Raw genomic sequence first — 113,305 nt, 5'->3', positions numbered from 1 at the left:
TCGTGTAGGGCAGGGCGAAGAAGCCGAATGCGCCGGTCGCGTAGACCAGGGCGGGCACCGCGATGACCGTATAGGCGGTGTAGAAATCGCCGCCGACCAGGAACCAGGTGACCCAGGTGCCGAACTGGCGGCCGCCCAGGCCCCAATCCTCGGACCCGTGGGCATCCGACTTCCCTGACTGGGCGCGCCCGCGCCACCACGATACCGTGCTGCCCAGCACGATGGTCATGGCGAAGAACAGGATGAAGACGACCAGGGCCGGGGTGGATGGTACGTGCGATGTCATCAGCGTGCGTCCCGCTTCCAGACGACCCACACCAGGAGGGACGTCGCCGGCACCCAGGCGAGCTGGTACCAGTAGAAGAAGGGGAAACCCAGCAGGGTCGGTTCCGTTCGATCGTAGAATGGAAGCCAGAGCAACCCGACAAAGGGCAGCAGCAGAGCCAGGTACAGCTTTTTCATCCCGATTATGGCCTTATTTTCTTGATTGATTGCGGGCATCCAACGATGAGGTTGCCTATCCCCGTCTGCATGTCAACCGGCAGTTTTTGTCGGGTCCGGGTGGGCTGGCCGCGTGAAAAAGGATCGTAATTGATGCGCCTTCCGGCTAGAAGGACCCGGTGGGGTCCTGACTGAGAAGAACAAGAACAGACAGTGCGAGTATGCGGCGTCGGACCAGGAGATGTTCACGTTCCACAGTAGAATGGGCGGGGCAGAGGAGAGAGCTATGACAAAGTGGGTCTATAGTTTCGGTGGCAGCGCGAATGAAGGCGGTGCCGGCATGCGCGACTTGCTCGGTGGCAAGGGAGCCAATCTGGCGGAAATGGCGGCGATCGGCCTGCCCGTTCCGCCCGGCTTTACCATTACGACCGAGGTTTGTACCGCGTTTTACGACAACGGCCGCGCCTATCCCGAAGATCTGCGCGCGCAGGTCGAGGCGGCACTGGCCGGGATCGAAGGCGCGCTGGACCTGCGCTTCGGCGATCCGGCGGCGCCGCTGCTGGTCTCGGTCCGCTCGGGCGCGCGCGTGTCCATGCCGGGCATGATGGATACCGTGCTGAACCTGGGCCTGAACGACGAGACGGTCGAGGGCCTGGCGGCCAATTCGGGCGATGCGCGCTTCGCCTGGGACAGCTATCGCCGCTTTATCCAGATGTACGGCTCGGTCGTGCTGGGTGTGTCCCATCACCGCTTCGAGGACCTGATCGAGGAGACCAAGCGCGGCGCCGGCGTGCAGGACGACACCCAACTGACCGACCAGGACTGGCGGGACGTCGTGGTGGGCTACAAGGAGATCGTGCTGCGCGAAACCGGCGCGCCGTTCCCCATGGACCCGCACGAGCAGCTCTGGGGCGCCATCGGCGCGGTGTTCGGATCGTGGATGAATCCGCGCGCCAACACCTATCGCCGCCTGCATGACATTCCCGCGAGCTGGGGCACCGCCGTCAACGTGCAGGCGATGGTGTTCGGCAACATGGGCCAGGATTGCGCCACCGGCGTCTGCTTCACCCGCGATCCCTCCACCGGCGAGAACGTCTTCTACGGTGAATATCTGATCAACGCGCAGGGCGAGGACGTGGTGGCGGGTATCCGCACGCCGCAGCCGATGTCCCAGCAGCGGGCCCGCGAGGGTGAGCTGTCGATGGAGCGCGCGCTGCCCGAGGCCTATGCCGAGCTGCTGTCGGTGCGCGATATCCTGGAGCGTCACTATCGTGACATGCAGGACATCGAGTTCACCGTGCAGAACAACCGCCTGTACATGTTGCAGACCCGCACCGGCAAGCGCACGGCCGCGGCGGCCCTGCGCATCGCCATTGCGATGGCCGAGGAAGGCCTGATCTCGCACGAGGAGGCGATCCGTCGCGTTCCGCCCTCGTCGCTCGACCAGCTCCTGCATCCGACGCTGGATCCGAATGCGCCGCGCTCCATGCTCAGCCGTGGCCTGCCGGCCTCGCCGGGTGCTGCTGGCGGTGCGATCGTCTTCAGTGCCGAAGAGGTCGAGATCCGCGCCGCGCGGGGCGAGGATGTGATCCTGGTCCGCATCGAAACATCGCCCGAGGACGTGCACGGCATGCACGCCGCCCGTGGCGTGCTGACCACCCGTGGCGGCATGACCTCGCACGCCGCCGTGGTGGCGCGCGGCATGGGGCGCGTCTGCGTGGCCGGTGCCGGCGGCATTCATGTCGACTACAAGGCCAAGACGCTCTCGGTCGGCGCGACGGTGCTGAAGGAGGGTGAGTGGATCACCCTGGATGGTGGCACGGGCGAAGTCTTCGCGGGCCGGGTGGCGACCATCGAGCCGACCCTGTCGGGCGATTTCTCGACCCTGATGGGCTGGGCCGACAATGTGCGCCGGATGAAGATCCGCGCCAATGCCGAGACGCCCGATGACGCGCAGACCGCGCGCCATTTCGGCGCCGAGGGCATCGGCCTGTGCCGGACCGAGCACATGTTCTTCGCGCCGGACCGGATCGGCTTCGTGCGGCAGATGATCATGGCCGGCGACGCGGCGACGCGCGTGCGCGCCATCGACGCGCTGCTGCCCTTCCAGCGCCAGGATTTCCAGGACCTGTTCCGCATCATGGCGGGCCTGCCGGTGACGATCCGCCTGCTGGACCCGCCGCTGCACGAGTTCCTGCCGCATGGCGAGGCGGAACTGGCCGAGGTCGCGGCCGCCATGGGCGAAAGCCTGGAAGCGGTGGCGATGCGCAAGGCGGCGCTGTCGGAATCCAACCCGATGCTGGGGCATCGCGGGTGCCGGCTGGGGCTGACCTATCCGGAACTCTACGCCATGCAGGCCAAGGCGATCATCGAGGCGGCGATTGCCGTGTCGGCCGAAACCGGCCTGGCGGTGGTGCCGGAGATCATGATTCCGCTGGTGGGCATGGAAACCGAACTGCGTCGGACCCGTGCCATCGTCGAACAGGCGGCGACCGAGGCCCTGGCCGCGGCCGGTGCTTCGCTGGACTACAGCATCGGCACCATGATCGAACTGCCGCGCGCGGCGCTGACGGCCGACCGGATCGCGCAGCAGGCCGATTTCTTCTCGTTCGGGACCAACGACCTGACGCAGACGACCTTCGGCTTCTCGCGCGACGACGTGGGCACGTTCCTGCCTTTCTACCTCGAGCATGACCTGATCCCCCGCGATCCGTTCATCTCGATCGATCAGGAAGGCGTGGGCCAGCTTGTCTCCATGGGTGCGGAGAAGGGCCGGAGCGTCAAGCCGGGCCTGAAGCTGGGCGTGTGCGGCGAGCATGGCGGAGATCCGGCATCGATCGGGTTCTTCGAGACCGTCGGGCTGGATTATGTGTCCTGTTCGCCGTTCCGGGTGCCGATCGCCCGTCTGGCGGCGGCCCAGGCCGCGCTGGCCGCGCGTGACGCGCTGGCGCCGGCCGCGAAGGTTCGCTGACCCAAGCACCGGCCCCGCCATGCCCGCATCGTTGGCGGGTGTGGCGGGGCCGGGTTTTCTGACTGTTTTACTGGCGGAGCCCGGTTGCTTCCATGTCGCATCACATCGTGCTGCATCTGGTATCGGATGCGACGGGACAGACGCTGGATTCCGTCGTCCGGGCTTCGATCGCCCAGTTCAGCCATGCCGAAGTCACCTGCCATCGCTGGAACCTGATCCGCACCCGGTCGCAGTTGCGACGGGTGCTGGAAGCCATCGAGCAGGATCGGGGGCCGGTGCTGTCTTCCGTGGTCGATCAGCGGCTGCAACATGAACTGACGATCGGCTGCGCGCATATCAAGGTGCGGCTGGTCAATGTCCTGGACCCGGTCACCGCCGTGTTGCAGGACGAACTCGGCGAGAAGGCGATCGGCCGGCCGGGCGGCCAGTATGTGATGGACGATGCCTATTTCCGCCGGATCGACGCCATGCATTTCGTGCTGGCGCATGACGACGGGCAGGAGATCGGCGGCCTTTCGCATGCGGATGTCATCCTGGTCGGCATCTCGCGTGCCTCGAAGACGCCGACATCCTTCTACCTGGCCAATTGCGGGGTGAAGGCGGCGAACGTGCCCCTGATTCCCGATCTGCCGCTACCGGACGAATTGCTGCATGTTCCGCGCCCGATCGTGGGGCTGACCATCGACCCCGATGTGCTGATCAGCATCCGTCGCCATCGCCTGGATGTGATGGGCGACCGCCGGTCCGAAATGCTGCTGCGGACGGACAATCCCTATATCGATCCCGAACGGGTCGAGGAGGAAGTCCGCTGGGCCCGGCGCCTGTGCGCGCGGCATGGCTGGCCGCTGGTGGATGTCAGCCGCCGTTCCATCGAGGAAACCTCGGCCGCGATCATGGGCCTGATGGCCGACTGGGAAGAACGCCGCGCCGCCGCTCATCCGACATGAGGCGCCATCGGGACGGACAGGATTCCTCTTAAACTGAGATCCGATCCGGCCTTCCGCGTACCCGTCATGCGGTAGGGGAATGGTGCCCGGGATCGGTATGATGGCGTTACATATCGATACGTCCGCCCTCTGAAAAATACCATCTTTCATGCCTATATGGGTTGAATAGGCGGGAGAATTCGGCAAATGCGGCGATTTCTGATGTTAGGGGCGGCCACGATCATGCTGGGCGTGGCGACGACACCGGTCGGAGCCCTGGCGCAGCATGGCGGGGGTGGCGGCCACGGCGGTGGTGGTGGCGGTGGCCATGGCTTCGGTGGTGGCGGCGGCGGCTTTCGCGGTGGCGGTGGCGGTTTCCGAGGTGGCGGCTACGGCGGTGGTGGCGGTTGGCATGGCGGTGGTGGCTACCGGGGTGGTGGCGGCTACTATCGTGGCGGCGGTGGCTATTATCGCGGTTATGGTGGTTATGGCGGCTACCGTGGTGGCTGGGGCGGCTGGGGTGGTTGGGGCTATCCCGGCTGGGGCGGATATTATGGTGGCTACGGTGGCTGGGGCTGGCCGCTGGCGTTCGGCACGATGTTCGGCATGGCCGCCGGAGCCGCGGCCTATGGCGCATATGATGACGACGGCTATGGGGACGATTATGGCGATTACGGCGGTTATCCCCCGCCGGCCTATGGGGGTGGCGCTTATCCGGCCGGAGGATACGGCTATCCCGCACAGCCCTATCCTGGGCAGCCCTACCCGGCACAACCTTATCCGACGCAGCCTTATGCACAGCCCGGGGCGCCCCAGGCGACCTCGCCTGCCGTGGCCTGCACCGGTGGCCGGTTCTTCAATCGCCTGACCGAAAGCTGTGACAGCCCGTAAGCGTGACCAGGGCGGGGTCGTGGGACTGGGCCGCGATTCCGCTCACTATCAGAGTTTTTGAAACAGCCTCATAGACTGACCTCAGCCGGGAAGGGCGGGAGCGTTTCCCTCCGTCACCCGGCATTGGAGCATGGACAGGACTGATGAAGAAGATCCAGAAGCGCGGTATGACGATACTGCTGACTGCCGGGCTGCTGTCGGCCGGCCTGGTCGCCGGGGCGCATGCCGAACCGGGTGGATGCCTGAAATATGGCGCGGTCGGAGCGGTCGGCGGCCACGTGGCCAACCATCATGCCGTGCTGGGGGCGGTCGGGGGTTGTGCCGCCGGCATGTATACCCGCCATGAATACCGCAAGACATTGCGGCAGAAGGCGGCCCTGTACGACAAGGAGCACCCGGTCGATCCGAATCTGAGCATGCTGGAGCGCTATCGCCAGCGCAAGACGGACGAGCAGAAAGCCACGCTGTGGGATGCGGAGCATCCGCAGACGACAGGTACCGCGCACTGACTGCATCATCACTGACGCGCATACCCGACCGGGGCCGCCTGATGGCGGCCCCGGTTTTTCGTTATGCAGGGGTTGCCGGTAGCCAGCCCGCGAGTTCCTGCCGGACCAGGCCTTCCAGCAGGTCGATGGTGGCCGGGGCGGCGTTCAGGCACGGGATCAGGGCGAAATCGGTGCCGCCGGCGGCCAGGAATTCCGACCGTACCTCGTTGCCGATTTCATCCAGCGTTTCGATACAGTCGGCCATGAAGCCGGGCATGATCACCGCGATGCGCGTGATGCCCTGTGCCGGCAGGCCGGCGATCAGTGGCGCGGTATAGGGCTCCAGCCATTGCGCGGGGCCGAACCGGGACTGGTAGGTGAGCGGCATTGCCGTTTCGTCCATGCCCAGGGCCTGCCGTAGCGCGACCATCGTGCGGGTGCATTCCTCGGCGTAGGGATCGCCCTTTTCCACATAGGCGCGGGGCAGGCCGTGGAACGAGGCCACGATGCGCTGGGGAACGAAGGGCAGGCCGGCCAGCGTCTCGCGCACCGAACGTGCCAGCGCGGCGATATAGAGCGGATGATCGGGAAAGGGGGGCACTGTCCGCACCGCCGGCTGGTTGCGCAGGCGCATCAGCGCGCGGAATGCCTGGTCGTTGGCGGTCGCGGTCGTGGTGGCGCTGTATTGCGGATAAAGCGGCAGCAGCAGCACCCGCTCGCACCCCCGGCGCAGCAGGGCGGCGATGCCGGAGGCGATCGAGGGCGTGCCGTAGCGCATCGCCCATTCCACCGCCACGCCATCAGGCGCCAGACGTTCGGCCAGGGCTTCGCCCTGTGCCCGTGTATAGGTGCGCAGCGGGCTCTCGTCGCGTTCCTGGTTCCAGATACGGCGATAGGCGCTGCCGGTGCGGCGCGGGCGCAGGGTCAGGATCGGGCCGCGCAGGATGGGCTGCCAGATGGCCGGATGAGCCTCGATAATCCGGCGATCGGAGAGGAATTCGCCCAGATAGCGCCGCACCGCGCCATAGCCGGTGTCATCGGGCGTGCCGAGATTGGTCAGCAGGACGCCGATACGGGACGGGGCGACGGAATCACCCGGACGGATCGTGAGAAAGGTCATCAATCCGGGATGCTACAGGACACGCCGGATCGTGGCAAAACCGACCCGGCGGTATGCGTATTCAGCGACGGCGCGAACGGACGCGGACGGGAACCGGCTGAGGTGCCGGCGCGTTGCGCCATGCGAGCAGGGCGGCACAGCCCGTTGCAAGGCACAGGCCAAGGACCGGCAGGGATGACGACAGAAGCGCGGTAATGACGGTCATCATGCTCTCCATCCCATCCGGAGATGGCGTGCCGCCGGAGGATTCTGGCGGTTTTCGCTTGCCGGAAGGCGTTTGCGGCGGGATCGGACCCTGGAAGCAGGCCGTCCGGGCCACCTGATCAGTCAAGCTTGCCGCTTTACGAATCGTCAAGAAAAAATGACGGATGGATGACGGCGCGGTTCGCGACGGAGCCTTGCGCTATCGTCAGGCCGCCGCCTCGGGCCATGCGGCATCCACGCATTTGCGCATCAGGGACGGCAGGGCCAGCGTATCCAGGTCGGCATGGGCCACGGCCATCCCCCCGATCCGGGCCACCGCGTTGGGGAAGTGCGCGACGTGGGCGGCATAGACATCCACATGCAGGGTGAAATGGGTGAAGACGTGGCTGACGCGACCCGCCCTGCGCCAGTCGGCGCGAGCTGGGGCGAAGGGCAGGGCCTCGGCCTCGGGCCACGGGGTGGCGCGCCATTCGGTGCCCGGGAGTTCCAGCATGCCGCCCAGCAGCCCTTTCTCCGGCCGGCGGCGCAGCAGGATGTGGCCGCCTGCGTCGGTCAGCAGGAAATGCGCGCCATGGCGCACCGGGCGCGCGGCGCGCGGGGCCTTGGCCGGCAGGCTGGCGGCGATACCCTGGCGGAGGCCGGCGCAGGCTTCCCGCCACGGGCAGAGCGCGCAGGCCGGCTGGCGCGGCGTGCAGATGCCCGCGCCCAGGTCGAACAGGGCCTGGGCGAAATCGGAGGGGCGTGCTCGGGCCTCGGCGGAATCGTTCAGGGTGGCGGCGTGCCTTGCGATGGCCTTGCGCGATCCGGGCAGCGGGTCGGTCAGGGCGAACAGCCGGCTGGTCACGCGCTCCACATTGCCGTCCACCGGTACCACCGGCTGGCCGAACGCGATGGCGGCGATGGCGGCAGCGGTGTAGGTGCCCACGCCCGGCAGCGCCAGCAGGCCCGCCATGTCGCGCGGAAAGCCGCCGGCCGCTGCCACGGCTTTTGCGCACGCATGCAGGTTGCGGGCCCGGGCGTAGTAGCCAAGGCCCGCCCAGGCGGCCATCACCGTGTCGGATTCGGCCCGCGCCAGAGCGCCGACTGTCGGAAACAGGTCGAGAAAGCGGTGGTAATAAGGGATGACCGCCGCCACGGTCGTCTGTTGCAGCATGATTTCGCTGAGCCAGACGTGGTAGGGATCGGCTGTCCGGCCGGGCAGGGCCCGCCAGGGCAGGGTCCGGCGATGGCGGTCGTACCAGCGCAGCAGGGCGGCGGAAGAAGGAGGCACGGGGCGCTTATGGCGAAGGATCGGACCGACGGCAAGCGCGTGGGCATCACCGCGCCCCCGCCCGAACCACGGCGCGCCTTGACGATGCGTAGCCTGGGGGCGTTGGTTCCGACCGTTGCACGCCCGGCCTTCCGCCGGCATCCGGCGGCGCTGGCGCAGGTGATGACCGACTGGGCGGAGATCGTCGGGCCCGACCTGGCCCGTTGCACCGTGCCGCGCCGCCTGTCGGCCGGCGTGCTGACGCTGGGCTGTGCCGGGCCGGTGGCGATGGAATTGCAGCATCTGGCGCCGGAACTGATTGCCCGCGTCAACCGCTCCTGCGGGCATGGCACGGTGCGGTCGTTGAAACTGGTGCAGGATATGGTCGCGGGCAGTGTACCCCCGCCCCGCCCCGCGCCGCGCGATCCGCCCGCGCCGGTGCCGATACCGGACATGCAGGATGGCCCGCTGAAAGATGCGCTGGCGGCCCTGGGTGCGCGTATCCGCGAGCGCAGCGGGCAGCGGTGACAGGGTTCAGCGCGTCAGGAATTTTTCGGCATGCAGGGCGATGCGATGCTGGATGACGGGCTCCGCCCCGTCTTCGAGAAACCAGAGTGCCGATAGCCCGCACCAGGCGTGAATCCATTGCACGAGCCGGGTGCGGTCGAGGGACGCTGTTTGTGCGACCAGATCGACCCGCTGGGCGAAGATGTTCGGCAGGTCCGCATGGCGCCGGGGGCGTCCGGCGAGGTCGGGGTTGAGGAACAGCGCGGCGAAATCGAACGTGCGTTCTCCGAACAGGCCCTTGGGATCAATGGCGCGCCAACCTTTCGCGCCGAACTCCAGCACGTTTCCATGATGAAGATCGCCGTGCAGCGCCACGGGTTCGCGGGGATCGGCCAGCAATGCGCGCGCCGAGGCGGCACAGCGTGCCAGCCAGTCGCCGGGTGCGGGTGGAAGGGCCGTGAAGTCGCGGAACCAGTCATCCAGCAGACGCAGCGTGGGCCGGCTTGCTGCGCGATGGCCATGCAGGCGGCCGGCGACATGGCAGATCTGGCGCGTGGCCTCGGTGTCGTCTCCCTCATCGACCATATCGGCCAGCGAACGGCCTGTGATGGCGCGTTCCAGCAGAATGGCCTCCCGGTCATGGTCGAGGACCGGCGCGGCGCCGGTTCCCCGCCACCAGGCCATCAGGTCGTTTCCGCGTTGTTCGTCCGGATCGTGAGACAGTTTCAGCATGGCGGGCATCCCGTCACGCAGGACCGGCAGCAGAATGGAGGTGGCTGTCCGCACCGGTGGTTCGCCTGTCCGGACCAGGCCCCATCGTGCCATTCGGATGGGCAGGTCGGCCGGGAGCGTGATCGTGGTATGATCGTGCGTCATGCTCCCTATTCCATGGCGGCTGGCCGCCCTGTTCGTGGTTTCGCCGGCGGGGCTGATTTGCCACAAAATGGCCGGGATCGGGGCGCCCGATGATTTGTGTACCGACAGGAAGGCGGACCGCGATCCCGTGATCGTGCATGCCGGACGGGTTTACCATCCCGCCTGTCCTGCCGACATGATGACGTGACGATATTCCTGCTGGAAGGGAGAATTCCGATGCGCAAGATGGCTTTCCTGCTGGCGGCGGCGTTGGCTGCGGCGGGGCCGCTGTCCTCGAGTGCGGCCATGGCCCGGGGGGGCTGGGGCTGGGGCGGCGGCTGGGGACGCGGTGGCGGTTGGGGCGGCGGTTGGGGCCGTGGTGGCTGGGGTGGCGGCTGGGGGCCGCGCTGGGGCTGGGGCTGGGGTGGCTTCGGGGTCGGCATGCTGGCAGGCGCGGCGATCGCGGCGCCTTATTATGGCTATGGATACCGGTACCGTTATTATCCGCCGGCCTATCCGGGGTACGCCTACCCGGTTTATCCCGGCTATGGTTATGGCTATCCCGCGTACGGCTACGGCTACCCGTACGGTTATCGGCGCTGGTGACGGCCCTGCCGGGCCGCCTGGATGAAGCGTGCGATCAGGCGCGCATCCTTGCGGCCCGGTGCGCTTTCCACGCCGGATGAGACATCGACCGCCGAGGCGCCGCTGAGGGCGATCGCCCGGGCGACGGTCTCGGCGGTCAGCCCGCCCGCCAGCATCCACGGGACGGGGGAGCGCCAGTGTTTCGTGATGGCCCAGTCGATCGGCTGCGCATTGCCGCCCGGCCGGTCGGCACCGATGGGTGGGCGGGATTCGATCACCAGCCCGTCCAGCCTGCTGGTGGCAGGCAGGTCGGCCGCCGTGGTTACGCCTTGGGCGTGCCAGACCGGCAGGTGGAATCTCTCGCGGATTTCCACCGCGCGGGCTTCGGGGGCGTAGATCTGCAAGCCGTCCAGTGCGACCGCATCCAGCGTTGCCGCGATTGCGTCATCCTCCGGGGCGACGAACAGGCCGATGCGGCGTGGGCCGCCTGCCGGCACCCGCGCGGCCAATGGTGCGGCCTGTGCCGGGGTGACGGCGCGGGGGGAGCGTGCGAAGAAGACGAAGCCCACCCAGTCGGCACCATGGGCGATCGCGGCGTCCAGCCCCTCGGGCTCGGTCAGGCCGCAGATCTTGATGCCGACGGGTGGGGCCACCGTGTCAGCCGGCGAGTTCGGCCGCCACGGCGGCGGCGGCGGCGGCGGGATCGGCGGCGGTGGTGATCGGCCGGCCGACCACGATCCAGTCGGCGCCGGCATGGCGGGCCTGCGCAGGGGTCATGACCCGTTTCTGGTCGCCGGTCTCGGCGCCGGCGGGGCGGATGCCGGGCACCACCAGGACCGGTGCGTCGCCCAGGCGGTCGCGAAGGGGAATGATTTCGTGCGGCGAGCAGATCAGGCCGTCGGCGCCGGCCGTGATCGCCAATGCGCCCAGGCGCAGCACCTGCTGGCATGGGTCGTCATTGACGCCGATTTCGCGCAGGGCCGCTTCGTCCATGCTGGTCAGGACCGTGACCGCCAGCAGCAGGGGGCGCGCGTCGGCCGGAAAGGCGCGGTCCACGGCGGCGCGGGCGGCCGCGATCATGGCGCTGCCGCCCTGGGCGTGGATCGTCAGCATCGCCGGGCGGGTGTCGGCGAGGCTGCCGATGGCCGAGCCGACGGTGTTGGGGATGTCGTGCAGTTTCAGGTCCAGGAACAGGCTGTGCCCGTCCGCGACCCGGCGCACCGCGTCCAGCCCGCGTGCGTAGGTGAATTCCAGCCCCAGCTTGATGGCGTCGGCGCTGGCGGCGGTCTGGTCGCGCCAGCGCGCGGCCTGGGCCTCGTCCTTGGTGTCCAGCGCCACGATCAGGCGCGTGCGGCGGGTCGTCATGGCAGCGGTGCCTCGTGCGAGGCCGGCAGGGTGGTGGAGACGGGCATGGCTGTCGGCGGCGGGTTGTAGGTTTCGGCCTGCTGGCGGCGCAGGTCGGCCACCTGTTCCTCCAGCGTGCGCACCTGCTGTTCCGCCCGGCGGGCGCGTCCGCGCTGGCGGAGTTCGGCGAACCACACCGTGACCGCGCCGAGAAGGAAGAACGCGGCGGCGACGACCAGCGTCAGCACGCCGACCGAGGATTTCCATCCCCAGTCGAGGAACCACATCTGGATCGGGTCCTGGTTGCAGGCGCTGAAGACGATCAGCCCCAGCAGGAAAGGCAAGGTGACGAGTAGACGCAGCATGGGCAGCCTCCTACCGTTTCGCGCGATGTCCGGCAAGGAAAGTCGGACATGGCCGTGCGGCGAGCCGACGCCCGCAGATCGGCCTTGATTTCCACCGCGCCGGCATGGTGTCGTCGCCGGATCGGGGCGGAGCAGGCTCTTGAGTGAAATCATCGCGTTTCAGCGCACCGGACGCAAGGACGACATGGTGTGGGCCGTTGTGGCGACCGTCGGCCGGGCCTTGCGCATCGCGGAGATCTATCCCGCCCGCCCGGCCGCGATGGCCGACCGCGACTGGCGGGAGCAGCAGGTCCGGGCCTATGCCGCCTTCCTGCGCCAGAGCCGCCAGCCTGTTCCCCGCTACAGCGTGCAGCCCATCCGCCGTGCCGACCTGCCGCGCGCCTGGCGTCCCCTGCCGGCGTTGGGTTTTTTGCGCGGGCAGTTCATTTGAAGCGATAAAATCCACACCGGGTAAACGCCCCGTTCACCTTGCCTGGAGCACAGTCGCGGCTTCACGATCCGGAGTACGTGGGCACGATGCATGATGGAGACGCGACCGCCACGGTTGCCGGGGCGGCGGAGGCAATGGCCGCGCCGCGCGGCGAGATCGTCAGCCAGTATGTGAAGGCAGTGCGTCTGGACGTGCCCGGCGCGCCGGCGGTGCATGCCGCGCCGAAGGGGCTGCCGCGCCTGCATCTGGATCTGGATGTCGATGCGCGGCAGGTCGCCGATGGCGCGCCGTTGTTCGAGGTCGCGCTGGTGCTGCGCTGCCAGGGGCGGGGGCCGGACGAGCAGGTGCTGTTCGAGGCCGACCTGGCCTATGCCGGGCTGGTCAGCCTGCGCGCCGCCGGCGGGATTGCCGTGCCGGACGTGCTGGAGCCGCTGCTGCTGGTCGAGATCCCGGCCCTGCTGTTTCCCGGCGCGCGCAACCTGCTGGCCGATCTGACGCGGGATGCGGGATTTCCGCCGGTGCTGATGCAGGGGGTGGATTTCGCGGCGTTGCAGCGTGGGCGGCGGCCGGTGGGGTGATGTTCTTTTTTGAAAAAAAGAACCAAAAAACTCTGATTCGGTCGGGAGCCTTGTGCTGGGGACACGCGATGCTCCTGAACGATTGAAAGTCTTTTTGCTTCTTTTTCTTCAGAAAAAGAAGGGACCTGCCATCTTTCAGCCACGCATTGCATTTCCTGCGTCCTGTTCGCACATTCCCGACTGACTTGCGGCGCGTGCCGCATTCCGGATCGAGGATGGACGATAATGACGAACGGACGTGACCTGGCGCCGGTGCTGGACAGGGTGGACCGCACGCTGGAGGCCAGCCTGGAGCGGCTGTTCGACTTCCTGCGCATTCCCAGCATTTCCGCCCAGCCCGCCCACGCCGGCGATTGCCGCCGCGCGGCGGAGTGGCTGCGGGACGAACTGGCGGCGATCGGGCTGGAGGCCTCGGTGCGCGAGACGCCGGGCCACCCGATGGTGGTGGCGCATGACCGGTCGGCCGATGGCTCGGCCGGGCGGCTGCCGCATGTGCTGTTCTATGGCCATTACGACGTGCAGCCGGTCGATCCGCTGGAATTGTGGGAGACGTCGCCCTTCGATCCGCGCGTGGTGCGCGACGAGGCAGGGGCGCGGATCGTTGCGCGCGGTGCGTCGGACGACAAGGGCCAGGTGATGACCTTTATCGAGGCCCTGCGCGCGCTCAAGGCCGAGCACGGCACGCTGCCGCTGCGGGTATCGCTGGTGATCGAGGGCGAGGAGGAAAGCGGCGGCGCGAACCTGCTGCCGTTCCTGCAGGCCAATCGCGAGGAACTGCGCGCCGATGTCGCGCTGATCTGCGACACCGGGATGCTGGATGGCGGCGTGCCGGCCATCACCACCGCGCTGCGCGGCATGGTTGGCGAGGAAATCACGATCCATTGCGCCAACCGCGACCTGCATTCCGGCATTTATGGCAATGCGGCCCGTAACCCGCTGGAATTACTGAGCTGGATTCTGGCTTCGGTGCGCGACCATGAGAGCGGGCGGGTGACGTTGCCCGGTTTCTATGACGGCGTGCAGGACCCGCCGGCCGAAGTGCGCGACCAGTGGCGCGCCATTGCGCCCTCGGATGCCGAATTCCTGGGACCGGTCGGGCTGTCGGTGCCGGCGGGCGAGCGCGGCTATACCGCCGTGGAGCAGACCTGGTGCCGGCCGACTTTCGAGATCAACGGCATCAGCGGCGGCTATGCGGGCGACGGGTTCAAGACCGTGCTGCCGGCGCAGGCTTCGGCCAAGGTGTCGTTCCGGCTGGTGTCTGGGCAGGACCCGGCCCGTATCCGCGACGCATTCCGCGCCCACGTGCGGGCCATGCTGCCGGCCGACTGCACGGTGACGTTCGCGGGCCATGGCGGGTCGCGGGCCAGCGTCGTGCCGGCGGACGGGCCGGGACTGGGGGCCACGCTGGCGGCCCTGGGCGAGGAATGGGGCCGGCCGGCGGTGACGATCGGCAGTGGCGGGTCGATCCCGGTGGTGTCGGAAGTGCGGCAGGCGCTGGACATGGATTCGCTGCTGGTCGGCTTTGCGCGGGATGACGACCGCATCCATTCGCCCAACGAGAAATATGACCTGGTCTCGTTCCACAAGGGCATCCGCTCCTGGGTTCGGGTGCTGGAGGCCCTGGCGCGCGACCGCCGGTTCGCCGGCTGACATGGAGGCCGGCGTGCCGCGAATGCTGGCCCTGACCATGGGCGACCCGGCCGGGGTCGGGCCGGAACTGACCGTGGCCGCGTGGCGCGCCCTGCGGGCGGACGGGCCGGGGTTCATGGTGTTGGGCGATCCGGCGCTTTATGGCGGCGTGCCGGTGCGTGTGGTGGCGGATGCGGCGCAGGCGGCTGCGGTTTTTGGCGAGGCGCTGCCGGTTCTGCCGGTCGGGCTGGCCTGTGCCGCGCGGCCGGGGGCGCCTGATGTGGCCAATGCGCCGGCGGTGATCGGCAGTATTGCCCGTGCCGTCGAACTGGCGTTGGGCGGGCAGGTTGGCGCTGTGGTGACCAACCCGATCAGCAAACTGGTGCTGAAGCAGGCGGGCTTCGCCCATCCGGGCCATACCGAATATCTGGCGGAACTCTGCGGCGTGCCGGGGCGGGAAGTGATGATGCTGGCCTGCCCGGAACTGCGTGTGGTGCCGGTGACGATCCATGTGTCGCTGCGTCGGGCGCTGGACAGCCTGACGGTGGACGAGATCGTGCGGTGCGGGCGGACGACCGTTGCCGCGCTGCGGCGGGATTTCGGGATTGCTGTTCCCCGTCTGGCCGTTGCCGGCCTGAATCCGCATGCGGGTGAGGGTGGGGTGATGGGGGGGGAAGAGGGGGAGATCATTGCCCCTGCCATCGCGGTGTTGCGGGGTGACGGGGTTGACGTGACGGGGCCATGGCCCCCCGACACGATGTTCACGCCGCCGGCCCGCGCCCGCTATGACGCGGCGCTGTGCATGTATCATGACCAGGCGCTGATTCCGCTGAAGACGATCGACATGGCGGGCGGCGTGAATGTGACGTTGGGGCTGCCGATCGTGCGGACCTCGCCAGACCATGGCACCGCCTTCGATATCGCCGGGCAGGGCGTGGCCGACCCGTCCAGCCTGATCGCCGCCCTGAAACTGGCCCGCGACATGGCCCGTAACCGGAGTGCAGCATGACCCTTTCCGTTCCTCCCGCGCGGGCGCTGCGCCTTGGGGTGAATATCGACCATGTCGCCACCGTGCGGAACGCGCGCGGCGGCAGCCACCCCGACCCGGTGGCGGCGGCCATGCTTGCCGTGGCGGCGGGGGCGGATGGCATTACCGCGCATCTGCGCGAGGACCGGCGGCATATCCGCGATGCCGACCTGGCGCGGCTGCGGGCCGAGCTTGCGGCGCCGCTGAATATGGAAATGGCCGCGACGGACGAAATGGTGGCCATTGCGCTGGACCTGCGCCCGCATGCGTGCTGCATCGTGCCCGAGCGGCGGGCCGAGGTGACGACCGAGGGCGGGCTGGATGTGGCGGGGCAGGCGGCGGCGCTGGCCCCGCAGGTACGGGCGCTGCGCGAGGCCGGAATCCGGGTCTCGCTGTTCGTCGACCCGGACCCGGCGCAGATCGCGGCTGCGGCCGCCATTGGCGCGGCGGTGGTGGAATTGCATACCGGCGCCTATGCCGAAGGCCGCGTCGGAGAGTACGAGCGGCTGCGCCGGGCGGCGGCGCAGGCCGACGAGGCGGGGCTGGAGGTGCATGCGGGGCATGGCCTGACCTATGACAATGTGGGGCCGATCGCCGCCCTGCCGCAGGTGGTGGAGCTGAATATCGGACATTTCCTGATCGGGCAGGCGATTTTCGACGGGCTGGCCGCGACCATCGCACGGATGCGCCAGTGCATGGACGCGGCCAGGAACACACGCGACTGAGCCTGTTTCAGAAGGAGACGCCGGTTTCGAAATCGAGGATGACCGGGTTCTTGTAGCGGTTGGTGCCGCCGGTGCTCCAGATATACTGGACGCCGGGGCGGATCAGCAGCCAGGGTGTGGGGTGCCAGCCGTAATTGACCTCGATCGCGTGTTCCTGCGTGGGTTTGTAGATGCCGGTTGCGCCCTCTTTCTGAAGCTGTGCCACGTAGTTTGTCAGTTTAGCGTTGACCCATAGATATTTCATGCCGACGCTGACCGTGTCGTCGGGGCGGCTGGCGAACGTGCCTTTGCGCGTCAGGCCCCAATCGACGAAATAGGGGAAGATCGCGGTGCGGGGATCGCCCCAGGTGAAGGAGGCGAAGAAGGACGTGCCCCGGTGCGGCGCGTATCTGTCGCGCTCCAGCAGGCGGTCGAACTGGAACCAGCCGCCGAAGCGGCCCCGGACATTGGCGCTGGGGGCGTTTGCGAGATACTGGGACGGAATCTGGAACATGCCGAGTTTGGAATAGACGTCGCTGACCTGCGACGTGTCCCAGTAGCCGCCGACCTTGACGTTGGTTTGCAGCGGGCCGCTGTAATCGTCCTTGCCGCCCTGATGCCAGACGAGCTGGAAGGGCAGGAATGTGCCCGTGGCGCCGTGAAGATTCAGTTTCCAGCCATTATGCGTGTTCGCGATGGTCGGATCGACGGAATAGACGCCGAACTGGACGGAATAATGGTTGTTGCCGGCGGGATAGAATTTGACCCAGGCGCCCGGATGCGCCGTGGGGTAATAGCCGTAGCCGGAATTGTAGGCGATGGATTGCGGCATGCCGCAGATCGCGTTGGTCTGGAACTGGCAGTAATTGTTCATGCCCCAGTAATAGGACCAGGTTTCGAAATCGGTTTCGGAATTGATCTCGCCGACCGTGGTGGCCACGTATTTGTTCCATGGCATTTCCCACGACAGCAGCGACAGGCGGACGGTGGGAGAGCCGTAGATCTCCATCGGGCTGTCCAGGGCCGGCAGTTTCGCCCCCAGGCCCTGGCCGGCGCGGGACGTGACGATGAAATGGAACAGGCCGATATCCCAGCTTGTGAGTTTCTTGAGGTCGAAATCGACATTGATGCCGAGTTCGTGGGCGTAACGGACGTTCTGGGACTGGCCGCCGGTCGGGTTTCCGGCACTGTCCTGGAAATAATGGCCGGTGATGGTGACGCCGTGATCGACCAGCCATGTTCGCCTGCCGGCCCAGTTGCCGGTCAGTGTGCTCTGCCGGAGCCAGTCGTCGAAACTGGCGGGGAAGAAAGCATGTTCCGTCGTATCGGACAGTTCCTCGCGCTTCGTATTGCCCAGGTCTTCCGCCTGAGGGGGCAGGATGACGGGTTGCGGCTGGACCGACACGATGGGCTTGTGGATGCTCGGTGTGGTCAACTGCGAGGGGGCCGCTGGTGTCGTGACCGCGTGGGACGCGGTTGGTGCCGCGTGATGCGGTTTACGGGTGATGCGCGATACGGACTGGGCATGCACGGCCGGTGGCCCGCCGGGCAGGCAGGATATCAGGGTGCAGCCGAAGGCGAGAGATTGGGTCCACTTTGTTGCATGGATCTTCATTTTTTTGATCTCCCTGCGCATGTGCCGGCATTGGGGTTTTTCCCGCACGAGGATGATGCCGGCGACACTGCGATATTGGTTGGTTTGATTGTTACACGTTCACATTTTGGTTCCGCTTTATTTTTCGTGCGTTCGTATTTGATGAAATTTTGACGTTGAATGATCTGTACACGTCGATCCGGCTTCAGCCGTTGCCTGCTCCGTCGGATCGCGGGGTTTTATCAAAAAATCGGCGCGAATATTGTTTGGCTGCTGCGTAATTTCATCCAGGTGCGCCGGAACGAGGGGGTGCCTCGGCTATGAAATCAGCTTGGGTGTTTTTCAACCCTGTCTTGCCTTGCCCTTCGGCTGGGGGCCTCGGCCTGCATGCCCTGCGGGGCGTGTGCGGCGCGAGGCCCGGCTGTGTCTGTGTTTCAGGCGTTTCCCCGGATCAGATCGGCCGCGCGTTCGGCGATCATGATGGTGGGGGCGTTGGTGTTGGAGCCGATGATGGACGGCATGACCGAACTGTCGCAGATGCGGATGCCCTCCAGCCCATGGACGCGCAGTTGCGGATCGACGACCGACATCGCGTCGCGGCCCATCTTGCAGGTGCAGGTGGGATGGTACGATGTGCGGCCATATTCGCGGGCATAGGCCTCGAACCCCGACCGGGTGGTGATGGCGTGGTCGAAACCGGCGACCTTGCGGACATATTTGCTCAGTGACGGGCGCGAGAAGATATCGACGCTGAGCCTGACGCCTTCGGCGGAAATGCGAAGATCGTCGGGATCTGCAAGGAAGTTCGGATCGACCAGTGGCGCCTCGCGCGGGTCGGACGAGCGCAGGGTGACCGATCCGCGCGATTTGGGGCGCAGCGTGTAGCTGTTGAGCGTGACGCCCGATACGCCCTTCGGCACCGAGGCGACGCCGGCTTCGGCCCCGGCTCCGGCGAGGAAATGGAATTGCAGGTCGGGGCTGGGGGCCTGGCGGTCGGCGTACCAGAAGGCCCCGGCCTCGACCACGTTGGAGGTGACGGGGCCGGACTTGAACAGGGCGTATTCCAGGCCCGCATAGAGCATCCAGTGGGGTTTCTTGTATTTGTCCAGGCTGTCATGGGTCTTGAGTTCGGCCACGACATCGACGCCGTAGTGATCCTGCAGGTTCTGGCCCACGCCGGGCAGGTCCTGGACCACGGAGATGTCGTGTTGGCGCAGATGCGCGGCCGGGCCCACGCCCGAGAGCATCATCAGCTTGGGCGTGCCGATGGCCCCCGAGGTGACGATGACCTCGCGGTCGGCGCGGGCGATCTTTTTGGTGCCGTCGCGGCTGAGATATTCCACCCCGATGGCGCGGCGGCCTTCGAAGACGATGCGCTGCACCGCGAGGCCGGTGATGACATGCAGGTTCGGCCGGCCCAGCGCGGGGCGCAGATAGCCGACGGCGGCCGAGCAGCGCCGGTTGTTGCGGATGGTCATCTGGTAGATGCCCGCGCCTTCCTGCGTGGGGCCGTTGAAATCGGGATTATAGGGCATCCCGAGTTCCTGGCAGCTTTGCACGAAGGCGCGGCTGACCGGGTTGGGGGTGGACAGGTTGGACACGCCCAGCGGGCCGTCCGTGCCGTGCCAGGGGCCGGAGAGCATCGTATTGCCCTCGGAGCGGATCATGTATTTCTGGATATCGCGAAAGCCCCAGCCCTCGGCGCCTTCCTCCACCCAGCGGTCGTAGTCCGACGGGTGGCCGCGCGTGAAGACTTCGGCGTTGATCGACGAGCCGCCGCCCAGCACGCGGGCCTGCACATAGGGGATCTGCCGGTTGTTGGCGTGTTTCTGCGGCGTGGTCAGCAGATTCCAGGTCATGGGGCCGGTCGTCATCTTGGCGAAGCCGATCGGCATGTGGATCAGCGGATGGGTATCGCGCTTGCCGGCTTCCAGAAGACAGACGCGGGAAGAGGGATTTTCGGAAAGCAGCGCCGCCAGGACGCAGCCGGCCGACCCGCCGCCCACGATGATATAGTCGAATCCATGCGTCATGATGCGATCCAGTGCGTGCGGCCGCCGGTTTCGATATGGACCGATTTCACCTGGGTATATTCCTCGACGCCCAGCATGCCGGATTCGCGGCCCCAGCCCGACTGCTTGAAGCCGCCGATGGGGGTTTCCGGGCCGCCGGCCATGATGGTGTTGACCCAGAAGCGCCCGGCGCGCACGCGGCGGGTGACGGTCAGCGCCTTGTCGATGTCACGGGTCCAGAGGGACGCCGCCAGGCCGTAGACGGTGTCGTTGGCGATCGCGATGGCTTCTTCCGGCGTGTCGAAATGGAAGGAGGACAGGACCGGGCCGAAGATTTCCTCGCGCGCGATGGCCATCGAGGGCGTGACGTCGGAGAAGAGCGTCGGCTGGATGAACTGGCCGTGCCCCAGATCCAGCGCGGCACCGCCGCACAGCAGCTTCGCGCCTTCTTCCTTGCCCTGGGCGATATAGTTCAGGATGGTTTTGTTCTGGGCGTCGGTGGTGATGGCGCCGATCTGCGTTTCGGGATCGAACGGGTCGCCGACACGGATTTTCTTCATCTTGTCGGCCAGGATCGATTCGAATTCGCGCGCGACCGAGCGCTCCACGATCAGGCGGCTGGAGGAGACGCAGCACTGCCCGGTGTTGAAGCTGATGCCGAAGGCCACGGCGTCGGCGGCGTCGTGCAGGTTGGCGTCGGCGAAGACGATGATCGGGTTCTTGCCGCCGAGTTCGAGCCCCAGCTTCTTGAGGTTGCTGTCGGCCGAGGCGTGGACGCAGGAGCGGCCGACGCCGGTGGAGCCGGTGAAGGACAGCATGTCCACGTCGGGATGTTCGGCCAGGGCCTGGCCGATGGTGCGGCCCGCGCCCGTGACCACGTTATAGACGCCGCGCGGCAGGCCGGCCTCGGTGAGGATGTCGGCCAGGATCAGGGTGGTGGCGCTGGTGACCTCGGCGGGCTTGACGACCAGCGTGCAGCCCGAGGCGAGGATGAAGGGCACGCGCTCGCACAGGATCAGGAACGGGAAGTTCCATGGCGTGATCAGGCCGACGACGCCGATGGGCTCGCGCAGCAGCAGGCCCAGCAGGCTGTCGCCCAGATTGTTGAAACTGTCGCCGCGCATCAGGCGCGCGGCGCCGGCCGCGACCTCGAAACAGGCGATGCAATGGTCGATCTCGCCGCGTGCCTGGGTCAGGGGCTTGCCGTTTTCCAGCACTTCCCACCGGGCGATTTCGTCACGGCGGCGGCGCAGGCCCTCGGCGGCGCGCAGCAGGATGCCCGCGCGCTCGGCCCCCGGCAGGCCGGCCCAGCTCCGGTCTTCGAACGCGCGGCGCGCGGCGGCGACGGCGGCGTCGAGATCGTCCTTCGTGCAGCGGGGAATGCGCGTGACCGGCACATCGTGGCTGGGGGAGTTGCGCTCGAACCAGTCATGGCCGGCGTGCCAGGCTCCATCGACAAAAAAGCCGAATTCACGCGGGGTTTCAGGCAAGAGCGCCCCTTTTGCCATTTCGTTCATTGACGAGCTTTCCTCCCTGGGTTGGGTGGTCGGGCGCATATCGCAGAGACGCGATCGGATGCGGGAACGGCTGTGACACGACACGGACGCGGGCGCGCCCGTGGGGTGGTCAACCGTTGAAAGGCCGGTGGGTTTTCTTGCGCGGATGAAACAGCATCTCGCGGGCGCATGGGGCGCCTGCTTTTACTGTCTGTCGCGTCATCTCCAGAGTCCGCATCTTATCGACGTCCTGTTTTTATCGTGCCTGATATCGTCTTTTTGCGACGGCACTTGTTTTTTCTAGAACGACTTCGCCCAAATGCACCATTTGGTTACCTTGTGATAGACCGGCGGATCGGGCGGTGTAACTCAATTTGCCGTGATGGGTGGATGGAGCGCTCGGGGCGCATCGGGCGGGAACGGGGAAAATCCGCGAAAAAAACAATAAGGATGAAAAATCATCATGATGCGTCCCTATGGAGGACGTGTGCCGGTATTGCCTGTGTTTGCAAGTGTTTCCCCACAATCGCGGTGTGGGGCGTGGCCGGCACGCGCTTTGTCCTTGATCGGGTCCCGTGGCAGATGTATGTAACCAGTTAGTTCATATGGAACGGGAATGCCGGAATGTATCTGAACGAGACACAGGAACAGGTGCGCGAGACCGTTCAGGCTTTTGCCGACGACGTCATCCGCCCTGCCGCCGAGGCGCTGGACCGCGAGGAGCGGTTTCCTTCCGAAATCTACGACGAAATGGCCAAGCTGGGCCTGTTTGGCATCGGTGTTCCCGAGGCGCTGGGCGGGCCCGGCTTCGATACGCTGACCTATGCGGTGGTGATGGAGGAACTGTCGCGCGGCTATGCCAGCGTGGCCGACCAGTGCGGGCTGGTGGAGCTGATTTCCACCCTGCTGGTGCGCCATGGCACGGAGCGGCAGCAGGCGATGCTGCCCGATATCCTCGCCATGCGGCGCAAGGTGGCGTACTGCATCACCGAGCCCGAGGCCGGCACCGATGTGTCGGGCATCCGCACCACCGCCGAGAAGGATGGCGACGGCTGGGTGCTGAATGGCGGCAAGATCTGGATCCATAACGCGCCCGTGGCCGATACCGGCTTCGTGCTGGCCCGTACCGACAAGGAAGCGGGAACGCGCGGCATGTCGATCTTTATCGTCGACCTGCACGCGCAGGGCGTGGAGCGCGGGCCCAAGGAACACAAGATGGGGCAGCGGGCCAGCCAGGTGGGCGGGCTGAATTTCTCCGACGTGCGGCTGGGGCGCGATGCGCTGCTGGGCGAGGCCGGGCGCGGGTTCCACATGATGATGAGCGTGCTGGACAAGGGGCGCGTGGGCATTGCCGCCCTGGCCGTGGGCATTGCCCAGGCGGGGCTGGAAGCCGCCGTGGATTATGCCGGCACCCGCAAGCAGTTCGGCAAGCAGATCTCGGACTTCCAGGGCGTGCAGTGGCTGCTGGCCGACATGGCGAAGGATATCGAGGCGGCGCGGCTGCTGGTGCATTCCGCCGCCGTGAAGATCGATCGCGGGCTGGATGCCACGCGGTCCTGCTCCATGGCCAAATGCTTTGCCGGCGATACCGCCGTGGCGCGGACGGCGGATGCGGTGCAGGTGTTCGGCGGCTCGGGCTATATCCGGGGGTTCGAGGTCGAGCGGCTGTATCGCGATGCCAAGATCACGCAGATCTATGAAGGCACCAACCAGATCCAGCGCATGATCATTGCCCGCGAGCTGATGAAGAAGGGCGCGCGGTCATGAGACAGGTCGCGCTCGTGACCGGCTCCTCGCGCGGGATCGGGCTGGCGGCGGCCGAGGCGCTGGCGCGCGCCGGGTTCGCGGTCGCGGTCAACGGGCCGGTGGCCGATGCCGAACTGCACGCGGCGGTGGCGCGGATCGAGGCGCTGGGCGTGCCGGTGATGGCGGCGGCGTTCGATGTCGGCGATACCGCCGCCCATGCGCCCTGGCTGGCGCGGATCGAGGATACGCTGGGGCCGCTGACGACGCTGGTGAACAATGCCGGTGTCGGCGTGCTGCACCGGGGCGACCTGCTGGAGGTCGGCGAGGAAAGCTGGGACCGCTGCCTGACGATCAATGCGCGGGGGGTGTTCTTTCTGTCGCAGGCGTTCGCGCGGCTTCTGCTGGCGCGGGAGCGGCCGGAGGGGCTGTTTCATTCCATCGTGAACGTCACCTCTTCCAACGCTTCCGCCGTGGCCGTGCAGCGGGCGGAATATTGTGTGTCGAAGGCCGCCGCCGCGATGGTGTCGAAGGCGCTGGCGGTGCGGCTGGGGCCGGAGAATATCGCCGTCTATGACGTGCAGCCCGGCCTGATCGCGACCGACATGACGGCGCCGGTGATCGAAGCCTATCGCAAGCGCGCGGCCGACGGGCTGACGCTGATGCCGCGCGTGGGGGAACCGGCCGAGATGGGAACCATCATCGCGACCCTTGCCTCCGGCAAACTTCCTTACACCACCGGGCAGGTGATTTCGGCCGATGCCGGAATGCTCGTCCCCCGTTTTTGAGAATGGCCATGAAAATCGCACTTCCTGACGAAACGGGCCGGATGACGGATTACGTCCTGACCGGCACGCCGCTGCCACACACCGTGCTGCCGGCCAACCCCGCGCGGATCGTCTATTCGGCGGCCCATGTGGTGGCCGATCCGTTCAGTGCCGCCGATCCCTCCGGGCAGGCCGCCGTGGACTGGGAGAAGACCCTGGAGTTCCGCCGCTATCTGGCCGGGCTGGGGCTGGGGATCGCCGAGGCCATGGATACCGCGCAGCGCGGCATGGGGATGGACTGGCCGCGCTCGCTGGAACTGATCCGGCGCACGCGGGCGGAACTGCCCGATGCGCTGATCGGCAATGGCTGCGGGACCGATCATCTGGACCCGGCGGATGTCACCTCGGTCGATCAGGTGATCGGCGCCTATATGGAGCAGGTCGAGGCCATTCAGGCTGTCGGCGGGCGGCTGATCCTGATGGCCAGCCGCGCGCTGGTGCAGGTGGCGAAGAGCGGCAGGGATTACGAGCGCGTCTATCGTACGGTGCTGGCCGGTTGCGACCAGAAGGTGATCCTGCACTGGCTGGGCGAGATGTTCGATCCGGCGCTGGAAGGCTATTGGGGCAGCCGGGATTTCGATGTGGCGCTGGAGACGGTGCTGGCGATCATCGAGGAAAACCGCTCGCGCATCGACGGGATCAAGATCTCGCTGCTGGACAAGGAGAAGGAGATCATCCTGCGGCGCCGCCTGCCCGAGGGCGTGCGGATGTATACCGGCGACGACTTCAATTATCCCGAACTGATCGCCGGGGATACGCAGGGGTTCAGCCATGCCCTGCTGGGGATTTTCGACCCGCTGGCGGCTGCGGCTTCCTACGCGGTGGCGAAGCTGGGCGAGGGCGACGTGGCGGCGTTTCATGCCGCGCTGGACCCGACCGTGCCGCTGGCGCGGCTGATCTTTCGGGCGCCGACGCGGTTTTACAAGACGGGCGTGGTGTTTCTGGCGTGGCTGAACGGGTTTCAGGACCATTTCATCATGGTGAACGGGGCGCAGGCCATGCGGCCGTTGCCGTATTTCACCGGTATTTTCCGCCTTGCCGATGGATGTGGGCTGCTGCGTGACCCTGAACTTGCCGCCAGCCGCATGAAATCGCTGCTTGCGCTCTACGGGGCATGAGATGCGCGATTTCCGTCATGACCATTCGGCGCTGGCCCTGAATACCGCGACGCTGGGCCATAATATCGCGGGCGCCGGGGCGGGATGGTCGCCGGAACGGACCATCGATGCCTGCGCCGAGCGCGGGATCGGCGGCATCGTGTTCTGGCGGCGGGAGATCGCTGGGCGGGCGGCGGCCATCGGGGCCCGTGCCCGGGCGGCCGGTGTCAGCGTTGTGGGGCTGTGCCGCGCGCCTTTTCTGGTCGGGCCGCTGGCGCCGGCCGGGGTGGCGGAGATTCGTGATGATTTCCGGCTGGCGATCGACCAGACCGCCGAGCTTGGCGCGCCGGTGCTGACGATCGTGACCGGTGGGGTCGCGGTCGGGACGAAAGGGGTGCGCGACAGCCTGAATATCGTGGCGGACCGGGTGGCGGAGGCCTTGCCCCATGCTGCCGCCTGCGGGGTGAAGCTGGCGCTGGAGCCTTTGCACCCGGTCTATGGCGGCGACCGGTCGTGCCTGATGACGACGCGGGATGCGCTGGATATCTGCGACCGGATCGGCGACGCGCATCTGGGCGTGGCGGTCGATGTCTATCATGTGTGGTGGGATACCGACCTGCCGGCGCAGACGGCGCGGGCCGGGCGCCGGATCTTCGGCTTTCATCTGTGCGACTGGCTGGCGCAGACGACGGATGTGCTGCTGGACCGGGGCATGATGGGCGATGGCGTGGCCGACCTGCGCGGCCTGCGCGCGTCGGTCGAGGAAGCCGGGTACGAGGGCTTCTGCGAGGTGGAAATCTTCTCCGCGAATAATTGGTGGAAGCGTGACCCTGCGGAGGTCCTGGACGTGATGGTCGAACGCTTCCGGTCCGTCTGCTGAACATGCCGAGGAAATCATGAAGATTCTTGTCCCTGTCAAACGGGTGATCGACTACAACGTGAAGGTGCGGGTCCGGACCGATGGCTCGGGCGTCGAGCTGGCGAACGTGAAGATGTCGATGAATCCGTTCGACGAAATCGCGGTCGAGGAAGCCGTGCGCCTGAAGGAGAAGGGCGTTGCCACCGAGATCGTCGTCGTGTCGATCGGTGTGCCGCAGGCGAAGGATACGTTGCGTACGGCGCTGGCCATGGGGGCCGACCGGGCGCTCCTGGTCGATGCGACCTCTGACGTGAACCAGGATATCGAACCGCTGGCGGTGGCCCGGCTGCTGTCGCGGATTGTCGAGGCGGAGCGGCCCGACCTGGTGATTGCCGGCAAGCAGGCCATTGATAACGACATGAACGCCACCGGGCAGATGCTGGCGGGGCTGCTGGGGTGGGGGCAGGCGACCTTTGCCTCGAAGATCGAGATTGCCGATGGCCGGGCGGTGGTGACGCGGGAGGTCGATGGCGGGTTGCAGACCATCGGCGTGACGCTGCCGGCGGTCGTGACCGTCGATCTGCGCCTGAACGAGCCGCGCTATGTGGCGTTGCCCAGCATCATGAAGGCCAAGAAGAAGCCGCTGGAGGAACGCACGGCGGCGGAACTGGATGTGGATGTGACCCCACGGCTGAAGATTACGCGCACGGTCGAGCCGAAGCAGCGTGTCGCGGGCGTGCGGGTGGCGTCGGTGGATGAGCTGATTGCGAAACTGAAGACCGAGGCGGGAGTACTCTGATGACTGTTCTGCTGCTGGCCGAAACCAACCAGGGCCGTCTGGCCGCCGACGCGGTCGCGCGGACGCTGTCGGCTGTTGCATCTCTTGGCGACGTGCATGTGCTGATCGCCGCCGGTGAAGGGGCGGGGGAGGCGGCGCGGGAGGCCGCCGCGCTCAAGGGTGTTTCGAAAGTGCTGCTGGCCGAGAGCGAGAGCCTGGGCCATGGGCTGGCGGAGCCGGCGGCGGCGCTGGTCGTGTCGCGGGCCGCGGGCTATCGGCATATCGCGGCACCCGCGACCGCCTTTGCGCGGAACATCCTGCCGCGCGTCGCCGCCCTGCTGAATGTCATGGTGCTGTCGGACGTGATCGCGGTGCATGGCGAGGATTCGTTCGATCGCCCCGTCTATGCCGGCAATGCGGTGCAGACGGTGCAATCGACCGATCCTGTCGCGGTCTTTACCGTGCGGACCTCGGCCTTCGGCGCGGTGGGCGCGCAGGAGCCGGCGCCGGTCGAGAGCGTGGCGGCGGTGGCCGATCCGGGGCTTTCTTCCTGGATCGAGGATGCGGCGGTGGTTTCGGAGCGGCCGGAACTGGCATCGGCCCGGGTGGTTGTGTCCGGCGGGCGGGGCGTGGGGTCGAAAGAGAATTTCGATGCCATTATCCAGTTGGCCGATAAATTGGGGGCGGCCGTCGGGGCCAGCCGGGCGGCGGTCGATCTGGGATATGCGCCCAATGACTGGCAGGTGGGGCAGACCGGCAAGGTGGTGGCGCCCGACCTGTATATCGCGGTGGGGATCTCCGGGGCGATCCAGCATCTGGCCGGGATGAAGGATTCGAAAGTGATCGTGGCCATCAACAAGGATGAGGATGCGCCGATCTTCCGGGTGGCGGATTATGCGCTGGTGGGGGATCTGTTCTCGATCGTGCCGGAGTTGACGGGGAAGTTATGAGGGAAGTCTTCTTTTTCTGAAGAAAAAGAAGCAAAAAGACTTTTAATCGTTCAGGGACATCGTGTGTCCCCAGCACAAGGCTCCTGACCGAATCAAAGTTTTTTGGTTCTTTTTTTCAAAAAAGAACGAAGAAAAAAACGATGCACAAAAGAACATCGAAACAAGAAAAGGACGACCGACGATGCAACCTTCGGAGAAGCGTAAATTCGGCCGGACCGGCCTGGATGTGACCGCGTTTGCCTTCGGCACCGCGCCGATCGGCAATTTCCTGCGTGAGATGGAGGAAGATGTCGCGGAGGGCATGATCCGCCACGCATGGGATGCCGGCGTGCGCTTTTATGATACGGCGCCGATGTATGGGCATGGGCTGGCCGAATTGCGGCTGGGCCATGCGCTGCGCTGGAAGGCGCGCGATGAATTCGTGCTGGCGTCGAAGGTGGGGCGGGTGCTGCATGCGGCGCGGCGGTCGGAGATCGACTTCGCGCCGTGGAGCAATGCCGCGCCCAACCGGATGGTATTCGATTACAGCTATGACGGCACGATGCGGTCGTTCGAGGATTCGCTTCAGCGGCTGGGGCTGGAGCGGATCGACATGATGTTCATTCATGACGTGGACCGCTTCACGCAGGGCGATGCGCAGCCCGAACTGTTCGCGCAGGCGATGGACGGGTGCTGGCGGGCGCTGGAGCGGCTGCGCGCCGAAGGCGTGGTGAAGGCCATTGGGGTGGGGGTGAATGAGTGGGAGGTCTGCCACCAGGCGCTGACGATGCGGGATTTCGACTGTTTCCTGCTGGCCGGGCGCTACACGCTGCTGGAGCAGGATGCGCTGGACGAATTCCTGCCGCTGTGCGAGGCGCGGGGGGCGGCGGTGCTGGTCGGCGGGGGGTTCAATTCCGGCATTCTGGCGACCGGCGCGGTGCCGGGGGCGAAATATAATTATGCGCCGGCCTCGCCCGCGATCATGGAGCGGGTGGCGCGGATCGAAGGGGTGTGTCGGGAGCATGACGTGCCGTTGCCGGCGGCGGCGCTCCAGTTTGTCGTGGCGCATCCGGCCATTCCGTCCTTCTGTGCCGGGACGCGCACGGTGGAGCAGCTTGAGCAGAACCTGCAATGGTTCAGCTATCCGATTCCGGCGGAATTCTGGGCCGATCTGAAGCGGCACGGGTTGCTGCGCGAGAACGCGCCGACGCCGTGAGGCATGGCGCCGGACTTCACGCGGCTGTGCGATCGGGTTCGTTGATTTACGGCCGAATTTAGGTAACTATCTAGTTCGATAATAAGAGCGCCGCATCGTCGTGAAAACCGGCCCCGAAGCCGACGACATGCAGGACATGCAGGCGCCCCGGAGACAGATATGTCCTTCATCAAGAAATATATCGAGCAGCAGACGATCAATCGCCGCAACCTGCTTCTGCTCTCGGCCTACGGGCTGGGTGGCATGGCGGCGGCGGCCTCCTTCCGGCCGGGCTTCGCCCGCGCGGCGGTGCAGAACCCCAAGATCGCGTGGAGCTATCGCGACCGGACCAATCCGTACTGGAATTCGATCGTCTCGGGCGGGGAGGCTTTCGTGGAGAGCCTCGGCCTGCCCAAGAGCGCGCTGCTGAACCTGATCAATGGCGGGTCCAGCGAGAAATCGCTGGCCGATATCAAGGCGCTGCTCTCGCGCTATGGCAGCGGGGTGGCGCTGGCCGCCGACCCCAACGACATGCCCAACTGCCGCCCGGTGGTGGAGGCGGTGACCGGGGCGGGGGCGTATGTCTCGACGATCTGGAACAAGACCGACGACCTGCATCCATGGGATTTTGGCGACAATTACGTTTCGCACATGACATGGTCTGACGTCGGGCCTTCGGAACAGACGGCGCGGATTCTGTTCGATGCCATGGGCGGCAAGGGCGGGGTTGTGCATCTGGGCGGCATTGCCTCGAACAATCCGGCGATCGAGCGGCTGGCCGGGCTGAAGAATGCGCTGAAGAGCTATCCGAATATCGAACTGCTGGCCGAGCAGGCCGCCGACTGGGATACCCAGAAGGCCAACCAGGTGATGTCGGGGTTCCTGACCCGCTATGGCGATGCGATCAAGGGCGTGCACTGCGCCAGCGATACGATCGCCTATGGCGTGATCGAGGCGCTGCGGGCCGAAGGGATCGAGAACATGCCGGTGGTGTCGTATGACGGCAACCCGCAGGCGGTGGACCTGGTGGCGCAGGGCAAGATTCTGGCGACGGTGTTCACGAACCCTTACTGGGGTGGGGGCATTACGGCGTCGCTGGCCTATTACGCGGCGACGGGGGTTTTCAAACCCTCGAACGAACCCAAGGAACATCGCGAATTCTACGGGCCGACCGTGCTGATCACGACCAAGGATGCCCGCGATTTCAAGGCGAAATACATCGACAGCAACCCGAAATATGACTGGAAGGATTTCTGGGGACTCAGCAAGGGCCAGATCCAGTACCGGTCGTAAGAGTTCCGGATTTCGTCCGGTTGTCCTGATGCGTCGTTTCCTGAAAACGAGATGCAACCATGAAGCATGGTCTTGTGATGGACAATATCAGAAAATGGGTGCCGTTTCTGGTGTTGCTGGTGCTTGTCCTGTTCTTTACGGCAGTGAATCCCCATTTCCTGTCGCTGCGGAATTTCGCCCGGATCGCCGTTTCGTCCTCGCCGGCGCTGATGGTGGCGGTGGGGGCGACCTTCGTGATCCTGATGGGGTCGATCGATCTGTCGATGGAAGGCACGGTGGCGGTGTGCGCGGTGGTCTTCGCCATGCTGCTGAACCGTCTGGGCGGGTCGCTGGCCCATATGGGGTGGCTGTCCATTCCGGGCGCGCTGCTGGCCGGCGGTGTGCTGGGGGCCGTCAATGGCATGATCCATGTGCGGCTGCGGATTCCCTCGTTCATGGCCAGCCTGTCCATGGGGTTTGTCGGGGTCGGCCTGTCGCTGCTGATGACGGGGGGCAATCGCATCCTGATCGGCGACCCGCTGTTCCGCTCGCTGCTGACGGTGCGCATCCTGAATTTTCCGCTGATGGCGTATGCGGCTTTGGGCGGGTTGCTGGTGGCCTGGTTCATCCAGGACCGGACGACCATCGGGCGCAATTTCTATGCCATCGGTGGCGGGGAGGATCTGGCGCGGGCATCCGGGCTGAATGTCGGGCGGGTGCGGGTGATCGGCTTTGTCATCGCCGGCGTCTTCTTCGCGCTGGGGGCGATCCTGGCGGTGGCGCGGCTGGGGATTGCGGAAACCGAGACCGGGACCGGGTTCATGTTCCTCTCCATTACCTCGGTGGTGGTGGGTGGAACCGCGCTGGCCGGGGGATCGGGCGGTGTGTGGAACACGCTGGTCGGTGTGCTGATCGTGAATGTGATCGGCAACGGCATGGTGGTGGTCGGGCTGCCTGACTACCTCCAGGACGGCGTGCTCGGGCTGCTCGTGATCACGGCGGTGTATCTGTCCATGGATCGCCGGTCGGTCTCCTTCGCAAGGTAATGTGCCATGTTCGAGTTGCGGAACGTCGAAAAGCGTTATCCGGGCGTCCATGTTCTCAAGGGGGTCGATCTGGCGATCGCGCCCGGCGAGATCATCGGGCTGGTCGGCGAGAACGGGGCGGGGAAATCCACCCTGATGAAGATCATCTACGGCGCCGTGCAGCCGGATGCCGGCAGCGTCCTGATCGACGGTGCGCCCGTCCATTTTCGCAGTCCGCGCGACGCGATGAAGATGGGCATCGGCATGGTGTACCAGGAGCAGTCGCTGATTCCGAACCTCAGCGTGATGGAAAACATCTTTCTGGGGTTCGAGCAGCAGTTCGTGCATCTGGGGGTGATCCAGTGGCGGAAGATGGCGCAGGCGGCGCGGGTGCAGTTGCGCAAGGTGAAGCTGGATATCGACCCCGGCATGATCACCTCGCGCCTGACCTTCGCCCAGCGCCAGCTTGTGGAACTGGCGAAGGTGCTGGCGCTGGAAGAACGCGTCGAGGGGCATCTGGTGATTCTGCTCGACGAGCCGACCTCGGTGCTGTCGAAGGAGGAAATCGACCTGCTGTTCGGCCTGGTGCGGGAATTGCGGCGGCGGGCTTCGTTCGTCTTCGTGTCGCACCGGCTGGACGAGATCATCGCGCTGTCGGACCGGATTTATGTGCTGAAGGACGGCACGGTGGTCGATGTGCTCGCGGCGAAGGATGCGCGGGTGGAGACCATCCAGAAGAAGATGGTCGGGCGGGATATCGCGCTGGAATATTATCGCGAGAACCGGCAGGTGCCCTTTGACGCGGGCAAGGTGCTGCTGGAACTGGACAATGTCGTGCTGCCCGGCCGGCATCACGCGGTTTCGCTGACGCTGCATGCGGGCGAGGTTCTGGCGCTGGTGGGCGTCGAGGGTGCCGGGCGCGAGGGGATTCTGCGGGCGATCTTCGGTCTGAAGAAGCCGGAGAAAGGCACGATCCGTATTCGGGGCGAGGCCATGCGGACGTTCAGCGCCTCGAACAGTGTCGCGCACGGCGTGGGGTATATCCCGCGTGAGCGGAAGATCGAGGGCATCGCCAGCGGCATGAATGTCTATGAGAACATGACGCTGTCGCAGATGGGGCGGTATTCCCGTGGCGGGGTGCTGGATATTCCCGCCGAGCGGGCGCTGGCGCGGGACTGGATCAAGCGCCTGTCGATCAAGGTGCCGTCGGAAGAGTCCGATTGCGGGAATCTCTCGGGTGGCAACCAGCAGAAAGTCGTTCTGGCCAAATGGCGCAGCGGCGGGTCGGACATCATCCTGCTCGATCACCCGACGCGGGGCCTCGATATCGGCGCCAAGGAAGACGTGTACGACATGGTGCGGGACATGTCGGCCGATGGGGTCGGGGTCATTCTGGTCGCGGATACATTGGAGGAGGCCATCGGCCTCAGTCACACCATTGCGGTCATCAAGGATGGAGAGATCAGGACATGGTTCAATTGTCAGCCGGGCGCAAAGCCTTCTCTCTACGACCTGATCCATCACATGGTATGACCGACCGGGTGGCCCTGACCGAGCGGCTGCGGCGGCATTTTCCGTGGATCACGCTGACCACCCTGACCATCCTGGTCGGCATCACGGATATGAATTTCCTCCGCCCGGACAATCTGCTGAACCTGGCGGCCGATATCGTGCCGCTGCTGATCATGGCCATCGGCATGACGCTGGTGATCTATATCGGCAGTATCGACCTGTCGTCGCAATCGATCGCGAACATGGCGACGGTGCTGGCGACGATCGCGCTGCCTTCGGCGGGTGTCGGGGCCGGGGTGCTGGTTCTGGCCGTCGGGCTGGCGTTCGGCGCGGTGTCGGGGGTGGTGACCACACGGTTGAAGGTGCCCTCCTTCATCTCCACCCTGGCTGTGGGGGGCATTGCGCTGTCGGTGGGGCAGTTTGCCTCCGGCCAGCAGGCGCTGCACATGGATGCCGAGCAGCGGCGGCATGCCTTCGGCTGGATGGTGGGGCGTACCGCGGGCATTCCGCATGAGCTGATCGTGGCGCTGCTGCTGGTGGTGGTGGCGTGGTTCATCCAGGGGCGGATGACGGCCGGGCGGACCTTCAAGGCGATCGGGGCCGGGGAGCCGGTGGCCGTTTCCTCGGGCATCCGGGTGGAACGCTACAAGATCCTCGCCTTCGCGCTGTCGGGCATGTTCGCGGCGATCGCGGGGCTGGTCTTTTCCGTCAAGCTGTCGGGCGGGTCGCCCACGCTGGCGGAAGGGTTCCTGCTGCCGGCCATCGTCGCGGTGCTGGTGGGCGGCACGCCGCTGACCGGGGGCGTGGGTGGCGTGGTCAATACCGTGATCGGCACCATGATCGTGGCCGTGATCCGTGCCAGCATGCTGTATCTGAACATTCCCGCCATGGGGCAGCAGATTTTCTTCGGCCTCGTGCTGATCGTGGCGATCGCCACGACCATCGACCGCTCGAAAATGCGGATCGTCAAATAGTCGGATCGCCCTGGAAGCGATCCGGGAGAACGGACATGGACAACACTATGGAAGCGGCGGTGCTGATGGCACCGGGACAGTTCGAGGTGACGCGCGTGCCGGTTCCCGCCATCGGGCCGGACGATGTGCTGGTGCGGGTGGATCGCTGCGGCATCTGCGGCACGGATGTGCATATCTTCCAGGGCCATTATGCGGCGGACCGGCTGCCCTTTATTCCGGGGCATGAATTCACCGGCACGCTGGCGCGGCTCGGCGAGCGGGTCAGCGGGCTGGCGGTGGGGCAGCGGGTGGTGGCCGATATCAATATCGGTTGCGGGCACTGCTATTTCTGCCGGCGGAACGAGATCCTGAATTGCAGCGAGATGCGGCAGGTGGGCATTCATCGCGATGGCGCGTTTGCCGAATATGTCGCGGTGCCGGCGCGGCAGATCATTCCCGCGCCGGACGATGTGGCGCCGGAGGTGCTGGCGCTGACCGAGCCGGTGGCCTGCGTCGTGCGCGCCGCGCGCAAGGCGGGGGCGGGATTCGCGCAGTCGGTGGTGGTGCTGGGGGCCGGGCCGATCGGCAACCTGCATATCCAGATGATGCGTCTGGTGGGGGCGGCGCCGATCATCGCCGTCGAACTCTCGCCCGAGCGGGCGGAACTGGCGGCGCGCGCCGGGGCGGATGCGGTGGTGACACAGCCCGAGCGGGTGCTGGAGGTGGTGCGGTCCATGACCGGGGGGCGTGGGGCGGATATCGTGATCGAAAGCATCGGCTTGCCCGCGCTCTATGCGCAGGCGTTCGAACTGATCCGGCCGGGTGGGCATGTGGCGGCGTTCGGCATTACCGGGCCGGACGATACCATCCCGCTGCGGCTGCTGGAGATGGTGCTGAAGGAAAATTCGATCAAGGGATCGGTGGCCGGCATGGGAGAGGATATGCACGACGCGCTGGCCCTGCTGACGCATGGGCGGTTCCTGGTGGAGCCCTTTACCGGCAGCGTGGTTCCGCTGCGTGCGATCCAGTCGGCGTTCGATACGCTGCGGGATCGGCCGGGGGTGTTGAAGGTGCAGATCAGCCCTGTGATGTAAGGTTTCTGTTCTTTTTTGAAAAAAAAGAACCAAAAAACTTTGATTCGTTCAGGAGTTTTTTGCCGGGGCACGCGATGGCCCTGAACGGATCAAAAGTTTTTTTGCTTCTTTTTCTTCAGAAAAAGAAGAGAAAGGGGGAGCGGATTAATAACCGCTCTCCCTTTTTGTGTTCAGGCCGCCGCCCGATGAGCCGGGGTGACGTGGGGGTGGAACAGGCTGGCGTCCATGAGGCGCAGGGTGGGCGAGACCAGCAGCGGGGCCTGGGCCTGGTCGAGGATCTGGGTTTGGAGGTCGATGCCCGGGGCGATTTCGGTGACCATCAGGCCGTCGGGGGTGAGCTGCATGACGCAGCGTTCGGTGACGTAGAGGACTTCCTGGTCCTGGGCGATGGCGCGGGGGCCGGAGAAGGAGATCTGCTCCAGTTCATCGACGATTTTGGCGATCTTGCCTTCGCGCTCGATGATCAGTCGGCCGTCGGCGATGGAGAATTTGGCGCCGGCGTTGAAATAGCCGGAGAAGATGATGCGCCGGGCGCGCGAGGTGATGTCGACGAAGCCGCCCGAGCCGGCGGTGACGTGGGGCTGGGCCGAGAGCTTGGAGACGTTGACCGAGCCGTTGGGGTGGATCTGGAGGAAGGAGAGCAGGGAGACGTCGAAGCCGCCGGCCTGGAAATAGGTGAACTGGTGGGGCGAGGCGACGAAGGCTTCGGCGTTGGCGGCGCAGCCGAACTTGAAGTCGAGCAGGGGGATGCCGCCGACGGCGCCTTGCTCGATCACCCAGGTGACGTCGCCGTGGCGGCCTTCCTCAAGCAGGATGCGCGGCACGTTGGCCGAGATGCCGAAGCCGATATTGACCGCCCAGCCGGGTTGCAGTTCCCGCGCGACGCGGCGGGCCATGACCTTGGCGACGTTGAATTCGGGCAGGGCGAAGCTGTCGAGAGGCTTGAAGACCTCGCCCGAGATCGCCGGGTCGTATGGGGTGGCGGTGGTCTGGAGCTGGTCGGGGGTTTCGACGACGTAGTCGACCAGGATGCCGGGCACGCGGACATCGTGGGGGCGCAGGGTGCCGGACTGGGCGACGCGGCGGACCTGGGCGATGACGATGCCGCCGTTATTGTGGGCGGCGAGGGCGAGTTCCATCGCGCCCAGATAGGCGCCTTCGTCCTCGAAGGTAAGGTTGCCGCGCTCGTCGCCGGTGGTGGCGCGGATGATGGCCACGGTGGGGTGGATGGCGGGGAAATAGAGCCATTCCTCGCCCATGAACTCGATCTTGCTGACGACGGGCTCGGCCTGGGCGGCCTCGTTCATCGCGCAGCCTTCCTGCGTGGGGTCGACGAAGGTGTCGAGGCCGACTTTCGTCATCACGCCGGGCCGTTTGGCGGCGCCTTCGCGCAGCATGTCGAAGATGATGCCGCTGGGCACGTTGTAGGCCGCGACCTCGTTGCGCTTGACCATCTGCCGGATGACCGGCGGTTCGGCCGAGGACGGGCCGGAGGGGTAGGAGCCGCCGATGATCTTGCTGATCATGCCCGGCTGGGCCAGATGGTCCACCCCCTTGGTGCCGAACATGTCGCCGGCGGCGATGGGGTGGATGGTCGTGAGGTTGCGTGGCGCGCCCTCGGTGCGGAAACGCGCGCCCAGGGCCGCGAGGATGGCATCGGGGCAGCACAGGCCGCTCGATGAATTCACGGCGACGATGGCGCCATCTTCAACCAGCGATGCGACGTTCGTGGCCGTTCTGATTTTCGACATGCCGAATTCTCTTCTGGCTAAATGTAACTATCTGGTTAGATATATGATCGGGCATGAAGGCCGCAAGGGGAGAAGGCGGCGTGCCCCATCACACTGGCGTTTGCCGGGTGGCATTTGCCGGCCGGCTGTGATTCGAATGAGGGCAAGGATGGGGAGAGCGGCCGTGGAAAATGTTGCGGATGCGCTGTTTTTCGGGCGGGTGGCCCGGATGCCGGTGGTTTGCCGCCCCCGGCTGGCGAGGGTGGCAAAAGCCTTGTGACCGCTTCTGCCTGGGGTTAAATTTGCGGCCATATCTGGTCGCGTCCATTCGACGGCCGCAATGCTGGTCGCCGCTGCGACAAGGATATCCGTATGTCAAAGACACCGAATGCCATCAGACGGAGCGAACCGCGCAGGAAAGCGGCGGAGCCGGAAGTGGCCGTGCCGAGCCCCGCGCCGAGTCCGGCGCCGGCGCGCACCCGCGATGCCGAGGCGACGCAGAAGCGCATTCTGGCGGCGGCGAAGCGGGAATTCGCCATGAGCGGGCTGGCGGGGGCGCGCGTCGATGTGATTGCCGAGAAGGCCGAGGCCAACAAGCGGATGATCTACCATTATTTCGGTGGCAAGGAGGCGCTGTTTACCCGGGTTCTGGAAGATGCCTACACGGATCTTTATCAGGCGGAGCAGGCGCTGAAGTTCGATCATCTGGAGCCGGTGCAGGCTCTGGAAAGCCTGGTGCGGTTTACGTGGAATTATTACCTGGATAACCCGGAATTCCTTACGCTGGTCAACAGCGCGAACCTCTACAAGGCCACGCATCTGCGGGATTCCCGGATCATTCCCGTCATCAGCCAGAGCCGGCTGAAACGGCTGCAATCGCTGCTCGACCGGGGGGAGAAGGCCGGGGTGTTCCGGGGGGGCGTCGATGCGATGCAACTGAACATCACGATCGCGGCCATTGGATATTATTACCTGACCAACCGGTTTACCGGCTCCATCATCTTCAATTGCGACTTCATGGCGCCGCAATCGCTGAAGAAGCGGATCGAATTCAATATCGAGACGATCCATAACATGGTGTGCCGGTAACCGCTTTCCGCCAGGTCGGGAGCCTCTTATTCCATAGCGGAGAGGGCTGCGCCTTCGTCCGTTCGGGTGCCGCTTTTCTTGCGTGGGAGGAAGAGGGCCGGGCAGATGGCGAGGAGAATGAGCCCGAACGACCACAGGAAGGTGTGGCCGAATGCCGCGTTGAGCGCGGAGGCCAGACGGGCCTGCGTGGCCGGCGGGAGGGTGCGCAGGGCCCCCAGGCCGCCCTGGGCGACGGGGGCGATGTCGGAAAGCTGGTGACTGAGCACCACCGCGAGCAGCGCCGTGCCCATCGAGCCGCCGACGCGCTGCACCACGTTCAGCCCGCTGGTGGTGCGGGCGACCTGATGGCGCTGCACGGTGCTCATCGCCGCACTCATCGAGGGCATCATGGTCGCGCCCATGCCCAGACCGAGCAGGAACAGCATCGGTTCGATGGCCCAGAAGGGGGTGGTGCTTTCGATCCGGCTCAGGGCCAGCATGCCGGCCGCCACGCTTGTCAGGCCCGCCAGGACGACCTTGCCGGCGCCGATCCTGTCGGTCATGCGGGCGGCGAGCGGCATGGAGAGCATCGCGCCGATGCCCTGGGCGGCGAGGAGCATGCCGGCGTCGAAGGCGGGCTCTCCCCTGACGATCTGGAAATAGAGCGGCAGGATCAGGGACATGCCGAAGAAGGCGGTGCCGAACAGGAAGGTGGTCAGCGCGGAGGCGCCGACCGTGCGGCGGGTGAACATCCGCACGTCGATCAGCGGGTCCTGATGGCGCAGGGCGTGCACGATGAAGGCGGACACCAGCGCGAGGCCGGCAATGGCCGCGATGTCTCCGGTGGGGGCGCTGAAATCGCCGGCGGCGGCAATGCGGGCGAGGCCGAAGACGAAGATCGCCAGCCCCGGGGAGAGCAGCAGCAGGCCCAGCCAGTCCAGCGCGTGGTGCGGCTTGGGCTCGTCGGGCTCCAGAACCCGCTGGGCGGCGTAGAGCGCGATGGCGCCGACGGGCAGGTTGACGAAGAAGATCCAGCGCCATGAGACGTCATCGACCAGCCAGCCGCCGAGGATCGGGCCGCAGATCGGCCCCAGCAGCATAGGCACGCCGATAAGGCCCATCAGCCGGCCGATGCGCCTGGGGCCGGCGGCGTGGCTGAGGATCGTCATGCCGGCGGGCATGATCATGCCGCCGCCCAGCCCCTGGAGCACGCGGAACAGGATCAGCGTGGGCATGGACCACGCCGCGCCCGACAGGGCGGAGCCGCCGAGGAACAGGAGGATCGACGTCATGTACAGCCGCTTGGTGCCGAAGCGGTCGGCGGCCCAGCCCGTCAGGGGAATCACGGTCGCCAGGGCCAGCATGTAGCCGGTCGAGATCCATTGCGTCGTGGCCAGCGAGGCCCCGAAATCGTGCGACAGGTCGCGGATCGCCACGTTGATGATCGTGGTGTCGAGGATCGACATGAAGGTGCCCAGGACCACCACCGCCGCGATCCGCAGCAAATGCGGGTCCAGCCTGTCGTCATCCGGGCGGGGCGTGCTGGTGGCGTTCATGGGGCGGCTTTCGGTGGGGTGGCTTTCGATGGGGCTGGCGGACGCGGGCTGTCGAAAGAAACGGTTCTGCCCGATGTCGGACGGGGCTGAAAGCGTATTCCGTTCAGTTCGGATCGTCCTTTTCGTACCAGGCGAGTTTCGCGAAGATGTCCTCGCAGGCCAGCAGCCTGGCGCGTTCCTCCGCCGTCAGGGCGTGGGCCATCGCATCGGCCAGCCATTCCCGCCGCCTTTCCATGTCGGCGGAGAGGGCGCGCAGGCCGTCCTGGGTCAGGGAGAGGATGATTTCGCGCCGGTCGGCCGGGTTGGGCTGGCGCGCGATATGGCCGTGCTGTTCCAGCGTGGCGATGATGCGGGTCAGGGATTGGGGTTGCAGGAGTTCGTGCGCCGCCAGCCTTGCCGCCGGCATCGGGCCGAGCCGGTAGAGCGTGCCCATGATGCCGATCATCGCCAGCGGCAGGGACTCTTCGGGCCGCTCGCGGCGCAGGCGGCGGCCCAGCCAGAGGATGCCGCTCATCAGCCGGGCGATATCGCGGGTGCGTATGTCTGTCATTTAGTACGTACTGCGTATCTTTTGCGGGCTCATATGATACGCATAGCGTATGGATTCGCGTATGGCCATGACTGGAAGGAGGCTGATCCCGTGGGTTTGAAGAGTCACATGGCGGATGTCCTGCGCCTGGACCGGCAGACGGAACTGCGATGGCTGGAGATTGTCGTCTCCAGCGGGCTGATCGTGCTGCCGATCGGGCTCGGCCTGCTGGCGGGGCGGCTGGGGATGGGGCTGGCGGTCGCGACGGGGGCGCTGCTGGCCGGCAATGTGACGCTTCATGGCTCGGCGCGGGCGCGGGCGGAAGAGATCGTGCTGATGACGCTGTCGCTCTTTCTGGCCTGTCTTGTCGGCGGGTGCCTCGCCGGTGGCGGGGGCTGGGCCGATATGGGGCTGTGGGGGGCGACGACGCTGGCCGCGCTGATCGGGAATTTCGACCGGATCGCGGCGATCGTCACCGGTCGGTTCATCGTCTTTGTCGTGATCCTGACCGAGATGGCCCGGCAGGCGCATCATCCGCATGCCCTGGTGGTGCCGGTGATGACGGGGGGGATTCTGGCGGCGTGTCTGATCTCCGCTCTGGCGAAAGGGGTGTCGGCTTCGGCGCCGCCGGCGCCCGGTATCGGGGTGGGGGCGAAGGCGCGGCGGTGGGTGCGGTCGTGCCGCAGCCTGCCGGCCTGCCAGTTTCCGCTCAGGCTCGCCGTCCTGATGGCGCTGACGCTGTCGATGGATGCGCTGTGGCCGGAGCGGCATGTCCTGTGGGCGGCGCTGACCGTGGCGCTGCTGTGCCGGCGGCAGTTGGAGCGGGTTCCGATCCGGGCCTCGCAGCGGGCGCTGGGGGCTTCGCTGGGTGTGCTGCTGTCGTGCCTGTTCCTGGTTCACGCGCCTTCGCGCGGCGAATTCATCCTGTTTCTGGCCGGGCTTGGCATTGCGAGCATGGTGGCGCGAAAGCACAATTACATGCTCTACAGCATGGTCGCGACGCCGCTGATCATGGTGCTGGTCGGCGGGGGGAAGACCATCGGCGAAGCGATCCTGGTCGATCGGCTGGTGTGGACGATCGCGGGGGCGGCGCTGCTGCTGGCGGTGAATATCGTCGTTGTGAAAATGATAAGATATTGTGAAAGACGGGATATTCGGCCCCTGTGTGGCTGAGGGACAGATTCCTGCCATAAAGCGGCATCACGCTGCCGGGTGAGAGAGACACAGGCGGCCTGGGGTCGTTTTTCCGCATCGGGAGCGTGCCATGCAGCTTTCCAGTGTCGTCAACCGGTTCGGTTGGGGGGAGCGCGGCGGGGATCTGCCGCGCGAGGCCTCGCGCGACTGGCTGGCCGGGCAGTTGCAGGGGCCGGATGCCGCCCGCTTCACGGGGGTTGGCGAGACCGCCGACGGGCTGATCGCCCTGCGGACGCAGCGGCGGGAGAAGATGCAGGGCGACCCTTTGGTCAAGCCGATCTTCCAGGCCGAGGTCGCCACCCAGTTGGACGCCCTGCTGCTGACGGAACAGCCGTTTCGCGAGCGGCTGGCATGGTTCTGGTTCAATCATTTTACTGTCAGCATGCGTCAGGGGGGCACGCGTGGCGTGGTGGGGGCCTATATGCGCGAGGCGATCCGTCCGCATGTGACCGGGCGCTTCGCCGATATGCTGCTGGCCGTCATGCGTCATCCGGCGATGCTGATGTATCTGGACAATGCATCCTCCATCGGGCCGAACAGTTCCGCCGGGCGGAAAAGCCGAAAGGGGCTGAACGAGAACCTGGCGCGCGAATGCCTGGAGCTGCATACGGTCTCGCCCGCCGCCGGGTACAGCCAGGCCGATGTGACGGCGTTTGCCGCCGTCCTGACCGGCTGGAGCGTCGACATGCGCGCCGAGCGGCCGGGCTTCGTCTTTCGGGACAAGGCGCATGAGCCCGGGGCGAAGACCGTGATGGGGCAGGTGTTTCCCGAAGGCGAGGCGGGGGGCGTGCAGGCGTTGCATTTCCTGGGCACGCATCCGGCGACCTATCGCCACATTGCCACGCAACTGGTCGGCCATTTTATCTCCGACACGCCGGCGCCGGGTGATATTGCGCGGATTGCCGCTGTCTTGCAGGCCAGCGGGGGGGATCTGGGGGTGGCGTCGCTGGCGCTGGCCGATCTGCCGGATGCGGGCCGGCCGGGCGGCAAGTTCCGTTCGCCGATGGATTATGCCACCGCCGTCATGCGCGCGCTGTCGCTCGGCGGGGCGCCGAGCCGGCCGGATGATCCGCATACGCCGGCACATATGTTGTTCGCGGCTTTTGCCGGGTTGGGGCAGCCGCTGTGGACGGCGCCGCTGCCGAACGGGTGGAGCGACCGCGCGGTGGACTGGTCGGCGCCGGCCGACCTGCTGGCGCGTACCGACTGGGCCTGGCGGATGGCCGCGCATGTGCGTGCGGGAGACCCGCTGGAGATCGCCCATGCGGCGCTCGGGCCGGCCCTGCGGCAGCCGACCGTGCTGGCGATGCGTCAGGCCGGGTCGCGGCAGGATGCGCTGGCCCTGCTGTTTTCCTCCCCCGAATTCCAGAGGCGCTGACCCATGATGATCCGTCGTCGTTCCGCCCTGCTGGGGCTTGCCGCGAGCTGGACGTGCGGGCGGTCGTCGCTTGCCCTTGCCGGCTCGGGGGGCGGCCCGGACGATCCGCGCTTCGTCGTGATCATCCTGCGCGGCGCGCTGGATGGGCTTGCCGCCGTGACGCCCTATGGCGACCCCGACATCGTGGCGCATCGGCAGGGCCTGCTGCTGCCGCAGCCGGGGCAGGAAGGGGGATTGCTGGATCTGGGCGGCTTCTACGGCCTGCATCCGGCGCTGGCGGGGCTGCACGACCTGTATGGCGCGGGGCAGATGCTGCCGATTCATGCGGTGGCCGGGCATTATCGCAGCCGGTCGCATTTCGAGGCGCAGGATTACCTGGAAAGCGGCGCGGACCAGCGGCTGGACAGTGGCTGGCTGAACCGCGCCGTCGCCGCCCTGCCGGGGCGCGGCCGCCGCCCGGACGGGTATGGGCTTGCCATGGGCCTCTCCGTGCCGCTGCTGCTGCGGGGGGCGGCGCATATCGGCACGTTTGCGCCGGCTGCCAGCCAGCATCCGGACCCGGCGCTGTATCGTCAGATCGCGGCGCTCAATGCGGCCGATCCGCTGACGGGGCCGGCTTTTCGCGACGGGTTGAGGGCGCGTGGCTTCTCCGAATCCCTCATGGATGGGGCGCCGGCTGTCTCGCGGCCGGCGGATGGGCACAAGCCGGACCCGTTCACGGTTCTCTCGACCGCTGCCGGGCAGATGCTGGCGGCGCCGGAAGGCCCGCGCGTCGCGGCGCTGGAGATTGGCGGGTGGGATACCCATGCCGGACAGGTCGGGCGCCTGAAGGGGCCTCTGGCCCAGCTCGATCGCGGCGTGCAGGCGTTGCGGGGCGCGCTGGGGGCGGAATGGCGGCGGACGGTCGTGCTGGCCATGACCGAGTTCGGCCGTACCGTACGCATGAACGGCACCGGCGGCACCGATCATGGCACGGCGACCGTCGCCTTCCTGATGGGTGGTGCCGTGGCCGGGGGGCGCGTGGGGGGCTCGTGGCCCGGCCTGCGGCCCGGCCAGCTTTTCGAAAACCGCGACCTGGCGCCGACGACCGATCTGCGCGCCGTCGCGGGGGGCGTGCTGCGCGACCATCTGGGGGTGCCCCATGGCGCGCTGGCGCGGATCTTTCCGGGGGCGACGGGCGAGACCATGCGGGGGCTGGTGCGGGTGGCCTGAAGGCCGCCGGATGGTCCTGAGCGGATATTCAGAATTGTTTTTTCGGCGTGACGAAGGAATTATGGGATCGTCGCTACGATCATGGGTCATGTGGGCCGTGGTCGGTCCTCGCGCACCTTCTTCTGCCGTACAGGTTCTGCTTCATGTCCGTACTGACGCCGCCTCCGCTGCCGGGCAAACGCAAGGCATGGACGTATCGGCCGGCCGCGGCGCCTCCTCTGGCGGATTTTCTGGCCGGTGGGGAGGCCCGCCAGCGCTTCCTGCGCTATTGGGTGCGCGATAATCGCGGAAATCTCTTCGATCTGGCGTTCTTTTTTACGTTCAGGCTGGTTCCGGCCGCCCGGTGTTCGCATTTTGGCCGGTGGCTGGGGCGCGTGCTGGTTCCGCGTGCCTATGTCGGCCCCATGCAGCGGGCCCGCGCCAATTTCGAAACGCTTTTTCCCGACCGGGCGCCGGACGCCATTGCCGGCATGGTCGATGATTATGTGGAATCGCAGGGGCGGCAGATGGTCGAGTATTCGGCTGTCTCGCGCCTGGCGCGGCGGCCGGGCGGCGTGCGGCATGTCGGTCTGGAGCATTTGAAGGCATGCCGGGACGGCCCGGTTATTTTCATGGGGCTGCATCTGAGCAACTGGGAAATCCTAATGCAGTGCCTGGGCGATCTGGGGCTGAAGCTCTCGCTCAATTACGATCCGCCACGGCGCCGGGGCCGGCACTGGATCGTGCGGTATGTGCGCACGCGGGCGGGTATCGCGCTGCTGCCGCCCGGCCGCCAGGCTGTGCGGCCGGCCCTGCGCGTGCTGGAGGGGAAGGGGCAGCTTCTTGTCTTCTGTGACGAAGGGTTCAATGGTCAGATCCGGGCGCCCTTCCTGGGCCGTCCGGCCAATCTGGAAACCAATTATGCCCTCGTGGCGCGCCTGGCCCGCCGCACGGGCGCGCGGATCTGCCCAGTCTATCTGACTCGGGAGGAGGGCGTGCGGTTCACGCTGACAATCCTGGAATCGTTCGACCTGAATCGTGAGCCCGCTTCGCTGCTGGATGATGTCGAGCGCCTGAATGCGATCGTGGAGCCGCTTGTGCGCAGCTATGCGCCGCAATGGTATTTCATAGATAACCGCCTCGTATCGTAGAGTCTGCCCGTAAATGCGCGCTGGCGTCGGATCGCTGCCAGCGTGGATTTCCAAACAGGCTCTGAGTTGGATTGGGTAATGCCTGGTCGTTACAAGAATATGGATACTATTTTCTGTCGGGATCTCTAAAAAAACACGGGTGGCGTTTGTATTCATGGTTGTTTTTAATAATAATATGCTCCATTGCTTTTTCGAAATGTAACGGTAATCTGGGAATTCTTTTTATTTTCTTGACGCATTCTCCATTTTGTGACGTGATGATTGATCTGCGTTAGAGGTGTCAGGGGCTTTTTTTAATGCGCGCACGGTTCTGGCAACCGGTCGAGATTGTGGAACATGTTTCCGACACCGTCCTGGAACCGGTCCATGCGGCGTATTATTCCGGGCCGCCGGGGAAATATCTGCATCTGCTCCTGCAGGCGCGGCGGGATTTCCTCTCGATCTGGCGCGTGGGCGACTATCGGGAAAAAGTGTCGCAGATCCGTATCCTCGGGCGGCAGATTGTGCTGGTGAACTCGCCCGAAATGATCCGCGATATCCTGGTGAAGCGGCGCGACAATTACGAGCGCAAGAGCCCCCAGATGCGCCGCGCGCTGGAATACCTGCTGGGCGACGGGCTGTTCATTTCCGACGGGCCGACCTGGCGGCAGCGCCGGGCCCTGGTCTCGGACATCGTGCATAAGGACCGGGTGCCCGCCTTCAGCCCGATCATCGAACGGACCGCCCTGGAAATGGTGCGGCGGTGGCAGCAGATCCCGGACCGCACCACGATTGACATCCTGCCCGAAATGGCGGCGCTGACGGCGGAAATCATCTCGCGCAGCGTGTTCGGCCAGGAACTGGGCAATGCCGACACGGCCGAGGTGTCGGAGAGTTTCACGCAATACCAGGCGCTGGTGGATTCGACCAATCCCGGATATTTCCTGGGGCTGGACGAAGGGCTGCCGATGGTGCGCACGCCGGCCCTGCGGCGGGCGGTGCGGCGGCTGCATCATGTGATCGACCGGATCGTCGAGGACCATCTGGCGGGCCGGGGCAGCCATAACTCGATGATGGAACTGCTGATCCGGCGGCAGAAGCGCAACCCCGAGCTGGGGCTGAACGCGGTGGCCCTGCGCAACGAGGCCGCGACCATTTTCATGGCGGGGCACGAGACCACGGCGGCGACGCTGACCTGGGTGTGGTATCTGCTGGCCCGTGCGCCCTGGGTGGAGCGCGCGGTCCATGAGGAAATCGCCGCCGTGTGCGGCGACCGCGCCCCGACGGTGGACGACCTGCCGCAATTGCGCTGGTGCCAGGCGGTGATCGAGGAAACGCTGCGGCTCTATCCGCCGGTGCCGATCCTGGCCCGCCAGAACCGTGATGCGGACCAGATCGGGGATATCGCCGTCCGTCCCGGCTCGCTGATCCTGATCGTGCCGTGGCTGCTGCATCGCACCGAAAGCCTGTTCGAGGCGCCGCATGAATTCCGACCCGAACGCTTCATGGACGGGCATCGGCCCGAACCCTACAGCTATATCCCGTTCGCCAGCGGGCCGCGCGTCTGTCCGGGCCAGCATTTCGGCATGACCGAGGCCATTCTCTGCCTGGCCATTCTGGCGCAGCGCTTCCGGGTCGTTCTGCCGCGCGACCAGGACGTCGTGCCGCAATGCCGGCTGACGCTGCGGCCGCGGGATGGCCTGCCGGCGATGCTCGTTCACCGGCAGGCCGGCCCCGCCGGAGGGGGCGTGGCGCCCGCGCCGGTCCGGAGCACGGAACGTGCGGCTGCCGGCTGTCCGTACTCGGCCTGATCCGCAGGCGGGTTGCGTTCAGAGGCTGTTTCAAAGACCCCGCTGGCGGCGGCCATCGCCATGCTTCCACTCACGATCGGAGCTTTTGAAAACAGGCTCCTGTCGGCGCCATTTCTGTTCGGTTTCGGAATGATTGGCGCGTTTCAGGTCGCCGGCCTGGGAAACTCTGGAATTTTCTTGATTGCGCCGGGATGGTTGTGTCTCCGGCAAGGCGGTCTCATGCCGGCGGCTTCATCTCTTGCAGAGTTCCCCCCCCTTAACCTCGGGTTATGGCAGGAGGTTTTTTTAGATCGTTGACCGTCAATATTATTGTGCCGTAACGTTATGTTATCGGATTATTGTTATTCAGAACAAATAGTTAGCGCGGCAAAAAGCCTCTGATGCCAGATCTGTGGGTCGGGCTGGGAGGTCGCCGTGCCGGCATGGATCGTATCTGGCGGGAGAGAGAAAATGAAAGCTCGGCAGTGGTCGACGCAGGGTCCTCGTGTCAGGGCCGGATTGCTTCGCACGACGGCGATTGCCGGCCTTGCTGTGGTTTCGGCCGTTTCCTCGGCGGGCGCTGCCGAGAAAACGGCCTCTGCCCACAAGCAACATGGGAAGAAGGTCCATCAGGGCGTGGCGGCCCCGGCTGCCGCCACCAGTGCCATGCGGCCTTCCGCCGCGCCGCATTCCCGCCGTGCGGCGCCCGCGCGCCATGACGATCCGGAAGCGATCCAGGTCGAGGCGTCGCGTGTCCGCAGCCATGGTGCCGAGGTGGCCGTCACCCGTGCGGTGATGGATCGTTTCGTTGCGGGCACGAACCCGATGCAGATCCTGTCGATGACCACGCCGGGCGCCAATTTCACCTCGACCGATGCGTTTGGCCTGGATACCTACGGCAATACGTTCTACGTGCGCGGTTTCACCCAGATGCAGATCGGCGCGACGCTGGACGGCATTCCGCTCGGCACCCAGGGTTTTGCCAACTATAACGGCGTTTCGATTACCCAGGCGATGATCCAGGACGATCTGGGCGGCATGACGATGTCGCAGGGGGCCGGGGCGCTGGACTCGTTCTCGGCGCAGAATCTCGGCGGGGCGATGACCTATACGACCTCCGACCCCAAGGACAAGGCCGGGGGCAAGATCAGCCAGACATTCGGCAGCTACAATGCCTATCGCACCTATGGGCGCGTGGACAGCGGCATACTGAACCCGACCGGCACCAAATTCTATGCCTCTTTCGCCCGCACCAATACGAATATGTGGAAAGGGCAGGGTTATCAGAGCGAATTGCAGGCCGATGCCAAGGTCGTGCAGCCGGTCGGCGACCGGGGCCGGATAACCGCCTTCTTCGGCTATGGTAATTTCACGCAGGGAAATTACCTGACCATGACGAAGAACATGTGGGAAAAGATGGGCCGCTATTCGACCTATCTGAAGCCCGATTATGAAAAGGCCAAGCTCTGGGCCTATTATGCGCAATATACCAGTGACGTTCCGCCGGGCTACGAGGGCGTTCTGTCCAATGACGAGATCGGCGATTATGCCTGGGATGCTTCCCAGGTGCAGCGCACCTATCTCTCGGCGGTCACGGGTCATTTCGATCTGTTCAAGAACGTCTCTTCGGATACCGTTGCCTATGGCGACGTCAGCAGCGCCATCCATGGCGGCACCAATAACTTCGTGACCTCGCCCAGCTATGGCGTGCCGACCCTGCTGGCCGACGGCACGGTCTCGGGGGTGCCGATGGCGCTGGGGATGGCCCATGCCGCCATGCGCCGGCTGGGCTTTACGCAGAAATTCTCGATCGAGGCGCCGCACAACAACCATATCGAGACCGGCCTGTGGTACGAGAATAACCAGTGGATCTATAACTCGCGTTTGTATGAAGATTACCTGGACGCCGGGCATAAATGGAACTCGGACTTCAAGCCCAGCCAGGCCCATACGTGGTTCGACGATACGTACAACACCAATACGTTCCAGTTCTTTTTGCAGGATCGCTGGACGATCATCCCCGGCATGACCCTGCTGGCCGGGTTCAAGTCCCTGACCCAGACGACGCATGGCGGAACGAAGCACGATTTTACCGACCAGCTCGATGCCGGAGGCTGGAACACCTATTATCGGCATGCCGCGACCGGTACCATGACCGCGTCGGCGGCCTTCCTGCCGCATTTCAACTTCGATTACCATTTTCTCGATCATCACGAATTCTACTGGGATATCGCCGAGAATATGCGCGCCTACGATTATTACTCGCAGACGTCGAGCGGCACGGCGTGGGGCGGGTTGGGGAACGCCACCACGACCGCCCAGCAGGTCTTCGATGCGAATACGAAGCTGCTGCGGCCGGAACGGACGTGGAACTACATTGTCGGATACCGGTATGATTCGCGCTTCTTCTCCGGCAGCGTCGATTTCTACCATACCGATTATTACAACCGCCTGGCCTCCATCACCGAGGGAAGCGGCGCGACGGCGCATGGTGCCTACCTGAATGTCGGGCGGGAAACCATGAACGGGGCGGATGTGATGGCGACGATCCGCCCGGTGCGGGGGCTGGAGATCACCAACAGCTTCAGCTGGAACGACGCGGAATATCAGAGCCGTTCCATCAATTATGGCGGCACCACATACAGCCTGAAGGGCAAGCGGCAGGTCTATTATCCGAAGTTCATGTACAAGGCGAACCTGAACTATACGTGGCGGGAGGTGATGTTCAATTTCAACGCGAACTATATCAGCTCGCGGCCCATGACCTATCTCAACGACGAGTCCATCCCGGCCTACTGGGTGACGAATCTCAACCTGGCCTATAATTTCGGCAGGATCGGCTTTACGCAGAACCTCAAGGCCACGCTGGGTGTGACCAACCTGTTCAACAAGAACTATATCGGCGGTGTGTATGGCGCGGCGTCGGTTTCGGGCGATGACAATGCCAACCTGTTCGTCGCGGCGCCGCGGGAATATTATGGCACGGTCTCGGCCGAGTTCTGATATCGGCCCCGCCGGGCCCGCGTGGCCCGGCGTCCTGCTTCCGCCTGCCCGAGGATGATTGGTTCGTGAGAAAGATCCTGCTGCTGTCCGCCTGTCTTGCCGCCCTGCCATGGATGGCGGTGGCAGGGGAACCCTCCGCGCCCGGCGGTGGCATCGCCGCCGACATGCCGGAGCATTTCGAGGCGCAGGAAGCGAGCTTTGGCTATGTGCGCCGGGATGTGATGATCCCGATGCGCGACGGCGCGAAGCTGCATACGGTCATCGTCATTCCCAAGGGAGCCCATGGCGCGCCGATCCTGCTGACGCGCACGCCCTATGATGCCGACCACATGGTCTCCTTCGCCTCCAGCGGCAATATGGGGCCGATCCTGCAAGGCTATGACAACATGCCCGACGTGATCGCGGATGGCGGGTATATCCGCGTCATCCAGGATGTGCGGGGCAAATACGGATCGGAAGGGCGGTATGTGATGAACCGCCCGATGCGCGGGCCGTTGAACGGTACCGCGGTCGATCACAGCACCGACACCTGGGATACGATCGAATGGCTGGTGCATAACCTGCCAGAGAGCAACGGCAAGGTCGGCATCCTTGGCGTGTCCTATGACGGCTATACCGCCATCACCGCGCTGTTCCATCCGCATCCGGCGCTGAAGGTCTCGGTGCCGATGAACCCGATGGTCGATGGCTGGATGGGCGATGACTGGTTCCATAACGGGGCATTCCGCGAGGAAATGCTGCCCTATATCTACGAGCAGGACGGCACGCCGAAAAATACGACCACCTGGTGGGCCAGCCAGTACGATTCCTACGACGTGTTCCTGCGGGCGGGTTCCGCCGGGGCGGCCGGGCGCATGCGCGGCATGGACCAGATCGGCTTCTTCCGCCAGATCCTGGCTCACCCGGCCTATGACCAGTGGTGGCAGCTTCAGGCGATGGACAGGCTGCTGCCGCGCGAGGGGCTGACGGTGCCGACGATGCTGGTCCATAGCCTGTGGGACCAGGAGGATAATTACGGCGCCATCGCCATGTATTATGCGCTGGAGAAGGACCCGGCGGCGGCGTCGCATCTCTGGCTGGCCGTCGGCCCCTGGAACCATGGCGGCGAGATCCATGAGGCCAGCACGATGGGGCCGGTCAGGCTGCGTTCCGATACCGGGCTGTATTTCCGCCAGAACATTCTGGAGCCGTTCCTGGCGCATTACCTCAAGGACAGCAGCATTCCCTTGCCCGCGCGCGTCACGGCGTTCCGCAGTGGCGAGAATCGGTGGGAGCGCGAAGAGGCGTTGCCGCTGCGTGAGTGTGCCTCGGGTTGCACGACGCTGCATCTGCAACCCGGCCAGGGGCTTGGCGCGCAGGCGCCGGGTGCCGATGCGGGGGTGGCGCGCTATGTGTCCGACCCCGAGCATCCGGTGCCCTATGTGGCGCGGCCGGTCGTCTCGAAAGGGCGGCCGGATTCGAACTGGCGGAACTGGCTGGCGACCGACCAGCGCAACATGGCGGCCCGCCCCGATGTGCTGAGTTTCACCTCGCCGGTGCTGACGGCGCCGTTCGTCGTCCGTGGCCAGCCGCATATGCATCTGACGGCCGCGACCACGGGCACCGATGGCGATTTCGTGGTGAAGCTGATCGACGTCTATCCCGACGAGGTGGCCGACCAGCCGGAGATGGGTGGGTATCAGCTCATGATCAGCGCGGATATCCTGCGTGGGCGTTATCGCGAGAGCTTCGCGCAGCCGCACCCCATTCCGGCCAATGTGCCGCAGGCCTATGACATGGCGCTGCCGCTGGCGAACCACACCTTCCTGCCGGGGCACCGGATCATGATCCAGATCCAGTCAAGCTGGTTCCCGCTCTATGACCGCAATCCGCAGACCTATGTGGAGAATATCTTCCTCGCCCCGAAGGAGGCTTATCGTCCGGCCACCGTCAGCGTGGATATCGCCCGGAGCTGGCTGGAGGTTCATGGCGGCGCATCAGCGGGCCATTGACGCTCCGGGCCCGTAGGATGCGGGGGCGGCCTGGTCGTCGGGCCGGTGGTGGTCGTGCCAGGACAGGACGACCACCGGTGCCATGATGGCCAGATATTCGGTGAAGAACAGGCCCATCATGATCCGCCGGGCGAGGTCGGGCCCGTCGAGGGGGGCGGGGGCCGTCGCCACATGGAACGCGGTCAGGATCAGGCCGATGCAGGACAATGCGGCGATGGTGATGGCCGTGGCCAGCCAGCATCGTCCGACGATACGGCGTTCCGCCCCGGTGCGTTCCTCGGCCGGCTTGCGCAGGATCGGATGGCGCGACCGGAAGGTGACGAACCAGGAAAACGACAGGCCCATGGGCACCCAGATCGCGGCCTGTGCCCATCCGTTGTAGCGGCCCATGACCTGCCATGCGCCCAGGCCGGCCACGAGCATGCAAACGGGTAGAATGACCCACAGCCTCGGCGCCAGGCGCGCCGGCCGGGACTGGGGATCGACAGGGGTGAAATCCAGCCCCAGCCGGCGGATCGGCGCGGTCAGGAGCAGGGCGCCGCGATCGAGTGCGGCGGTCAGGCGGGCGTTGGTGCGGGCAAAGGACGAGGGATAGGGCATCGTTTCCTGCTGCTCATCCCGCTCATCCCGCATGATGATGTCCCTTTTATTTGCCCGTGCCGCCGACCGTCAGGCCGGTCATCTTCAGGGTCGGCTGGCCGACGCCGACCGGTACGCCCTGACCACTTTTACCGCAGGTGCCGATGCCGGGGTCAAGCGCCATGTCGCCGCCGATCATGGACACCTTGGTCATCGCATCCGCGCCGTTGCCGATCAGGGTGGCGCCGCGCACCGGCGCGGTCACCTTGCCGTCTTCGATCAGGTAGGCTTCCGAGGCCGCGAAGACGAACTTGCCCGAGGTGATGTCCACCTGCCCGCCGCCGAAATTGACCGCGTACAGGCCGCGCTTGGTGGAGCGGATCATTTCCTCGGTGGTGGCGTTGCCGCCCAGCATGATGGTGTTGGTCATGCGCGGCATCGGCGCGTGGGCGTAGGACTGGCGGCGGCCGTTGCCGGTGGGGCGCACGCCCATCAGCCGCGCGTTCATCCGGTCCTGCAGATAGCCGGTCAGGATGCCGTCCTCGATTAGCACGGTGCGGCCGGTGGGGGTGCCTTCGTCATCGACCGTCAGGCTGCCGCGCCGCTCGGGCAGGGTGCCGTCATCGACCACCGTGACGCCGGGGGCGGCCACGCGCTGGCCCATCAGCCCGGCGAAGGCGGAAGTGCCCTTGCGGTTGAAATCGCCTTCCAGCCCGTGGCCCACGGCCTCGTGCAGCAGGATGCCCGGCCAGCCCGCGCCCAGCACCACTTCCATCTCGCCGGCCGGGGCGGGCACGGCGTCGAGATTGACCAGGGCCATGCGCAGGGCTTCGTCCACCGCGCCCTTCCACACCGCTTCGTCCAGCAGGCGGGTGTAGGCATAGCGGCCGCCCATGCCGTGGCCGCCGCTCTCGCGCCGTCCGTCGCGTTCCACCACCACCGACACGTTCAGCCGCACCAGCGGGCGGAGGTCGGCGACGCGGGTGCCGTCGCCCCGGACGATCTGCACCGCCTGCCATTCCGCCGCCAGTGAGGCCGAGACCTGCACCACGCGCGGGTCGCGGGCGCGGGCGTAGCTATCCAGCGCCGACAGCAGCGCGGCGCGGGAGGCGAAATCGGTGTCGCCCAGGGGGTTGGCATCGCCGTACAGGCGCTGGTTGGTGGCCTGCGGGGGGGCCGCCATGGTGCCGGAACGGCCGGCGCGTACCTGCGTGACCGTGTCGGCGGCGCGCCTGATGGCCGATTCGCTGAGTTCGTCGGAATGGGCGAAGCCGGTTTCCTCGCCCAGGATCGCGCGCAGCCCGAAGCCCGAGGAGGTGTCGAAGGTGGCGGAGCGGATGACGCCGTCATCGAGCGAGATGAATTCGCTTTCGCGATATTCCAGGAACAGCTCGCCGTCATCCATGCCGTCCAGCGTGCGGCGGATCAGCGCCTCGGTGCCGGCGCGGTCGAGCGTGGCGCCCGCGCGCTCGAAGAACAGCCGGTCGGTCGCCGTCAGCGGATTCAGGATCTGGTCGGTCATGGTCATCGGGGGCGGGCTCCGGACGGTGCGCGGGAACGGGAGGAGAGGGGGCGTGATGGTCTGTCGGGATTCATAATCGTATTCCGATGTGGGGCGAAAGCGCCTGCTTGACCAGTGCCGGCCTATGCTGTCCGCCAGATGAACTTCATGCCATCCGGGTCGTTTTTCTTATGAACCTTCGGTACCACGGGGCATTCTGTCCTGCCAACACCCTGACCGAGCAAGGATTTCCTGCCTGGTGACGTTCTATATTCCGGTGCGACGCGCCATTGGGCCCGGTCGCGACCCCGCCACGCCTCTGCCTTTTCGCCGCACGCGGCCGCGTGCGGCGGCGCTGCTGGCCGCCGGGCTGGCGTTGCCCTTCGTGCCGCCGGCGATGGCCGCGCCTGATGCGGCGACGGCGTTGGTGCCGGCACCCGCCTCTGCGTCCAGCCCTGCGCCGGCGTCCGCGCAGGCATCGGCTTCGGCTGCCGCGTCCGGCTCCGCCCCGGCGCCCGTGCAGGCATCGGTTTCGGCTGCCGCGTCCGGTTCCGCACCGGCGCCCGCGCAGGCTTCGGTTCCGGCTGCTGCGTCTGGTTCCGCCCCGGCGCCCGCGCAGGCATCGGTTCCGGCTTCCGCGTCCGGTTCCGCCCCGGAGCCCGTGCAGGCTTCGGTTTCGACTGTCGCGTCCGGTTCCGCACCGGCGCCCGCGCAGGCGTCGGCTCCGGTTGTCGCGCCCGGTTCCGCACCGGCGTCCGTGCAGGCATCGGGCCCGGTCGCCGCGCCCAGTCCCGCGCCGGCCTCCGCCGCCGATCTTCTGTCGCCGCCTTCGATTGCGCTGGACGGGCTGTTCGCCGCCATTTCCGCCGCGCGGATCTTTGCCGATGCCAAGACGGCGGCCGATGCCGTGCCCGACCGCGCGCCGGCTGACCTGCTGGCGGAATACAAGCGGGCGAAAGGGGAGTCGGGGTTCGACCTGACCAGCTTCGTGGCCCAGCATTTCTCGGTGCCGCAGCAGCGCCTCGTCTCCTATCGCCGGCATCAGGACGAAAGCGTGCGCGAGTATATCGACGGCATGTGGGATGTGCTGAGCCGGCCGCCGGATCGGCCGCCCGCCTTCTCGTCGCTGCTGCCGCTGCCCGAGCCCTATGTGGTGCCTGGCGGCCGGTTCCGCGAGCTTTATTACTGGGATTCCTATTTCACGCTGATCGGGCTGTCGGAAAGCGGGCGGTTCGACCTGCTGCGCAGCACGATCCGCGACATTGCCTCGCTGGTCGACGGTTACGGGCATATGCCCAATGGCAGCCGAACCTATTATCTCAGCCGGTCCGAGCCGCCTTTCCTGGCGCTGATGGTCGATCTGCTGGCGCGGCATGACGGGCCGCAGACCTATGTGACCTTCCTGCCGGAATTGCAGCGTGAATATGAATACTGGATGGAGGGAGCCGAGGGGCTGGCGCCCGGCACGGCCCATCGCCGCGTGGTGCGTCTGGCGGACGGCACGGTGATGAACCGGTACTGGGACGACCAGGATACGCCGCGCGACGAGAGTTATCCGCAGGATATCGCCACCGCCGCCGCATCGGACCGCCCGGCTGCCGAGATCTATCGCAATCTGCGCGCCGGAGCGGAAAGCGGATGGGATTATTCCTCGCGCTGGTTGGCCGACGGCCACACGCTGACTACGATCCATACCACCGACCTGCTGCCGGTGGACCTGAACAGCCTGATCGCGCATCTGCAACAGACGCTGGCCCATGCCTACGAGGTGCGGGGCGACCAGGCCCTGGCGCAGCATTATGCGCAACTGGCGACCGGGCGGATCGCCGCCATCCGGCGCGTGATGTGGGACCCGGCCCAGGGGGCGTTCTTCGATTATGACTGGACGAAGCAGGCGCTGACGCCGGTTCTGTCGACCGCGACGCTGGTGCCGCTGTTCCTGGAGGCCGCGACGCCCGAGCAGGCGCGCGCGGTGGCGGCGACGGTGCGGGCCCGGCTGTTGAAGGCGGGCGGGGTGGTGACGACCGAGCAGGCGACCGGCCAGCAATGGGATGCGCCGAACGGCTGGGCCCCCGAGGAATGGATGGCCATCATGGGGCTGGCCCGCTACGGGGAGGACGACCTGGCGCGCGAGATCGCCACGCGGTGGATGGCGCGGGTGGTGACGACCTATCAGGCGTCGGGCGTGCTGCTGGAAAAATACGACGTGGTGAGCCCGTCGATCAGCCCGATGGGCGGGGCCGGGGGCGGCGAATACCCGATGCAGATCGGGTTCGGCTGGACCAACGGCACCCTGCTGGGCCTGATGAAACGCTATCCGGCGGCCACGCCGCCCTCGGTGGCGCCGTCGGCGGCTTCCGTGCCATCCGCGGCCGGGCCGCTGCCTGTCGCTCCGGCGTCCGATACGGCCGGAGCCGCGCCGTTACACGCGGCCGACGCCGCGCAGCCGGTGCAGCGCCACGATGGCGACGGTCAGCAGGACGGCGCCCCAGGTCTGGTGCACGGTGCCGGCCCAGGCGGGCACGACCAGCAGCAGGGTGGTGACGCCCAGGGCGTACTGGATCAGAACCGCCCAGCCCAGTAGCATCAGGATGTCCTGCGCCGGCTTGCCCAGTTGCGGCGTGCGCAGGCCGCTGAACACGGTGGCGCCGATCGCCAGCGCGGTGACGGTGGCCAGCAGCCGGTGGTCGAACTGGACGGCGGGGATGTTGGCGAACCAGTTGAGCCAGAAGGGCGACAGCTTGGCATAGCCCTGCGGGATCAGGTGCCCTTCCATCAGCGGGAAGGTGTTGTAGGCAAAGCCCGCATGGGTGCCGGCGGTGAAGCCGCCGGCGATGATGGTGATGCCGATCAGCATCGTGGCGCACCAGACCAGCCGCTTGGTCCGCACCACCGCGACCGTGGCGGGAATGAAGGCGGGAACCGGGGTGCGGATCGACAGTGCCGTCCACAGGATGGCGATATAGAGCGCGAAGGCGCAGCACAGATGCAGCACCAGGCGCACCGGCTCCACCGCCGTGCTGTTGGCGTCGAAGCCCGAGGCGACCATGAACCAGCCCACCGCCCCTTGCAGCCCGCCCAGCACGAAGAACAGCAGCAGCCGCGCGATCAGCCCGCGCGTGAGCGCGCCGGTGACCGCGAACCAGATCAGCGGCACCAGCAGCACCAGCCCGATCAGCCGGCCCCAGAACCGGTGGGTCCATTCCGCCCAGAAAATCTTCTGGAACCCGGCCAGCCCGAACCCGTCATGCAGGATCTTGTATTGCGGGATGGTCTGATAGAGCGCGAACTGGCGCTCCCACTCCGCATGGGACAGCGGCGGAATCATGCCCGTGACCGGGCGCCAGTCCATGATCGACAGGCCCGAGCCCGTCAGGCGCGTATAGCCGCCCAGCGCGATCATGCCGATCAGCATGAAGCAGATGACGAACAGCCACGTGGAGATGCGCTGCCGGTTGCGGGGCGAGATGGACGAGGCGCCGTCGCGGGCGGCGGCGGTTTGCGGGATGGTATGTGCGGACATGGAAGCGATTTAGACCCGCCTTGCCGCCGGTCGCAAGCCGATGCTAGTGCATGGCGCGCACCCCGGATGCCGGGATGTGCCTCTTCCCGTCACGCCATGAATGATTCCAGCATCGGACCTGACGCCGTGGCCGCTTTCTTTCCTCGTTTCGCCCCGCGCGCGGCATGACGGATCGCGCTGTTCTCCAGCCGCCGCGCACAGGCGGGCTGGCCGTGCTGGCGCGGCCGGCGCTGATGGTGGCGGCCTGCATCGCGGTGGGGCTGGCGCTGCGCCATGCGCCGGGCCTGCGGGGGATGCTGGGCGATACCGCGCTGCTGCGGGACGGCATGGCGGGGCGGCTGGTCTTTCTGCTGGCGGGCTCGGCGATCTGTGCCGTGGGGCTGCCGCGCCAGCTGGTCTGCTTTGCCGCCGGCGTGGCGTACGGCGCGCCCGAGGGCATCGTGCTGGCCAGCCTGGCGACGCTGGCGGGGGCGGCCGGCGGGTTCGGCTGGGCGCGCGGGGTGGGGCGGGCGAGCGTGCGGCGGCGGCTGGCCGGGCGGCTGGCCCGGCTGGACGGGTTCGTGACCGCCCATCCCTTCACCGCCATCCTCACCATTCGCCTGCTGCCCGTGGGCTCGGCGCTGATGCTGAACCTGCTGGCCGGGGTTTCGGGGGCGGGGTTCGTGCCATTCATGCTCGCGACGCTGCTGGGCAGCCTGCCGCAGACGGTGGTGTTCGTGCTGCTGGGTGGCGGGGCAAGGATCGGGCATGGCTGGCAGGTGGGGCTGGCGGCGCTGCTGTTCGCCGGGTCCGGCGCGCTGGGCCTGTGGCTGGCGCGGCGCATGGCGTCGCGGGGCGATGACCCGGAGGCGCATGACCCCGAGCATGTCCCTGAGGCGCATGTCCCTGGGGCGCGTGCCCCCGGGGTGCCGTGAACGTGCCATCTTGTGGCCCCGTTCCGCCCGTCTGATCCGGGGGTGGGCGGCGTCGCCGGGGCTGTTGCGTGTATGCACCGCGTCAGGCGAAATGCAGCCTTACAGTATTTATATGGTGAAAAACGGTGACACGCTGAGATAGTAGGTCCCGACGATCTCAAATGGAGTGCCGCTGATGGCGCCACCTGCGATAGCCGCGAGATCCGCCGATGCCCCTGCCACCGCTTCCGTTGCCCGGCCCATGAACTGGATTGCCATCCTGCTTGGGTTCCTGACGGCTGTGGGTCCGGTATCGACGGATATCTACCTTCCCGCCTTTCCGGCGCTGGAAGCGTCGCTGCATGCCCAGGCGGGCTCGGCTGAAATGACCCTGGCGATCTGGTTCGTCGGCCTGGCGATCGGGCAGATCACCATGGGTCCGCTCTCCGACCGGTTCGGGCGGCGGATGCCCATGCTGATCGGCACGCTGATCTATACGCTGGCCTCGGTCGGCTGCGCGCTGGCTGGGGATATCTGGACCTTTTCCAGCTTTCGCCTGCTGGCGTCGCTGGGGGCCTCGGCCAGCCTGGTGATCCCCAGCGCCTGCGTGCGCGATCTGTCGTACGGCAACGAGGCCGCGCGGCTGATGTCGCGGCTGGTGCTGGTGATGGGCGTGGTGCCGGTGCTGGCGCCGACCATCGGCGGCTTCGTGCTGTCCTTCACCACCTGGCGGTCGATCTTCTGGGCCTCGGCGGTCTATGGGCTGATCTGTACCGTGCTGGTGGCGCGGGTGCTGCCCGAAACCCTGCCGGAGCGCGAGCGCAGCATCCTTTCCCCCCTCGCGCTGGCCACCCGCTATGTGACGCTGGCGCGCGACCGGGGGTTCATCACCAATGCCATGATCGCCGGTTTCGGCTGCTTCATGTCGTTTACCTATCTGTCGGCGGCGCCTTCGGTCTTCATCCATCTGTTCGGCTTTACGCCCGCCGGGTTCGGCATGCTGTTCGGCGTCTTCGCCGTCTGCATGATCGGGGCCTCGCAGATCAACGGCATGCTGGTGGGGCGGATCGATGCCGGGCGTATTCTCGGCATGTCGGTGGGCACCGCCGTGCTGGGCACGGTGGGGATGCTGGTGGTGTCGGTCATCATGGCATTTGCGATCCATGGCGGGGCGACGCCGCATGGGCTGGCGCTGGTGCCGCTGATCCTGACGATGATGGTCGCGCTGGGCACGACCGGCATCATCGGGCCGAATGCCGCCGTGGGGGCGATGGCCGACCATCCGCGCCTGGCCGGCAGCGCCGCCGCCTTCATCGGCACGCTGCAATATGTGCTGGGCGCGATCGCCGGTGCCTTCGTCGGCATGCTGCCGCGCACCACGCCGGTGCCGATGGCCGGCGTGATGCTGCTGGGCGCCATCATCATGCTGCTGATGGTCGTGCTGCGGCCCGCGCGCCCGGCTGCGGCCGAGGCGGAGGCCGAGGCCCATATGGCCGGAGAGGCGCCGGGCGCCCCGCCCCTGGTCCATTGACGGCCCCCTGAAGGCCCCCGCCGGGCTTGCGGGCGATGGTGGGGGCGGGCTAGCTACAGCGCGGCGATTTTTCCGACCCGGACGACAGGTCCGGGCCGGCTTTCGCCGTGGAATCGGTTTACGACGGGATGGATTTGGACACGGACATGACGACCGCCACGATGGACCTGAAGCAGCACATTCGCGGCATTCCGGATTTTCCGAAGCCGGGGATCCTGTTCTACGATATCTCGACCCTGATGCGGAACGCGGATGCGTGGCAGGTGGCGATGGGGCGGGTGACGCACGAGGTCGCCCCCTGGGCGCCGGACATGCTGGCCGCGATCGAGTCGCGCGGCTTCCTGACCGCCGCCCCGCTGGCCAGCCGGCTGGGCTGCGGGCTGGTGATGCTGCGCAAGCCGGGCAAGCTGCCGGGCGAGACGGTCTCGCATTCCTACGAGCTGGAATATGGCAGCGACACGTTGCAGATCCAGGCCGATGCCATCGTGCCCGGCCAGCGCGTGGTGGTGATGGACGACCTGCTGGCGACGGGCGGCACGCTGGCGGCCTCGATCGCGCTGCTGCGCAAGGTCGGCGCGGAGGTCGTGGGTGCCTCGGTGCTGGTGGAACTGCGGGCGCTGGGCGGCCGGGCGCGGCTGGATGTGCCGGTCAAGGCCCTGGTCACCTACGACGACTGAGAGGCTGTCTGCAAAGTCGCCCTGCCGGCGATCCGACAGGTCTTTTCTGCGCTTCCGATGCTCGTAAAGACCCGCCGGCCGTGCCGCTTCGCGGCACGCTCGCCCGGCAGGCCGGCTTTTCAAACAGCCTCTGACAGGTAATGCTGAGTCAGCCGCCCCCGGTGGCCCGGAAATGCGGTTTCATGACCTCTGTTATTCGATTCACCGTACTGTCAGTGGATGGCACGGTGTTCTAATGATGATCTAATAACAGAAATGAGGCCACCATCCGGCGGCGGGTGCGGTGCAGGAGTATGATGCCGGGATGAAGAGCCGTGAGCCGTCGCTGACCTTTGACCTGGCCCGGCTGCACGATCTGTGGTCCCAGCTCTGGTCGGGAGCGCCCCGCCGGCAGGACCGCCTGCGCTGGCTTTACGCCCCCGACCTGCTGACCTTCGGCTATGCGCTGCGCACCACGATCACCTCGCTGATCGCGTTGGGCATCGCGCTGTGGTGGGAACTGGGCAGCCCGCAATGGGCGGCCCTGACCGTGTGGATGGTCGCGCAGGGCACGCGCGGCAAGAGCGTCGCCAAGGCGCGCTGGCATTTGTTCGGCATGGTCGTCGGCACGGTCTTCGCGGTGGCGCTGGTGGCGGCCTGTCCGCAGCAGCCCCTGCTGTTCATCCTGCTGCTGGCGGTGGGGATCGGGCTGTTCTGCTTCGTGGGCACGCTGCTGCCCGGCCCTGCCACCATGACCAACTACCGTATCCACGGGATGCGGGCCAGCGGCTTTACCTACGCCATCATCGCGCTGGACGGCATTGCCGATCCGCAGCATATCTTTGCCATCGCCATGGCGCGCGCGACCTATATCGTGCTGGGCATCGTGCTGGAAAGCACCGTCTCTTCGCTGTTCCAGTTCCGGCTGGGCGAGCGGGCGCGCGACCGGCTTTCGCACAATTTCCTCACCGCGATCGACGGGGCGTCGCACGCGCTGGCCGATCTGCTGGGCGGAGACCAGCAGGCCCTGACGCGGGTGCGGGGCGTGTTTTCGACCATTACCGCGCTGAGCGACCAGATCGAGTTCGCCGAGGTGGAACTGGGCCGCCATCATGGCCATGAGGGCGACCATGCCCGCGCCGCGCTGGCGCGGGTGGCGGTGCTGCTGTCGCGCGGGCTGGACCTGTCGGCGCTGCTGCACACGCCCGGCCACGTGGAAGGCGACACGTTCAGCACCACGGCGGCCTCGGTGCGGACATTCCTGCTGGCCCTGCCCGAGCGGTTGCAGGCCGGGGATACCCAGCCCGCCCTGCTGCAACTGGCGGGATTGCGCGCCACCTGCCGCCAGGCGATCGCGGATTCGCTGGGGGCGGAGATGGGCAGCGACAGCCAGGCTCCGGCGGGCGTGGACGAGGCACGGGGCCTGCAATGGCAGCGCATGCTGCATCATGCGCTCGATGGCATGCTGGAGGATCTGGAAGGGGCGATCACCCAGTTCGAAGCCAGCATGCGGCCCCTGCCGCACGACCATTTCCATTATCGGATCAAGACGTTCCGCGACTGGCGGCTGGCGGGCGCCAACAGCCTGCGCGCCTCGATCACCATCTTCGGCGCCGGGGTGATCTGGATTACCACCGGCTGGTCGGTCGGGCTGCTGTTCCTGATGTTCGTCTCGATCGTGTGCAGCCTGTTCTCGACGCTGGAGAAGCCGGCGCTGGCGACGCAGGCCTTCCTGACCGGGGCGTTTTGGGCGGTGGGCGTGTCGGCGGTGCTGGTGCTGTGGACGCTGGCGACGCCATCGACCTTCGAAGTCCTGGCCCTGTGCCTCAGCCTGCCGATGCTGGCGGGCGGGCTGGCCTTTGCCTATCCCACCATCGTCCTCGCCGCCGTGTCGTACAATCTGTTCCTGCCCATTCTGCTCGGTCCGGACAATCAGGGGCGGCTGGACGAAATCACGTTCTTCAATACCGCCATGCCGCTGATCCTGGCGCTATGGTACGCGATGTGGTCGTTCCGGCTGGTCTTGCCGAACGATATCAATGCCATGCGCTGGCAGATGCGCACCGAGATCCTGAAGGGGCTGCGGCATGTGGCGCGTTCGGCGAGCCTGCCGACCACCGTCTTCGTCGTCGAACGGAATGTGGACCGGTTCGTGCGCCTGCTGACCAACGCCGGCGAGACGCCGGAGCCGGTGATCGATGCCTATCTGCAAGGCACGCTCTCGGCGATGACGATCGGCCTGAATATCATCCGTCTGCGCCGGATCCTGGCGCGCAATCTGCTGCCGGTTGCCGCCACCCAGGTGATCGAGGCCATGATGGGCCGCATGGAGCAGTTCAGCGGCCGCTATGGCGGCCATTACGGCCGGACCGCCCGCGCGGCCAAGCTGGCCAGCCAGCGGATCGCGGCCGAGGCTGGGCAGGAGCCCAATCTGGGCGTGCGGATGGAAATGGATCGCGCCCTGGCCAGCCTGGACGTGATTTCCTACGAACTCGACGCCAATCGGCTGTTTTTCGATGCGTCGAGTCCGTACATGGATACGGCTTTCGGTTGATATCCAGGGCTCTGCCCTGGACCCGGCAGGGCCTGGGGCCCTGCACCCCGATCATTTGATAACGAACGGGCTTTGCTGCTGAGGCGCAAGGCGTTGGCTGTTGGCCGTGCTGCCTCGCGCCTCGGTTTTTCAGCGGGTTGGTCTTCTCAAAGCGATCCGGACTGCTTGGCGACGAAGCGTTCCAGCCAGTGGATGGTGTAGTCGCCCTTCTGGAACTCGGGGTCGTCCAGGATCTTGCAATGCAGCGGGATCACCGTCTTGACGCCGTCGATCACGAACTCGTCCAGCGCGCGGCGCATCCGGGCGATCGCCTCGGGCCGGGTGGGGGCGTGGACGATCAGCTTGCCGATCATGCTGTCGTAATAGGGCGGCACGCGGTAGCCCGCATACAGCGCGCTGTCGATGCGCACGCCCAGGCCGCCGGGGGGGTGATAGACCGTGACCGTGCCCGGCGTGGGCATGAAGGTCGCCGGATCCTCGGCGTTGATGCGGCACTCGATGGCATGGCCGCTGAAGGTGATGTCCGACTGCTCGTAGCCAAGCGGTTCGCCGGCGGCGATGCGGATCTGCTCGCGCACCAGGTCAACGTCGCAGAGCATTTCCGTCACCGGATGTTCCACCTGCAGGCGGGTGTTCATCTCGATGAAGCAGAACTGGCCGTCCTGGTAGAGGAATTCCAGCGTGCCGGCGTTGCGGTAGCCCAGCTTGCGCAGTGCCGCCGTGGCGGTGGCGCCGATGGCGTCGCGCTGCTCGGCCGTCAGGGCCGGGGAGCCGGCTTCTTCCAGCAGCTTCTGGTGGCGGCGCTGGAGCGAGCAGTCGCGCTCGCCGAAATGCACGACGTTGCCATGGGTGTCGGCCAGGATCTGCAGCTCGATATGCCGGGGCCGGTCCATGTATTTTTCGAGATAGACCTCGTCATTGCCGAACGCGGCACGGGCCTCGGTGCGGGCGACGCTCCAGGCCTCGGCCAGATCGTCGGCGCTCTGCGCGACCTTCATGCCACGCCCGCCGCCGCCGGCGGCGGCCTTGATCAGCACCGGATAGCCGACCTGCTCGGCCACCGCGCGGGCCTCGTCCAGGCTGGCCAGCGCACCGTCCGAGCCGGGCACCAGCGGCACGCCGAGCGCGCGCATGGTGGTCTTGGCGGTGATCTTGTCGCCCATCATGCGGATGTGCTGGCCGGTCGGGCCGATGAAGGCCAGGCCATGGGCCTCGACCGTCTCGGCGAAATCGGCGTTCTCGGACAGGAAGCCGTAGCCCGGATGGATCGCGTCGGCACCGGTGATGGTCGCGGCCGACAGGATGGCGGCGACGTTCAGGTACGAGTCGCGCGAGGCGGGCGGGCCGATGCACACGGCCTCGTCCGCCAGGCGCACATGCATGGCATCGGCATCGGCCGTGGAATGGACCGCGACCGTGCGGATGCCCATTTCGCGGCACGCGCGCAGGACCCGCAGGGCGATTTCGCCGCGATTGGCGATGAGGATCTTGGAAAACATTACTCTATGATGGCCAGGACTTCGCCGAACTCGACCGGATCGCCGGAGACGACCAGCAGCTTCTTCAGCGTGCCGGCGCGGGGGGCCTTGATCTGGTTGAAGGTCTTCATCGCCTCGATCAGCATCAGGGTCTGCCCGGCGGTGACGCTCTGTCCTTCGGTGACGAAGGGCGGCGCGCTGGGGTCGGGCGTCAGGTAGGCCACGCCGACCATCGGGCTGGTGACGGCGCCCGGATGCTTGGCCGGGTCGGCCGGGGCGGCGGCCACGGGGGCGGCCGCGATCGGGGCGGCGGCCGGGGCGGCCGGCACGGCATGGACCACGCCGGGCGCGGCGCGGGCAACGCGGATGCGGTTGTCCTTCTCCGCGATCTCGATCTCGGTCAGGCCGGTTTCGGTCAGAATTTCAGCCAATGCCCGAATGGCATCCGCGTCCACGAGCAGTCGGCTCATCGGTCGTTCTCGTCCAGAATCATGTCTGTCATCGCCTGAAGCGCCATTGCATAGCCGCGTACTCCCAGACCGCAGATGATTCCTGCGGCGGCACGGGAGCAGTAGGTATGGTGCCGGAAGTCCTCGCGGCGATGAATGTTGGAGATATGGACCTCGATCACCGGCAGCTCGACGGCCAGCAGCGCGTCGAGCAGGGCGATCGAAGTGTGGCCGTAGGCGGCCGGATTGATAACGATTCCCTGCGCGCGGTTGCGGCATTCCTGAACCCACGACACCAGCTCGCCCTCGCCGTTGGTCTGGCGGAAGTCGATGGCGACATCCAGCCGCTCGGCGGCCTGGATGCAGATCTGTTCCACGTCGTCCAGGGTCGCGCGACCATAGACTTCGGGCTGGCGCATTCCGAGCATGTTCAGGTTGGGCCCGTTCAGGACCGCGATCAGAGGGCGCTTTATCATCACAGGCGCCGTAGCACGCTCTTCGGCCGGTTCCAAGAGAATGATCGCGCGGCTTGCGGCACCCCGCTCGCCGGCCTGTGAAGGGGCGGCAGTAATGAAGGCTGAAAATTGCCATAATTCACCGCGAAAACGTGAACCGGCACGGGAAAACCGGGGCGGCAGGGACTCTTTCCCGGCCGCCGCGCCGGTATCGTGGCGGAAAAAACTGGACTCGGTGGTGACGGGACTGCTCTATTGCGGCCCGATACTGAATGAACGATCCGAAAAGGACTGAGAGCGCATTGAAACTGCATCGGGCAACGCGAAGAATGCGAACGGGTGGACAGGCGATGCTGTCGCTGCTCTGTCTCGTTTTCTTCATGTCCGCCGCCAGTGCCCGTGAGGGAACGGATGCTGCACCGATGCGCGCGTCGTCCGATGGTGCTGCCGCCGATGCGCAGGCGGTGGGGGCCGATGGCCGCCCGGTGACGGCGTGGGCGGCTTCGGTCCGCGCGGCGCTGGCGCGGCGGACCCACACCCTTGCGGCCGCCAGCCGGTCCGCCCTCGCATGGTCCGAGCAGGGCGTGGCGAGCTGGTATGGCCATATGCGCCGCCCCCGCCGCCAGGCGGTGAGCCGGACCTCGTCGGGCAGCACGTTCGATCCCAAGGCGCTGACGGCCGCGCATCCGACCCTGCCGATGGGCACGCGGCTGCTGGTGCGCTCGCAGGAGACCGGCCGTTCGGTGGTGGTGACGGTGAATGACCGTGGCCCGTTCCATGGCAGCCGGATCATCGACCTCTCGCCCGCTGCCGCCGCGCAGCTGGGGATGCTCAGTGCCGGGACCGCCCATGTCGTGATTCAGTCGGCGTCGGCCGTCGAAGTCGCGCAGGCCGAAGCGGCGGACAGCAGCGCCGATGCGATCGCCGCCGCCGGGCCGCATGCCGTGCGCCACGCGCCGGCCACGCCCCGCCGCCACTGACCGGTATCGGCCGGCCTTCTCCTTCCGGTGGGTCGGCCCTGCCGATGGTTTACGGGGGTGGCCCGGGGGCTTCGGAGCGGACCCGGTCCATTTCGGCTTCCAGCCCCGCATTCAGTTCCGCGCCCAGCATGATGACGTAGGCGGTTACGAAGAACCACATCATCGTTGCCGCCACCGCGCCCAGCGGGCCGTATGTGGCGTTGTACGGGGCGATGGTGCCGATATAGTACGAGACCCCGAGCGATGTGAGGATCCAGATCAGCGTCGCCGCGCAGGAGCCGGGCAGGATGCGGCGCCATGGGACGGCCGGGCGGCTTGGGCCGAGCCGGTAGAGCAGGGTGCAGGCCACCAGCACGAACAGCAGCAGCAGGAGCGGGCCGCCCGTCTGCACCAGCAGTTCGACCGACCAGGGTGGCGGTGCCAGGCCGAGGCGCTCGGGAATGAAATTGATCAGGACCGGCAGCGCCACCATCACCGCGAGCGTGAGCACCGCGCCGCAGATCGCGCATAGCGTCATGCCCAGCGCCACCATCTGGAAGCGGATGAAGCCCCGCGTCTCGGTGGTGCCGTAGGCGATATTGACGGCGGAGATGATCGAGCGCGTGGCGGCCGAGGCCGACCAGAGCGCGATGCTGGTGGAAATGATCAGGTTGAGCGTCAGCGACGAATGGGGTTCGGCCGCCAGGGTGTGGATGCGTTCGCCGATCAGGGTGAAGGCGGCGGGCGGCAGCAGGTGCCGCAGCAGGTCGAGCTGCGGTTCCACCGTGTCCGGGTCCAGCACCAGCCCGTAGATCGAGATCAGGGTGCTGATGGCGGGGAAAAGGGAAAGTGTCGCGTAGAACGCGCACCCCGCCGCCGCCAGGGTGATCTGGTCCGATGTCAGATTGCGCAGGATGCGGCGCAGGACCGGCCGCCAGAGTTGCCACGGGTCGATGGCCGCGGGGGCGAGATGCTCGGATTTTTCGGGCTGCAGGACGATCAAGCTGACTCCGTCGGTCGGGGTAGGGGCGGCCTGCGCCCCGGAGTGGGCGGCCATCGCCCGGCGGGTTTGCACTACCTAACGAAAAAACATGCGATGGGGATGATTTTTCTGTTGCGTGCCGAGTGCTTTGCCCCCATATGCGCTCTCCACGCAACAACGCACGTGCCACTGGCCCTCTGAGGTTACGCAACGACGTCAAGCGTTCTGGCAATTGGGGGTCCTTCGGGGCCCGGTCCTGGTCGCTGGTCCGTTAGACCGTTTCGCAACACCTGTCCGGCTCTGATCCCGGATGGATTTCACAGAAGGGATTTGGGTGCGATGACTCCCAAAATCGCCCATTTTCTGGCGGAGCATGCGCCCGCCACGCCCTGCCTCGTCGTCGATGTCGATCGCGTCGAGGCCCGCTATCGCTCGCTGCGCCATGTGCTGCCGCTGGCGCGCATCTATTATGCCGTGAAAGCCAACCCGGCGGAAGCCATTCTGCGCCGGCTGGTGTCGCTGGGCTCGGCCTTCGATGCCGCGTCGTGGGAAGAGATCCGCATGTGCCTCGATGCCGGGGCGCAGGCGCGGGACATCTCGTTCGGCAATACCGTCAAGAAGGTGTCGGCGATCGCCAATGCCCATGCGGCCGGCGTGACGATGTATGCCTTCGACTGCATCGAGGAACTGGAGAAGCTGGCCCGCCATGCGCCGGGATCGCGCGTCTATTGCCGCCTGATCGTCGAGAACGAGGGCGCGGAATGGCCGCTGTCGCGCAAGTTCGGCACCACGCTGGACAGCGCGCGCGACCTGATGCTGCGTGCCCGCGAACTGGGGCTGGACCCGTATGGCCTGTCATTCCATGTCGGCAGCCAGCAGACGACGACCGATGCGTATGAAGCCGCGATCGCGCGGGTCGGCATGCTGTTCACGGACTTGGCCGCGGCGGGGCTGAACCTGCGCATGGTCAATCTGGGCGGTGGCTTCCCGATCCGCTACCGCGAGGACGTGCCGGAGATCGACCGGTTCGCGCTGGCGATCAGCCACGCGATGACCGAGCATTTCGGCAACGACCTGCCGGACATGATCGTCGAGCCGGGCCGCTTCATCGTCGGCGATGCCGGGGTGGTGTCGTCGGAGGTCGTGCTGGTGACCGGTCGCGGGCTGAAGGACGACGTGCGCTGGGTCTATCTGGATATCGGCCGGTTCGGCGGTCTGGCCGAGACCGAGGGCGAGTCGATCCGCTACGGTATCCGCACGCCGCATGATGGCGGCGCCACGGGCCGGGTGGCGATTGCCGGCCCGACCTGCGACGGCGCGGACATCATGTACGAAAAGGCGCCGTACGCCCTGCCGCTGGACCTGGCGTCGGGCGACCGGATCGAGCTGCTGTCGACCGGGGCATACGTCTCGACCTACTGCTCCACGCGGTTCAATGGTTTCGCGCCGCTGGCCGAGCATTATATCTGAAGCCATCGGGGAGGCCCTCTCGCGGGGGGCTTTCGGTGGTCGGCATTTTGCGAAAACCCGTCGCCCTGGCGACGGGTTTTCTGTTCAGGGGCCGTGGGCAGTCATAATAAAACCATCTTCCCGGGTTCTTTGCGCGACGGTAGCCGGGCTGATCCGAAGAGCCTGGGCAGGCAGAAGTAGGACCGAAGAGGTCCTGTTTTGCATGCCCTGTCTCAGGACGCTGGTACGGGAACGATCCATTTCCCGCCGATCGGCCGGTTTCTTCCTCATATGGATCATCATCAACGGTCGAGGCCGATATGCTGGAAAGATCGCAGGCGCGTGCGCGGGAGAAGGTGAGCGTCCGGGCGATGGCGCATTCTCTTATCGTTGCGTGTGGCGATGGCGCGCGCGGCATGACGATGCGTCATATCGCCCGCTGCCTGGATCAGAATCTGCCTGACGATGCCTTATTCTGGTTGAAGGTGCGCAATCAGATCGACTGGCTCATGCGGACCAGCCGGCGCGAGGGTGACAGTATCCAGTAATCACGCACCACGACTGGGTTTCCAAAGGGCGATGCCCTTTGGCGGGGTTCGGGGCGGCGCCCCGACCTGAAGCCACCGGCGCAGCAGGCGGTTGGCCGGTGTCGAGACCAGCCTGTCGGTTCCCCACCCCAGCAGCCAGGACAGGGCGAAGGCGGGCGGAAACCAGAGCCAGCCGGTGCGCATGTCGCCGCCGCTGAGGTGAAACAGGCCGACGAGCGGGAACACCACGAACATGTGGGTCAGGTAGATTTCGTAGCTCATGAAGCCGTAGGAGCGGAGCCATCGCGTGCCGTGCATCAGGCGGCGCTGCCCCCAGCCCCACTGGAAGGCGGCCAGCAGCAGGGCGCAGCCGAGGGTCAGCACCAGCATCGTGCTGTTGCCCAGCACGCTCCAGAGCGCGTTTTCCTCCAGGAAGACGGCCAGCAGCGCCAGGAGGGCGGAGTAGCCGAGGGCGATGACGATGCCGGGGCGCGGGGCCGGGCGGCCGGCGATCAGCACCGCCGCGCAGATGCCGGCCGCGATGGCGGCCATTCCCGGCAGATAGGCTTTTTCCTGCCAGATTTCCGGGGCATTGGCCAAGGCATCGAGGGCGAATGGCAGCGAGAGTGCCAGCAGCGCGAACAGGCCTGTGCGCAGTCCGGGCGCGCGGGCCAGGCACAGGCAGATGATGGGGAAGACGAGATAGAAGAGTTCCTCGATCGACAGGGACCATAAGACGTCCCAGCCGCCCGGCAGGTAGCCCGTGTGCCCTTCGTACCAGTTCAGGTGCATGGCCAGGGCGGAGACGATCGCGCGCGGAAGGCTCTGGTCGGCGCGGGTGATGACGTAATCGGGCACGCCGAGCAGGTCGAGCAGGGTGAGGAGGCCGATCAGGGCGAGCAGGCAGGGGGCGATGCGGGCCAGACGGCGGGCATAGAAGGCGCGTGGGTCGAGCGTGGACAGCGAGCTCCAGCGCCGGATCGTGTGGCTGGTGACGAGAAAGCCGGACACGACGAAGAACAGGGAGACGGCCTCCGCGCCGAACCAGCTGAAGAGGCGCAGGATCGGCAGGGGGACGATGCCGGCGAGGCCGGTCTTTGCCAGCGGAATCCGCAGCGCCATGTGGTGCGAGACGACGAGGAGGATCGACGCGCCGCGCACGAGGTCGATGCCGGGGTTGCGGCCGTCGAGCGTGCCGGTTCCGCAGGGCGCGTCGGCCATCTATTCGACGGCGGCGCGCAGGCCGGCGCCGGCGGCCAGCGGGCAGAGCGGCAGCGCGCCGGCGAGGAAGGCGCCCAGCAGTTCCAGGTCGGGCCGCCAGGAGAGGCCGGTCTGGGCGGCGTCGAGCGCCGCCGCGCCGAAGATCAGGGCGGGGGTGGCCAGCGGCAGCACCAGCAGCGGCAGCAGCACGCCGCCCCGGCGCGCGCCCAGCACGATCGACGCCGCCATGCCGCCGATCAGCGACAGCACGGCGGTGCCGAGCGCGAGCCCGCCCAGCAGGATCGGCAGCACCGGCAGCGGCAGGCCGAGCATGATGGCCAGCGGGGCGGCGGCCAGCAGCAGCGGCAGGCCGGTGGTGAGCCAGTGCGCGATCATCTTGGCCAGCGCCACCAGGGCCGGCGGCAGGCCGGACAGCATGAGCTGGTCCAGCGAGCCGTCTTCCAGTTCCGATCCGAACAGACGGTCAAGCGGCAGCAGCGCGGCCAGCAGCGCGCAGACCCAGACGATGCCGGGGGCCATGCGGCGCAGCAGCTCCGGCGACGGGCCGAGGGCGAGGGGAAACAGCGCGCCGGCGAGGATGAAGAACAGCACCGCCCCCAGCGTGTCGGCGCCGTGGCGCAGCGCCAGCCGCAGGTCGCGCCCGATGACGGCCGCCAGCAGGGCGGGGATGGATGCGCGCATGGCCTCGGCCTTCATGTCCCCGGCCTTCATGTCCCCGGCCTTCATGTCCACGACTCCATGTCCATCTCTTCCGCGGTGTCCAGGGTGCCGGCGCCGGGCAATGCCAGGGTGTGGGCATCGGGCAGGGGCAGGGGGACATGGGTGGTCGCGATCACGATTCCGCCAGCCTCGCGATGGGCGTGGAACAGGGCCTCGAGCAGGCCGATGGAGCGTGTGTCCAGCCCCAGGCTGGGTTCGTCGAGCAGCCAGAGGGGCGCGCGGGCCAGCACCACCCGTGCCAGCGCGGCGCGGCGTTTCTGCCCGGCCGAGAGCATGCGGGCCGGCAGGTCGGCCAACGGCAGAAGATCGAGCGATTTCATGGCCTGGTCGGGGTTCGATCCGGCGGCGCGGGCGGGTAGGGCCAGATTCTCGCGCAGGGTCAGGCCGGGTTTCAGGGCATCCTGGTGGCCCAGATAGGCCACCCGCTCCGCATGGGCCGTGCGGTCGGCCAGGGCGTCGATCCCGGACCACAGGACATGGCCGCCTTCAGGTTTTCGCAATCCCGCAAGAACGCGCAGCAGGGTCGACTTTCCTGCGCCGTTCGGGCCGGTCAGCAACAGGGCCTCGCCGGCGTCCAGATGCAGCCCGACAGCGTCGAGAACCAGTCTTTCCCCTCTGAAAACAGAGATATTCTCGACAGTCAGCAGCGGGCCGGCAGGGGGGCGGGAGGCAGGGATGGCGATCGTCCTCGGCTTGTGATCGGCGGCGGCGGCGGGGCGGCGCATGCCTGTTCCCGCGTTCTTGTTACCGGGGCCAGCTTGTGTCGTCACCGCGTCCGGGTATGTTCTACGACCGTTGGGAGATCAAGCCGGTTGTCCAGAGGGAACACACCGCCTTTCTATGCGGACACGTCCCCCAACTGGATAATCCGTTGCTGACGCCGCGGAGGAAAAAACCAATGAAGTCGGTTGGGCACGATTCAATCAAGACAGGCCGGACCCTGAATGTGGACGGCAAGACGTATCATTATTTCTCGATCCCGGAAGCCGAGAAGACCATCGGCGATGTGAAGCGCCTGCCGGTCAGCCTGAAGGTGCTGCTGGAGAACATCCTGCGTTTCGAAGACGGCCGGTCGTACAGCGTCGATGACGCCAGGTCGATCGCCGGCTGGCTGCCCAAGGGCAGCAGCACGAAGGAAGTTCCCTTCAAGCCGTCGCGCATCCTGATGCAGGACTTCACCGGCGTGCCCGCCGTGGTCGATCTGGCCGCGATGCGCGACGGTATCCTGAAGCTGAACGGCGACCCGCAGAAGGTGAACCCGCTGGTGCCCGTCAACCTCGTCATCGATCACTCGGTGATGGTGGACGTGGCCGGCACGCCGGAAGCGCTGCAGGACAACGTCACCATCGAGTTCGAGCGGAACGGCGAGCGTTATGCCTTCCTGCGCTGGGGTCAGGAAGCGTTCGAGAATTTCTCGGTCGTGCCGCCGGGCACGGGCATCTGCCATCAGGTGAACCTGGAATATATCGCCCAGGTCGCCTGGACGGCCGACGTCGGCGGCAAGAGCTACGTCTATCCCGACACGCTGTATGGCACCGACAGCCACACGACGATGGTCAACGGCCTGGGCGTGCTGGGCTGGGGCGTGGGTGGTATCGAGGCCGAGGCCGCGATGCTGGGCCAGCCGATCGCGATGCTGATCCCCGACGTCATCGGCTTCAAGCTGACGGGCAAGCTGCCCGAGGGCGCGACGGCCACCGACCTGGTGCTGACCGTCACCCAGATGCTGCGCAAGAAGGGCGTCGTCGGCAAGTTCGTCGAATTCTTCGGCCCGGCGCTTGACCATCTGCCGGTTGCCGACCGTGCGACGATCGCCAACATGGCGCCGGAATATGGCGCGACCTGCGGCTTCTTCCCGGTCGATCACCTGACGCTGGACTACCTGCGCCAGACCGGCCGTGACGAACACCGCATCAAGCTGACGGAAGAATACCTGAAGGCCCAGGGCATGTTCCGCACCGCGGAATCGCATGAGCCGGTGTTCACCGACACGCTGGAACTGGAACTGTCGACCGTCGTGCCGTCGCTGGCCGGCCCGAAGCGCCCGCAGGACCGCGTGGTGCTGACGAACGCGACCTCCGCGTTCGAAAGCGAGCTGACCGGCGGCCTGGGCGTTCCCGCCGCCGATGCGCACAAGAAGGCCAAGGTGGCCGGCACGAATTACGAGATCGGCCATGGCGACGTGGTGATCGCGGCGATCACGTCCTGCACCAATACCTCCAACCCGGCGGTGCTGATCGCGGCCGGCCTGGTGGCGAAGAAGGCGCGTGCGCTCGGCCTGAAGCCGAAGCCGTGGGTGAAGACGTCGCTGGCGCCGGGCTCGCAGGTCGTCACCGACTACCTGAACCGTGCCGGCCTGACGGAAGAGCTCGACGCGCTGGGCTTCAACACCGTCGGCTATGGCTGCACGACCTGCATCGGCAACTCCGGCCCGCTGGAGCCGCACATCGTCGATGCGATCGAAGGCAACAAGCTGGTCGCCGTTTCGGTGCTCTCGGGCAACCGTAACTTCGAAGGCCGCATTTCGCCCAACGTGCGCGCCAACTACCTGGCCAGCCCGCCGCTGGTGGTCGCGTATTCGCTGCTCGGCACGATGCGCGAGGACATCACCACCGTGTCGCTCGGCACCTCCAAGGACGGCAAGCCGGTCTATCTGAAGGACATCTGGCCGACCAACAAGGAGATCGCGGACCTGATCGGCTCCTCGATCAACCGTGAAGAGTTCATCAAGCGGTACAGCCAGATCGGCAAGGGCACCAAGGAATGGCAGGCCCTGAAGGTCGCGACCGGTTCGGAGACCTACAAGTGGGATCCGTCCTCGACCTACGTGCAGGACCCGCCGTACTTCCAGGACATCACGCCGGAGCCCAAGCCGAAGGGTGACATCGTGGGCGCCCGCGTCCTGGCGCTGCTGGGCGACAACATCACGACCGACCATATCTCGCCGGCCGGTGCGATCAAGGAAAGCTCGCCCGCGGGCGTCTATCTGAAAGAGCATCAGGTTTCGCCGAAGGATTTCAACTCCTACGGCTCGCGTCGTGGCAACGACCGCATCATGGTCCGTGGCACCTTCGCGAACATCCGCATCAAGAACGAGATGCTGCCGGGCACCGAAGGGGGCCTGTCCAAGCACTTCCCCGACGGGAAGGAAGGCTCGATCTATGATGTCGCGATGGAATACAAGGCCGAGGGCGTGCCCCTGGTCGTGTTCGGCGGCAAGGAATACGGCATGGGTTCGTCGCGCGACTGGGCGGCGAAGGGCACCCTGCTGCTGGGTGTTCGCGCCGTGATCGCCGAGAGCTTCGAGCGTATCCATCGCTCCAACCTGGTCGGCATGGGCGTTCTGCCCCTGCTGTTCAAGGACGGCACGACGCGCAAGACGCTGAACCTGAAGGGTGACGAAATCATCGACATCAAGGGGCTGGAGACCATCACCCCGCGCATGACGATCGACATGGAAATCACCCGCGCCGATGGCACCAAGGAAACGGTGCCGCTGCTCTGCCGCGTCGATACGCTGGACGAGGTCGAGTATTACCGGCATGGTGGCATCCTGCAGTATGTGTTGCGCGGGATGACTGAAGCTGCCTGAACGGTCCTTTCTTCCGTTTGACGAGTCTGGCGCCGGCCCGGGGAAACCCGGGCCGGCGTTTTTTGCTGAAATCGTTCTGCGGGCCGATCAGATCCGCAAGGTCTTTGACGGCCACACGGTACTGGGTGGCATCTCGCTCGATATGGAGCGGGGCGAGCTGGTCTCGATCATCGGGCCGTCGGGCTGCGGGAAATCGACGTTCCTGCGCTGCCTTAATTTTCTGGAAATTCCCGATTCCGGGACGGTGGAGATCGCCGGCGTGACGATCACGCGCACCGGTGGACGCTGGACCCGCCAGGAAGAGGACGCCGCCCATCGCCTGCGCGCGCATGTCGGCATGGTGTTCCAGTCCTTCAATCTGTTTCCCCACCGCACCGTGCTGGACAATGTGATGCTGGCCCCCGTGCAGGTGAAGCGCGTGTCGGCCGAGGCCGCGCGGGCCGAGGCGTTGGCCCTGCTGGACAAGGTGGGCCTGTCGGCCATGGCCACGCGCTATCCCGACACGCTGTCGGGCGGGCAGCAGCAGCGCGCGGCCATCGCCCGGGCGCTGGCTATGCGCCCCGATGTGATGCTGTATGACGAACCGACCTCGGCGCTCGATCCCGAACTGGCCGAAGAGGTGCTGTCGGTGATGCGCACCCTCGATAACGAGGGGATGACCCAGTTGGTGGTGACGCATGACATGCGCTTCGCCCGCGCGGCGTCCGATCGGGTGGTGTTCATGGATGGGGGGGAGATCGTCGAGGCGGATGACCCCGACCGGCTGTTTGTGGACCCGCACGACCCGCGCACCCGAAAGTTCTTGAGGTCTGTTCTGTGAAAAGCGTGATGGGCCTGTTGCTGGCGCTGGTGGTGACGTTTTTCGCCGTCGCCGGCCATGCCGCCCCCCTGCGCTGGGCGTCGGATGCCGAAGCCAACGTGCCGTTCGTCTTTCACGATCCGGCCGACCAGTCGCGCCTGACCGGTTACGAATATGAGATTGCCCAGGCGATTGCCCGCCGGCTCGGCCGGCCGACCCGGTTTGTGCAGAACGACTGGGACGGGTTGATCCCCGGCCTGCAGCGCGGGCTGTACGACATGGTGATCGACGGGATCGAGATCACGCCCGAACATGAGCAGGGGGTGCTGTTCAGCCGCCCCTATTACATGACGACCGAGCGCATCACCGTGCGGCGCGACCAGCAGGGGCTGGATACGCTGGCGGCGCTGCACGGGCATGTGGTGGGCACGCTGAAGGACACCACGGCCGAGCGCATGTTGCAGGCCGACCCCTCCATTCGCATCCGCTCGTACGAGGAAGAGACCAACGCCTATACCGACCTGAAGAACGGGCGGCTGGATGCGGTGCTGCTGGATGGCACCATCGCGCTCTATTACGGCTCGCCGGACCCCGACCTGAAGCTGGTGGGGGAGCCGATCGGGCAGGTGGCTTATGGCGTGGCCTTCGCTCAAGGGAATACCGCGCTACGCGACCAGGTGAACGCGGCGCTGGACGGCATGGTGCGGGACGGGGAACTGCACCGGATTCTGGCGCGCTGGCAATTATGGACACCCGCGATGGCCGCCCTGACCGGCGATGCCACGACTCCCGATATCGCGCCCGATGCCTGGGACCATTACCGGGCCGCTACCGCGCCGACGACGGGCTGGAGGGCGCGGTTCGATCGGTATGTCAGCTTTCTGCCGTTGCTGCTGCATGGCGCGCTGCTGACCTTCGCGGTGTCGGCCTGCGCCATGGTGCTGGCGGTAGGGCTTGGGCTGGCCCTGGCGCTGATGCGCCGGTATGGGCCGCGCTGGCTGGGTGCGCTGGCGACGCTGTATGTCGAGATCGTGCGCGGGACGCCGCTGCTGATCCAGATCCTGTTCATCTTCTACGCCCTGCCGGGCATCGGCCTGCGCCTGTCGCCGTTCGTGGCCGGCGTGCTGGCGCTGGGGATGAATTATGCGGCCTATGAGGCCGAGAATTACCGTGCCGGGCTGCAATCGGTGGCGCGCGGGCAGATCGAAGCCGCGATCGCGCTGAACATGACGCATTTCCAGGCGCTGCGCTTCGTCGTGGTGCCGCAGGCGGTGCGGATGGTCATTCCGGTCATGACCAACGATTTCATCTCGCTGCTCAAGGATTCCTCGCTGGTCAGCGTGATCACGCTGACCGAACTGAGCCAGACCTATGTGCGGCTGTCGTCAACCTATTACGATTATTTCGGCACCGGCCTGCTGATCGGCGTGGCCTATCTGCTCCTGGGCCTGCCGTTCGTGCGGCTGGCCCGCATGGCGGAAGCGCGGTTTCATACCGGGCGCCAGCGGCGAGGGCATATCTAGCCCCAATTATTTGAAAACGAATGGGTTTCCAAAGGGCAAACCCCTGCCGGCTTGATGCGTCTGGCACATGCCGGTGCTGTTTTATGTCACGTTGTGCATAAATCGGTAGAGGCTTAAAGAAAACCAGTCGAAGACAATCCGAACGTCATGTGGTCATGGATCTGCTATCCGCTCTGCACAGTTTTGTTCGCGTCGCTGCCACCGGCTCGTTTTCCGCGGTTTCGCGGGAGACCGGGGCCAGTCAGCCGACGATTTCGCGCCATATCGCGCTGCTGGAGGCGCATTACGGCGCCACCCTGTTCGCGCGGACCACGCGCAGCCTGATGATGACCGAGGATGGGCGCAGCTTGCTGCCCCATGCCTACGAAGTACTGGAAATCCTGGAAACCGCCGAGACCGCGCTGGGCCGCCGCCGGGCATCGGTTTCCGGGCTGGTGCGGCTGGGGGTGACCACGGCGTTCGGCCTGTACATGACGGCGCGGATGGGCGAGTTGCTGGACAAGCATCCCGACCTGGCGGTGGAACTGATCATGCGCGACGGGTTCGGCGACCTGGTCGAGGAAGGGCTTGATCTGGCCGTGCGCGTGGGCGAGATCGCGGAAGGATCGCTGATCGCCCGCCGCCTGGGGACGGTGAAGCGCATTGCGGTGGCCAGTGGCGATTATCTGGCCCGGCGCGGCACGCCCGCCCATCCGCGTGACCTGCTGAACCATCCCTGCATCGCCTATACCTATGGCGGCACGCGGCATGACTGGCATTTCGAAGGCAATGGCGAGGAAAGCGTGGTGGCCGCCAGCGGCCCCTTCCGCGCCAACAGCAGCGAGGCGGTGCATCAGGCGACGCTCGCGGGCCTGGGGATCGGTCTGCTGCCGGCCTTTCAGGTGAGGGAAGATATTGCCGCCGGCCGGCTGATTCGCCTGTTTCCGGAATGGACCGTGCCGGAAATGCCGTTCTATGCCGTGCATACCGGGCCGCGCACGTTGCCGCTGCGGACGCGCACGGTGCTGGATTTCCTGATCGATATCTCGGATGTGCTTCGGTAGGGGAGTTTCTTCTTTTTCTGAAGAAAAAGAAGCAAAAAGACTTTTATTCGGTCAGGAGCCTCGGAACGCGCAGGCCCAAGGCTCCTGAACGGATCAGACGTTTTTTGGTTCTTTTTTTCAAAAAAGAACAGAAACGCTCGCTTATTCCCCCGGCAGAACCGACGCGGGATCACGACTGGCACGCACAAGGTCCGGGCTGCCGTTCGTGAGGTCTCCGTGGAAGCCGCGCCGCAGCATGGTCGTCCAGCCATCCATCCAGCCATTGGCGGCGTTCACGAAGTGCTCCGCGCCCGGATGCTGCGGCAGGGACTGTTTCAGCCATTGCTCCGGCGGGGCGGGCAGCGCCATGGTGCCCTTGCGGGCCGGGCTGAGAAGAATGGTCACGTTCTCGATATTCGCGCCGCGATCGGCGGCGGCCTCGGCGTAGTTCCAGGTTGCGACCAGCATTACGTACGGGATCGGGAAGCCCAGTACATGCAGGCGGTTGAACGCGGTCTGGATGTCCACGCTGTCGCTCAGCGGCTGACCCTCGATCTGGACGTGGCTGGTGAACCAGCATTCCATCACCTTGGCATCCGAGGGCACGATCTTGGAGAGATAGTTCCGGTCGTCGTGGCAGCCGTTATTCATGGCATCGACGGTCGAGGTCGGCAGGGACTGCGTGCTGGCGCGGGCGATGATCACGCCGGTTACGACGCCGCCTTCGGCGCGCACCAGCACGTTGCTGAGCAGTTCGCCATGCGGGCCGCTCTGCGTCGTCAGCACCGGGTGCCAGGTGCCGGCCGGCAGGGGCAGGATGCGGCCGGCGAAGGGGATGGCGCCGCCCAGGTCCGAGGTGATGGGCGGGGCCGCCAGTTGCGGGCCGCCCGCCGCCTGCTGGCCATTGTCGGGCGCGCCTTCGGCCGGCGGAGCAGGCGGGGCCGAGTCGGGGGCGTCGGGTGTGGCGGCCGGTGCGGGCGGGGGCGGGGTGCGGCCCAGGGTCCGGTTGATGCGGTCGATCACCGGCCGCAGGGCCGGAACAGCCCGCGTCAGGTACGCCGGCGGATACAGCAGCGTCAGCGCCGTGAAGATGGGGATGCAATAGAGCATCGCGCGCCAGATCGGCGCGCGGTGCCAGAGGCGGGAAGCTGCGGACATTCAGGTCGCCGTACGGGAAAAGCGGGTCAGCGCAGGACGCGGGCCCGCTGGGCCTCGGTATCGTTGGCGATTTCGGCACTGACGCCGTCTTCGCCGGAAACGACGCGCACTGTTTTCGCACCCTGCTGGCGGGCGGAAATCAGCGAGTCGCTCATCATGTCTTCGATCGACCGCACCAGGTCGCGGGCGCTGGCGGCAGCGCCCATCTTGCTCTGGCGACGCATGACCTCGAACAGCAGCGACGGGTCGATGCCGCCCGTCTCCACACGCAGGCCATAGCTTTCGATCATCGCCTCGATCTCCAGCGCCGCGACGCGGGCCACGTCCAGGCCGGTCAGCGCGCGGAAGACGAAGATGCGGTCCAGGCGGTTCAGCACCTCTGGCGCAAAGCCGGCCTGGCGCAGGGCCTCGACCGACTCGGCGCGCATGCGGTCGGGCTCGTCGGCCAGGCGGTCGGCGATCTCGGACAGGGCATCGGTCGCGATGTTCGAGGTCAGCACGAAGATGGCGCGGACGGTGGAGATCTGCTGGCCGGTGGAGGCCTCGGTGACGTGGCCGTCATTCCAGGCGGTGAGGAATTTCTTGAAGACGTCGGGGTGGGCCTTCTCGATTTCGTCGAGCAGGACGACGGCGTCGGGCTTTTCCTTCAGGCCGCCGGTCAGCTTGCCGAACGTGTCGGAGCCGACATAGCCCTTGGGCGAGCCGAAAAGCTGCGTCGCGGCGTGCGGCGAGCTCATCTGCGTCATGTCGAAATGCAGCAGCGGGCGGTCGAGCTGCCGGGCCATCTGCTTGGCCAGGTAGGTCTTGCCGGTGCCCGGCGGGCCTGCCAGCAGGAAGATGCCGACCGGCTTGCCGCGCACCTGCAACGCCATGCGGCGGCGGAGCTGGGCGGCGATGTCCTCGCAGACCTGGTCCTGGCCGATCACCCGCGCGCGCAGGCCGGCCGCCAGTTCCTCGGCGTCGATCACCGTTTCTTTCTGCTCGCGCGCCATCATTTCTTCCAGCGCGGTGCGATTGGTCAGCCTGGCCAGTACATCCATCATCCACCCCCGTCGGCGCCGTAGCCCCTTGCGCGCCAGCCGTTCGGCGCGGGTCTCGAACATCATGCCCGCCAGGACCAGCAGGCTGCTCCCTGCCATCAGCACCGGAAAGGCCGGTGCACACCATTCCATGAAATGCGTCAGGCTGGCGAGGGAAAGATGCAGCGAGGCCGCGGCCTGCAAGCTGGCGAGAACCAGAAAAATGACCATCATGACCGGCATCAGCCGGTTCAGGGTCGGCAGGAGAGCCTTCATTGGGCGATCACATCCAGAACGAGCATCTGGTCCCGGTGGATGACCGGCAGCGGCGTCGGCCCCAGGACCGTGATGGCCCCCGGCGCCACGCCGGCCGGGCCGGGATCGGAAACCGGCGCGATATCGACCTCGCCGGAAATGCGGATGGGCAGCAGCACCGTGCGCGGCCTGGGGGTGAGCGGCACGGTCTGGGTGATGCCGCCCGAGCTGACGGTCACGACGCCGCCGGTTCCGGCCTCGTCATAGATCGGCATCTGGACCAGGCGGTATTCGCGCTTGCGGATGCCGGCCAGGATGCGGGCCTGCTGGTCGGGCGGCAGTCCCGATTGCTGCAGGGCGCGCGCCGCGTTGTCGGGCGTGATCATGGCGAATTGCTGGGTGCTGGTCAGGGCATTTGCCCCGGCGGCGGCGCCATGGGCGGCATCGCTGACGATCGGGGCGGGCGCGGGCATCGGGTGCTCGCTCTGGGTGGCCATGCGGGCGCTGAAACCGGCGACGACGATCATGCCCGCCGCCAGGCCGTACCATAGGGGCCGGCCTTTGCCGGGTCCGGCCTCATCGGGCGCGGCGCGTGCTTCGGGGTCGGGCGTCTGCCTCATTGCGGTATCATGCGTGCGCCTCATGCAATTGGGCAAGCATGCAAACGAGGACGTGATTGTAATGTAATGTAGCCCCTGGCCCCTGCCGTGGCACAGCCCGCGCATGCACCTTGCGGCGGCGTGCGTTATCGCCTATATCAGCTTCATTCCTTCATCTTCCGCTTCTTTTGGGGGGTGGCCTTACCGGCCGCCTTTTTTGTTTTGGACGCAGACCTGCCTCACCTCACCGGCCTGGACGCCAAGGTGGCCGCCCTCGTGGCGCCCGTCCTGGCCGATATGGGCTTCGAACTGGTCCGCGTGGCGATCCTGGGACGGGAGAGCCCGACGGTGCAGATCATGGCCGACCGCGCCGACGGCAGCCTGATCGCGATCGAGGATTGCGAGCAGATCAGCCACGCGGTGGGCGCGGTGCTGGATATCGAGGACCCGCTGCCCGGCGCGTGGACGCTGGAAGTGTCCTCGGCTGGAATCGATCGTCCGCTGACGCGGGCGAAGGACTGGAACCGGTTTGCCGGGCATCTGGCCAAGGCCGAGGTGAATATCCCGATCGACGGCCGCAAGCGCTTCTCGGGCATCCTGCTGGGTGCCGAAGAGGGCGTTGGCCGGCTACGGCTGGAAGATGGAACCGAGGTGGCGCTGCCGCTGTCGGACATGCGCCGCGCGCGGCTGGTTCTGACCGATGAACTGATCGCGGCCAGCGCCCATATGATGGGGGTCTCCGACGACGGAGCCCCGGAAACCCCTGTCACGCCCGGCGAGAAGCCGGCGCGCAAGACTCACTGAGACGTCCTGGAGGTTCTGATGGACACGTCCGTTTCCCGTCCCGAACTGCTGCTGGTGGCGGATGCCGTCGCGCGCGAGAAGGCGATCGACCGGGAGGAAGTCCTGGAGGCGATGGAGCAGGCCATTCAGAAGGCCGGGCGCGCCAAATACGGGCATGAGAAGGATATCCGCGCGACCATCGACCGCAAGACCGGCGATGTCCGCCTGTCGCGCTGGACCGAGGCCGTGGAAGTCGTGGAGAACGAGGAAACGCAGATTCCTCTTCACATCGCCCGCAAGTTCAAGCCCGAGATCCAGTTGGGCGAGCATCTGGTCGACCCGCTGCCGCCGATCGATTTCGGCCGCATCGCGGCGCAGACCGCCAAGCAGGTGATCGTGCAGCGCGTGCGCGAGTACGAGCGCAAGCGCCAGTATGAAGAATTCAAGGACCGCGTGGGCGAGATCGTGAACGGCACGGTCAAGCGCACGGAATACGGGAACCTGATGGTCGAGATCGGCAGTTCGGAGGCGCTGCTGCGCCGCGACGAGCTGATCCCGCGGGAGAGCTTCCGCAATTCCGACCGCGTGCGGGCCTATATCTATGACGTGCGCGACGAGCCGCGCGGGCCGCAGATCTTCCTGTCGCGCACGCATCCGGCCTTCCTGGCCAAGCTGTTCGCGCAGGAAGTGCCCGAGATCTATGACGGCATCATCGAGATCAAGGCCGTGGCCCGCGACCCCGGGTCGCGCGCCAAGATGGCGGTGATCTCGCGCGATGCCTCGATCGATCCGGTCGGTGCCTGCGTGGGTATGCGCGGATCGCGCGTGCAGGCCGTGGTGCAGGAGCTTCAGGGCGAGAAGATCGACATCATTCCCTGGAGCCCGCAGGCGGCGACCTTCGTCGTGAATGCGCTGGCGCCGGCGGAAGTCACCAAGGTGGTGATGGACGAGGAGGCCGGGCGCGTCGAGGTGGTGGTGCCCGACGAGCAGTTGAGCCTGGCGATCGGCCGGCGCGGGCAGAATGTCCGCCTGGCCAGCCAGCTGACGCGCTGGGATATCGACATCCTGACCGAGGCCGAGGAATCGGAGCGCCGGCAGGAAGAGTTCCGTCGCCGCAGCAACCTCTTTGTCGAGGCGCTGGACGTGGACGACGTGATCGCCGGCCTGCTGGTGACGGAAGGCTTCCATTCGATCGAGGAACTGGCTTATGCCGATCCCGACGAACTGGCGGGGATCGAAGGGTTCGACGAGGATGTGGCCAGCGAGCTGGTCCGCCGCGCGGAAGGCTTCCTGGCCCGCCGCGAGGACGAGCTGGACGAGAAGCGCCGTGGACTCGGCGTGACCGACGACATCGCGGCACTGGGCGTGTTTTCCAACCAGATGCTGGTGACGCTGGGTGAAAAGGGTGTGAAGACCCTGGACGATCTGGCCGATCTGGCGGGCGATGAGCTGGTCGAATTCCTCGGTGGCGACGTGATCGACGAGGAAGCGGCGAACGAGATCATCATGGCGGCGCGCGCCCATTGGTTCGAGGACGAGCAGCCGGCCGAAGCGCAGGAGGCGCCGGAGGCCTGAGCGCTACGGCGTGTCGGGGCAGGCGGGACGGGACATGACGGCGGACGCCGATTGGGAGCCGGAAGATGACGAGCGGGGGCCTTTGCGCCGCTGTATCGTCACGCGGGAGCGTGCGGCGCCCGAGACGATGGTCCGTTTCGTGGTCTCGCCCGACCGGGTTGTGACACCCGATCTTTCCGCGCGTCTGCCCGGACGGGGAATCTGGTTGAGCGCACGGCGGGATGTGCTAGAAACGGCCCGGACGCGAGGGGCGTTCTCACGCGCAGCCCGGGGCCAGGTCGTCGTTCCGCCCGACTTGGACAAGATCCTGGAAGCCGGCCTCGTGCGCCGGATACTGGAGACGGTGGGACTCGCACGACGGGCCGGTCAGGTGACATACGGTTTCGTCAAGGTGCGGGAATGGATAGAGGGCGGTCGCGCCGGTCTGATCATACAGGCCGAGGATGGCAGCCCTGACGAGAGGACGAGGTTATTGTCCGGCGCACGGGATCTGCCGATAGCGGTTGTTCCTACGGCGGCGGGTCTGGGTGCGGCATTCGGCCGTGACCATGTCGTGCATGCGGCGATGTCGCGTGGCGAACTGGCACGGCGCGTCCGTATCGATAGTGAACGTTTTGCGGGGCTGTCCGGCAGGGCGGTTCCGGGTTCGTCGGACCAATCCGGCGAACTTGGGTGAACAGGCGGGTACATGAGCGAAGGCAACGATCAGGATCAGGGTAAGGGACGCTTGTCCTTGCGGCCGGCGGGCCGGAAGGAGGTCGGACGGACGGTTGACGCCGGTTCCGTGCGGCAGAGTTTCAGCCATGGTCGTTCGAAGGTGGTGCAGGTCGAGGTGCGCAAGAAGCGCGGCCCCGGTCCGGCCCCCGCAGGCAGCGGCTCCGGTTCGCCCGGTGGCGGCCGGGTAGGCGCGCGCGGCGGCAATGGCGGTCGCGCGCTGACCGCCGCCGAGCTGGCTACCCGCCAGCGCGTCCTCGATGAGCAGCGGGCGGAAGCCGTTCGCCGCGAGCAGGAGCGGCGCGAGCAGGAAAAGATCATGATCCTGTCCGCCGCCGAGGAAGCGCGGCGGCGCGAGGAAGATACCCGGCGCGCAGCCGAGGAGGAAGCCCGCGAGCAGGAAGAGGCGGCCCGTGCCCGCGCGGAGCAGGCCGCGGCCCAGCCGGTTCAGGACCAGTCCGAAGTGCTTGGCGCGCCCGGGCCGGTGGTGTCGGCCGTGCCGATCCCCGGCGAGGTCACGCTGGCCCCGCCGATGGAGCGCCTGCGCCCGCTGGCCGAGCGCGCCATCATGCCGGCCCGCCCGGTCACGCCCAACCGTCCGGCGCCCGCGACCGCGACTCCGGCCCAGCCGCAGGGCGAGACCCTGCGCCTGCGCACCGGCCGTGGCCCCGACACGGAAGAAGAACGCCGTGCGCCGCGTCGCCCCGGTGTCGTGCCCAGCCGCAAGCCGAGCGGCGCGCCCGCGAAAAAGGGTGGCGACAACCGCCGCTCGGGCCGCATCGACGTTCAGGCGGCGATCGAGGGTGACGACGACAAGACGCGCTCGCTGGCTTCGGTCCGGCGCCAGCGCGAGCGTGAGCGCCGGCAGGCCGAACTGGAGCGCCTGCGCTCCGACCAGGTCCGCGTGGTGCGTGACGTGGTGCTGCCCGAGACGATCACGGTGCAGGAACTGGCGAACCGTATGGCGGCCCGCCAGGGCGAAGTCATCAAGGCCCTGATGAAGATGGGCGTGATGGCGACCGTGACGCAGTCGCTGGATGCCGATACGGCCGAGCTGGTCATTCAGGAATTCGGCCATCGCGTCCGCCGCGTGGCGGACAGCGACGTCGAGATCGGTATCGAAGGCATCGACGATACGCCGGAAGACCTGCTGCCGCGTCCGCCCGTCGTGACGGTCATGGGGCATGTCGACCACGGCAAGACCTCGCTGCTGGACGCCCTGCGCACCACCGACGTGGCGGCGGCCGAAGCCGGCGGGATCACCCAGCATATCGGCGCCTACCAGGTGACGCTGCCTTCGGGTGCGAAGATCACCTTCATCGACACCCCGGGCCATGAGGCGTTCACCGCCATGCGTGCCCGTGGCGCCTCGGTGACCGACGTGGTGGTGCTGGTGGTCGCGGCGGATGACGGCGTGATGCCGCAGACGATCGAGGCGATCCGCCATGCCAAGGCGGCGAATGCGCCGATCGTGGTTGCGATCAACAAGTGCGACAAGCCGGGTGCCAACCCCGAGCGCGTGCGTCAGGAACTGCTGTCGCACGAGATCGTGGTCGAATCGATGGGCGGCGACACCCAGGATGTCGAGGTCTCGGCGCTGAAGCGCACCGGGCTGGACAAGCTGGAAGAAGCCATCCTGCTCCAGGCGGAAATCCTGGACCTGCGCGCCAACCCGGACCGGGTGGCCGAAGGCTCGGTGATCGAAAGCCGTCTGGATCGCGGTCGTGGCCCGGTGGCGACGATCCTGGTGCAGAAGGGCACGCTGCGGCGTGGCGACATCGTGGTGGCCGGCGCCGAATGGGGCCGTGTCCGTGCGATGCTCGACGACCGCAACCGCCAGATCCAGGAGGCGCTGCCTTCGACCCCGGTCGAGATCCTGGGCGTCACCGGCGTGCCGGGTGCCGGCGAGCCGTTCGTGGTGGTGGAGAACGAGAACCGCGCCCGCGAGATCTCGGAATTCCGCCAGCGCGTGATCAAGGACCGCATGGCCGCCGGCCAGACGGCCGCGCGCGGCACGCTGGACCAGATGCTGGCGCGTATCCAGGCCGGTGCCCAGAAGGAAGTCGCCGTGCTGATCAAGGCCGACGTCCAGGGCTCGGCCGAGGCGCTGCAGACCACGGTGCTCAAGCTGGAGCATGAAGAGGTCAAGGTGCGGGTGCTGACGGCCGGTGTGGGCCAGATCACCGAAAGCGATGTGCAGCTGGCCAAGGCTTCGGACGCGGTGATCATCGCGTTCAACGTCCGCGCCACGACGCAGGCTCGGGAATTGGCGCAGCGCGAAGGGGTCGATATCCGCTACTACTCGATCATCTATCAGGTCGCGGACGACGTGGAGCAGCTGGTCAAGGGCAAGGTTGCGCCCAAGCACCGCGAGAAGTTCCTGGGTTACGCCGAGATCCGCAAGGTGTTCGACATCACCAAGGTGGGCAAGGTTGCCGGTTGCTACGTCACCGAGGGCGTGGTCAAGCGTGGGTGCGGTGTGCGCCTGCTGCGCGACAACGTCGTGGTGCACGAGGGCGAGCTCAGCCAGCTCAAGCGCTTCAAGGACGATGTCAAGGAAGTGGCGCGCGGGTATGAGTGCGGCCTGTCCTTCGCGGGCTACAACGATCTGCGCGAAGGCGACATGGTCGAGTGCTACGAAATGGAACTGGTTCCCGCATGAGCCGCAACCCATCCCGTGGGAAGGTGAATACGGCGGGGCCGGCGGGGAAACTCGCCGGTCTTGCCGCTTCCGGCCCCAGCCAGCGCCAGTTGCGCGTGGGCGAGGAAGTGCGTCGGGTGCTGGCCGACCTGTTCGCCCGCACCGAATTCCGCGATCCGGAGCTGGTCGATGCCCGCATCACCGTGACGGAAGTGCGTCTTTCCCCCGACCTGAAGCACGCCACGGCCTTCGTGGCGCGGCTGGGGCGCAGCGATGTCGATGCGCTGCTGCCGGCCCTCAATCGGGTTTCGTCGTTTCTGCGCTCGCGCATGTCGGGCAGCCTGCGCCTGCGGGTGGTGCCGGAAATCCATTTCCAGCCCGACACGGCGCTGGATTACGCGATGGAAGTCGATGCGCTGCTGCGTCGGCCGGACGTGGCGCGGGATCTGGACGAGTAGTGCTCTGCCAAGGGCTTCGCCCTTGACCCACCAAAGGGCATCGCCCTTTGGAAACCCGTTCGTTATCAAACTGTTGGGGTGCTAGCCGAGCAATAGGCTGGCCATGAACGCGTCCGGATCGCGATAGAACTCGCTCAGCACGACGAAATGATCCGTCATCCGGAATGGCCGTTCGATGAGGCCATGTGGTGTCAGATGCAGCACTGTGGCGCCGGGATAGGCCATGATCAGCGGCGAATGGGTGGCGATGAGGAATTGTGCGTCGCCACGCTGCACCGCCGCGTGGATGATCTTGATGAATTCCACCTGACGGATGGGTGAGAGCGCGGCTTCCGGCTCATCGAGGATATAGATACCGCGCCCCGCGATCCGGCGGCTGAACAGGTGGAAATAGCCCTCGCCGTGGGAGCCTTCGGTGCCTGAACGTCCGCCGAATTCCGCCAGAAATCGGGGGTCTTCGGCGGCGAGCCGATCGATTTCGGTGATGAAGGCGGCGAAGCCTTCGGCGCGGGTGAAGAATCCGCTGGTGACTTTCGGGAACCAGCTTGGGCGTAGGGCCTCGGCCAGGGCGTTGCGTCCCTGTGGGCCGATCGCGAAATTGCGGTTGCCACCATGGAACGGAAAGCCGCAGAGCGCGGCGACCGCTTCGATGAGGGTGGATTTTCCGCTGGCATTCGGGCCGGCGAAGATCGTGACCGGGGTGGTAAAATCGATTTCGAAACTGGGCCAGGTCAGGACCGGCAATGAGAAGGGAAAGGCTTCCGGCTCCGCCACGCGTTCGGGCAAAAGACTGACGCGCTTGAGAAAAGGCGCCCGATAGAGCGTGTGGCCAGCTTTCCGTGCCATGGCGCCTGCATAGCACGGGCATGGAACATCCCAAAATCGGGGTGCAGGGCCTCAGGCCCTGCCGGGTCCAGGGCAGAGCCCTGGGTCTTAGCGCCCGGGGCCGGTCAACAGCACGGTCGGCCTACGGCGGATGTCGCCGGCCGCGTCGCGTAACGCGGCCCCGCCGGCCGCCAGGTCGCGCCCCGTTGCCGTCAGGTCCGTCTTCAGGGTGTCGTCGGGCGTGTGCAGATCGGATCGGATCTGCCGGGCAGCGGACAGGGCGGCTTTGGTATCGCGGGTGACCATGCCGATCTCGGCGCTGCGATCCTGCTTCTGCCGGTGTGCCGTGGTCACCAATTGGGAGAGCGCGCCCTGTGTCTGGCGGCTGTCTTTCGCGATCCGCTGCCGGGCGGCGGCCATGGTTGTCGCGGCGGTGTGGGTGGAGGCGGCCAGATCCGCCAGGCTGGCGCGGGTGGCGGGCAGGGCGGTCTGGATATGCGCGGCGATCTCTTGTCCGTTTCGCGCGGTCTGTTGCCATTCCGCCGCCATTTTGTGGATCGGCAGGGTGGTCAGGGTGCGGCGCAGGATGGCCAGCCGGGATTCATGGGCCGGGATTTCCGGCAGGCTCGACAGGCCGGAATGCGGGAGCGGGACGGGGCCAGGGACGATATCCAGGTCGATGCCGACGCGCCCGGTCACCAGGCTGGCGCTGTGCAGTTCAGCCTGCAATCCGTCCTGGATCAGCCGTAACAGCATCAGATGCGGTGACAGCGCGCCTTCGCCGCCCGTCATGTGAATCCGTTCGGGCTGGATGCGGATCGTCACCGGAATCAGCGCGCGGCCATGCTGGGGGTCGGCGGTGAGGCCGACATGCTCGACCCGTCCCAGCCTGACGCCGCGAAACGTGACCATGGCGCCGGCGCGCAGGCCGCCGATCGGACGGTCGAAGACGACCATGGCCCGTTCGGTGCGCGTTAGCAGGCCGAACTGGCCGAAGGAGCCGAGGAACGCGCAGCCCAGCCCGATTCCGCCAGCGACAAAGAGCAGAATGGCCGCCCATCCGGCTACCCGGCCCGGACGGATGCTCATCGGTGGAGAGGGAGAAAGAAGGTCATGAGGCATTTATTTCGGGCCTCTCCGGCCCTTTGAGAAAGCAGGCATGGCACAATCCGGCATTGCTCCCCTTTCAGGGCTCGTCTACACGCACGCCTCTTCCAGGATTTTGATCAAGAAGGTTTTGCCCCATGCGACGCAAGCGCGGACGTCAGATCGATGGCTGGCTGGTCATCGACAAGCCGACGGGGATGACATCGACCGACGTCGTCAACCGGGTGAAGCGCCTGTTCGATGCCGCCAAGGCGGGGCATGGCGGCACGCTAGACCCGTTGGCGACCGGGCTGCTGCCCATCGCCTTCGGCGCGGCCACCAAGACCGTGCCGTACATCATGGATGGCACCAAGCGCTATCAGTTCACCCTGCGGCTGGGCGAGGCGCGGGATACCGACGATGCCGACGGGGTGGTGACCGAGACCTCTGACGTGCGGCCGTCGGACGAGGATTTCCGCCGGGCACTGCCGGCCTTTCGCGGTGACATCATGCAGGTGCCGCCCGTCTATTCCGCGATCAAGGTGGCGGGCGAGCGGGCCTATGACATGGCGCGCGACGGGCGGGCGCCCGAACTGCCGCCCCGGCCGGCGCGGATCGACCGGTTCGAACTGGTGGCGCGGCCGGACGCGGATACCGCGATCTTCGAGGTGGAATCGGGCAAGGGCGTCTATATGCGCTCGCTGGCGCGCGACATTGCGCGGGCCTGTGGCACGGTGGGCCATGTGGCTGCCCTGCGCCGCCTGCGGGTGGGCCCTTTTGCCGAGGAAGACGCGATTCCACTGGACAAACTGGCGCCAAACGACGACAACGCGCCTGCTTCACCGGATCTGCTTCTTCCGGTCGCGACCGCGCTGGCCGACATCCCGGCGCTGGCCTTGACCCACGAGGAAGCAGAGTCCCTCTCGCACGGGCAGGCGATCAGCCTGCTGGGCCTGATGGGACGCATTCCTGACGCCGCCGATCCCGACCAGGGGATCGTCCGGGGAATGGACGGGGGGCGCGTGATCGGGTTGTGCCGGCTGGAAGATGGCTGGCTGCGCCCGGACCGCATGCTTTAACCGAATTGGAATGTGGAGAACACGATGTCGATTACTGCTGAACGCCGCACGGCGCTGATTGGCGAATACCAGACCGCCGCCACGGATACCGGCTCGCCGGAAGTCCAGGTCGCCCTGCTGACCGAGCGGATCACGAACCTGACCGAGCACCTGAAGACCCACGCGAAGGATTTCCACTCGCGTCGCGGCCTGCTGGTGATGGTCGGCAAGCGCCGCGGCCTGCTGGACTATCTGAAGCGCAAGGACGAGGCTCGCTACCAGACCGTGATCGGTCGCCTGGGCCTGCGTCGCTGAGATGACGCGCGATCCGGCCTGCTGCCCCGCTGTGCGTGGCAACGGGCCGGATCGCATTGGTGCGTTCCGCCGACGGGGTGGCATGGCCGCCCCGTTGCCGCGGGGCCGCCACGCCCGATGCCCAATCCTGGGCCGGGCCACACGCTGCCCCCATGTCGGTGGAGACATCCGGACCGGGTCACAGCGTTTCAGGCCACATGGTGTTCTGGCGGATTACCGTCATCGCTCCATGCCGTCCGAGACGCTGTCCTTCATCCCCTTGTCCGGGCCCCTCCCATCCATCCGGGGTGGCCTTCGGACAGGGAGTGTCTGAATGTTCAACTACTACCGCAAAGAGATCGAATGGGGCGGCCGCACGCTGGTGCTGGAGACGGGCAAGATCGCCCGCCAGGCCGATGGCGCCGTGGTCGTGACCTATGGCGACACGGTCGTGCTCTGCACCGCCGTGGGCGCCCGCAGCGTCAAGCCGGGCCAGGATTTCTTCCCGCTGACGGTCAACTATCAGGAAAAGGCCTTCGCGGCCGGCAAGATCCCCGGCGGCTTCTTCAAGCGTGAAGGGCGCCCCTCGGAGATCGAGGTCCTGAATTCGCGCCTGATCGACCGCCCGATCCGTCCGCTGTTTCCGGAAAACTTCCGCAACGAGGTGCAGGTCGTCGCCACGGTGCTGAGCCACGATCTGGAGAACGATCCGGCGATCGCGGCGCTGATCGGCTGCTCGGCGGCGCTGACGCTGTCGGGCATTCCGTTCTTCGGCCCGGTCGCGGCCTGCCGCGTCGGCTATGTGAACGGCGCCTATGTGCTGAACCCGATCCTGCCGGAAATGAAGGACAGCGCGCTGGACCTGGTCGTCGCCGGCACCGCCGAAGGCGTGCTGATGGTCGAATCCGAGGCCGCCGAGCTGAGCGAAGAGGTGATGCTGGGCGCCGTGACCTTCGGTCATGAAGCGTTCCAGCCGGTCATCGACGCCATCATCGCGCTGGCCGAGCATGCCGCCAAGGCGCCGTGGGACCTGGCCGAGCCGTCGGCCGAGGAACTGGCGCTGCGCAAGCGCATCGACGCGCTGGGCCGCGCCTCGATCGCCGAGGCGTATCAGGAGCGCGTGAAGCAGGCGCGTTACAAGAAGGTCGGTGCGGCGAAGGACGCCGTGCTGGCGGCGCTGACGGAAGAGGGGCTGGACGCGGGCGCGGCCAAGCCGATCCTGAAGGACCTGGAAGCCGACGTGGTGCGCAGCTCGGTGCTCGATACCGGCCTGCGGATCGACGGCCGCGACCTGAAGACGGTGCGCCCGATCGTGTCGGAAGTCGGCATCCTGCCGCGCGCCCATGGCTCGGCCCTGTTCACCCGTGGCGAGACCCAGGCCCTGGTGGTCGCCACCCTGGGCACCGCCCAGGATGAGCAGGTGATCGACGCGCTGGAAGGCGAATACCGCACCAACTTCATGCTGCACTACAACTTCCCCCCCTATTCGGTGGGTGAGTGCGGCCGCATGGGCTCGCCCGGCCGCCGCGAGATCGGGCATGGCAAGCTGGCCTGGCGCGCGGTGCATCCGCTGCTGCCCGGCAAGGATACCTTCCCGTACACCATGCGCGTGGTCTCCGAGATCACCGAGAGCAACGGCTCGTCCTCGATGGCGACCGTGTGCGGCACCTCGCTGGCGCTGATGGATGCCGGCGTGCCGCTGAAGCGGCCGGTGGCGGGCATCGCCATGGGCCTGATCAAGGAAGATCGGGGCTTCGCCGTGCTGTCCGACATCCTGGGTGACGAAGATCACCTGGGCGACATGGACTTCAAGGTGGCGGGCACCGAGCAGGGCGTGACCGCGCTGCAGATGGACATCAAGATCACGTCCATCACGCCCGAGATCATGAAGATCGCCCTGGGCCAGGCGCGCGACGGCCGCCTGCACATCCTGGGCGAGATGTCCAAGGCCCTGACCGAGGGACGCAGCGACGTGTCCTCGACCGCGCCGAAGATCACCACCATCACCGTGCCCAAGGAAAAGATCCGAGATGTGATCGGCCAGGGCGGTAAAGTGATCCGTGAGATTGTTGAATATTCGGGCGCGAAGATCGATATCAACGATGACGGCACGATCATGATCGCGGCGTCGGCCGAGGAACAGGCCGCCAAGGCGATCGAGCGGATTCGCGGCATCGTGGCCGAGCCCGAGATTGGCGCGATCTATACCGGCAAGGTGGTCAAGACCGCCGATTTCGGTGCGTTCGTGAACTTCCTGGGCGCGCGCGACGGCTTGGTCCATATCTCGGAACTGTCGCAGGGCCGGGTGGCCAAGACCACGGATGTCGTCAACCAGGGCGATGTGGTCAAGGTGAAGGTCCTGGGCTTCGACGATCGCGGCAAGGTCAAGCTGTCGATGCGCGTCGTCGATCAGGAGACGGGCGCCGATATCAGCGAGGCTGTCGGCGCCAAGCCCGCTCGGCCGCCGGCACGCTGAAGCCGGTCGGCGGTGGGGCAGCCTGCTCCACCGCCGCGGCCCCGCCCGTGAGGCGCGGGGCACGTATGGACGAGACGCCGGTCCTTTGGGGCCGCGCGAGGACGATAGGGTAGTGATGAAGGCGATCAATGCGATCCGCATGGGCGGGGTGGATGTCCTGCCGCTGATCGAGGGTGGAAAGGGCGTGTCGGTTTCGACCGGCATATCGTCCGGACATTGGGCGGCGGCGGGCGGCGCCGGCACGGTCTCGATCGTCAATGCCGATTCATATGACGCTGAGGGACGATATGTTCCGCAGGTCTATCACGGCCGCAGCCGGCGCGAGCGGCAGCAGGAACTGATTGCCTATGCCATTGCCGGCGGCATTGCGCAGGCGCGGATCGCGCATGACCTGTCCGGTGGGCGCGGACGCGTGCATGCCAACATCCTGTGGGAGATGGGCGGCGCCGAGGATGTTATCCTGGGTGTGCTGGAAGGTGCGCCGGGCCTGATCCATGGCCTGACCTGTGGTGCCGGCATGCCCTATCGCCTGTCGGAAATCGCGGCGCGGTTCGGCATCCATTATTATCCCATCGTGTCGTCCGCGCGGGCGTTCAGTGCCCTGTGGAAGCGTTCGTTCCACAAGAATCCCGACGGACTGGGCGGGGTGGTGTACGAAGACCCGTGGCGGGCCGGCGGGCATAATGGCCTGTCGAACAGCGAAAATCCGCTCAATCCCGAGGACCCGTTCCCGCGCGTGCTGGCGCTGCGCCAGGTCATGCGCGGCTTCGGCCTGCATGAGACGCCGATCATCATGGCCGGCGGTGTGTGGTGCCTGGAGGAATGGGAAGACTGGATCGACAATCCCGAACTCGGGCCGATCGCCTTCCAGTTCGGCACCCGGCCGCTGCTGACGCGGGAGAGCCCGATCCCCGATGCGTGGAAGCGCAGGCTGCTGACCCTGAAGAAGGGTGACGTGTTCCTGAACCGTTTCTCGCCGACGGGGTTCTATTCTTCCGCGGTCAACAATCCTTTCCTGCGGGAATTGCAGGGGCGGTCCGAGCGGCAGGTTGCCTTCTCCACCGAACCGGTGGGCGAACATACGGCCGCCTATGGCGTCGGGGCGCGTGGCCGGCAGGTCTTCATGACCGAGGCCGACCGCGAGCATGTCCGGCTGTGGGAGCGCGAGGGCTTTACCGAGGCCATGCGCACCCCGGATTCGACCCTGATCTTCGTCACGCCGGAGAAGGCGCGGGAGATTCTGGCCGACCAGGTGGCGTGCATGGGCTGCCTGTCGGAATGCCGCTTCTCGAACTGGAGCCAGCGGGGCCCGGATTATTCCAACGGGCACAAGGCCGATCCGCGCTCGTTCTGCATCCAGAAGACGCTTCAGGCCATTGCCCATGCGGGGCCGGAAGGCGACGACGGGGTGATGGACAACAACCTGATGTTCGGCGGCACGAATGCGTGGCGCTTTGCCACCGACCCGTTCTACGCCAACGGATTCGTGCCGACGGTCGGTCAACTGGTTGACCGCATCATGACTGGGCGCTGAGCCGGCAGATTATCGGAACGGTTAGAACGGGCCCCTTCGGGGCCCGTTCGCGTTTCCGCCGATAACGACTGGGTTTCCAAAGGGCTTCGCCCTTTGGTGGGTCAAGGGCAACGCCCTTGCGGAGGCTATTCCTCCGGCAGGCAGGCGGCCTTGAAGGCGGCGAAGGCGCGGGCGCGGTGGCTGATGGCGTTCTTCTCAGCCTCCGGCATCTCGGCGAAGGTGCGCATCTCGCCTTCCGGGGTGAAGATCGGGTCGTAGCCATGGCCGTGGGTGCCACGGGGCGGCCAGGCGATCTGTCCGTCGATCCGGCCTTCGAACGTGCGGATGGTGCCGTCGGGCCAGGCGAGGCACAGGACGGAGATGAACCAGGCCGAGCGGTCCGTGTCATCGCCGATGGCTTCGTGGATGCGGGCCATGGCACCGGGGAAATCCTTGTCGGGACCGGCCCAGCGGGCGGAATAGATCCCCGGTGCGCCGCCCAGGGCGGCGACGCACAGGCCGGAATCGTCGGCCAGCGCCGGCAGGCCGCTGGCCTTTGCCGCCGCCACGGCCTTGAGCGCCGCGTTGCCGGCGAAGCTGTCGGCGGTTTCCTCGGGTTCGGGCAGGCCGAGCTGTCCGGCCGAGACGATGGTGATGCCATAGCCGCCCAGCAGGGCATCGAATTCCGCCAGCTTACCCTTGTTGTGGCTGGCCAGGACCAGCCGTGTGCCAGGGGCCAGGCGGTGTGCGTCCGCGCCGCTCACGATGCGTCGCTCCGCGCGCCGAGGGCTTTGTCGATTGCTGCGAGCTGGGCGGCGAACAGATGCGTGGTGCCGGCCTGCGCCAGCCGCATCAGGGCCTCGAACTGGGCCTGCGAGAATGGGGCCTGTTCGGCCGTGCCCTGGATCTCGACGATGCCGCCGGCCTCGGTGAGGACGAAATTGGCGTCGGCGGCGGCCGTGCTGTCTTCGTCGTAATCGAGGTCCAGCACCGCGCCGGCCTCGGTCAGGCCGCAGGAGATGGCGGCGACCTGTGCCGTGAGCGGCACGCGGGCCAGCACGCGGTTGCGCACCAGTTTTTCAAGCGCCAGCCGCAGGGCGACCCAGGCGCCGGTGATGGAGGCGCAGCGGGTGCCGCCATCGGCGTTCAGCACATCGCAATCGACGGTGATCGAGATTTCGCCCAGTGCGCCCAGGTCGGTCACCGCGCGCAGCGAGCGGCCGATCAGGCGCTGGATTTCCTGCGTGCGGCCCGACTGCTTGCCCTTCGCGGCCTCGCGCGCGCCGCGCGTGTGGGTGGCGCGGGGCAGCATGCCGTATTCGGCCGTGACCCAGCCCTTGCCCTGGCCGCGCAGGAAGGGCGGCACGCGGGGTTCGACACTGGCGGCGCACAGCACCTCGGTGCCGCCCATGCGGATCAGGGCCGATCCCTCGGCGTGGCGGGCGAAGCCGGTTTCGATGGAGACGGGGCGCAGCGCGTCGGCGGCGCGGCCCGAGGGGCGGGTGGTCATGGGCAAACGATACTCCGCATCGACAGGCAGGGCATTCCGGGGCGGGCCGCCGAAAGCGCGGGCATAGCCCGAGCCGGGGGAGAATAGCCAGCCCGATGCTTGTCATGGCCGTCCGGAGCTTCCAGATTTATAGTGACCAATTCCGCCGGCGTCGGCCGGCCTCGAACGTGGAGGCTTCAAGCAGGATGAATCCCGGCACCCTGTCTTCCCGTCCGGCCCTGCCACCGGGGCTGGATGCCCGTTCGGCGGCGATCCTGCGCGAGATCGTCGAACAATATGTCGAAACCGGCGAGCCGGTCGGGTCGCGCACGCTGTCGCGGCGCCTGCCGCTGCCGCTCTCGCCCGCCACTATCCGCAACGTGATGGCGGACCTGACCGAGGCCGGGCTGCTGTTTTCGCCCCATGCCTCGGCCGGCCGGCTGCCGACGGAAAAGGGGGTGCGGCTGTTCGTGGACGGGCTGCTGCAATTCGGCAGCCTGAGCGAGGACGAGCGCGAGACCATCACCAACTCGCTGGAGATGCGCGGCCGCTCGTTGCAGGACACGCTGGCCGAGGCGTCGTCGATGCTGTCCGGCCTGTCTTCCGCTGCCGGGCTGGTGCTGGCGCCCAAGGGCGACGGGGCGGTGAAACATATCGAGTTCGTCGCCCTCGGCCCCCGGCGGGCGCTGGTGATCCTGGTGGGCGCGGACGGGCAGGTGGAGAACCGGGTGATCGAGACCCCGATCGGCCTGCCGCCCTCGGCGCTGGTCGAGGCGGGGAACTATCTCAACGCCCAACTGGCCGGCCGGTCGCTGGAGGATCTGCGCACGCATGTCAGCGCGGACATGAGCGCCAATCGCAGCGAACTGCACCATCTGACGGCCGAGATCGTGGCCAGCGGTCTGGCGACGTGGAGCGACGTCGATCGCGGCGGCACGCTGTTCGTGCGCGGGCAGGCGCGCCTGCTGGCCGACGTGACCGAGATCGAGCGCCTTTCCACCATCCAGATGCTGTTCGAGCGGCTGGAAACGCAGGAGACGATGCTGCGCCTGCTGGAACTGGCCCAGGAATCGGACGGTGTGCGGATCTTCATCGGGGCCGAAAGCGGCCTGTTCGGGCTTTCCGGCACCTCGGTGGTGGTGGCCCCGGCGCGGACCGACAGCAACCGGATCGTGGGTGCGATCGGCGTTATCGGCCCCACGCGCCTCAATTATGGGCGCATCATCCCGGTGGTGGATTATACTGCCCGCGTCATAGGCAGAATGCTCGGCTAAATCTCGGCCCGGACACGCGCGCTGGCGGCGATCCGACGCGCGTTTCCTGCGCTCCGATGCTCACGGCCATCAAGGCCGCTCCGCTTCGGTGCTCGGAAACACGCGACGGGCGCGGCCCTGCGGGCCGCTCTCGCTCACCAGCCCACGTGTCCGGGCCGAGATTTGGGAGCCATTTTTCATCAGGCAGGTGGGAAAACCGGCTGCCTTGGTGCCGCCATCTTCTTGCCCTAGCTGCCAGGGTCTGGCCCTTCGTTTCCGCCCTGGCGCGCATGTTTGAGGAGCGTTTTCATGCCCCGTCCCGATGCTCGCCAGGCCGGCACATTCCTGATCGGCGGCGATCTGCCCGTCGCGCGCCTGGGGTTCGGCGCCATGCGTATTACCGGGCGCGGAATCTGGGGCGACCCGCCTGACCGCGACCGGGCGCTGGACACGTTGCGCCGCGCGGCGGCCTGCGGCGTGACGCTGATCGACACCGCCGATGCCTATGGGCCCTATGTCAGCGAGGATCTGATCCACGCCGCCCTGCATCCCTATACCGGCCTGCATATCGCGACCAAGGGCGGGCATACGCGCCATGGGCCCGACATCTGGCGCCCGGTGGGCAATCCGAACTATCTGCGCCAGTGCGTGCTGATGAGCATGCGCCGCCTCGGGGTGGACTGCATCGATTTGTGGCAGTTGCATCGGGTGGGGCCGGATTGCACGCCGGAGACGCAGTTCGAGGTGATCGCCGCGATGCGCGAGGAAGGGCTGATCCGCCATGTCGGCCTCTCGGAGGTGCCGGTGGAGATGATCGAGCGGGCCCGGCGCTTCTTCCCGGTCGCGACGGTGCAGAACCGCTATAACCTGGTCAACCGCGCTTCCGAGGCGGTGCTGGATTATTGCGCCGGGCAGGGGATCGGCTTCATTCCCTGGGCGCCGCTGGCGGCGGGGTCGCTGGCCCGCGAGGGCGGCGTGCTGGACCGGGTGGCGCGCGATCTGGGCGCCACGCCGGGGCAGGTGGCGCTGGCATGGCTGCTGCGCCGCGCCCCGGTGATGCTGCCGATCCCCGGCACCAGCAGCCCCGAGCATGTCGAGGAGAACGTGGCCGCCGCCGGACTGGTGCTGGACGATGCCGTTTTCACGCGCCTGGAGCAGGAGGGGCGCGCGGAATGGCAGCGTCAGGCAGGTGGTTGACGCGCCGCGCGGGGGGCGACGCCGGGGCCCGGGAATGCTAGGAGAGGCGTCTTTGCCCGTGTCCCGCTCCGTCGGTGCCCGTCGTGACGGATCTCGTTTCCTTGCCCTTCGCCCACTGGACCCTGGATGATTTTTCGTAACGGATCAGGCCGTGACGGCCGGCTGCTTGTCACCTCGCGCATCGGAGGCAATGCCACGGACGGCGCGGCCCCGCGCCCGCCGCGACGCGGCTTCGGCCTGACGGGACCGGGTGGCGGCCCGCGCCGGCCGCGTTTCCGGCTGGTGCGCAGGTTGCTGGGCGGGGGGGCGGCGGTGCTGCTGTTGGTCTCGCTGGCCGGTGGGCTGGTCGTCTGGACGAAATACGAGCAACTGGTGGCTGATCTGCCGACGGTGGACGGGCTGCGCACCTACCAGCCGCCGGTGATGAGCCGCCTGTATTCCGGCGATGACCGGGTGATGGCGGAACTGGCGGCGGAACGGCGTATCTTCGTGCCCTATTCGGCCATTCCGGCGCGGGTGAAGAATGCCGTCATCGCGACCGAAGACCAGAAATTCTATACCCATGGCGGCGTCAATCCGTTCGCGATCCTCCGCGCGGGGCTGACCGACCTGACGATGAGCAAGGGGCACCGGCCGATCGGCGCCTCGACGATCACCCAGCAGGTGGCGCGCATCATGCTGCTGGGCTCGAAACAGACATTGTCGCTGGAGCGCAAGGCCAAGGAGGCCCTGCTGGCGATCCGTATCGAACAGACCCTGTCCAAGGACAAGATCCTCGAAATCTACCTGAACGAGATCTATCTGGGCGCGGGCGCATACGGTGTCGGCGCGGCGGCGCAGACCTATTTCAACAAGCCGCTGGACCAGCTGGACGACGCGCAGGCCGCGTTCCTGGGCGCGTTGCCGAAATCGCCTTCCAACTACAATCCCTATCGCTTCCCCGATGCCGCCCTGGCCCGGCGCAACCTCGTGTTGCAGCAGATGGTCGAGATCGGTGCCATCACCGAGGAGCAGGCGCGGCTGGCGCAGGCCGAGCCGCTGGTGCCGCAGGCCTTCACCCGGCCCGGCCCGGCCCCCGGCTCGGAATGGTTTGGCGAGGAAGTGCGCCGCGAACTGATCGAGCGTTACGGGCAGGACACCACGATGCAGGGTGGTCTGCTGGTGCATACCAGCATGGACCCGCATTTGCAGCAGGTTGCCACCGCTGCCGTGCGCGACGGGCTGATGAGCTATGACCATGATCATGGCGGCTGGCGCGGGCCGGTGGCGCATCTGGACGATGTTGCGTCGGGCGCGGATGCCGGCCAGTGGGTGCCGGCCCTGGCGGGCACGGCGCGGCCGCCCGGCATGCTGGAGTCCTGGCGGCTGGGGGTTCTGCTCTCGCCATCGACGGGGGAGATCGGCTGGCTGGAAGGGCCGGCGGCGCATGCCGAGCCGCGCGGCGGCCGGCTGCTGGCCCGCGACATGGCCTGGATGCGCCGCTGGCGCGCGCCCCGCGCGGGCGATGTGCTGATGGTCGAGCCCCAGGCCGATGGTGGCGGGGTCGCGCTGCGGCAGGTGCCCAAGGTCGAGGGCGCGCTGGTGACGCTGGATGTGCGAACGGGCCGGGTTCTGGCGATGGTGGGCGGCTGGTCGTTCGGCCAGTCGCAGTTCAACCGCGCGACCCAGGCGCTGCGCCAGCCTGGATCGTCCTTCAAGCCGTTCGTCTATCTGACGGCGATGGAGCAGGGAATTTCGCCGTCGCAGAAATTCGACGATTCCCCGGTGTCGTACGGCACCTGGCATCCGAACAATTACGAGAAGGATTTCTGGGGCCCGACCACCCTGCATGACGCGCTGCGGGAGTCGCGCAATCTGGTGACGATCCGTCTGGCGGCGCATATCGGCATGAAATCGGTGGCGAACATGGCCACCTCGCTGCAACTGGTCGAGTCCATGCCGCATGTCCTGCCCGCCGCTCTGGGCGCGGTGGAGACGACCGTGCTGCGCGAGGCCGGGGCCTATGCCACCATCGCTGCCGGCGGACGGCTGGTGACGCCGACCCTGATCGACAATGTGCAGGACCGCGACGGCCATGTGCTGTGGCAGCCGCCGGGCCTGGCCTTGCAGGAGGCTTCTGCCGCCGCGGGGAGCGTGGCACCGGTGGCGGCACCGGCGGCCGTTGCGCCCCCGGCCGTTGCATCCCCGGCCGTGGCGGTCGTGCCGGCCGATGGGCCGGTGCTGGCGGATACGCGGCCGCAGATCGCGTCGCCGGACAGCGCGTACCAGATCGTGGCGATGATGCGCGACGTGATCCTGCGCGGCACCGGCACCCGGGCGGGGCAGGGCATCGACCGGCCCATCGCCGGCAAGACCGGCACCAGCCAGAACTTCAACGATGCGTGGTTCGCCGGCTTTTCGCCCGATATCGTGACGATCGTCTGGGTCGGGTTCGATACACCGCAGACGCTGGGCAAGAACGAGACCGGCGGCACGATCGCGGGCCCGATCTGGAACCGGGTGATGAAGGCGGTGCTGGCCGACCGGCCGAGGCTGGATTTCCCCGTGCCCCAGGGGCTGACCCTGGCGCGCTACGATACCGGCATGGGCATGGCGGTGGATGCCTTCAAGCCCGACCAGGTGCCGGGCATCAGCGCCGACCTGAACGCCAATGCGACCGGCGCCTTGACCGCCGAGGATACCGGCGCCGAGACCATGCCGGATTCCGAGAGCGACATGGCGGCATCGCCCTCTGCCGTGCCCGCCGGCGGCCCCGCATCCGGCCCCGCCGCCGTGCCGGGCCAGCCCGCGCCTGTGGCCGCCGCACCTGCCGCGCCGGGGGGCGGGGGTGACATCGGCATGGGTGGCCTGTATTGACGCCGCTTGCTTTTCCTGTCGGGCCGGCCGTCAATCGGCCGCCCCTTCTGACCGATGGAGTTCCTGTTCCATGTCCGCCGAGACCGAGGCTCTCAACGACCAGATCAAGCAGTCGGTGGCACTGCTGAGGAGGCATCTTTGACTGGGATGTCGCAATCGGCCGTCTGGCCGAACTGAACAACCGGGCGGAGGACCCGGATCTGTGGAACGATCCGGACGCCGCCCAGAAGCTGATGCGCGAGCGCACCCTGCTGGCCGGGCAGGTCGAAGGGGTGCAGCGGCTGGAAGGCGATGTCCGCGATACGCTGGATCTGGTCGAACTGGCCGAGATGGAAGGCGACGAGGCCGTCCTGAAGGACGCCACGCGGATGCTGCGCGAACTGGCCGAGGAGGCCAAGCGCCGCGAGACCGAGAGCCTGCTGTCCGGCGAGGCCGACAGCAACGACTGCTATATGGAAGTCAATGCCGGCGCGGGCGGCACCGAGGCCCAGGACTGGGCCGAGATGCTGCTGCGCATGTACACGCGCTGGGCCGAGCAGCATGGCTACAAGGTCACGCTGATGGAAAGTTCGGAGGGCGAGCAGGCCGGGCTGAAATCGGCGACGATCCAGGTGACCGGCCCCAATGCCTATGGCTGGCTGAAGACCGAGGCCGGCGTGCATCGGCTGGTGCGGATTTCGCCCTTCGATGCGGCGGCGCGGCGGCAGACGTCGTTCGCCTCGGTCTGGGTCTATCCGGTGGTGGATGATTCGATCGAGATCGAGATCAACGAAGCCGACCTGAGGGTCGATACGTTCCGTGCCTCGGGCGCGGGCGGGCAGCACGTCAACAAGACCGAGTCCGCGATTCGGATCACCCACATTCCCACCGGCATCGTGGTTGCCTGCCAGACCGACCGGTCGCAGCATCGCAACCGGGCCACGGCGATGACGATGCTGAAGGCCCGCATGTACGAGCAGGAACTGCAACGGCGCGAGGCCGCCGCGGCCCAGACCGAGGCGGCGAAGACCGATATCGGCTGGGGGCACCAGATCCGCTCATACGTGCTGGCGCCCTACCAGCTGGTGAAGGACCTGCGGACGAATGTCGAGCGCGGCAACCCTGACGCGGTGCTGGACGGGGATCTGGACGACTTCATGGCGGCGGCCCTGGCCGCCCGTGTGGGGGCCACCCGGTCCGAGGCCAGCGCTTCCGCCCAGTGATCGCGGGGCATGCGCGCAAGAGAGGGCGGCTTCGGCCGCCCTTTTTTGTGAGATTTTTATGACGGGATTCGCGGCCCGGGCGACGGATTCGAACCCGATCCCGGCCTCGTGCGTTCATGTTCTGTCAGCGCGGCGAGCGAGGCCGCGTGGGTCGAAGGGCCAATATGTCGGGGCCGAAACAAAAACGGACTCGGCGCGAAAAATGGCAGAAAAATGGGCACACTCTCAAAAATCGCCAGTTTTTCGCCATTTGTGACAGGTTGTTAATATGGCCATTTTTTGGGCCAGTGATGACAAATTACTCGTTTCAAATTCGATAAATATCTTGCTTGACATCGGATGGGCGCAATAGCCCAATTCGACGGCTTGGCGGCATTTCGATGTCTGTCCGGTCAGGTCGGAACGCAGGGGATGCACGATCCCGATTATCGTTTGTGCGTGCTTTCGCACATGCCGTGGTTCGCGCCACGGTGTGCTCCGGGTTCGCCCGGAAGAAGGCCGGACGCTGCGCAGTGGTCCTGATTTGTTGTGGTTTTGAGTGCCGAAACCGGCGTGGACGAGAGGGTTAAGGAGGTTTCGACATGAACTACGCAGAACAACAACGCAGTCCGACGAAGCATATCATCGGCATTACTGTCGTTGTTCTCCTGCACGTGGTTCTGATCTGGGCGTTGATGAACGGTCTCGGGGCGAAAATCGTCCAGGAGCTGCATCCGCCCATCCAGACCAAGATTATTACCGAGCCAAAGCCGCCGCCGCCACCACCGCCGCCGCCGCCGCCGCCGGTGATGACGCAGCCGCCGCCGCCGTACATTCCGCCGCCGAAGATCCAGATTCAGCCGCCGCCGCAGCAGGTGATCAAGCAGGTGACGCATACGCCACCGCCGAAGCCGATGCCGCCGTCGCCGCCTGCGCCGCCGACAGTGCAGAACGCGCCGATCGGGCCGCCGGTTCCGGATCATCTGGCGGGTGCGCGTCCGGTGAACAACGTCAAGCTCGAATATCCCGAGGAAATGCTCGAGGAGAATCGGGAAGGCCGCGTGACCGTGGTGTGTGACGTGGAGCAGGACGGATCGACCAGCAACTGTGCCGTGACGAGCGTGCAGGGTGGGCAGTCCTTCTCCCAGGCCGCGTTGGATTACGTCCGTCGTGCCCGGTATCAGCCGGCGGTCAAGAATGGCGTGCCCATCAAGGAGTTCCGCCATCCGTACACGATTACCTTCAGGCTCAGCAACGACTGAGGGTTACCTAACGACCGGAGCCGGACGGGTGTGAGCCCGCCGGCCCCGGGGTTCCGGTAAACGGGCCATCTACCACAGAGGATTTGGAGTACATGACCAGACTGCACCGTGTTCCTGTTGTTGCCGCGTCGGCCCTGGCTGCCATTCTGAGCGTCTCGTCGCCCGTGATCGCGGTGGCTCAGGACGCACAGTCCACCGCTCCGGCCGCGGCTCCCGCCCCTGACGCAGCGGCTCCGGCCGCTCCGGCGCCCGACGCATCGGCACCCGCCGCCGCCGCCCCGACCGACGGCTCGGCTCCGGCCACCCCGCCGGCCGATGGCGCCGCCCCTGCCGCCCCGGCCGAGGCTCCGGCCGCCGATGCCTCCGCTCCGGCCCCCGCGGTGACGCCGCCGGCCGAAGATGCCGCCCCGGCGAAGCCGGCCGGCAACCCGTATGGCCTGGATGCGCTGTGGCGCAACGGTGACATCATCGCCCGCGGCGTTCTGCTGATCATGGTCGTCATGTCGCTGGGCACGTGGTACATCATGATCACGAAGTTCTTCGAGCAGATGCGCATGTTCGCCGCTGCCAAGGAAGCCGCCGCGACCTTCTGGACCAAGTCCTCGATCCAGGAAGGCGCCGCCGCGCTGAAGCCGAGCTCGCCGTTCCGCTACATCGCCGATACCGGCATCGTCGCGGCCGAGCATCATGAGGGCACGATGCAGGAATCCATCGACCTGCATAGCTGGACCTCGATGTCGATCCAGCGCGCCGTCGACACCATCCAGGCGCGGATGCAGGGTGGCCTGGCCTTCCTCGGCACCGTGGGTTCGACCTCGCCGTTCGTCGGTCTGTTCGGCACCGTCTGGGGTATCTATCACGCCCTGACCGCCATCGGCATTGCCGGCCAGGCGTCGATCGACAAGGTTGCCGGCCCGGTCGGTGAATCGCTGATCATGACCGCGATCGGTCTGGGCACCGCCGTTCCGGCCGTGCTGGGCTACAACCTGCTGGTCCGTCGCAACAAGGGCGCCATGGACAAGGTCCGCAACTTCGCCGCCGACCTGCAGTCGATCCTGCTGGGTGGCTTCCGTCATGGTGTGGCGCCGGAGATCGTGGTTCACCCCGATAACTCGCCGACCACCACCACGACCTCCAACCGGGTTGCCTGAACATGGCGATGCAAGTCGGAGGCGGCGGCGATGAAGACGAGGTGGTGTCCGCCATCAACACCACTCCGCTTGTCGACGTCATGCTGGTGCTGCTGATCATCTTCCTGATCACCATCCCGGTCGCAACACACACGGTTAAGGTGAACCTGCCGAAGGACGCCAACCAGCCCACTCAGACCAAGCCCGGCAACGTGGTGCTGGCGGTGACGGAGAACGGGCAGATCTACTGGAACGAGGTCGCGATCAAAAGTCGGGCCGACCTTCTGGACCGGCTGGAAAAGGTTGCGGTGATCAAGCCGCAGCCCCAGATCCAGATCCGTGGCGATGCCAAGTCGCGCTACGAATCGGTCGGGCGGGTGATCGCCACCTGCCAGGAAGCCGGGATCTACCACGTGGACTTCATCACCGAGCAGCCCCACTCGGACTGAACGACGGGGAAGAAGGGGCCGGCCCGCGCCGGCCCCGGACTTCCGGGAATCTCACATCAGGGCGCCGCGTTTGTCCGTCCGCACCGGTTTCGGGTGGCGGTTCGAACGGTCCAGTGGCCCACTTTTTTTTAGAGAGTACACCGCCATGGGCATGAGTGTCGGCTCCGAAAGTACCCACGAAGACGAAGGTATGGTCGACATCAACACGACGCCGTTGATCGACGTCATGTTGGTGCTGCTGATCATGCTGATCATTACCATTCCGTTGCAGACCCATTCGGTCGCGCTGGATCTGCCCCAGGGCGATCCGCCGCCTTCGACCGAAATCCCGAAGGTCGTGACGCTCGCGATCGATTTCGACAACAGCATTTCATGGAATGGCGAACCCATCGGTGACGAGGGATCGCTGCTGGCTCATTTCCAGCAGGCCGCGGCGCTGCCCGACCAGCCCGAAATGCATATCCATCCCAACCGTCTGGCCGATTACAAGACGGTGGCGCATGTCCTTGCGGACGCCCAGAGGCTTGGCATTACCAAGCTGGGTATCGTAGGTCAGGATCAGTTCATGGAAGGACAATGAGCTGATGTCATTACGTCTGTTCCGCGCCGGCCTGCTTGCCGGCGTGATCGCCGCCGTTCCGTTTTCCGTCTCGCAGGTCGGGTCCGCATGGGCGGCCGATGCCCTGAGCGCCAAGGTCGGCAAGCCCTTGCAGGAGGCCCAGACCGCCCTGGCCGCGCATAATTATGCCAAGGCGATGGCCGCCGTCGATGCGGCCGAGGCCGTGCCCGGCAAATCCGATTACGAAGAATATACGGTTACCCAGATGCGTGCCGCCGTCGCGGCGCAGTCGGGCAACGTGGCGGCGGCCACGGCCGCCTATGACAAGCTGATCGCGTCCAGCCGTACGCCCAAGGACGCTAAGCTGCAGATGATGATGGCGGAGGCCACGATGGCCTATACCGCCAAGGACTATCCCCGGGCCGTTACCGCGACCGAGCAGTATCTGAAGGCCGCCGGCAGCAATCCGGCGATGGAGACGCTGCTGATCCAGTCCTATTACCTGCAGCAGGATTACAAGAACGCCGCGCGCGTCCAGCAGGCGCAGATCGATGCCGCAGTCAAGGCAGGCAAGGTTCCCGCCGAATCCCAGTTGCAGCTTCTGGCGGCCTGCCAGACGCAGCTCAAGGACCAGTCGGGGCTGAACCACACCTATGTGACGCTGGTGTCCTATTATCCCAAGCCGGAATATTGGGCGCTGATCCTGCATGGGCTGATCACCAATCCCAAGGTCGCGCCCGGCCTGCAGCTTGATGTCTATCGCATCCGGTTGGCGGCAGGCGTGCTGACGGCGCCGTCCGACTTCATGGACATGACCGAGCTGGCCATGCAGGCCGGTCTGCCGCAACTGGCGCTGGACCTGATGAATGCGGGTTACGCCAACGGCGCCCTGGGCAAGGATGCCGGGGCCGCGCGCGAGGCCAAGCTGAAAGCCATGGTCGTGAAGGCGGTGGCCGACAAGAAGGCCACGATCGCGGCGGACGAAACCGCCGGCGCCACCGCGCCGACGGGCAATGCGCTGCTGACCGCAGGCTACAATTACGTGACCTTCGGCCAGGCGGACAAGGGCCTGGCGGTGATGCAGGCAGGGCTGGCGAAGGGGCCGCTGGACCCCAATATCGGCAAGCTGCATTACGGCCTGGCGCAGGCCGCGGCCGGGCATACCGCCGACGCCATCGCGACGCTGAAGACCGTCGCCGGCGAGAATGGCGCCCGGGATATCGCCCAGCTCTGGGTGCTCAAGCTGAGTCCCGCAGCCGCCGCCCCTGCGGCCCATCCCGCCGCATCGGCTGCCCATCACTGAGTGGTCGCCGGGCCTGATCGGCCCGGCCGTGTGACCCGGAATGCCGGCAGGGCCGGGTGGAACGATCCGCCCGGCCCTTGCTGCTAGTGTCCTGCCTCCGAAATTCATAGGTGAATTTCGGAGATCAGCAGGCCACTAAGATATTGATTTGGCTAGTGTCCCGAATCTGAAATCTGAAGGATTTCAGATTCGGGACACTAGCTGAGGGTTCTTTTCGCCGATGCCGATTTTACGGTATCCTTCCGACATTCCGGCCCGATCCGGCGGCCGGTGCTTTCAGGAATGACGATTCGCATCGTGACGATGTCCCAGACCGCCCCAGATTCCGACCTGCCTGCCCGCATTCTGGTCGTCGAGGACGATCCCGGCATGCGGACCCTGCTGGTAAGGGCCTTGCAGGCCGATGGCTATCGCGTGCGCGGCGTGCAGGACGGGCGCGAAATGTGGGCCGCGCTGACGGCATCGCCGGCCGACCTGATCGTTCTGGACGTGATGCTGCCAGGCACCAACGGGCTGGATCTCTGCCGTTCCCTGCGGCGGGGCAGCGCGCCGGGTGCCGAGGTGACCCATCCCGACCGCCATACGCCCGTCATCATGGTCTCGGCCCGGGGTGAGGAACTGGACCGCGTGCTCGGCCTGGAACTGGGGGCCGACGATTACGTGGCCAAGCCCTTCAGCCAGAAGGAATTGTTGGCGCGGGTCCGCGCGGTGCTGCGCCGTGGCAGCGGCGGCGTGACCGGGGTGCAGCCCAGCACGCCGCGCCGCGAAACGCTGAAATTCGCCGGATGGACATTGGATCTGCGCCGGCGCGAATTGACCGATCCTTCGGGAGCGGTGGTGGATATTTCCGGCGCCGAGCATGATCTGCTCGCCAGCTTCCTGGACAATCCGCAACGGGTGATCGGGCGGGACCGGCTGCTCGAACTGTCGCGCACCCGTCTGGGCGACGTGTCCGACCGGAGCGTCGACGTGCTGGTCAGCCGTCTGCGTCGCAAGCTGGGCAACGATTCCGAAGCCCTGATCCGCACCGTCCGGGGGCTGGGATATATCTTTACGGCACCCGTCGAGCGCCTTTGATGCGCGCATGGGCGGCGACCCGGCCTGATGGAGGCTGGTGTTGACTGTCGGGGCTTCGCCTGGGGCGCGGCGGATCACGCTCTGGCCGCGCGGGCTGGTCGGGCGGGTGACGTTCGTGCTGCTGGCGGCGGTGGCGCTGGTATTCCTGGGCAGTTCGGCGTTCTACGAGGAGGCGGAGACCTACACGGTCGATGATGCCCAGCTTGACGCCATCGGCGAACGGCTTGCGGTGGATACGCGGGTGCTGGCGGCGACCCCGCTGGCCCAGCGGCCGATCCTGGCGGCCATGCTCTCCACCGGTGATCTTACGCTCGACTGGCGGCCGCCCGTGGCGGGCCGGCCGATGCGGCCCGAGCCGTCGGCGCTACGCGACCTGCATGACAAGCTGGTGGGCAATCGCGAACCGTTGCGCGGGTCGGTCCTGAACCTGTCGCCGACCCAGATCGGCACGTCGGACGTGCGGGGCATCGTGCGGTTGCCCGATGGCAGCCGGCTGGGCTTCGTGGCGCCCGATATTCTCCAGCCGCACCATATGACGCGCGGTGTCGCCTCGGCCGCCATTCTGGCCGGGGCGGTGCTGCTGGCGGCGGCGATGCTGGTGCATACGCTCAGCATGCCGTTGCGGGCCTTGGCCGATCTGGCGGACGGCGTGGGGTCGGGCCGATGGGTACCGGTCGAGGAAAAGGGGCCGCGGGAAGTCCGTCACCTGGCCCGGGCGATCAACGCCATGCAGGACCGCATCCGCCGGCTGATCGCGGACAGGACCGAGGCGCTGGCGGCGGTATCGCACGATCTGCGCACGCCGCTGGCGCGCCTGCGCCTGCGGGCGGGCTTTCTGAACGACCCGGAAGCGCAGAACGCGATCGAGAGCGATGTGGCCGAGATGGAGGCGATGGTCGGCGGTGTGCTGGCCTATCTCTCCGGGGAGAATGATCCCGAGGTCGCCCGGTCGGTGGATCTGGTCTCGATCCTGCGGACGTTGGCCGACGATGCGGCCGATCAGGGGCGGGACGTGGTGTATGAAGGCATGGAGCATTGCCTGGCGAAGGTCCGGCCGCTGGCGATGAAGCGCGTCTTCGGCAACCTGATCGACAATGCCGTCAATTATGGCGGGGGGGCCCGGGTGGGCCTGTCAGTGGCACCGGATGGCCTGCGGATACGGGTCGATGACGATGGGCCCGGACTGCCTGAAGCCGAACTGACCCGGGTGCTGGCTCCGTTCTATCGGGTGGAGGGATCGCGGTCGCGCTCCACGGGCGGGCTGGGGCTGGGGCTGGCGATCGTGAACCGCGAAGTGCGGCGCGAAGGGGGGCAGTTCACGTTGGCGAACCGCCCCGAAGGCGGCTTGCGGGCCGAAATCCTGCTGCCCCGTTCGCGGGCCCAGGGCATGGGCAAGTCTCAGCGGCCGCATTGACGCGGCCGTCTCGATGTTCAGAGCCTGTTTGGACATGTGCGCTGGTGAGCGAGAGCGTGTGTTTCCAAACGGGCTATCAGGGGTGGGCGGGGGTGTCGGCCATCGACAGGTGCAGCAGGGGCTGGTTGGTGTTCAGCCAGATGCCGTGCGGCGAGCGGCCGGTGCGGATGGTGTCGACTACATCGCCGCTCGTGGGGTCGATGATCGCGACATGCTGGCGCCAGCGCAGCGTCGCCCACATCTTGCCGTCGGGCGCGAAGACGATGTCATCGGGGCCGCCCGCCACATGATAGGACTGCACGACGTCCAGCGTATCCCAGTCCAGCCGTTCGATCACGCCCGAGGCGCGGCAGGTCACATACAGGCGTTTCTGATCGGGGGAGACGAACAGATTATGCGGACCGGGCGCCATTTCGATCTTGCGCGCGATATGCCCGTCGGTCGGGTCCAGGGCGGCGACGTAGTTGGTGCCCATCACGCCCACCAGGATCTGCCCGTTATGCCACAGCATGCCGGCGGGGGTGGATCCGACATCGGAAGTCCACAGCACATTGCCGGTCGCGGTCTCGATCGCCGTTACCTTGCCGGTATCCTGGAGGCTGACATACACCACCGAGGAATCCGGGGCGTAGTTCATGTGGCTCGGCATCGCGTCGACATGGATGCGGTGCAGCAGGTGATAATCCGAGGCGTCGTAGATATCGACCTGGTTGCGCGCCAGCCCGGCGATGGTGAAGAAGTGGCCGTCGGGGCTGAACTGAAGCTGGTACGGGTCGGCCATGGGGATCTGTTTGACCCGCTCGCCCGTCACGGCATCCAGAAAGAACAGCATGTTGCCGGCGGTATCGCCCACCAGCAGGTATTTGCCGTCCGGCGTCGGTGCCGTGTGGTGCGGTTCGCGCAGGACCGAGACCCGCCGGACTTCCTGATGGGTGTCGATATCGAATTCGCTGATGGTGGCATCGGCGGAATTCAGCACGAAGGCCAGGCGCTCGGCCCGCGCGGCCCCGGCGGACAGGACGGTCATCGCCGCACCGGCCATCATCAGCATGCGGGCGCGGTGGGCAAGGCGGGTGCGGCGGAGCGGGAGGGAACGCATGGTGGATTCGATGCCTCGGCTGTCAGAACAGGTCGCCGCCGTGGATCGCACGTCCCTCGCCGGGCCTGAGATCATGCAAGGCCAGAGCCCTTTCTGTGTGTCAACGTATTTCGGAGATCGGGCGCGCCTTTCGCCATGACTTCGCGCAAGGACACATTGCGTTTCGGTCATTTTCAGGAATTCCGTCCGTTCCTGGCCATCGGTCGGCAGACACGGACATGCCTCCATTCCGCCATCAGGGCTTGTTTCGCCGCGCATCTTGGCACATCTGGACAATAACCGGACCGCTACGGTCCGCCTTGCGCTGCCCCCAGCCGGATAAGGCCATTATTGATGTTCATCGAAACCGAAGACACCCCCAATCCCGCGACCCTGAAATTCCTGCCGGGCCGCACGGTCATGCCCGGCCGCACCACCGCCGATTTCGTCAGCCCCGACGGGGTTGCCGGCCGGTCCGCGCTGGCGGAGGTGCTGTTCGACCAGCCCGGCGTGGCGCGGGTCTTCCTTGGGGGGGATTTCGTGGCGGTGACCAAGGACGAGAGCGTCGAATGGTCGGCATTGAAGCCGCAGATCCTGTCGGTCCTGGTCGATTTCTTCGTCTCCGGCCGCCCGGTCATCGACGAGGATACGGCGATCGAGGAAGACCTGATCGCGCCGGAGGATGAGGAAATCGTCCGCCAGATCAAGGAACTGCTGGATACCCGCGTTCGTCCGGCCGTGGCGGGCGATGGCGGCGACATCGTGTTTCGCGGCTATCGGGACGGCGTGGTGCGGCTGACGATGCAGGGCGCCTGCTCGGGCTGCCCGTCCTCGCGCGCCACGCTGAAGCATGGTGTGGAGAACATGCTGCGGCATTATGTGCCGGAAGTGGTGTCGGTCGAGCAGGTGGACGCCTGATCCGCCGGATACCGGTTACGTAACGTGGGAGACGACATGGTTCTGGACGAAGCCGGGCTGGATCTGCTGTTCCGTACGGCGCGCACGCCCGAGCGCTGGCGCGACGAGGCGGTGACGGACGATGTGCTGCATCGCTTGTACGATCTGGTGCGGCTGGGGCCGACCTCGGGCAATTGCTCGCCTGCCCGCTTCGTCTTCCTGCGCACCGCCGACAATCGCGAACGGCTACGCTCCACCCTGTCGGAAGGCAATGTCGAGAAAGTGCTCTCGGCGCCGGTGACGGTGATCGTGGCGCATGATCCGCTGTTCTTCGACCGTTTCGCGACCCTGAACCCGGAGCCGGGCCTGCGCTCCTGGTTCGCCGCCGATGTGGGGCTGGCCGAGGAAACGGCCTTTCGCAACGGCACGCTCGAGGGTGGATACCTGATCATGGCGGCGCGGGCCCTGGGGCTGGACGTGCTGCCGATCTCCGGTTTCGACGCCTATGCGGTCGAGGATTCGTTCCTGGCCGGGCAGGGCTGGCGGGTCAATTTCCTGGTCAGCCTCGGCTATGCCGACGGGCAGCCCGAGCGCCCGCGCGCGCCGCGCCTGTCCTTCGACGATGCCTGCATGATGCTCTGATCCCGCGTGCGGATTCTGGTTGTCAACGGCGCGCCGGCGGGGGCGGAAGCGACGGCCCTGCTCGGTTGTGTCGAGGGGGAGGAAGGGGCGCTGCGTGCGGTGCGCATGCTCGACCTGCCCGGGCGTGGCGGGGCCGAGGCGATGGCGGCCCATTGCAGCGCGCTGCTGGCGGCATGCGGATGGCGGCCGGCTGATCTCGACCTGATCGCGGTGGTGGTCGGGCCCGGTTCGTTTACCGGGCTGCGGGCGTCGCTTGCCGTGGCGCATGGTCTGGCGCTGGGTACGGGCTGCCCGCTGGCGGGCGTGACCAGCGGCGAGGCCATGGCCCGCGCCCTGCGGGAAGAGGCCGGGCCGGAGCGGGCGGTGCTGTGCCTGTCATTCGCGCGGCGCGGCCGTATCTTCGTGGAACAGGAAAGCGTGGTCCGCGCTGCGATGTGCGGCGATTTCGTCTTTCCGCCCGGCAGGCTGCTGGTGGCGGGGGATGAAGCGGCCGGAATGCTGGCCGCACGCGGCGCGGAGCGGGAGGATATCGCGCTGTCATCGCGGCGCGTGCCCGATGGGGTGATGATCGCCCAGGCGGCCCTGGACCGGCGGGCGGGCGGGCTGGCGGCGCGGGAGATCCTGCCGCTCTATGTCGATCCGCCGGAGGCGAAGCTGCCGGCGGCGGGGCTGCGCCCGGCGCCCACCGCACCATGACCCGGGCATCATGACCGGGGCGGCGGGGCGGCCCGTCATCACGGCGGGCGGCGGCCATATGGGGGCGGTGCTCGCGGCCCTGCACGGCGCCGCTTTCCCGCCCGCCGAATGCTGGGACGAGGCCGCGATGGAAGCGGTGCTGGCGATGCCCGGCGTGCTGGTCGGGCTGGGCCGGCTGGGAGAGGAGCCGGTGCCCGCGGGGTTCGTCATCGGCCGGGTGGCGGCCGACGAGGCGGAGATCCTGACATTGGCCGTCGCCGGCACGGCGCGGCGCCGGGGGATGGGGCGCGCGCTGCTGGACTGGATGGCGGGCCAGGTGGCGGATCGTGGCGCCGGGCGCCTGATCCTGGAGGTCTCGGCGGGCAACGATGCCGCGCGGGCGCTGTACCGGGGGGCGGGTTTTACCGAAATCGGTCGTCGTCGCGCCTATTATCCCGATGGGTCCGACGCGCTGGTGCTGGAGCGGGCATGGCCGGGCGAAGCGCCTGCCGCGCCGTGACGGGCGGTGAAATTTTCATGACGGATCGACGTCAGCCGGATGACTTGACGATCAGGATGTCATGGATCTCGTTACCGTGATCGGTCTGCGCCGCGATCGTATGGCCCAGTTGCCGGACGCTGCGGCTGACATTGTCGAGCGGTACCGCGCCCTTTAGCCGAACCCGCAGCCTTCCGCCATCGGGCAGTCGATCGAG

101 protein-coding genes and 1 pseudogene (2 of these 102 cut by a window edge) are annotated in these 113,305 nt (G+C 66.6%); 68 read left to right on the top strand and 34 right to left on the bottom strand.

Annotated elements, in window-relative coordinates:
- Together ACMAUO_RS10890 and ACMAUO_RS10885 are read right to left on the bottom strand one after the other, a co-directional pair.
- Nucleotides 1-286, bottom strand: partial view of a sodium:solute symporter family protein gene (locus ACMAUO_RS10890; RefSeq protein ID WP_420356901.1) — the start only. Its footprint begins 1,193 nt before the window's first position; 286 of the gene's 1,479 nt are visible here — the first part of the coding sequence; the start codon lies at nt 284-286; its stop codon lies beyond the left edge, outside the window.
- The gene (locus tag ACMAUO_RS10885) at nt 286-462 is read right to left on the bottom strand and encodes a DUF3311 domain-containing protein (protein ID WP_114725972.1); all 177 of its coding nucleotides are present in this window, start codon (nt 460-462) and stop codon (nt 286-288) included. Before ACMAUO_RS10885 ends, ACMAUO_RS10890 begins: the two co-directional genes overlap by 1 nt.
- 265 nt (nt 463-727) lie before the next feature.
- Between ACMAUO_RS10885 and ppdK the strand changes: the two genes are divergently transcribed.
- The 4 genes from ppdK to ACMAUO_RS10865 all read left to right on the top strand — a co-directional run bounded on the left by ppdK (nt 728) and on the right by ACMAUO_RS10865 (nt 5,738).
- Nucleotides 728-3,412, top strand: a complete 2,685-nt coding sequence (gene ppdK / locus ACMAUO_RS10880; protein ID WP_420356900.1) for a pyruvate, phosphate dikinase — start codon at nt 728-730, stop codon at nt 3,410-3,412.
- 92 nt (nt 3,413-3,504) lie between these two features.
- Complete coding sequence (locus ACMAUO_RS10875) at nt 3,505-4,359, top strand: pyruvate, water dikinase regulatory protein (protein WP_420356899.1); 855 nt, start codon at nt 3,505-3,507, stop codon at nt 4,357-4,359.
- Nucleotides 4,360-4,545: 186 nt separating this feature from the next.
- Entirely contained in the window at nt 4,546-5,229 is a 684-nt protein-coding gene (locus ACMAUO_RS10870) for a hypothetical protein (RefSeq protein WP_420356898.1), read from the top strand.
- A gap of 167 nt (nt 5,230-5,396) precedes the next feature.
- A complete protein-coding gene (locus ACMAUO_RS10865) occupies nt 5,397-5,738 on the top strand; it encodes a hypothetical protein (RefSeq protein ID WP_420357269.1) in 342 nt (113 codons plus the stop codon).
- A gap of 61 nt (nt 5,739-5,799) precedes the next feature.
- On the opposite strand, the gene hemH is transcribed toward ACMAUO_RS10865, so the two are convergent.
- From hemH to mutY, 3 genes are all read right to left on the bottom strand, one after another.
- Nucleotides 5,800-6,837: a ferrochelatase gene (gene hemH / locus ACMAUO_RS10860; RefSeq protein ID WP_420356897.1), complete on the bottom strand. Its 1,038-nt coding sequence runs from the start codon at nt 6,835-6,837 to the stop codon at nt 5,800-5,802.
- 61 nt (nt 6,838-6,898) lie between these two features.
- A complete protein-coding gene (locus ACMAUO_RS10855; RefSeq protein WP_420356896.1) occupies nt 6,899-7,045 on the bottom strand; it encodes a hypothetical protein in 147 nt (48 codons plus the stop codon).
- A 201-nt stretch (nt 7,046-7,246) separates the two neighbouring features.
- Nucleotides 7,247-8,311: an A/G-specific adenine glycosylase gene (gene mutY, locus ACMAUO_RS10850; RefSeq protein ID WP_420356895.1), complete on the bottom strand. Its 1,065-nt coding sequence runs from the start codon at nt 8,309-8,311 to the stop codon at nt 7,247-7,249.
- A gap of 9 nt (nt 8,312-8,320) precedes the next feature.
- On the opposite strand from mutY, the gene ACMAUO_RS10845 reads away from it, so the two are divergent.
- Nucleotides 8,321-8,818, top strand: coding sequence for a DciA family protein (locus ACMAUO_RS10845; RefSeq protein WP_420356894.1), 498 nt, complete (start codon nt 8,321-8,323; stop codon nt 8,816-8,818).
- A gap of 6 nt (nt 8,819-8,824) precedes the next feature.
- On the opposite strand, the gene ACMAUO_RS10840 is transcribed toward ACMAUO_RS10845, so the two are convergent.
- Nucleotides 8,825-9,673: an aminoglycoside phosphotransferase family protein gene (locus ACMAUO_RS10840; RefSeq protein WP_420356893.1), complete on the bottom strand. Its 849-nt coding sequence runs from the start codon at nt 9,671-9,673 to the stop codon at nt 8,825-8,827.
- Between ACMAUO_RS10840 and ACMAUO_RS10835 the strand changes: the two genes are divergently transcribed.
- Both ACMAUO_RS10835 and ACMAUO_RS10830 read left to right on the top strand, forming a co-directional pair.
- Nucleotides 9,672-9,860 (top strand): hypothetical protein, encoded by a 189-nt coding sequence (locus ACMAUO_RS10835; protein ID WP_420356892.1) that lies wholly within the window; start codon nt 9,672-9,674, stop codon nt 9,858-9,860. The two genes, ACMAUO_RS10840 and ACMAUO_RS10835, sit on opposite strands and share 2 nt — an antisense overlap.
- A gap of 29 nt (nt 9,861-9,889) precedes the next feature.
- A complete protein-coding gene (locus tag ACMAUO_RS10830) occupies nt 9,890-10,258 on the top strand; it encodes a hypothetical protein (RefSeq protein ID WP_420356891.1) in 369 nt (122 codons plus the stop codon).
- On the opposite strand, the gene ACMAUO_RS10825 is transcribed toward ACMAUO_RS10830, so the two are convergent.
- The 3 genes from ACMAUO_RS10825 to ACMAUO_RS10815 are packed head-to-tail and all read right to left on the bottom strand — an operon-like array spanning nt 10,243 to nt 11,946.
- Nucleotides 10,243-10,890 carry a phosphoribosylanthranilate isomerase gene (locus ACMAUO_RS10825; protein ID WP_420356890.1) on the bottom strand — a complete coding sequence of 216 codons (648 nt, stop codon included), beginning with the start codon at nt 10,888-10,890 and terminating at the stop codon, nt 10,243-10,245. The genes ACMAUO_RS10830 and ACMAUO_RS10825 overlap by 16 nt on opposite strands.
- Nucleotides 10,891-10,894: 4 nt before the next feature.
- A complete protein-coding gene (pyrF, locus tag ACMAUO_RS10820; protein WP_420356889.1) occupies nt 10,895-11,602 on the bottom strand; it encodes an orotidine-5'-phosphate decarboxylase in 708 nt (235 codons plus the stop codon).
- Complete coding sequence (locus ACMAUO_RS10815) at nt 11,599-11,946, bottom strand: LapA family protein (RefSeq protein WP_420356888.1); 348 nt, start codon at nt 11,944-11,946, stop codon at nt 11,599-11,601. Before ACMAUO_RS10815 ends, pyrF begins: the two co-directional genes overlap by 4 nt.
- Nucleotides 11,947-12,085: 139 nt before the next feature.
- On the opposite strand from ACMAUO_RS10815, the gene ACMAUO_RS10810 reads away from it, so the two are divergent.
- The 5 genes from ACMAUO_RS10810 to ACMAUO_RS10790 all read left to right on the top strand — a co-directional run bounded on the left by ACMAUO_RS10810 (nt 12,086) and on the right by ACMAUO_RS10790 (nt 16,335).
- On the top strand, nt 12,086-12,376 hold the full coding sequence (locus ACMAUO_RS10810; RefSeq protein WP_182947829.1) for a hypothetical protein: 291 nt from the start codon (nt 12,086-12,088) through the stop codon (nt 12,374-12,376).
- 86 nt (nt 12,377-12,462) lie between these two features.
- Nucleotides 12,463-12,954: a protein-export chaperone SecB gene (locus tag ACMAUO_RS10805; RefSeq protein WP_420356887.1), complete on the top strand. Its 492-nt coding sequence runs from the start codon at nt 12,463-12,465 to the stop codon at nt 12,952-12,954.
- A gap of 225 nt (nt 12,955-13,179) precedes the next feature.
- Nucleotides 13,180-14,604, top strand: a complete 1,425-nt coding sequence (locus ACMAUO_RS10800) for a dipeptidase (RefSeq protein WP_420356886.1) — start codon at nt 13,180-13,182, stop codon at nt 14,602-14,604.
- Between the two features lie 22 nt (nt 14,605-14,626).
- Nucleotides 14,627-15,592, top strand: coding sequence for a 4-hydroxythreonine-4-phosphate dehydrogenase PdxA (gene pdxA, locus ACMAUO_RS10795; protein ID WP_420357268.1), 966 nt, complete (start codon nt 14,627-14,629; stop codon nt 15,590-15,592).
- Nucleotides 15,589-16,335 carry a pyridoxine 5'-phosphate synthase gene (locus ACMAUO_RS10790; RefSeq protein WP_420356885.1) on the top strand — a complete coding sequence of 249 codons (747 nt, stop codon included), beginning with the start codon at nt 15,589-15,591 and terminating at the stop codon, nt 16,333-16,335. Before pdxA ends, ACMAUO_RS10790 begins: the two co-directional genes overlap by 4 nt.
- A 7-nt stretch (nt 16,336-16,342) precedes the next feature.
- Here ACMAUO_RS10790 and ACMAUO_RS10785 read toward each other — a convergent pair whose 3' ends face one another.
- The 3 genes from ACMAUO_RS10785 to ACMAUO_RS10775 form a co-directional block, all read right to left on the bottom strand.
- A complete protein-coding gene (locus tag ACMAUO_RS10785; RefSeq protein WP_420356884.1) occupies nt 16,343-17,929 on the bottom strand; it encodes a carbohydrate porin in 1,587 nt (528 codons plus the stop codon).
- A 413-nt stretch (nt 17,930-18,342) separates the two neighbouring features.
- On the bottom strand, nt 18,343-19,941 hold the full coding sequence (locus tag ACMAUO_RS10780) for a GMC family oxidoreductase (RefSeq protein ID WP_420356883.1): 1,599 nt from the start codon (nt 19,939-19,941) through the stop codon (nt 18,343-18,345).
- Nucleotides 19,938-21,437, bottom strand: coding sequence for an aldehyde dehydrogenase family protein (locus ACMAUO_RS10775; protein ID WP_420356882.1), 1,500 nt, complete (start codon nt 21,435-21,437; stop codon nt 19,938-19,940). The genes ACMAUO_RS10780 and ACMAUO_RS10775 overlap by 4 nt, the downstream gene beginning before the upstream one ends.
- A 603-nt stretch (nt 21,438-22,040) precedes the next feature.
- On the opposite strand from ACMAUO_RS10775, the gene ACMAUO_RS10770 reads away from it, so the two are divergent.
- From ACMAUO_RS10770 to ACMAUO_RS10715, 12 genes are all read left to right on the top strand, one after another.
- Nucleotides 22,041-23,183, top strand: a complete 1,143-nt coding sequence (locus tag ACMAUO_RS10770; RefSeq protein ID WP_420356881.1) for an acyl-CoA dehydrogenase family protein — start codon at nt 22,041-22,043, stop codon at nt 23,181-23,183.
- Complete coding sequence (locus ACMAUO_RS10765; RefSeq protein WP_420356880.1) at nt 23,180-23,947, top strand: 3-ketoacyl-ACP reductase; 768 nt, start codon at nt 23,180-23,182, stop codon at nt 23,945-23,947. Before ACMAUO_RS10770 ends, ACMAUO_RS10765 begins: the two co-directional genes overlap by 4 nt.
- A 2-nt stretch (nt 23,948-23,949) precedes the next feature.
- On the top strand, nt 23,950-25,104 hold the full coding sequence (locus ACMAUO_RS10760) for a dihydrodipicolinate synthase family protein (RefSeq protein ID WP_420356879.1): 1,155 nt from the start codon (nt 23,950-23,952) through the stop codon (nt 25,102-25,104).
- Between the two features lies 1 nt (nt 25,105).
- Nucleotides 25,106-25,963, top strand: coding sequence for a sugar phosphate isomerase/epimerase family protein (locus tag ACMAUO_RS10755; protein ID WP_420356878.1), 858 nt, complete (start codon nt 25,106-25,108; stop codon nt 25,961-25,963).
- A gap of 16 nt (nt 25,964-25,979) precedes the next feature.
- On the top strand, nt 25,980-26,741 hold the full coding sequence (locus ACMAUO_RS10750; RefSeq protein WP_420356877.1) for an electron transfer flavoprotein subunit beta/FixA family protein: 762 nt from the start codon (nt 25,980-25,982) through the stop codon (nt 26,739-26,741).
- Nucleotides 26,741-27,670, top strand: coding sequence for an electron transfer flavoprotein subunit alpha/FixB family protein (locus tag ACMAUO_RS10745; RefSeq protein ID WP_420356876.1), 930 nt, complete (start codon nt 26,741-26,743; stop codon nt 27,668-27,670). The genes ACMAUO_RS10750 and ACMAUO_RS10745 overlap by 1 nt, the downstream gene beginning before the upstream one ends.
- Before the next feature lie 181 nt (nt 27,671-27,851).
- Entirely contained in the window at nt 27,852-28,865 is a 1,014-nt protein-coding gene (locus ACMAUO_RS10740) for an aldo/keto reductase (protein ID WP_420356875.1), read from the top strand.
- 159 nt (nt 28,866-29,024) lie between these two features.
- Nucleotides 29,025-30,137 (top strand): sugar ABC transporter substrate-binding protein, encoded by a 1,113-nt coding sequence (locus ACMAUO_RS10735; protein ID WP_420356874.1) that lies wholly within the window; start codon nt 29,025-29,027, stop codon nt 30,135-30,137.
- 59 nt (nt 30,138-30,196) lie between these two features.
- Nucleotides 30,197-31,162: an ABC transporter permease gene (locus ACMAUO_RS10730; RefSeq protein WP_420356873.1), complete on the top strand. Its 966-nt coding sequence runs from the start codon at nt 30,197-30,199 to the stop codon at nt 31,160-31,162.
- A 6-nt stretch (nt 31,163-31,168) separates the two neighbouring features.
- On the top strand, nt 31,169-32,674 hold the full coding sequence (locus tag ACMAUO_RS10725; protein WP_420356872.1) for a sugar ABC transporter ATP-binding protein: 1,506 nt from the start codon (nt 31,169-31,171) through the stop codon (nt 32,672-32,674).
- Nucleotides 32,671-33,627: an ABC transporter permease gene (locus ACMAUO_RS10720; RefSeq protein ID WP_420356871.1), complete on the top strand. Its 957-nt coding sequence runs from the start codon at nt 32,671-32,673 to the stop codon at nt 33,625-33,627. The genes ACMAUO_RS10725 and ACMAUO_RS10720 overlap by 4 nt, the downstream gene beginning before the upstream one ends.
- Before the next feature lie 35 nt (nt 33,628-33,662).
- Nucleotides 33,663-34,700, top strand: coding sequence for a zinc-dependent alcohol dehydrogenase (locus ACMAUO_RS10715; protein ID WP_420356870.1), 1,038 nt, complete (start codon nt 33,663-33,665; stop codon nt 34,698-34,700).
- Nucleotides 34,701-34,870: 170 nt separating this feature from the next.
- Here ACMAUO_RS10715 and ACMAUO_RS10710 read toward each other — a convergent pair whose 3' ends face one another.
- The gene (locus ACMAUO_RS10710; RefSeq protein WP_420356869.1) at nt 34,871-36,451 is read right to left on the bottom strand and encodes an acyl CoA:acetate/3-ketoacid CoA transferase; all 1,581 of its coding nucleotides are present in this window, start codon (nt 36,449-36,451) and stop codon (nt 34,871-34,873) included.
- Between the two features lie 351 nt (nt 36,452-36,802).
- Here ACMAUO_RS10710 and ACMAUO_RS10705 point away from each other — a divergent pair, with 351 nt between their 5' ends.
- The gene (locus ACMAUO_RS10705; RefSeq protein ID WP_420356868.1) at nt 36,803-37,519 is read left to right on the top strand and encodes a TetR/AcrR family transcriptional regulator; all 717 of its coding nucleotides are present in this window, start codon (nt 36,803-36,805) and stop codon (nt 37,517-37,519) included.
- Nucleotides 37,520-37,545: 26 nt separating this feature from the next.
- Here the strand turns inward: ACMAUO_RS10705 and ACMAUO_RS10700 are convergent, their stop codons facing one another.
- Nucleotides 37,546-39,054: a DHA2 family efflux MFS transporter permease subunit gene (locus tag ACMAUO_RS10700; protein ID WP_420356867.1), complete on the bottom strand. Its 1,509-nt coding sequence runs from the start codon at nt 39,052-39,054 to the stop codon at nt 37,546-37,548.
- Between the two features lie 103 nt (nt 39,055-39,157).
- Nucleotides 39,158-39,604: a MarR family winged helix-turn-helix transcriptional regulator gene (locus ACMAUO_RS10695; RefSeq protein ID WP_420356866.1), complete on the bottom strand. Its 447-nt coding sequence runs from the start codon at nt 39,602-39,604 to the stop codon at nt 39,158-39,160.
- Between the two features lie 90 nt (nt 39,605-39,694).
- On the opposite strand from ACMAUO_RS10695, the gene ACMAUO_RS10690 reads away from it, so the two are divergent.
- From ACMAUO_RS10690 to ACMAUO_RS10660, 7 genes are all read left to right on the top strand, one after another.
- Nucleotides 39,695-40,756, top strand: coding sequence for an FUSC family protein (locus ACMAUO_RS10690; RefSeq protein WP_420356865.1), 1,062 nt, complete (start codon nt 39,695-39,697; stop codon nt 40,754-40,756).
- 91 nt (nt 40,757-40,847) lie between these two features.
- Nucleotides 40,848-42,155: a DUF1800 domain-containing protein gene (locus ACMAUO_RS10685; protein WP_420356864.1), complete on the top strand. Its 1,308-nt coding sequence runs from the start codon at nt 40,848-40,850 to the stop codon at nt 42,153-42,155.
- A gap of 3 nt (nt 42,156-42,158) precedes the next feature.
- The gene (locus ACMAUO_RS10680) at nt 42,159-43,367 is read left to right on the top strand and encodes a DUF1501 domain-containing protein (RefSeq protein ID WP_420356863.1); all 1,209 of its coding nucleotides are present in this window, start codon (nt 42,159-42,161) and stop codon (nt 43,365-43,367) included.
- Nucleotides 43,368-43,510: 143 nt separating this feature from the next.
- Nucleotides 43,511-44,497 carry a lysophospholipid acyltransferase family protein gene (locus tag ACMAUO_RS10675; RefSeq protein WP_420356862.1) on the top strand — a complete coding sequence of 329 codons (987 nt, stop codon included), beginning with the start codon at nt 43,511-43,513 and terminating at the stop codon, nt 44,495-44,497.
- Between the two features lie 296 nt (nt 44,498-44,793).
- A complete protein-coding gene (locus tag ACMAUO_RS10670) occupies nt 44,794-46,287 on the top strand; it encodes a cytochrome P450 (RefSeq protein WP_420356861.1) in 1,494 nt (497 codons plus the stop codon).
- 450 nt (nt 46,288-46,737) lie between these two features.
- On the top strand, nt 46,738-49,269 hold the full coding sequence (locus ACMAUO_RS10665; protein ID WP_420356860.1) for a TonB-dependent receptor domain-containing protein: 2,532 nt from the start codon (nt 46,738-46,740) through the stop codon (nt 49,267-49,269).
- Nucleotides 49,270-49,382: 113 nt separating this feature from the next.
- Nucleotides 49,383-51,260 (top strand): CocE/NonD family hydrolase, encoded by a 1,878-nt coding sequence (locus tag ACMAUO_RS10660; protein WP_420357267.1) that lies wholly within the window; start codon nt 49,383-49,385, stop codon nt 51,258-51,260.
- Here the strand turns inward: ACMAUO_RS10660 and ACMAUO_RS10655 are convergent.
- Complete coding sequence (locus ACMAUO_RS10655) at nt 51,246-51,893, bottom strand: hypothetical protein (protein WP_420356859.1); 648 nt, start codon at nt 51,891-51,893, stop codon at nt 51,246-51,248. The two genes, ACMAUO_RS10660 and ACMAUO_RS10655, sit on opposite strands and share 15 nt — an antisense overlap.
- 13 nt (nt 51,894-51,906) lie before the next feature.
- Nucleotides 51,907-53,367 carry a metalloprotease TldD gene (gene tldD / locus ACMAUO_RS10650; protein WP_420356858.1) on the bottom strand — a complete coding sequence of 487 codons (1,461 nt, stop codon included), beginning with the start codon at nt 53,365-53,367 and terminating at the stop codon, nt 51,907-51,909.
- Nucleotides 53,368-53,737: 370 nt separating this feature from the next.
- Between tldD and treA the strand changes: the two are divergent.
- Nucleotides 53,738-55,600 (top strand): annotated as a pseudogene (gene treA, locus ACMAUO_RS10645) (alpha,alpha-trehalase TreA); the annotation flags it as partial.
- A 162-nt stretch (nt 55,601-55,762) separates the two neighbouring features.
- On the opposite strand, the gene ACMAUO_RS10640 reads toward treA, so the two are convergent.
- The gene (locus tag ACMAUO_RS10640; protein ID WP_420356857.1) at nt 55,763-56,863 is read right to left on the bottom strand and encodes a COX15/CtaA family protein; all 1,101 of its coding nucleotides are present in this window, start codon (nt 56,861-56,863) and stop codon (nt 55,763-55,765) included.
- Nucleotides 56,864-57,027: 164 nt separating this feature from the next.
- On the opposite strand from ACMAUO_RS10640, the gene ACMAUO_RS10635 reads away from it, so the two are divergent.
- The 4 genes from ACMAUO_RS10635 (at nt 57,028) to ACMAUO_RS10620 (ending at nt 62,497) form a co-directional block, all read left to right on the top strand.
- Nucleotides 57,028-57,777: a TVP38/TMEM64 family protein gene (locus tag ACMAUO_RS10635; protein ID WP_420356856.1), complete on the top strand. Its 750-nt coding sequence runs from the start codon at nt 57,028-57,030 to the stop codon at nt 57,775-57,777.
- Nucleotides 57,778-57,952: 175 nt separating this feature from the next.
- Nucleotides 57,953-59,287 carry a multidrug effflux MFS transporter gene (locus ACMAUO_RS10630; RefSeq protein WP_420356855.1) on the top strand — a complete coding sequence of 445 codons (1,335 nt, stop codon included), beginning with the start codon at nt 57,953-57,955 and terminating at the stop codon, nt 59,285-59,287.
- A gap of 146 nt (nt 59,288-59,433) precedes the next feature.
- On the top strand, nt 59,434-59,964 hold the full coding sequence (locus ACMAUO_RS10625; protein WP_114725983.1) for an adenine phosphoribosyltransferase: 531 nt from the start codon (nt 59,434-59,436) through the stop codon (nt 59,962-59,964).
- A gap of 304 nt (nt 59,965-60,268) precedes the next feature.
- On the top strand, nt 60,269-62,497 hold the full coding sequence (locus ACMAUO_RS10620; protein ID WP_420356854.1) for an FUSC family protein: 2,229 nt from the start codon (nt 60,269-60,271) through the stop codon (nt 62,495-62,497).
- Nucleotides 62,498-62,643: 146 nt separating this feature from the next.
- Here ACMAUO_RS10620 and accC read toward each other — a convergent pair whose 3' ends face one another.
- From accC to aroQ, 3 genes are read right to left on the bottom strand one after another with little or no spacing between them, the layout of a single operon-like run.
- The gene (gene accC, locus ACMAUO_RS10615; protein WP_420356853.1) at nt 62,644-63,996 is read right to left on the bottom strand and encodes an acetyl-CoA carboxylase biotin carboxylase subunit; all 1,353 of its coding nucleotides are present in this window, start codon (nt 63,994-63,996) and stop codon (nt 62,644-62,646) included.
- Nucleotides 63,996-64,445 (bottom strand): acetyl-CoA carboxylase biotin carboxyl carrier protein, encoded by a 450-nt coding sequence (locus tag ACMAUO_RS10610; RefSeq protein WP_420356852.1) that lies wholly within the window; start codon nt 64,443-64,445, stop codon nt 63,996-63,998. Before ACMAUO_RS10610 ends, accC begins: the two co-directional genes overlap by 1 nt.
- Complete coding sequence (gene aroQ / locus ACMAUO_RS10605; RefSeq protein ID WP_420356851.1) at nt 64,442-64,900, bottom strand: type II 3-dehydroquinate dehydratase; 459 nt, start codon at nt 64,898-64,900, stop codon at nt 64,442-64,444. Before aroQ ends, ACMAUO_RS10610 begins: the two co-directional genes overlap by 4 nt.
- A gap of 308 nt (nt 64,901-65,208) precedes the next feature.
- Between aroQ and ACMAUO_RS10600 the strand changes: the two genes are divergently transcribed.
- Nucleotides 65,209-65,859 carry a septal ring lytic transglycosylase RlpA family protein gene (locus ACMAUO_RS10600; RefSeq protein ID WP_420356850.1) on the top strand — a complete coding sequence of 217 codons (651 nt, stop codon included), beginning with the start codon at nt 65,209-65,211 and terminating at the stop codon, nt 65,857-65,859.
- Between the two features lie 49 nt (nt 65,860-65,908).
- Here the strand turns inward: ACMAUO_RS10600 and ACMAUO_RS10595 are convergent, their stop codons facing one another.
- A complete protein-coding gene (locus tag ACMAUO_RS10595; RefSeq protein WP_420356849.1) occupies nt 65,909-66,895 on the bottom strand; it encodes a YihY/virulence factor BrkB family protein in 987 nt (328 codons plus the stop codon).
- A gap of 264 nt (nt 66,896-67,159) precedes the next feature.
- Here ACMAUO_RS10595 and ACMAUO_RS10590 point away from each other — a divergent pair, with 264 nt between their 5' ends.
- Nucleotides 67,160-68,290 carry a type III PLP-dependent enzyme gene (locus ACMAUO_RS10590; protein WP_420356848.1) on the top strand — a complete coding sequence of 377 codons (1,131 nt, stop codon included), beginning with the start codon at nt 67,160-67,162 and terminating at the stop codon, nt 68,288-68,290.
- Nucleotides 68,291-68,589: 299 nt separating this feature from the next.
- Entirely contained in the window at nt 68,590-68,817 is a 228-nt protein-coding gene (locus ACMAUO_RS10585; protein WP_420356847.1) for a hypothetical protein, read from the top strand.
- On the opposite strand, the gene ACMAUO_RS10580 is transcribed toward ACMAUO_RS10585, so the two are convergent.
- Genes ACMAUO_RS10580 through ccmA form a run of 3 tightly spaced genes read right to left on the bottom strand, consistent with a single transcriptional unit; the run spans nt 68,818 to nt 71,462 of the window.
- Nucleotides 68,818-70,017, bottom strand: a complete 1,200-nt coding sequence (locus ACMAUO_RS10580) for an acyltransferase family protein (RefSeq protein ID WP_420356846.1) — start codon at nt 70,015-70,017, stop codon at nt 68,818-68,820.
- Nucleotides 70,018-70,698, bottom strand: a complete 681-nt coding sequence (gene ccmB, locus ACMAUO_RS10575; protein WP_420357266.1) for a heme exporter protein CcmB — start codon at nt 70,696-70,698, stop codon at nt 70,018-70,020.
- Nucleotides 70,699-70,739: 41 nt separating this feature from the next.
- Nucleotides 70,740-71,462 (bottom strand): heme ABC exporter ATP-binding protein CcmA, encoded by a 723-nt coding sequence (ccmA, locus tag ACMAUO_RS10570; protein WP_473965177.1) that lies wholly within the window; start codon nt 71,460-71,462, stop codon nt 70,740-70,742.
- Nucleotides 71,463-71,635: 173 nt separating this feature from the next.
- Between ccmA and acnA the strand changes: the two genes are divergently transcribed.
- The 4 genes from acnA (at nt 71,636) to ACMAUO_RS10550 (ending at nt 77,694) form a co-directional block, all read left to right on the top strand.
- Complete coding sequence (acnA, locus tag ACMAUO_RS10565; protein ID WP_420356845.1) at nt 71,636-74,329, top strand: aconitate hydratase AcnA; 2,694 nt, start codon at nt 71,636-71,638, stop codon at nt 74,327-74,329.
- A gap of 70 nt (nt 74,330-74,399) precedes the next feature.
- Complete coding sequence (locus tag ACMAUO_RS10560) at nt 74,400-75,149, top strand: amino acid ABC transporter ATP-binding protein (protein ID WP_420357264.1); 750 nt, start codon at nt 74,400-74,402, stop codon at nt 75,147-75,149.
- 8 nt (nt 75,150-75,157) lie between these two features.
- Nucleotides 75,158-76,651 (top strand): ABC transporter substrate-binding protein/permease, encoded by a 1,494-nt coding sequence (locus ACMAUO_RS10555; RefSeq protein ID WP_420356844.1) that lies wholly within the window; start codon nt 75,158-75,160, stop codon nt 76,649-76,651.
- A gap of 155 nt (nt 76,652-76,806) precedes the next feature.
- A complete protein-coding gene (locus ACMAUO_RS10550; RefSeq protein WP_420356843.1) occupies nt 76,807-77,694 on the top strand; it encodes a LysR family transcriptional regulator in 888 nt (295 codons plus the stop codon).
- A gap of 141 nt (nt 77,695-77,835) precedes the next feature.
- On the opposite strand, the gene ACMAUO_RS10545 is transcribed toward ACMAUO_RS10550, so the two are convergent.
- The 3 genes from ACMAUO_RS10545 to ACMAUO_RS10535 are packed head-to-tail and all read right to left on the bottom strand — an operon-like array spanning nt 77,836 to nt 80,725.
- On the bottom strand, nt 77,836-78,831 hold the full coding sequence (locus tag ACMAUO_RS10545; RefSeq protein ID WP_420356842.1) for a hypothetical protein: 996 nt from the start codon (nt 78,829-78,831) through the stop codon (nt 77,836-77,838).
- 26 nt (nt 78,832-78,857) lie between these two features.
- Nucleotides 78,858-80,126, bottom strand: coding sequence for an AAA family ATPase (locus ACMAUO_RS10540; RefSeq protein WP_420356841.1), 1,269 nt, complete (start codon nt 80,124-80,126; stop codon nt 78,858-78,860).
- Nucleotides 80,123-80,725 (bottom strand): hypothetical protein, encoded by a 603-nt coding sequence (locus tag ACMAUO_RS10535; protein ID WP_420356840.1) that lies wholly within the window; start codon nt 80,723-80,725, stop codon nt 80,123-80,125. The genes ACMAUO_RS10540 and ACMAUO_RS10535 overlap by 4 nt, the downstream gene beginning before the upstream one ends.
- Nucleotides 80,726-80,899: 174 nt before the next feature.
- Here ACMAUO_RS10535 and rimP point away from each other — a divergent pair, with 174 nt between their 5' ends.
- From rimP to rbfA, 5 genes are read left to right on the top strand one after another with little or no spacing between them, the layout of a single operon-like run.
- Nucleotides 80,900-81,508 (top strand): ribosome maturation factor RimP, encoded by a 609-nt coding sequence (gene rimP, locus ACMAUO_RS10530; RefSeq protein WP_420357263.1) that lies wholly within the window; start codon nt 80,900-80,902, stop codon nt 81,506-81,508.
- An 18-nt stretch (nt 81,509-81,526) separates the two neighbouring features.
- Entirely contained in the window at nt 81,527-83,062 is a 1,536-nt protein-coding gene (nusA, locus tag ACMAUO_RS10525) for a transcription termination factor NusA (protein WP_420356839.1), read from the top strand.
- A gap of 34 nt (nt 83,063-83,096) precedes the next feature.
- Entirely contained in the window at nt 83,097-83,738 is a 642-nt protein-coding gene (locus ACMAUO_RS10520; protein ID WP_420356838.1) for an RNA-binding protein, read from the top strand.
- A 12-nt stretch (nt 83,739-83,750) separates the two neighbouring features.
- Complete coding sequence (gene infB / locus ACMAUO_RS10515; protein ID WP_420356837.1) at nt 83,751-86,438, top strand: translation initiation factor IF-2; 2,688 nt, start codon at nt 83,751-83,753, stop codon at nt 86,436-86,438.
- Complete coding sequence (gene rbfA, locus ACMAUO_RS10510) at nt 86,435-86,875, top strand: 30S ribosome-binding factor RbfA (RefSeq protein ID WP_420356836.1); 441 nt, start codon at nt 86,435-86,437, stop codon at nt 86,873-86,875. The genes infB and rbfA overlap by 4 nt, the downstream gene beginning before the upstream one ends.
- A gap of 81 nt (nt 86,876-86,956) precedes the next feature.
- On the opposite strand, the gene ACMAUO_RS10505 is transcribed toward rbfA, so the two are convergent.
- Nucleotides 86,957-87,721 (bottom strand): AAA family ATPase, encoded by a 765-nt coding sequence (locus ACMAUO_RS10505; RefSeq protein ID WP_420356835.1) that lies wholly within the window; start codon nt 87,719-87,721, stop codon nt 86,957-86,959.
- Between the two features lie 87 nt (nt 87,722-87,808).
- A complete protein-coding gene (locus ACMAUO_RS10500) occupies nt 87,809-88,822 on the bottom strand; it encodes an MlaD family protein (RefSeq protein WP_420356834.1) in 1,014 nt (337 codons plus the stop codon).
- A 122-nt stretch (nt 88,823-88,944) separates the two neighbouring features.
- Here ACMAUO_RS10500 and truB point away from each other — a divergent pair, with 122 nt between their 5' ends.
- The 4 genes from truB to ACMAUO_RS10480 all read left to right on the top strand — a co-directional run bounded on the left by truB (nt 88,945) and on the right by ACMAUO_RS10480 (nt 94,148).
- On the top strand, nt 88,945-89,865 hold the full coding sequence (gene truB / locus ACMAUO_RS10495) for a tRNA pseudouridine(55) synthase TruB (RefSeq protein ID WP_420356833.1): 921 nt from the start codon (nt 88,945-88,947) through the stop codon (nt 89,863-89,865).
- Between the two features lie 24 nt (nt 89,866-89,889).
- Nucleotides 89,890-90,159 (top strand): 30S ribosomal protein S15, encoded by a 270-nt coding sequence (rpsO, locus tag ACMAUO_RS10490; protein WP_114725993.1) that lies wholly within the window; start codon nt 89,890-89,892, stop codon nt 90,157-90,159.
- Nucleotides 90,160-90,472: 313 nt separating this feature from the next.
- The gene (gene pnp / locus ACMAUO_RS10485; protein WP_420356832.1) at nt 90,473-92,614 is read left to right on the top strand and encodes a polyribonucleotide nucleotidyltransferase; all 2,142 of its coding nucleotides are present in this window, start codon (nt 90,473-90,475) and stop codon (nt 92,612-92,614) included.
- 115 nt (nt 92,615-92,729) lie between these two features.
- A complete protein-coding gene (locus ACMAUO_RS10480) occupies nt 92,730-94,148 on the top strand; it encodes an NAD(P)H-dependent flavin oxidoreductase (protein WP_420356831.1) in 1,419 nt (472 codons plus the stop codon).
- Nucleotides 94,149-94,273: 125 nt separating this feature from the next.
- Here the strand turns inward: ACMAUO_RS10480 and rdgB are convergent, their stop codons facing one another.
- Nucleotides 94,274-94,891, bottom strand: coding sequence for an RdgB/HAM1 family non-canonical purine NTP pyrophosphatase (rdgB, locus tag ACMAUO_RS10475; protein ID WP_420356830.1), 618 nt, complete (start codon nt 94,889-94,891; stop codon nt 94,274-94,276).
- Entirely contained in the window at nt 94,888-95,637 is a 750-nt protein-coding gene (rph, locus tag ACMAUO_RS10470) for a ribonuclease PH (RefSeq protein WP_420356829.1), read from the bottom strand. Before rph ends, rdgB begins: the two co-directional genes overlap by 4 nt.
- Nucleotides 95,638-95,822: 185 nt before the next feature.
- Between rph and hrcA the strand changes: the two genes are divergently transcribed.
- From hrcA to ACMAUO_RS10415, 11 genes are all read left to right on the top strand, one after another.
- Nucleotides 95,823-96,890: a heat-inducible transcriptional repressor HrcA gene (hrcA, locus tag ACMAUO_RS10465; RefSeq protein WP_420356828.1), complete on the top strand. Its 1,068-nt coding sequence runs from the start codon at nt 95,823-95,825 to the stop codon at nt 96,888-96,890.
- 288 nt (nt 96,891-97,178) lie between these two features.
- The gene (locus tag ACMAUO_RS10460; protein WP_420356827.1) at nt 97,179-98,066 is read left to right on the top strand and encodes an aldo/keto reductase; all 888 of its coding nucleotides are present in this window, start codon (nt 97,179-97,181) and stop codon (nt 98,064-98,066) included.
- Nucleotides 98,067-98,192: 126 nt separating this feature from the next.
- Complete coding sequence (locus ACMAUO_RS10455) at nt 98,193-100,922, top strand: penicillin-binding protein 1A (protein ID WP_420356826.1); 2,730 nt, start codon at nt 98,193-98,195, stop codon at nt 100,920-100,922.
- Nucleotides 100,923-100,992: 70 nt separating this feature from the next.
- Nucleotides 100,993-102,124 (top strand): peptide chain release factor 2 gene (prfB, locus tag ACMAUO_RS10450; protein WP_420356825.1). Its coding sequence is split into 2 segments (ribosomal slippage): nt 100,993-101,061 and nt 101,063-102,124, totalling 1,131 coding nucleotides; the frame shifts between segments, so codons are not numbered across the junction.
- A gap of 581 nt (nt 102,125-102,705) precedes the next feature.
- Complete coding sequence (locus ACMAUO_RS10445; protein WP_420356824.1) at nt 102,706-103,365, top strand: energy transducer TonB; 660 nt, start codon at nt 102,706-102,708, stop codon at nt 103,363-103,365.
- Between the two features lie 92 nt (nt 103,366-103,457).
- The gene (locus ACMAUO_RS10440; protein WP_420356823.1) at nt 103,458-104,516 is read left to right on the top strand and encodes a MotA/TolQ/ExbB proton channel family protein; all 1,059 of its coding nucleotides are present in this window, start codon (nt 103,458-103,460) and stop codon (nt 104,514-104,516) included.
- Between the two features lie 2 nt (nt 104,517-104,518).
- Entirely contained in the window at nt 104,519-104,944 is a 426-nt protein-coding gene (locus ACMAUO_RS10435) for an ExbD/TolR family protein (RefSeq protein WP_420356822.1), read from the top strand.
- 145 nt (nt 104,945-105,089) lie between these two features.
- Nucleotides 105,090-105,524 carry an ExbD/TolR family protein gene (locus tag ACMAUO_RS10430; RefSeq protein WP_420357262.1) on the top strand — a complete coding sequence of 145 codons (435 nt, stop codon included), beginning with the start codon at nt 105,090-105,092 and terminating at the stop codon, nt 105,522-105,524.
- 4 nt (nt 105,525-105,528) lie between these two features.
- Nucleotides 105,529-106,806 (top strand): hypothetical protein, encoded by a 1,278-nt coding sequence (locus ACMAUO_RS10425; protein ID WP_420356821.1) that lies wholly within the window; start codon nt 105,529-105,531, stop codon nt 106,804-106,806.
- A 282-nt stretch (nt 106,807-107,088) separates the two neighbouring features.
- Complete coding sequence (locus ACMAUO_RS10420) at nt 107,089-107,883, top strand: response regulator (protein WP_420356820.1); 795 nt, start codon at nt 107,089-107,091, stop codon at nt 107,881-107,883.
- A gap of 40 nt (nt 107,884-107,923) precedes the next feature.
- A complete protein-coding gene (locus ACMAUO_RS10415) occupies nt 107,924-109,297 on the top strand; it encodes an ATP-binding protein (protein WP_420356819.1) in 1,374 nt (457 codons plus the stop codon).
- A 76-nt stretch (nt 109,298-109,373) separates the two neighbouring features.
- Here the strand turns inward: ACMAUO_RS10415 and ACMAUO_RS10410 are convergent, their stop codons facing one another.
- Complete coding sequence (locus tag ACMAUO_RS10410; protein ID WP_420356818.1) at nt 109,374-110,396, bottom strand: YncE family protein; 1,023 nt, start codon at nt 110,394-110,396, stop codon at nt 109,374-109,376.
- A gap of 333 nt (nt 110,397-110,729) precedes the next feature.
- Between ACMAUO_RS10410 and ACMAUO_RS10405 the strand changes: the two genes are divergently transcribed.
- From ACMAUO_RS10405 to ACMAUO_RS10390, 4 genes are read left to right on the top strand one after another with little or no spacing between them, the layout of a single operon-like run.
- Nucleotides 110,730-111,293 carry a NifU family protein gene (locus ACMAUO_RS10405; RefSeq protein WP_114725417.1) on the top strand — a complete coding sequence of 188 codons (564 nt, stop codon included), beginning with the start codon at nt 110,730-110,732 and terminating at the stop codon, nt 111,291-111,293.
- 36 nt (nt 111,294-111,329) lie between these two features.
- The gene (locus ACMAUO_RS10400; RefSeq protein ID WP_420356817.1) at nt 111,330-111,914 is read left to right on the top strand and encodes a malonic semialdehyde reductase; all 585 of its coding nucleotides are present in this window, start codon (nt 111,330-111,332) and stop codon (nt 111,912-111,914) included.
- Between the two features lie 6 nt (nt 111,915-111,920).
- Nucleotides 111,921-112,610 (top strand): tRNA (adenosine(37)-N6)-threonylcarbamoyltransferase complex dimerization subunit type 1 TsaB, encoded by a 690-nt coding sequence (tsaB, locus tag ACMAUO_RS10395; protein WP_420356816.1) that lies wholly within the window; start codon nt 111,921-111,923, stop codon nt 112,608-112,610.
- A gap of 10 nt (nt 112,611-112,620) precedes the next feature.
- Complete coding sequence (locus ACMAUO_RS10390) at nt 112,621-113,109, top strand: GNAT family N-acetyltransferase (RefSeq protein WP_420356815.1); 489 nt, start codon at nt 112,621-112,623, stop codon at nt 113,107-113,109.
- A 31-nt stretch (nt 113,110-113,140) separates the two neighbouring features.
- On the opposite strand, the gene ACMAUO_RS10385 is transcribed toward ACMAUO_RS10390, so the two are convergent.
- Nucleotides 113,141-113,305, bottom strand: partial view of a sulfurtransferase TusA family protein gene (locus ACMAUO_RS10385; RefSeq protein WP_420356814.1) — the 3' portion only. The gene runs 78 nt beyond the window's last position; 165 of the gene's 243 nt are visible here — the last part of the coding sequence; its start codon lies off the right edge, out of view; its stop codon occupies nt 113,141-113,143.

It is taken from the genome of Gluconacetobacter brunescens, from assembly GCF_048695475.1.
In the GTDB taxonomy this organism is placed as follows: Bacteria; Pseudomonadota; Alphaproteobacteria; order Acetobacterales; family Acetobacteraceae; genus Gluconacetobacter.
The sequence above is the reverse complement of the archived record's forward strand: the minus strand, read 5'-3'. Positions and strand labels throughout refer to the sequence as shown.

What these genes read in the sequence shown, in the direction of transcription:
- ACMAUO_RS10885 (WP_114725972.1), bottom strand. Translation starts at nt 462, where the DNA reads ATGAAAAAGCTGTACCTGGCTCTGCTGCTGCCCTTTGTCGGGTTGCTC.
- ppdK (WP_420356900.1), top strand. Translation starts at nt 728, where the DNA reads ATGACAAAGTGGGTCTATAGTTTCGGTGGCAGCGCGAATGAAGGCGGT.
- ACMAUO_RS10875 (WP_420356899.1), top strand. Translation starts at nt 3,505, where the DNA reads ATGTCGCATCACATCGTGCTGCATCTGGTATCGGATGCGACGGGACAG.
- ACMAUO_RS10870 (WP_420356898.1), top strand. Translation starts at nt 4,546, where the DNA reads ATGCGGCGATTTCTGATGTTAGGGGCGGCCACGATCATGCTGGGCGTG.
- ACMAUO_RS10865 (WP_420357269.1), top strand. Translation starts at nt 5,397, where the DNA reads ATGACGATACTGCTGACTGCCGGGCTGCTGTCGGCCGGCCTGGTCGCC.
- hemH (WP_420356897.1), bottom strand. Translation starts at nt 6,837, where the DNA reads ATGACCTTTCTCACGATCCGTCCGGGTGATTCCGTCGCCCCGTCCCGT.
- ACMAUO_RS10855 (WP_420356896.1), bottom strand. Translation starts at nt 7,045, where the DNA reads ATGATGACCGTCATTACCGCGCTTCTGTCGTCATCCCTGCCGGTCCTT.
- ACMAUO_RS10845 (WP_420356894.1), top strand. Translation starts at nt 8,321, where the DNA reads ATGGCGAAGGATCGGACCGACGGCAAGCGCGTGGGCATCACCGCGCCC.
- ACMAUO_RS10835 (WP_420356892.1), top strand. Translation starts at nt 9,672, where the DNA reads ATGCTCCCTATTCCATGGCGGCTGGCCGCCCTGTTCGTGGTTTCGCCG.
- ACMAUO_RS10840 (WP_420356893.1), bottom strand. Translation starts at nt 9,673, where the DNA reads ATGACGCACGATCATACCACGATCACGCTCCCGGCCGACCTGCCCATC.
- ACMAUO_RS10830 (WP_420356891.1), top strand. Translation starts at nt 9,890, where the DNA reads ATGCGCAAGATGGCTTTCCTGCTGGCGGCGGCGTTGGCTGCGGCGGGG.
- pyrF (WP_420356889.1), bottom strand. Translation starts at nt 11,602, where the DNA reads ATGACGACCCGCCGCACGCGCCTGATCGTGGCGCTGGACACCAAGGAC.
- ACMAUO_RS10815 (WP_420356888.1), bottom strand. Translation starts at nt 11,946, where the DNA reads ATGCTGCGTCTACTCGTCACCTTGCCTTTCCTGCTGGGGCTGATCGTC.
- ACMAUO_RS10805 (WP_420356887.1), top strand. Translation starts at nt 12,463, where the DNA reads ATGCATGATGGAGACGCGACCGCCACGGTTGCCGGGGCGGCGGAGGCA.
- ACMAUO_RS10800 (WP_420356886.1), top strand. Translation starts at nt 13,180, where the DNA reads ATGACGAACGGACGTGACCTGGCGCCGGTGCTGGACAGGGTGGACCGC.
- pdxA (WP_420357268.1), top strand. Translation starts at nt 14,627, where the DNA reads ATGCTGGCCCTGACCATGGGCGACCCGGCCGGGGTCGGGCCGGAACTG.
- ACMAUO_RS10790 (WP_420356885.1), top strand. Translation starts at nt 15,589, where the DNA reads ATGACCCTTTCCGTTCCTCCCGCGCGGGCGCTGCGCCTTGGGGTGAAT.
- ACMAUO_RS10785 (WP_420356884.1), bottom strand. Translation starts at nt 17,929, where the DNA reads ATGAAGATCCATGCAACAAAGTGGACCCAATCTCTCGCCTTCGGCTGC.
- ACMAUO_RS10780 (WP_420356883.1), bottom strand. Translation starts at nt 19,941, where the DNA reads ATGACGCATGGATTCGACTATATCATCGTGGGCGGCGGGTCGGCCGGC.
- ACMAUO_RS10775 (WP_420356882.1), bottom strand. Translation starts at nt 21,437, where the DNA reads ATGAACGAAATGGCAAAAGGGGCGCTCTTGCCTGAAACCCCGCGTGAA.
- ACMAUO_RS10770 (WP_420356881.1), top strand. Translation starts at nt 22,041, where the DNA reads ATGTATCTGAACGAGACACAGGAACAGGTGCGCGAGACCGTTCAGGCT.
- ACMAUO_RS10765 (WP_420356880.1), top strand. Translation starts at nt 23,180, where the DNA reads ATGAGACAGGTCGCGCTCGTGACCGGCTCCTCGCGCGGGATCGGGCTG.
- ACMAUO_RS10760 (WP_420356879.1), top strand. Translation starts at nt 23,950, where the DNA reads ATGGCCATGAAAATCGCACTTCCTGACGAAACGGGCCGGATGACGGAT.
- ACMAUO_RS10755 (WP_420356878.1), top strand. Translation starts at nt 25,106, where the DNA reads ATGCGCGATTTCCGTCATGACCATTCGGCGCTGGCCCTGAATACCGCG.
- ACMAUO_RS10750 (WP_420356877.1), top strand. Translation starts at nt 25,980, where the DNA reads ATGAAGATTCTTGTCCCTGTCAAACGGGTGATCGACTACAACGTGAAG.
- ACMAUO_RS10745 (WP_420356876.1), top strand. Translation starts at nt 26,741, where the DNA reads ATGACTGTTCTGCTGCTGGCCGAAACCAACCAGGGCCGTCTGGCCGCC.
- ACMAUO_RS10740 (WP_420356875.1), top strand. Translation starts at nt 27,852, where the DNA reads ATGCAACCTTCGGAGAAGCGTAAATTCGGCCGGACCGGCCTGGATGTG.
- ACMAUO_RS10735 (WP_420356874.1), top strand. Translation starts at nt 29,025, where the DNA reads ATGTCCTTCATCAAGAAATATATCGAGCAGCAGACGATCAATCGCCGC.
- ACMAUO_RS10730 (WP_420356873.1), top strand. Translation starts at nt 30,197, where the DNA reads ATGAAGCATGGTCTTGTGATGGACAATATCAGAAAATGGGTGCCGTTT.
- ACMAUO_RS10725 (WP_420356872.1), top strand. Translation starts at nt 31,169, where the DNA reads ATGTTCGAGTTGCGGAACGTCGAAAAGCGTTATCCGGGCGTCCATGTT.
- ACMAUO_RS10720 (WP_420356871.1), top strand. Translation starts at nt 32,671, where the DNA reads ATGACCGACCGGGTGGCCCTGACCGAGCGGCTGCGGCGGCATTTTCCG.
- ACMAUO_RS10715 (WP_420356870.1), top strand. Translation starts at nt 33,663, where the DNA reads ATGGACAACACTATGGAAGCGGCGGTGCTGATGGCACCGGGACAGTTC.
- ACMAUO_RS10710 (WP_420356869.1), bottom strand. Translation starts at nt 36,451, where the DNA reads ATGTCGAAAATCAGAACGGCCACGAACGTCGCATCGCTGGTTGAAGAT.
- ACMAUO_RS10705 (WP_420356868.1), top strand. Translation starts at nt 36,803, where the DNA reads ATGTCAAAGACACCGAATGCCATCAGACGGAGCGAACCGCGCAGGAAA.
- ACMAUO_RS10700 (WP_420356867.1), bottom strand. Translation starts at nt 39,054, where the DNA reads ATGAACGCCACCAGCACGCCCCGCCCGGATGACGACAGGCTGGACCCG.
- ACMAUO_RS10695 (WP_420356866.1), bottom strand. Translation starts at nt 39,604, where the DNA reads ATGACAGACATACGCACCCGCGATATCGCCCGGCTGATGAGCGGCATC.
- ACMAUO_RS10685 (WP_420356864.1), top strand. Translation starts at nt 40,848, where the DNA reads ATGCAGCTTTCCAGTGTCGTCAACCGGTTCGGTTGGGGGGAGCGCGGC.
- ACMAUO_RS10680 (WP_420356863.1), top strand. Translation starts at nt 42,159, where the DNA reads ATGATGATCCGTCGTCGTTCCGCCCTGCTGGGGCTTGCCGCGAGCTGG.
- ACMAUO_RS10675 (WP_420356862.1), top strand. Translation starts at nt 43,511, where the DNA reads ATGTCCGTACTGACGCCGCCTCCGCTGCCGGGCAAACGCAAGGCATGG.
- ACMAUO_RS10670 (WP_420356861.1), top strand. Translation starts at nt 44,794, where the DNA reads ATGCGCGCACGGTTCTGGCAACCGGTCGAGATTGTGGAACATGTTTCC.
- ACMAUO_RS10665 (WP_420356860.1), top strand. Translation starts at nt 46,738, where the DNA reads ATGAAAGCTCGGCAGTGGTCGACGCAGGGTCCTCGTGTCAGGGCCGGA.
- ACMAUO_RS10660 (WP_420357267.1), top strand. Translation starts at nt 49,383, where the DNA reads ATGGCGGTGGCAGGGGAACCCTCCGCGCCCGGCGGTGGCATCGCCGCC.
- ACMAUO_RS10655 (WP_420356859.1), bottom strand. Translation starts at nt 51,893, where the DNA reads ATGCGGGATGAGCGGGATGAGCAGCAGGAAACGATGCCCTATCCCTCG.
- tldD (WP_420356858.1), bottom strand. Translation starts at nt 53,367, where the DNA reads ATGACCATGACCGACCAGATCCTGAATCCGCTGACGGCGACCGACCGG.
- ACMAUO_RS10640 (WP_420356857.1), bottom strand. Translation starts at nt 56,863, where the DNA reads ATGTCCGCACATACCATCCCGCAAACCGCCGCCGCCCGCGACGGCGCC.
- ACMAUO_RS10635 (WP_420356856.1), top strand. Translation starts at nt 57,028, where the DNA reads ATGACGGATCGCGCTGTTCTCCAGCCGCCGCGCACAGGCGGGCTGGCC.
- ACMAUO_RS10630 (WP_420356855.1), top strand. Translation starts at nt 57,953, where the DNA reads ATGGCGCCACCTGCGATAGCCGCGAGATCCGCCGATGCCCCTGCCACC.
- ACMAUO_RS10625 (WP_114725983.1), top strand. Translation starts at nt 59,434, where the DNA reads ATGACGACCGCCACGATGGACCTGAAGCAGCACATTCGCGGCATTCCG.
- ACMAUO_RS10620 (WP_420356854.1), top strand. Translation starts at nt 60,269, where the DNA reads ATGAAGAGCCGTGAGCCGTCGCTGACCTTTGACCTGGCCCGGCTGCAC.
- accC (WP_420356853.1), bottom strand. Translation starts at nt 63,996, where the DNA reads ATGTTTTCCAAGATCCTCATCGCCAATCGCGGCGAAATCGCCCTGCGG.
- ACMAUO_RS10610 (WP_420356852.1), bottom strand. Translation starts at nt 64,445, where the DNA reads ATGAGCCGACTGCTCGTGGACGCGGATGCCATTCGGGCATTGGCTGAA.
- aroQ (WP_420356851.1), bottom strand. Translation starts at nt 64,900, where the DNA reads ATGATAAAGCGCCCTCTGATCGCGGTCCTGAACGGGCCCAACCTGAAC.
- ACMAUO_RS10600 (WP_420356850.1), top strand. Translation starts at nt 65,209, where the DNA reads ATGCGAACGGGTGGACAGGCGATGCTGTCGCTGCTCTGTCTCGTTTTC.
- ACMAUO_RS10595 (WP_420356849.1), bottom strand. Translation starts at nt 66,895, where the DNA reads ATGGCCGCCCACTCCGGGGCGCAGGCCGCCCCTACCCCGACCGACGGA.
- ACMAUO_RS10590 (WP_420356848.1), top strand. Translation starts at nt 67,160, where the DNA reads ATGACTCCCAAAATCGCCCATTTTCTGGCGGAGCATGCGCCCGCCACG.
- ACMAUO_RS10585 (WP_420356847.1), top strand. Translation starts at nt 68,590, where the DNA reads ATGCTGGAAAGATCGCAGGCGCGTGCGCGGGAGAAGGTGAGCGTCCGG.
- ACMAUO_RS10580 (WP_420356846.1), bottom strand. Translation starts at nt 70,017, where the DNA reads ATGGCCGACGCGCCCTGCGGAACCGGCACGCTCGACGGCCGCAACCCC.
- ccmB (WP_420357266.1), bottom strand. Translation starts at nt 70,698, where the DNA reads ATGCGCGCATCCATCCCCGCCCTGCTGGCGGCCGTCATCGGGCGCGAC.
- ccmA (WP_473965177.1), bottom strand. Translation starts at nt 71,462, where the DNA reads ATGCGCCGCCCCGCCGCCGCCGCCGATCACAAGCCGAGGACGATCGCC.
- acnA (WP_420356845.1), top strand. Translation starts at nt 71,636, where the DNA reads ATGAAGTCGGTTGGGCACGATTCAATCAAGACAGGCCGGACCCTGAAT.
- ACMAUO_RS10555 (WP_420356844.1), top strand. Translation starts at nt 75,158, where the DNA reads ATGGGCCTGTTGCTGGCGCTGGTGGTGACGTTTTTCGCCGTCGCCGGC.
- ACMAUO_RS10550 (WP_420356843.1), top strand. Translation starts at nt 76,807, where the DNA reads ATGGATCTGCTATCCGCTCTGCACAGTTTTGTTCGCGTCGCTGCCACC.
- ACMAUO_RS10545 (WP_420356842.1), bottom strand. Translation starts at nt 78,831, where the DNA reads ATGTCCGCAGCTTCCCGCCTCTGGCACCGCGCGCCGATCTGGCGCGCG.
- ACMAUO_RS10540 (WP_420356841.1), bottom strand. Translation starts at nt 80,126, where the DNA reads ATGAAGGCTCTCCTGCCGACCCTGAACCGGCTGATGCCGGTCATGATG.
- ACMAUO_RS10535 (WP_420356840.1), bottom strand. Translation starts at nt 80,725, where the DNA reads ATGAGGCAGACGCCCGACCCCGAAGCACGCGCCGCGCCCGATGAGGCC.
- nusA (WP_420356839.1), top strand. Translation starts at nt 81,527, where the DNA reads ATGGACACGTCCGTTTCCCGTCCCGAACTGCTGCTGGTGGCGGATGCC.
- ACMAUO_RS10520 (WP_420356838.1), top strand. Translation starts at nt 83,097, where the DNA reads ATGACGGCGGACGCCGATTGGGAGCCGGAAGATGACGAGCGGGGGCCT.
- infB (WP_420356837.1), top strand. Translation starts at nt 83,751, where the DNA reads ATGAGCGAAGGCAACGATCAGGATCAGGGTAAGGGACGCTTGTCCTTG.
- rbfA (WP_420356836.1), top strand. Translation starts at nt 86,435, where the DNA reads ATGAGCCGCAACCCATCCCGTGGGAAGGTGAATACGGCGGGGCCGGCG.
- ACMAUO_RS10505 (WP_420356835.1), bottom strand. Translation starts at nt 87,721, where the DNA reads ATGGCACGGAAAGCTGGCCACACGCTCTATCGGGCGCCTTTTCTCAAG.
- ACMAUO_RS10500 (WP_420356834.1), bottom strand. Translation starts at nt 88,822, where the DNA reads ATGCCTCATGACCTTCTTTCTCCCTCTCCACCGATGAGCATCCGTCCG.
- truB (WP_420356833.1), top strand. Translation starts at nt 88,945, where the DNA reads ATGCGACGCAAGCGCGGACGTCAGATCGATGGCTGGCTGGTCATCGAC.
- rpsO (WP_114725993.1), top strand. Translation starts at nt 89,890, where the DNA reads ATGTCGATTACTGCTGAACGCCGCACGGCGCTGATTGGCGAATACCAG.
- pnp (WP_420356832.1), top strand. Translation starts at nt 90,473, where the DNA reads ATGTTCAACTACTACCGCAAAGAGATCGAATGGGGCGGCCGCACGCTG.
- ACMAUO_RS10480 (WP_420356831.1), top strand. Translation starts at nt 92,730, where the DNA reads ATGAAGGCGATCAATGCGATCCGCATGGGCGGGGTGGATGTCCTGCCG.
- rph (WP_420356829.1), bottom strand. Translation starts at nt 95,637, where the DNA reads ATGACCACCCGCCCCTCGGGCCGCGCCGCCGACGCGCTGCGCCCCGTC.
- hrcA (WP_420356828.1), top strand. Translation starts at nt 95,823, where the DNA reads ATGAATCCCGGCACCCTGTCTTCCCGTCCGGCCCTGCCACCGGGGCTG.
- ACMAUO_RS10460 (WP_420356827.1), top strand. Translation starts at nt 97,179, where the DNA reads ATGCCCCGTCCCGATGCTCGCCAGGCCGGCACATTCCTGATCGGCGGC.
- ACMAUO_RS10455 (WP_420356826.1), top strand. Translation starts at nt 98,193, where the DNA reads ATGATTTTTCGTAACGGATCAGGCCGTGACGGCCGGCTGCTTGTCACC.
- ACMAUO_RS10445 (WP_420356824.1), top strand. Translation starts at nt 102,706, where the DNA reads ATGAACTACGCAGAACAACAACGCAGTCCGACGAAGCATATCATCGGC.
- ACMAUO_RS10440 (WP_420356823.1), top strand. Translation starts at nt 103,458, where the DNA reads ATGACCAGACTGCACCGTGTTCCTGTTGTTGCCGCGTCGGCCCTGGCT.
- ACMAUO_RS10435 (WP_420356822.1), top strand. Translation starts at nt 104,519, where the DNA reads ATGGCGATGCAAGTCGGAGGCGGCGGCGATGAAGACGAGGTGGTGTCC.
- ACMAUO_RS10430 (WP_420357262.1), top strand. Translation starts at nt 105,090, where the DNA reads ATGGGCATGAGTGTCGGCTCCGAAAGTACCCACGAAGACGAAGGTATG.
- ACMAUO_RS10425 (WP_420356821.1), top strand. Translation starts at nt 105,529, where the DNA reads ATGTCATTACGTCTGTTCCGCGCCGGCCTGCTTGCCGGCGTGATCGCC.
- ACMAUO_RS10420 (WP_420356820.1), top strand. Translation starts at nt 107,089, where the DNA reads ATGACGATTCGCATCGTGACGATGTCCCAGACCGCCCCAGATTCCGAC.
- ACMAUO_RS10410 (WP_420356818.1), bottom strand. Translation starts at nt 110,396, where the DNA reads ATGCGTTCCCTCCCGCTCCGCCGCACCCGCCTTGCCCACCGCGCCCGC.
- ACMAUO_RS10405 (WP_114725417.1), top strand. Translation starts at nt 110,730, where the DNA reads ATGTTCATCGAAACCGAAGACACCCCCAATCCCGCGACCCTGAAATTC.
- ACMAUO_RS10400 (WP_420356817.1), top strand. Translation starts at nt 111,330, where the DNA reads ATGGTTCTGGACGAAGCCGGGCTGGATCTGCTGTTCCGTACGGCGCGC.
- ACMAUO_RS10390 (WP_420356815.1), top strand. Translation starts at nt 112,621, where the DNA reads ATGACCGGGGCGGCGGGGCGGCCCGTCATCACGGCGGGCGGCGGCCAT.